Source organism: Paenibacillus sp. SEL3, from assembly GCF_054602585.1.
Map to the genome: position 1 here is coordinate 5,267,745 of NZ_CM137725.1, position 115,343 is coordinate 5,383,087.

Sequence of the window (115,343 nt, forward strand, 5' to 3'; positions counted from 1 at the left end):
ACATCTTTTGGCCGTATTTCTTTGCGGCCGGAAGGTGTTTTTTTGCATAACGAGGATATTTACTTTAGTGATACATTTTGTGTATTATAGATACAAAATGTATCATTTGAGGCTGTTATGGAGGGATACGATGCCCGAAGCTAAGGGGAAAATGGAAGATGACAAGCTGCAATTTGTAGATACGCTAAGGGCGCTGGCTATTATTGGAGTTTTACTTGTGCATGTCAGCCAGCATGTGGACGGATTAAACGGATGGTTGCAAAAAGGCTTGAGTATAGGAGCCAAAGGTGTCGCTTTATTTTATATGGCCAGCGCTTTTACGCTATTTTTGTCCTTAAGCAGACGTTCGGGTAACAAGAGTGAAAGAATTTCAGCTTACCTGATGCGTCGTTTTTTTCGGATTGCTCCTTTGTATTACGTGATGTTAGGAATCTATTTAGTTGTGAACGGGACAGGTCCACGATTTTGGCTTGGGGATCAGGCGGGAGTCACTGCCGCCAATATCGCAGCTCATGTCCTGTTTTTGAATGGTCTGAATCCGTACTGGATCAACAGCATTATCGGTGTGGAATGGTCCATTGCGGTGGAATGTATGTTTTATCTGTTTATCCCTCTATTATTTAAGCTGATCCGATCCGTCCGCCATGCGACGTGGTTTGTCGTGATGGCGCTTGTGGTAAGCTTGGGGCTAAATACGGTAAGTGTTCAATATCCATGGATTAGTGATCACTCTTTATGGGGGCACTATCTGTATTTATGGTTTCCGAATCAATTGCCTGTCTTTGGGCTAGGTATATTGTTGTTTTTCATTTGGAAAGACGAGCGGCATTGGAAAAGTATAGACCGAGTCAGTGGAGGTTTGCTGCTTGTTTCTGTGCTATTTTCATTTTTAGAAGGCATGACCGATGTTCTCATAGGTGTCGGGTTGCTGCTGGGAGCGTATGCTTTGTATCACTGGCAGCCGATATGGCTGCTTAATCGGGTATGGTCATGGATCGGCCGCCTTAGCTACAGCATGTATTTGACGCATATGCTGGCTCTGGGACTAATCGTACAGGTTAAAATACCTTTTGCTCCCCTAGTCAGCCTCATACTTATGTTTATCATGACGTTGCTAGTCACCATCGGACTATCTTGGTTTACCTACTCGTGGATTGAACAGCCCGGCATTCGTTGGGGGAAAAAGCTTATATCACGTATGAAGCCTGTGCGCAAGCAGGGAGATTCGGTCAAAGAAAGTGTTGCCTAAGCTACAACTTGAAGCAGCATCCGATAACATTTGGTTGAAGTGCTTGAATAAATCTATGAAATAATTGAAAAGACCTCTTGAAAAGTAGCTCCCAGCCCTTTATATTCGATGTACATCCAAGTTTTTGAATACACCGATGAGGTTTGTTGGAATTGTAAAGGAGATGCACGCATGCTTTTGAAGCCAATCGGCTTTTTGCTTTTCTCCACACTTGAGGGAGTCGCTGTTTTTGCGCTTATTTTGAGTATTTTTAAAGTTAAAATGACCCCTTATCTATGGCAGGCCATTTTTGTTAACCTGATTATGAATATGCAAAGTTATATGCTTCGAGAGGAGTTTTCCCTTTCGTATTTGGTGCCTGTCGTAAATATGCTGCTTTTTATTTTTTTACTCGCTACGGTCGTGAAGATTCCGATTGTGTGGTCCGGTATTATGACGGTTACAGGTTATTTTGCATATGCCGTTGTTCAGTCGGTATTCTTAAAAGTCATGTTCGGCAATCTTCCGGTTTCTGAGCTGCAGGATGGGTCCTTGAAGGGCTATCAGCTACAAGTGGTAAGCGCGGCAGTAGGACTGCTTATTTCATTGATGTTGTCTCGAAAAGGGATCGGCTTTTCCCCTAATTTCAAGAAGCTTAAGTTCAAAGAGGAATATGGCATTGTCATCACGCTGATTATCCTGTCTCTCATTTCAACTTCTATTGTGCTCTACTATAACGAGGTATGGTTAAGTATGATATTTTTTGCACTGGTTTCGGGATTTTTCATCTATTATGCAATCGGAAAGGAATACCGGGATGATTGAAGCGATGGCTTTCAAACTTGCTAACCAGATCAAACGTACTGTGCCTGATCATCCGGCCTCTGTCGCGGTACTTAAATACGCACTTGCTCTCATTCTGAATGCGTCCCTGATCATTGTGTTGACACTATTCGCCTCATTCTTCACGGGGCGTATGGTAGAGGCTGTTACGATTCTCGTCGCTTTCGCCCTACTGCGCCAAATGTCAGGAGGCATTCATTTGAAAACGGGCATGACATGTGTGTTGGTGACCTCAGCAGCTTTTACTTACATATCCTGCATTGCCTTAAATAGTTGGTGGACAAACCTGTTTACCGGAATAGCTCTCATTTTCGTTTTATGTTTTGCCCCGTCCAGAATTGAAAAGCAGTCGCGCATTCCAGTACGGTTTTATCCCCTCTTGCGGCTGTTATCCTCCTTGCTTGTATGTACTAATTTTGTAATCGGTTCCTCTGTAGTGGCTGTTGCTTTTTTGGTCCAAAGCCTAACATTGATCCGGGGAAGGAGGTGAGTGGAATGATGAGAAAAATGGTATATGGGTTAGCCACATCGTTGTCTATGTTTGCTACATTTGCTGTATCAGTGGCGAGTTACGTGTATGTTTATCAAGGGGATACACCCGAGGAACTACTGAAATAAACAAAATGCCGAAATAGAAAAATGATACATAGAGCTGCTCTTAAGCAGCTCCTTTTTATGCAAAAAAAATCAGGCGCTCCATTTAAAGAGCGCCCGAATGGGAGAGGAGAAACCGGACGAAGAGCTTATGGGGAAACGTAAGTCTTCTCCGCGGTTGTCTACGACATTGGTTGAATGCCGATATCCTAAGGATGCCCAGGGAATGGTTTTTTATACCTGCCTCATCCTAAGTTTTTCAAACGGCGGTGCATGTGGTACGATAGCGTCATAATCTATGGTTATGAACACATATAGAAAATAGGTGAGTTTCAGCGTGAGAGTGGTATCGGGTAGTGCCAAAGGAAGGCCGTTAAAGGCAGTTCCCGGCACAGGGACGCGGCCAACCACGGATAAGGTCAAGGAAGCGCTATTTAGCATGATAGGTCCTTATTTTGATGGGGGAGTCGCACTTGATCTGTTTGCTGGCAGTGGTGGCCTGGGTATAGAGGCGCTTAGCAGGGGGATGGACAAGGCTGTTTTTATTGATATGGAATCCAAAAGCATTGATGTCATTAAAGAAAATTTGCGAAAAACTGGATTGGAAGGACAGGCTGAAGTGTTCCGCAATGATGCCGGACGAGCGCTCAAGGCGCTGGCAAAACGTGGAGCTCTTTTTGATGCTGTTTTTCTGGATCCGCCCTATCGTCTCAAACACGGAGATGAATTGATGAGCCGTATGGTTGAATTGAACTTGCTTCGTTCAGATGCAATCATCGTGCTGGAGTATGAATCGGGACATGAATATCCGGAAAGCTTCGGGCCGTTCGAACAGGTTAGAAAAGCAGTCTATGGGGAAACGGCGTTATCCATTTATCATTTTGCAGCCGATGCTTTATCGGATGTCGAAGAACATACAGAAGCCGGAGTGGTCAAGTTCGGCATCATCGAATCAGACGGGGAGGACCATCATGATTGAGCACAAACCACGTATTGCCGTATATCCGGGAACCTTTGATCCTGTGACAATGGGGCACCAGGATATTATTCAAAGAGCAGCCAGACAGTTTGATCTATTGATTGTCGCGGTTCTTAACAATATTAGTAAAAATCCGCTGTTTTCACTTGAGGAACGAATGGAGCTGCTGCGAACGGTAACTCGCGATATACCGAACGTTGAAGTGGACAGCTTCCGTGATTTAACAGCTAATTATGTACGTCAAAAAGGGGCCCAAGTTATTGTCAGAGGAATCCGGTCGGTGACTGATTTCGAATATGAGCTGCAATTAGCCTCTACAAATCATAAGCTGAACCCGGATGCGGAAACGATCTTTATGATGACCAATCCGGCTTATTCCTATCTGAGTTCCAGTATGGTGAAGGAAATTGCGCATTTCGATGGCAAGGTTGTAGATCTGGTGGCACCGGAGGTGGAAGACGCGCTGCGTGCGAAGGTCAACGCAAATCGCGGCGGCTCCACCATGAAGTCATAAAGGAAAAGGCCACTAGGGTAACTATAATTGTACCCAGCAGCGCAATGGATAGTACGGTTAGTTGCCAGGGGTACATAGATGTTCCTTCTATTTGTGTTAGTAAGCTGCTGGCTCCCGCCATAACAGGATGCGTGGCGGATTCATTTACGCTTTCCGCAAAAGAAGACACAGAACTGCGACTGACGTAAGCGGGAGTTGTATTGCTGACGATGCGGTTAAGCGGGACCCATGTCGCCAAGGTAAGTCCAAAAGCAATGATCCCATGGAACACTCGTGACAAGGTGAAGGTGATACCCTTGTCGGAAGGTCTGGTGACGGCGGTAATTTGAAGCCAGCCGCATAGGCCGCCCCAGCCCAACACAGCGCTGATCAGGGCTGCTTGTGTACGGAGATCGTAGGGCAGACGGCTGATTTCATAGGAACCCAGATGGATTTCCATCCAAGCAGGCCATATGAAAGAAAGCGATCCTTGGCCTGTGTATATGGACAGCAGTCGAATCAGTACGGAAAAGAAAATAATAAATCCACCTGTCACCATCAGCGTCTGTACAGCATGGGATACGGTTTCGCCCAACAGTTTTCCGAAGCTGCGGCCGTCCCGTTCTCTGGCAGAACGGGTAGCTTCCCATGCGGATCGGATCAGGGAGGGAGAAGTACGGGAAACTGAGGTGCGCCGAAGGGCAGCTGGCGTTTCCCGTTTTTGCAATTCTTTGGACGATACAGGTAGTCTGGCGGTGATCCAGCCTGCCAGCAGCCCGGAAATCCAGTGAACGGCAAGTAACATCACGCCTACGGCAGCATTGTGCAGTAGCCCTGTCCCGATGACGAGCAGGATGGTAATCGGATTGCAGAAATGAGCGATGGCGGTTAGACGTCGAAGCTGAAGCGCGGTCATATCTTCCTGTTGTGACCATTGGCGTACTGCTTCCGCAGCAGCCGGGAATCCCGCGGTCAGGCCGAGGGCCAACACCCAGCCACTTCGTCCGGGTAGACGGAACCAGAATCGCATAAACGGCTCCAGCAGGACACCTAGTCCATGTACTAGACCAAAGGCGATGAGCATTTCGGACAGCATCAAAAAAGGTAGCATAGCTGGGAAAATAATACTCCACCATAGCTTAAGGCCTTGAGTAGAGGCTTGAAATACTTTTTCTGGTGAGGCGACAACAGCCAGTACAAGCAAAATGGCTCCGAGGCCAAGCAGTACGGTTGTCCAATAAGGAGCGGAATGGGCTTCCTTTTGCATCAAAAAATTCACCTCTCATAAATATGCTAAGGAGAGTCGGATGTTATCTCCAGCGTTTATTCACGTTCGTTGTCTTGGGATAGGTTGTTCGTATACGTTGTCGTAAACAATGTATGCTTTTTTGAAAGGCTTGAGAACAGGTGCACAGAGGCACTTGGATAAGATGGGAGAAGTTAGGCTGGAAGGGGGGAGAAGCAATGAAACGAATAAACCGGAAAAGAGCTTTTTTTACAACCGGTTATGTCTTAATGCTGGCTGCAATGGTCTATGTGCTGGTCTATATGCCAACCCCTTATCTGATCTACGGACCAGGTGGGGCAAATGAGATCAAACCGATGGTTAGAGTCCGGGAGGGTGACAGCATCGAACGGGGGGCCTTTATGATGACGACGGTATCGGCGCGTTATGCCAATGTTATCATGTTGGGTCTGTCCAAGTTGGACCGCAATTCGGAGATTCAGCGCAAAGAGGATCGTCTGCATGGAAGAAGTGAAGACGAATATGCGGCAGAACAGTTATGGTATATGGGGGATTCCCAATCTTCCGCGATGGAGGCTGCCTACACCCGTGCCCATGTCCCCTATCGCATTGTGCCGGATTACGTGTATGTATTTAAGGTCCCGGGATCGAGCAGCGTGTTTGACCCCGGGGATGAAATATTGGAGCTGAACGGCGTGAGGGTGACCGATAATCGTTCCATTCGGAAGGCTTTGGAGGACGAAAAACCGGGAATAATGGCTAAAGTGAAGCTAAAGCGCGATGGAAAGTTGCTGTCCGTGCAAGCTCCTTTAACGACCATTACGGACAGTGAGACGGGCAAGCAACGTTCCGGATTTGGCGTCAGTATTGCCACGGTACAGAAGGTAGAGCCGAAGGATGGACGTAAAACGATTCATTTTACATCTACGGATGTTGGCGGTCCTTCGGCAGGTTTGATGTTTACCATGGAAATCTATAACCAACTGACACCAGGTGATTTGAGTAAGGGATATCGTGTAGCCGGTACGGGTACCATTGATAAGGACGGTCAGGTTGGAGCGATTGGTGGTGCAAAGTATAAAATAGTTGCTGCTGACCGTCAGGGTGCGGATTTGTTTTTCGTCCCTGCGGATAATTATAAAGAGGCCAAGACCAAAGCTGAGCAAATTGGAACCCGGATGAAGCTTGTTCCGGTTCGCAAACTTGGCGATGCGCTGAATTATATGGAAAAGCTGCCCATCAAACCATAATAGGCGGTCGCAAGTAATCAGCATACATGTCGCGGATGGCGGGGCGTGGCATCCCGGCTGCATGTATGGCGGCTGCGGCGGTATCCCAGTCCAGATGAGGATGTGATCCGGCAGACAGCTTGACCCATACCGGAAGGGTGGCTGTCTGCTTCATACGTGCCAGCAGTTCGCGTCCAGCCCTGTTAAAGCCAAGCACGCGGATATAGCCCGGACCTTTCGCCAGCTCAGCCGGAGTCATATCGGATTTGGCATGATTTAGCAAAATATGTGCACACATCCGCTGGAGCTTCGTACGAGTATAGCGCCTTGTCTTGATCGCGGCGAGCAGGGCCTCCACAGAGGGCTGGGGCAGCGTGTAAAGCGATTGTCGCAGACGATGCTCCAGCCCTTCGGTGACCTCGTGCAGCTCCGCCAGCTGCTGCGAGCTACGTGTGATCAGGGCGTTCAGCAGCGGCTGGCTGAACGCTTCCCAATGCAGCGGAGCGCGTTCGGCTTGCCACTCGCGCCGCAAAATCCCCAGTGTCGCCGCAGGTATGTATGGCGACGCGGCCTCCGGCCCGCCGTCCAGCAGCAGACGGCGAATGGCCGTGGCACTGGCGATGACTCCGTCCGCAGGGGCCACGGCTTCATGGTAGCCCGATCCCGTGCGGGCTACCGTGAAGGGCTTGATTGTGCTGCCCAGCCGTTCCAGCGCAATCAAGTAATGCAGCCCCAACGTATTGTTGGGCTGCTGCATGAGGGCGGCGAGCGCAGCGCCGTCCGCTCCTTCGGCCGCGAGCGCGGCTACGGCTCCCGCGTAGGCAGCGGGATAGCTCGCGCCGCTACTCAGGCGCTGCGCGATGCCGGCCTTGAGCTCGGCCGGCTCTGCCGCCAGCACGCGGGCCAGCGCGCGCAGCGGGGCGATGTCTCCGCTCTCGCTGCCGAAGCAGAGCGCGTCTACGATGCCTGTCGCATGGAGCAGGGCGATTGCTCCGCGGGCAAACCATTCTGCAGGCTGGACGGCATAGGCCACAGGCAGCTCCAGAACGAGGTCCACACCCATGGCGAGTGCCATTTCGGTGCGGGACCATTTGTCTGTAATCGCGGGTTCACCTCGCTGAAGGAAAGGACCACTCATCACAGCCACTGTGCGCTGTGCACCAGTGATGCGAAGAGATTCCTCCCAGTGATGGACATGTCCGTTATGCAGGGGATTGTACTCTACAATCATACCGAGTGTTTTCAAGACCGTATGTCGGCTCCTTTCTTATGGTAGCTTATTGGATAACTATTTTGACAATAATGGTTAAGTACCCGTGAATGATTGTTTTCAGGGCAGCTATACTGATTTTTCATCATCGGCATGAACAAGACCATTGAGACCTGGACGAAAAAGCTTTATACTCGCATTATTGTACACGAAGAGTGGCGGGGGTACGAATACTCATCGGTACATGTTTAGCACAATGCATTTTTGCTTCTGCATAAAACTTGTCGAACCATTGGAAAACCGGTGGATTTGTGAGTGGTGTAAAGTGAAAGGTGTTGACAAACGACTCGATCAGTCGGTATAATAATTTTTGTTTGTTTGGAGTGATAGTGATGCAACTATTTTTTCGCAAAGTAGCAACAAGTGACGGTCCTTTTCCTATCCGTGAATCTCTTAATGTGAGTGAATTGGTGGATGATCGTGCTGATGTTACGGCCGTTTCCCCGCTGGAGACCGACTTGGTCGCCGTTAGTCTGGGTCAAGGCTTGATGAGCGTGGAAGGCACGTTGACCGCAGGTCTGGACATGCTCTGCTCACGCTGTTTAAGCCCGATGCACGAGGATTTAAAGATTGAATTCCGTGAACGGTTCAAGCAAACCTCTTCGAGTGTTGAAGAGGAGGATGAAGATGGCGATTTTATCGCAGTGACGGAGGACTCCTTCGACATTGCACCGTATTGTGAAGAACTGTTTGTACTGCATGTGCCGTTTGCGCCTTTGTGCAGTGAGGATTGTCAGGGAATCGCACCAAAGACCGGACAAAACTGGAGTATTGGCTCCGATGACAGTAGCGATGGCGATACGGAAAAGATTGATCCGCGTCTGGCAGGGCTTAAGGATTTTTTTAAATGAGAATTGAGTTCAATTCTGAAAAATCATCATCCGCTTGTGCCGGAAAGTTACAGAACCGATGCGTGGATGTTGCAGGCTTGATTCACCGGCTGTAAGATAATTGCTTCTGGCATTTTCTTCAGTCTTGAATGAGATAAGAAGTCATACCCGTTATGCGGGGTTGATCTGGTTAAGGAGGTGGGAATAATGGCAGTACCTCAACGGAGAACATCCAAAACTCGTCGCGACAAACGTCGTACTCACTTTAAACTGGCAGTACCAGGTATGGTGAAATGCTCCGAATGCGGCGAATTGAAACTTGCTCACCATGTGTGCAAAGTTTGCGGAACGTACAAAGCTAGAGAGATCATCTCTCAATAATGTCCGATAAGCGGATTCTTTGGAATCTTCGCAGAAAAAGTAGCGCTTCACTTCAGTGAGGCGCTACTTTTTTTGTCTGCATGCTTCCTTTTTACGTCAGCATGCTATATACTGTTTTAGTACCAGGTTCTAAGAAAGAAGGGCCGAAGGGGTTCCTTTATACATACAAGAAGACAAATCGGCTTGAAGTTTCGCCGTTAGAAAGTGAAGTAAAGTAACCCGAACTGTCGTCTGAACGATGGTTTATTGTAGGGAAAGGAGGCGTCACTGACATCGAACGTTTGCCGAAGAGACAGAGACAGCAGCGGCTGACTCAATTAATTGATGATAATCCATTCGTAACGGATCAGGAATTGACAAGACAGCTGAAGGTGAGTATTCAGACTATTCGGCTGGACCGGATGGAGCTGGGAATCCCGGAATTGCGGGAACGGCTAAAGCTGATGGCTGAGCGCTCCTACGACCAGGTTCGTTCCTTGCCTTTGCATGAAGTGATCGGGGATATCGTTGATCTGCAGTTGGATCGAAGCGGTATTTCGATTTTTGAGATTAAAGAGGAACATGTTTTTTCGCGTACTGGCATTGCGCGGGGGCATTATGTATTTGCTCAGGCCAATTCATTGGCCGTTGCTGTGATTAATGATGAGATAGCATTGACTGCATCAGCGGATATACGCTTTGTCCGCCCGGTTCATTTAGGTGAAAAGTGCATTGCCAAGGCATATGTACGTTCAAATCCAGAACAAAAAGGGAAGGCTAAAGTGGAAGTTTTCGCCTACGTAGGAGAAGAAATGGTGTTCCAAGGCAACTTTGTCATTTATCGCTCCACGGAGGAAGAGTATAGCGAAGGAGGAAGTCAGCATGCGGATCGCCATTGATGCCATGGGGGGAGATAATGCTCCTGAGGCGACAGTAGAGGGCGCGCTATCTGCGGCGGCGGAATGGAAGGATACGGACATTACGCTGGTTGGTGACCGGGAACGAATTGAATCGGTTCTGAACGGTAGAGCGTTGCCGACGAACCTCAGCATTCGCCATGCATCCGAAACGATAGATGCGCAGGACGAGCCTGTAAAGGCGGTGCGCCGCAAAAAGGATGCTTCAATGGTCGTAGCTGGTCGAATGGTCAGAGAAGGCGAAGCGGATGCCATGATATCTGCAGGTAATACAGGCGCGCTAATGACCACGGGGTTGCTGGTGGTTGGAAGAATGGAGGGCATTGAACGTCCGGCTCTCGCACCGATGATACCGACGATTGACGATCAGGGTATTCTGGCGCTTGACTTGGGAGCCAATATGGATGCCAAGCCTGAGCATCTTGCCCAGTATGCACTGATGGGGAGCTTGTATCGTCAGAAAGTTCACGGTGTGACTTCTCCAAGGGTGGGTCTGCTGAATGTGGGGACTGAAGCTGGGAAGGGCAATGAACTGACGAAGTTGGCATTTCCACTTATTGAGCAGTTACCTGTCCATTTTGTGGGTAATGTTGAATCGAGAGATGTGTTAACTGGGAATTGCGATGTACTGGTGTGTGATGGATTTGCTGGAAATATCATGCTAAAATCACTAGAGGGTACAGCGGGGGCCATATTTTCTCTCTTAAAAGAGCAATTCACCAAATCCTTGAAGACCAAGCTTGCGGCTGCCTTGATTATGCCTGAGCTCCGCAGTCTGAAAGGTAAATTGGATTATAAAGAGCATGGCGGGGCTCCTTTGCTGGGTTTGAGTGGACTCGTCCTGAAAAGTCACGGTTCGTCTGACGGCGTTGCCGTCAAAAATGCGGTAAGGCAGGCTCGTACGGCCTTGCAAAACCGGTTGGTGGAAAGTATATCCAAGGAAATCAGCAGGAAGTGAGTGACGATATGAATAAATTACGGCCGGTTGGTGTTATCGGAACAGGGAAATACGTACCTGAGAAAATTCTGACCAATAAAGATTTGGAAGCAATCGTAGAAACAAGTGATGAATGGATTGTCAGCCGTACAGGGATTCAGGAGCGCCATATTGCAGCTCCAGAGCAGGCTACATCTGATTTAGCTTATGAAGCAGCAATTAAGGCGTTGGAGTCCGCGGGTATGACGGCACAGGATCTGGATTTAATTATTGTAGCTACGGTTACACCGGATATGGCGTTTCCGTCAACTGCCTGCATTCTTCAGGACAAACTGGGAGCCAAAGGCGCAGCGGCTTTCGATTTGTCTGCGGCATGCTCGGGTTTTGTATACGGACTGGCTACGGCAACGAGCTTCATTAAGACAGGTATTTATAATAATGCGTTAATCATTGGGGCAGACTGTCTTTCTCGGATTACAGATTATACCGACCGCAATACCTGTGTCCTATTCGGAGATGGTGCAGGAGCTGTAGTGATTGGCGAAGTGCCTGAAGGCAGAGGATTCCAATCCTTTGATCTCGGGGCTGAAGGTGCAGGTGGAACCTTGCTTAAGCTGGAAGCTGGTGGCTCGCGTTTGCCTGCGAGTGCAGACACACTGGAGAATAAACAGCACTATATTTACATGAACGGACGCGAAGTGTTCAAGTTCGCGGTTCGTGTTATGGGAACGGCAACGGTTGATGTGTTGGAAAAAGCAGGGCTGTCCAAAGATGATATTGATCTGTTCGTTCCACATCAAGCCAATGTTCGCATCATCCAATCGGCGATGCAACGTCTGGATTTGCCAGAGGAAAAGGTAGTTGTTAATGTTCATAAATATGCGAATACATCCGCAGCATCAATCCCTCTCGCCCTAGTAGAAGCAGCTGAGGAAGGCCGCATGAAGGAAGGCGACCGTGTATTAATGGTGGGCTTTGGCGGTGGCTTGACCTGGGGAGCGTCGGTTCTTGTCTGGTAATAAGATGGGATTTTTGATATAATATTGAATTTGTGTAGTGTTTTACAGGACAAGCATTGGATATAGAGAGGTGCATACACGATGGGCAAAACGGCATTTATATTCCCCGGTCAGGGTTCACAAGCTGTAGGTATGGCTAAAGATGCTTATGAAGCAGTTCCAGCTGCAACAGAAGTATTTCGCCAAGCGGACGAACGGTTAGGGTTCGCACTAAGCACACTGGTTTTTGAAGGGCCAGACACAGCTTTGAAGCAAACATCCAATACGCAGCCTGCACTGTTAACGGCGAGCATTGCACTGTATGAAGCGTTCAAGGAAAAAATGGACATTCATCCCGATTATGTAGCTGGGCACAGTCTAGGAGAGTACAGCGCGCTAGTTGCTTCAGGTGTCCTTGCATTTGCGGATGCGGTTGAGACTGTTCGTGCACGTGGTCAGTTTATGGAACAGGCTATTCCTGATGGACAAGGCGGTATGGCTGCTGTGTTGGGAGCTGATCGTGAAGCATTGGCAGCATTGTGCCGTGATATTACGGAGTCTGGTCAACTGGTCGAACTAGCCAACATCAATTGTCCCGGACAGATTGTCGTATCTGGTACGAAGGAAGGCGTAGCTGCTGTCGCTGAACGTGTGAAGGAAGCAGGCGGCAAGCGTGCTATTACTCTGGAGGTTAGCGGTCCTTTCCACTCGTCATTGATGAAGGAAGCAGCGACCAAGCTCTCAGACAAGTTGGGGACTGTAACTTTCTCTGAAGCTCAGATTCCGGTGGTGGCCAATGTAACAGCTAAACCTGTACGTGAGGGGAATGAAATCCGCCAACTGTTGGTGGATCAGGTCTATTCTCCGGTACTGTGGGAAGACAGTGTAGCATGGCTACTGGAACAAGGTGTTGACACTTTTGTTGAGTTTGGACCGGGAAGTGTTTTGACTGGACTGGTTAAAAAAATCGACAAAACGGTTAAGCTGTATAATATAAGTAGCCTAGAGTCGATTGCTTCTGTAACGGAAGCCTTGGAGGCCCGTTAAAAGTATAATCATTGCCTTAACGGGTTATATACTTGCAAGGGAGGACTATGATGTCTAAGCCATTAAGTGGAAAAACGGCGCTCGTTACGGGAGCGTCGCGCGGAATTGGCCGTAGTATCGCGCTGGCGCTGGCTGATGCAGGCGCTAATGTGGCGGTAAACTATGCTGGCAGTGAAGCGGCTGCGACTGAGGTAGCTGAGCAGATTCGTGCCAAAGGTGTGGAGGCTATTACAGTTCAGGCTAATGTCGGTCGCGCTGACGAAGCAGATCAGTTGATCAAGGATGTGATTGGCGCTTGGGGCAAGATTGACATCCTGGTGAATAATGCCGGCATAACAAGAGATAATTTAATCATGCGCATGAAGGAAGAGGAATTCGATCAGGTGATCGAAACGAATCTGAAGGGTGTGTTTAATTGTCTTAAGGCGGCAACACGTCCAATGATGAAACAGCGTTCTGGCCGAATTATCAATATCTCCTCCGTGGTTGGTGTCCTTGGCAACGCAGGACAAGCCAACTACGTTGCTGCTAAAGCAGGGGTGATTGGTCTTACCAAATCCTCTGCTCGAGAGCTTGCATCGAGAGGTATTACAGTGAACTGTGTAGCTCCCGGATTCATCGATACTGAGATGACACAGGTACTGGCTGATGATTTGCGTGACAATATGCTTAGCGGTATTCCGCTGGCCCGTCTTGGACGGCCTGAGGAAATTGCTGACGTGGTGCTGTTCTTGGCCTCGGATGCTTCCTCATATATGACGGGCCAGACTTTGCATGTGGATGGCGGCATGTATATGTAGTAGCATGTTGCCAATCTGCATGCCCCGATGAAGAGTTGTCAAAGAAAACTCTCTTCTATGGCATTTTAATTGTAATTTTCGTATAATACCTAAGAGGAGGTGAGCCGGATGTCCGATGTATTGGAGCGCGTAAAACGCATTGTCGTTGACCGTTTGGGAGCCGACGAAGCCGAAGTTACACTTGAAGCATCTTTTAAAGATGATTTAGGCGCTGATTCTCTCGATGTAGTTGAATTGGTAATGGAATTGGAAGATGAGTTTGATATGGAAATCTCTGATGAAGATGCAGAGAAAATTACAACTGTAGGTGAAGTTGTGAAGTACATACAATCTCATACCTAATTCATGTCATCAAAAGTCCCGTTCTGTTACAGGCGGGACTTTCTCCTAATTATACAGATTGAACTAAAGGCGGAATTGCTGCGTGTTTTTGAGTTTGGTTCAGCTTAACTTAGTCAAAGGCTGAGAAGTATGCCGCATTACTAACTTTAGTTGATTCTATATTATTTTTACGCACAAAAGTGTGCGGTCTTAAAATACAATATGCAGTAGACATAGAGGTGATTATCTTTGAAACAACGTGTTGTCATAACAGGAATGGGTGTAATCACTTCGCTGGGACAGGATTTGAACACACTATGGGATAATCTGATGGCCGGAAAATCCGGCGTCAGTGAAATCGAAGCTTTCGATACAAGTGAGTACACTACGAAAATAGCCGCTTCCATTAAAGATTTTAATCCAGAGGATTATATTGAACGTAAGGATGCGCGTAAAATGGACCGCTTTGTGCAGTTTGCGGTTGCTGCTAGTAAATTGGCGCTTGAGGACAGCGGACTTGTAATCGGAGAAAATGCGGAAGCTGAGCGTGTTGGTGTATCTGTCGGTTCCGGTATTGGCGGATTGGGAACTTGGGAAGATCAGCACAACGCACTGATTGAAAAAGGACCTAAACGCGTAAGCCCTTTCTTCATCCCGATGATGATTGCTAATATGGGTTCCGGTCAAGTGTCGATTTCGCTCGGTGCTAAAGGCCCAAATACATCACCAGTTACGGCTTGTGCCACGGGCAGTCATGCTATTGGCGATTCCTTCCGCATGATTCAGCGCGGTGACGCAGACGCCATGATTTGCGGAGGAGCTGAGGCGACTATCCGTCCGATTGGTATGGCTGGATTTTGTTCCATGCGAGCGATGTCCACGCGTAACGACGAGCCTGAAAAGGCAAGCCGCCCTTTTGATACCGAAAGAGACGGGTTTGTTATGGGCGAAGGCTCTGGTGTTCTTATTCTGGAATCGTTGGATCATGCTTTGAAGCGTGGTGCGCGTATTTACGGTGAAGTGATTGGTTACGGTCTTTCTGGCGATGCTCATCATATGACGGAGCCTGATCCAGAGGGAGCGGCACGCTGCATTAGAATGGCGATCCGTGATGCCGGATTGAATCCTGAAGAGATTGATTATATCAATGCACATGGTACGTCTACGCCAGTCGGTGATAAATCCGAAACGGAAGCAGTTAAGAAAACGCTTGGAGATCATGCCTATAAGGTAGCGATCAGCTCAACTAAGTCGATGACAGGGCATTTATTGGGTGCAGCGGGCGGCGTTGAAGCCGTGATCTGTGGTCTCGCCCTTCAGCATCAGACGATTCCGCCAACGATTAATTTGGATAATCAAGACCCGGCATGCGATCTTGATTATGTACCTAATAAGCCGAGAAAAGCGGAACTGAATGTGGTTATGTCCAATTCCTTTGGTTTTGGCGGTCACAATGCTACGGTTATTCTAAAAAAATATGAAGCATAAGGGGTCAGTTCGTTGAGTGGAGACTTGAAGCAATTACAGCAGAAACTTCATATTCAATTCAACAATCGGCAGCTTCTGAAGCAGGCCTTTACGCACGCTTCCTACGTAAACGAACATCGGTTCAGTCAGCATGCAGACAATGAGCGTCTTGAATTTTTAGGTGACGCTGTTCTGGAATTGACGGTGTCCGAGCAATTGTACAATCAGTACCCTAACCGACCCGAAGGCGAACTCACCAAGCTGCGTGCAGCTATTGTCTGTGAGCCTTCTCTGGTGAAGTTTGCTGTCGGGCTTGAGTTCGGGCAATATGTGCTGCTTGGAAAAGGTGAAGAGTTGACAGGTGGACGTACTCGTCCGGCTCTGTTGGCTGATGTATTCGAAGCGTTCGTAGGTGCGCTTTATTTGGATCAGGGTCTGGAGGCCGTCCGTTCGTTTCTGGAACATTATATTTTTCCTCAAATTGTATTAAATGGTAAACTTCAGATGAGTGATTTCAAAACAGAGCTTCAGGAACTGACACAGCATCATAACATGGGGATGCTTGAATACAAGATTGTAGAGGAGCGCGGACCAGCCCATGAGCGCGAGTTTGTAGCCGAGGTATATATGGACAGCGAACGGCTAGGGGCAGGTACGGGGCGCTCCAAAAAAGAAGCAGAGCAGCAAGCGGCGGCAGTAGCTTTAAACCGTTTGAAGCTGGCAGAATCGTAATCGGTACCTGAGCAGCCCGGACGGGTTACGCAAGCAGGGGGCACAAAGTAAGAGCAAAGGGCAGTCCGCGGGGAGTCCCGGCCCGTAATGGCGAATGGACTGCGTTTTGCTCTTTTTTCGTGGCTTGCTGGTGTAATGTGAGTGTTGGTACTGTGCTTTAAACAAGCTAGTTTATGCTACAATAGGGAATAATTCATATCAATCAGGTAAACGGTGTTGTACAAGCATATTTGAAATGTTAGAGGTGAGATTGAGCATGTTTTTAAAGCGCATTGAGCTGGCGGGCTTCAAATCGTTTGCAGATAAAACGGAAATGGAATTTGTCCGCGGCATTACGGCAGTCGTCGGACCCAACGGAAGCGGAAAAAGTAATATTTCCGACGGGATTCGTTGGGTGCTGGGCGAACAGAGTGCCAAATCACTGCGTGGCGGCAAAATGGAGGACATTATTTTTGCAGGTAGTGATGCTCGTAAGGCTGTTAATTACGGTGAAGTATCGCTTACGTTGGATAATGAAGATCAGGCGTTGCCTCTGGATTTTGGTGAAGTTACGGTAACGCGACGTGTACATCGAAGTGGGGATAGTGAATATTTCATTAATCGGCAATCATGCAGACTCCGAGATATTACAGAGCTGTTTATGGATACAGGGATTGGTAAAGAAGCTTATTCCATTATTGGGCAGGGACGCATTGAAGAAATCCTAAGTACTCGATCTGAGGATCGTCGAGGTATTTTTGAGGAAGCCTCGGGTATCGTAAAATATAAATCCCGTAAAAAAGATGCGGTTCGCAAGCTGGATGAGACGGAGCAAAATTTGCTGCGTATTCACGATTTAGTTAGTGAACTGGAGGATCAGATTGGACCGCTTAAGGAGCAGTCAGAAAAGGCGATTCATTTTAAAGAGCTACGCGGTGAATTGAAATCAAAAGAAATCTCTATGTACGTCCATCAAATTGAACAAATTCATACTTCGTGGAGCGATGCGACTTCCAAATTAGCTTTGCTGCAGCAGGAGCAACTTCAGTTGTCTACGGTGGTCTCCCGCCATGATGCGATGCTGGAAAGCGACCGCAACGAATTACGCCAGCTGGAAGAGCAAGTAGAACAGTTGCAAAGGGATCTGCTGCAATACAGTGAAGCGACGGAGAAAAGTGAAGGCTACGGCGAATTGCTCAAAGAGCGCACACGCAATCTGGCGGCTAATCGGGAACAACTGATCTTATCACTTAGTACAAGCGAATCACGGCATTCCGAGCGCAAGAGTGAACTGGATCAGCTGAACGAAAAGCTGTCTGCACTGAATGTAGAGCTTGACGAGTTGCGTGCACGGCTGTCTGACGAAGAGGCCAAACTGATTGGAGTTACAGGCGGAATCAGCCAGGAGCAGGAAGAAAGCCTAAAGGGTGGTCTGCTGGAGCTGATGAATCAGATGGCGCAGGCGCGTAACGAAATCCGTTATACAGACCAACAGAAGGAAGCATTGGAACGGCGTGTGACTCGTGTAAGTGACGAATCCGGCAAATGGGAAGCCCAGAAAGTACAACTTGAACAGCGCAAAAAGGGATTGGAAGCTGCGGTTCAGAAGCTGGGGCAGGAAATCAGTAGTTTGCGTAGTGGCTATATTCAGGGAAGTGAAAAGTACCAGGCCCTGCAAAAACTTTTGGAAGAAAACCAGGGTACAGTTCGTAAATGGGAACAAAAACGTGAGGCTCAAATTTCACGGCGAGATACAATGAAGGAAATGCAGGATGACTTTGACGGCTTCATGCTTGGAGTTAAAGAGGTATTGAAGGCTGCACGAAAAGAAACCTTGCACGGTGTGCATGGAGCGGTAGCAGAGCTGATTCGGGTGCCTGAGCATTTAGAGCAGGCGATGGAAACCGCTTTGGGTGCTTCAGTTCAGCATATTGTGATGGAAAATGAATCCGTATCCAGACAGGCAATTAGTTTTCTAAAGCAACGTCAACTGGGCAGAGCGACATTTTTGCCTATGGATGTTATCCGCCCGCGTCAAATCGGCGCAGGAGAACGCCAAATTGCAGAAGGAGCCGAAGGCTTTGTCGGGATCGGTGCAGATCTTGTTCAGTATGATGATCGATATGCCGGAATTGTAGGCAGTCTTTTGGGGAATGTGGTCATTGCTCGTACGTTGGAAGACGCAAACCGTATTGCGGCTCGTTGCCAATATAGATACCGCGTTGTCACTTTGGAAGGCGATGTTGTCAATGCAGGGGGTTCCATGACTGGGGGAAGCCAGTTCAAGAAAAATGCTAATCTGCTTGGACGCAAACGTCAGTTGGATCAGTTGGATCAAGACATTGTAGATACGGAGCAGCAAATTGCAAGGTTGCGCCAGAGTGCAATAGATACCAAACGCCAGTTGGAGGAGACACAGACCCGTCTGGACGAGCTGCGTCAGGGCGGCGATGTGAAGCGCGGTGAAGAGCAACAGATGGCAATGGAACTTAAGCAACTGGAGCATGAACTTCGTCATGTTCTGGAGCAGGTCGCTGCGTCTGGTCAGGAGAAAAAGGGCTTTGATCAGGAAATCAAGGAGCTGGAAACTTCCCGGGAAGAAGCGTTGGTAAAGTTAGCTGCGCTGGAGGAAGAAGAAAAGAAAACGCATCAGGCCATTCACGCTGCTGAATTCGCCCGTAAAGCCAACGAATCTGCCAAAGAGCAGTTGCAGGGAGAGCTCACGAATCTCAAAGTAAGAGAAGGAAAGCTGGACCAGGAACGCTTTTCATTGGAAGAGCAGTTGCGCAGATTGCGTGGGGATTATGATACTCTTGGTAAGGATTCAAGACAAAACAAAACGTTGCTTGCTTCCATCGAAGCAGATTTGCTGACCAATGAGCAGGAGACCGTGAAACAGATTGAAAATCTCAATCAATACCGTTTGAAAAAGGAAGAAGCCGCACAGCAACTGGAATTCAAGCGGGCTGCACGCAGCAGCTTGTCCAAAAAGCTTGAAGTGGCTGAAAACGATACAAAAGAACAGCGAATTCAGCTCAAGTCAGTGGAGGAGTTGCTTCGTCAAACGGAAATTGGAGTAAATCGACTTGATGTGGAACTGGAAAACGTTCTGAAAAAATTAAGTGATGATTATGAACTCAGTTATGAGTTAGCCAAGCAGCGTTACCCTATACCGGAAGATATTGAAGGTACGCAGAGCGAGGTGGAAAGGCTCAAACGTGGTATTTCCGCGTTGGGTGAGGTGAACCTGGGCGCCATTGATGAATACCAGCGTGTGCATGAGCGTTATACGTTTCTTGATGAGCAAAAGTCTGATTTGGTGGAGGCCAAGACAACACTTTATCAGGTTATTCGTGAAATGGATGAAGAAATGTCCAAACGCTTTAAGACTACGTTCGATGCTATTCGGCGCGAATTTGGAACGGTATTCTCCAAGCTGTTCGGAGGCGGACGTGCTGATCTCGTGTTACTTGACCCTGAACGCTTATTGGAGACGGGAATTGACATCGTAGCTCAGCCACCGGGCAAAAAACTGCAAAACTTGCAGCTACTGTCGGGCGGTGAGCGTGCGTTAACAGCGATGGCGTTACTATTTGCCATTTTACACGTTAAACCTGTTCCATTCTGTGTACTCGATGAAGTAGAGGCTGCATTGGACGAAGCAAACGTGGTGCGTTTTGCCCAGTATTTACGAGAATTCTCGGAGCAGACACAGTTCATTGTAGTCACACACCGCAAGGGCACAATGGAAGAATCTGATGTGCTGTACGGGGTTACGATGGAGGAAGGCGGGGTTTCCAAACTCGTATCTGTCAAGCTGGACAACGATGAAGCTGAGATTGCCTGACATTAAACAACATACTTTCAGACCAACGGAGGGAATCCATGAGTTTCTTTAGGAAATTGAAGGAAAGCATTGCAAACAAAACTGAATCGGTCACCAAACAGTTCAAAGATGGATTGGAAAAAACACGTAAAGGTTTTGTTGAAAAAGTAACGGACTTGATGATTCGCCGTAAAAAGATTGATGAGGAATTTTATGAGGAACTGGAAGAAATTCTGATCGGAGCGGACGTAGGCGTCAACACGGTTATGAACCTCATTGAAGACCTGCGAGAAGAAGTGAAAAAGCGCAAAATTGAGGATGCATCCGAATTACAGCCTGTATTGTCGGAAAAGCTGTCCGAGTTGCTGCGGGGGAATGACAACAGTCAGCTCAAAATGAGTCCTGACGGAATTACAGTCATTCTATTCGTGGGAGTCAATGGCGTCGGCAAAACGACAACCATTGGCAAGTTAGCTCATCGTTTTAAACAAGAGGGAAAAAAAGTATTATTGGCTGCCGGAGATACGTTCCGGGCGGGTGCGATCGAACAGTTGGAGGTATGGGGCGAGCGGGCAGGTGTAGAGGTTATTAAGCAGCAATCCGGTTCCGATCCGGCTGCAGTTATGTTTGATGCCATACAGGCTGCCAAGCAGCGACAAGTGGATGTTTTGTTGTGTGATACCGCAGGACGTCTTCAGAATAAAAGCAATCTGATGGAGGAACTGAACAAAATTTTCCGTGTGATTCAACGCGAAATTCCAGATGCTCCTCATGAAGTGTTGTTGGTACTTGATGCGACGACTGGACAAAATGCACTTAACCAAGCCAAGCTGTTTGGTGAGAAAAGCGGTGTAACCGGGCTGGTACTAACGAAGTTGGATGGTACAGCGAAGGGCGGGATTGTTGTGGCCATCCGTCAGGAGCTGAATTTGCCTGTTAAGCTGGTGGGCTTAGGTGAAAAAGTGAATGATCTTCAACCGTTTGATTCCGAGCAATTCGTTCATGCGTTGTTCGCGGGGTTGATTCAGGAAGAGACGGTCGAAGCAACTGCTACAGGCGAGGAAGAACAGAACTGATACGTTTAAAGTGGGCTTTCATGCTACGTTTGGGATAACTAAGTAGCCATCCTGTTGCTGTTCAAGTTTGCCCAGATGTATAATGAAAGCAAGAGGTCTGTCGATGTCGTATATGTAATGTATCTTGTATGTAAAATATAAATCAGGAAGCCGGGTGAAAAACCGATGGCAAACACCTATACCTACTCCCGACGGGAAGAAGTAGCCAACGCCATTACACATGGAATTGGAGCCGTTTTAAGCGTGGCAGCGCTTGTGTTGCTTATTGTTTTTGCTAGCATGAAAGGAACCACTTGGCATGTCGTCAGTTTTACGATTTACGGGATTACGATGCTGTTGTTGTACACCAATTCAACGTTGCTTCATAGCCTGCGTGAAGGAAAAATGAAGGATTTGTTCGAAATATTCGATCATTCTTGCATTTACCTGTTTATTGCAGGTAGCTACACCCCGTTTATGCTCGTTGCACTGCGAGGTACTCTGGGATGGACACTGTTTGGAGTGATTTGGGGGATTGCACTGTTCGGTGTGTTGTTCAAGGCGTTCTTCACCAAGCGCTTCCTGTTTATGTCTACCGTGTTTTACATTGTGATGGGCTGGCTCATCACCATTGCCTGGAATCCTCTGGTTGCGACTGTTCCCGCCGGAGGGATGACGTTATTGTTCGTAGGTGGCCTTATGTATACGTTGGGCACGATTTTCTATGTGTGGCGGGCATTTCCATATCACCATGCGATCTGGCATCTGTTTGTTCTGGCAGGCAGCATACTTCATTTTCTGGCTGTTCTGCTGTATCTTACTCCAGTAAGGGTTTAAGTAACAATGGGTAAAAAGTCGATCCGTACTTCCGTTTAAGGACAGTGGATCGGCTTTTTTTTGTATGACAAGGGATAACGCTTGACATCTTCTTTTCTTTTAGGTATCATAAGGAACGTTGAAAAGAACTGTAAAGTGTTTTTCCTTGACGATGGAGGTATACAAGATGAGTCAGGAGAATCGGCTGGAAAAGACAAACCGGATTAACCGACTGTTTGACTTCTATGAACCTCTGCTTACAGAGAAGCAACAGATGTTTTTAAAATATTACTTCCATGATGATTTTTCTTTAGGGGAAATTGCATCGGAATTTCAAATTAGCCGTCAGGCAGTATATGAACATATTAAACGTGCTGAACAGGTATTGGAAATGTACGAGGAAAAGCTTGGTTTGCTAAGTAAGTATGAGCGCAGAATCCAAGATCTCGATGAATTAAATAAGACGTTGTATGAGGCATTCGGTAAAATCAGTGAGTCCGATGAAGGTACTCTGCAACATGTCCATCAAATTGTAAATCGCCTGCAGGAACTGTAGGACATATAGATTAAGAACAAACAACCCTGGTAGACAAGGAGGTGCGAAAGTATGGCATTTGAAGGATTATCGACTCGCTTGCAAAATGTATTCAGTAAACTGCGCGGTAAAGGAAAAGTGTCTGAGGATGATGTAGCTCAGGCGATGCGCGAAGTACGATTAGCTTTGCTTGAGGCGGACGTTAACTTCAAGGTTGTAAAGGACTTTATTGCCAAGGTAAAGGAGAAATCCGTTGGTAAGGAAGTGATGGACAGCTTTACGCCAGGCATGGTCATCATCGACATCGTGAACAAGGAACTGACCGAGTTGATGGGTGGCAGTCAGGCCAAGCTTGCCAAAGCAAACAAACCGCCTACGGTCATTATGATGGTGGGTCTCCAGGGCGCAGGTAAAACGACGACATCTGGTAAACTGGCGAAATTGCTGCAAAAGCAAAATCATCGCCCATTGCTTGTAGCTGGTGATATTTATAGACCAGCCGCGATCAAGCAGCTTCAGGTTCTTGGGGAGCAGATTAATACTCCTGTATTTACTCTGGGAGATCAGACAAGCCCAGTGGAAATCGCAAAACAGGGTTTGCAGCATGCTAAGGATAATGGAAATGACTACGTTATTATAGATACTGCCGGTCGTCTTCATGTTGATGAAGAGCTCATGGAAGAGTTGCGCCAGATTCATACCAACGTCAACCCGGATGAAGTTCTACTGGTTGTAGATAGCATGACGGGGCAGGACGCGGTTAACGTTGCGGAGCACTTTAATACTAGCCTAGAGTTAACGGGAGTTGTACTGACGAAGCTGGATGGCGACACTCGTGGTGGTGCAGCTTTATCGGTTAAAGCTGTAACGGGATGTCCGATCAAGTTTGCTACATTGGGTGAAAAGCTGGATGCGATGGAGCCGTTTCATCCTGAACGGATGGCTTCACGGATTTTAGGTATGGGTGACATGTTGTCCCTGATTGAAAAAGCGCAGTCCAATATCGACGCCGATAAGGCGAAGGAAATGGAACGGAAAATGCGTAATGCCGAGTTTACTTTCGAAGATTTTCTGGAGCAAATGGATCAAGTTAAGAAGCTTGGCCCAATCGACCAGATTCTTGATATGATTCCCGGTATGGGCAACATGAAGCAGATGAAAGATATCAAAGTGGATGACAAACAGATGGGCCGAATTGAGGCTATCGTTCATTCTATGACCACACAGGAGAAGCAAAACCCAGACATGATTAATCATAGCCGTCGCAAACGTATTTCTGTAGGCAGTGGAACATCACTGGCTGAGGTAAATCGTCTGATAAAGCAATTTGACGAAATGCGTCGCATGATGAAGCAGTTCTCAGATATGATGGGACCTAAGGGTGGCAAAAACAAGGCTATGAAGCAGTTGAAGAGTATGGGTAAAGGTATGAAGTTTCCTTTCCGCTAAGGCCAATAGGCCCTTGGAATTATGGATAACAATATACAGTCTACTTTTTGAAGGAGGTGAATTTTCGTGGCAGTTCGTATTCGTCTGAAACGTATGGGTGCACATAAAGCTCCTTTCTATCGCGTCGTGGTATCTGATTCTCGTTCCCCGCGTGACGGTCGTTTTATCGAAGAAATCGGTTACTACAACCCAATCACAGTACCAGCGGTTGTAAAAATTGATGAAGATAAAGCGCTGAAATGGTTGCAAGATGGTGCACAAGCATCCGACACAGTCCGTAACTTGCTTAGCAAAGCGGGCGTAATGAAAAAGTTTCATGAGTCTAAACTACAGAAATAAGGTGCTGATACGGAGGGTCAACCATGGAAGAATTAGTGATAATCATTGCTAAGGCTTTAGTCGATCATCCGGAAGATGTAACCGTGAAGACCTTGGAGAAAGATCGGCTTGTTGTATATGAGCTTAGTGTACATCCTGAGGATGTAGGCAAGATCATTGGTAAGCAGGGTCGTATCGCCAAGGCGCTTCGCACTGTGGTTGCATCAGCAGCCGTTAAGATGGATAAACGGGTTACCGTAGACATCATATCTTAAAGATATACGAAAGTGGGTTAGGATGTATGTCCTAACCCTTTTTCGTACATGATGAAGATGATATGGAGCGGGACCGATTACAAGCAGGAGGAACACGATGCAACAATTGTTTAATGTCGGAAAAATTGTGAACACCCATGGAATTCGTGGGGAGCTAAAAATATTAACGACGACAGATTTTCCAGAGGATCGCTTTGCAAAAGGCAGTGAGCTTTTGATTGTTCCGGCTGAAGGTAAAGCACCGATCCCCGTAACTGTTGAAACAGCGCGTTTTCAAAAAAATATGGTTGTCGCTAAATTTAAGGAATATCACAATATTAATGAAGTTGAAAAATATAAAGGTACATTGTTGAAGGTATCTGCTGAGCGGTTAGGCGAATTGGAAGAAAATGAATTCTATTTTCATGAAGTAGTCGGCATGGAAGTGGTGACCGAGGACGGAAATGAGCTCGGCGTGGTCAAGGAAATTTTGACTCCGGGAGCCAATGACGTATGGGTAGTCAAAATGCCTAAAGGCAAGGAACTGCTATTGCCGTATATAGAAGATGTTATTTTGGATGTAAACGTGCGTGAAAAACGGGTTACGGTACGGTTAATGGAAGGTCTGCTGTAATGCGGGTGGATGTGCTGACCCTGTTTCCAGAGATGTTTGATGGAGTGTTTAATGCAAGCATTCTGGGAAAAGCAAGGGATAAGGGAATTGTATCACTGCAAGCGGTTAATTTTCGTCAGTATGCTGGCAACAAACACGGACAAGTGGATGATACGCCCTATGGCGGTGGGGGCGGCATGGTTTTGAAGCCTGACCCTATTTTTGCTGCTGTGGAAGCGCTGTTGGATAAATCAGAGCAACCAACATTAGAGACTGCCGATGAAGTTAACCAACATGAAGGGGTAGAACGTAACACAGACATAAAATCTCCGCGTATTATTTTGATGTGTCCACAAGGCGAGACTTTTACGCAAAAGAAAGCGGAAGAGCTGGCCAAAGAGGACCATCTTATTTTTATATGTGGGCATTACGAGGGTTATGATGAGCGTATTCGAGAGCATTTGGTGACGGATGAGCTTTCTATCGGAGATTATGTACTGACTGGTGGTGAGCTTCCAGCCATGACCGTCATTGACAGTGTGACACGGTTGCTTCCAGGAGTTCTGGGGAACGAAACGAGTGCGGTAACGGACTCGTTTAGTACGGGGCTGCTGGAATACCCCCATTATACCCGGCCTGCGGAGTTTCGGGGCTGGAAAGTACCCGATGTACTCCTGTCAGGGCATCACGTCAATATTGATTCTTGGAGACGACAAGAGGCGTTACGTCGCACGATGGAACGCCGACCGGATCTATTGGAACAAGCTGAACTGACAGGCAAGGAGCGCGTGTGGATTGAGGAGCAACGCAAAGCTGACTTTTTGGAAGACAAGCATTAAAACGCTTTAAACATGAGTGGATTTGAAAGCAGGCAGTGACCTGTTCTATAATAAAGTCAATTAAATAATGTTTGGTCAAATCCCTTTTTGTTGTTGCAATGCGGTATCCTCCATGATACAATACATCTGTTGTGTGTAATACGGTGGTCCTCTGTGGATGATGAAGGAAACGGTTGTGTTTCCAGAAGAAGCATGAACACCTGTACGGAAGGAGGGAGTCATAGATGAATATCGTCCAAGCGATCACTGAAGAACAACTGCGTAAAGATTTGCCTAACTTTCGTCCTGGTGACACTTTGAAAGTGCACGTGAAAGTTATTGAGGGAACTCGTGAGCGTATCCAGTTGTTTGAAGGTGTTGTAATTAAACGCCGTGGTGGTGGAATCAGTGAGACTTTTACAGTTCGTAAAATTTCTTACGGTGTAGGTGTGGAAAGAACTTTCCCGCTTCATTCCCCGAAAATCGATAAAATCGACGTGGCTCGCCGTGGTAAAGTGCGTCGTGCGAAGCTTTATTATCTTCGTGAACTGCGCGGTAAAGCAGCGAGAATTAAAGAAATTCGTCGTTAATACAACGAATAACGAAAGGGGCTTGGTTACAAGCTCCTTTCGTTTTTTCTACGTACATAGGGAACTGTGGATTATTGACCGTAAAGAGAGGACAGTGAGCTATGGAGCAAGAAGTAGGACAAGGAGCTGTACAGCAGCCAACTGATCAGGATGGTACGCCCAAGCGTAAACCAAAAAATGAGATTTTTGAGTGGCTCAAGGCCATCATTATTGCGTTAGTGCTTGTCTTTTTAATCCGCTGGCTTCTCTTTAAGCCGTTTATTGTGGATGGCCCGTCGATGCAGCCTAACTTTCATACCGGAGAACGCGTCATTGTGAATGAGATTTTGTATGATTTCCGTGCCCCTAAACCAGGCGAAGTGATCGTGTTTCATGTGCCGGAGGAAGGAAGAGACTTTATCAAACGCGTCATTGCCGTTGAAGGAGATACGGTCAAGGTAGAAGGTGACACAATTACAGTAAATGGCAAGCCGATTCAGGAATCTTACCTGAAAGCTCCTTTGGAAGAAGCGCATCAAAATGGCGAGCTTTACAACAAGTTTACAAATTTTCCAAATGAGAAGTTTAAGGATGGAAAAGTTCCGGCTGGGCATATTTTTGTAATGGGAGATAACCGTTCCAATAGTACAGACAGTCGGATGATCGGATATATTGATTTGAAAGAAGTCGTGGGTCGGGCTGACGTTATTTTCTGGCCGGCGAAAGATATGCAGTGGATTAACCACTAGAATAACTAATAAGCAGCATAGCTGCCGTAATCCTAACTAAGAGCCTAAGGGTAAAAGTTGGAGTTACGCACAATGGGGTGATGACGGTGACGATTCAATGGTTTCCTGGTCACATGACCAGAGCGCGCCGCCAAATTGAAGCAAAATTAAAGCTGATTGATTTGGTTATTGAGCTGATTGATGCTCGATTGCCGCTCTCCAGCCGAAATCCAATGATTGATGATATTTTGCAAGGCAAGCCGCGAATGATTATATTGAATAAAGCAGATTTGGCGGACCCCGTAGTATCACAGCAATGGATTGCCTACTTTAAGGAGCAGGGGCATGTGGCCTTACCAGTAGATGCCACAACTGGAACGGGGCTAAAAGAAATCCCGATTCAGGCTAAGCTGTTGCTTAAGGAAAAGATAGATCGGCAGATTCGGAAGGGAATGAACCCGCGTCCTATGCGTGGGTTGATTGTTGGTATTCCGAATGTCGGTAAATCGACACTGATCAACCGAATGGCGGGACGTAATATTGCAGCTACGGGTGACCGTCCAGGGGTAACGAAGGCACAGCAGTGGATCAAGATCGGTGAAGTTGAATTGCTGGATACACCAGGTATTCTATGGCCTAAATTCGAGGATCAGAATGTAGGCTATCGTCTGGCTGTTACAGGTGCGATCAAGGAAGAAATTCTGAATGTCGAGGATATTGCTTTTTTTGCGACTAAATATTTGGTCCAGTACTATTGGGATGTAATGGCAGAGCGCTTTGAGCTCACCAAACGTCCTGAAGATACAGAAAATCCTGATGAAATTGTCAACGTCATGGAAGCGATCGGACGTAAACGCGGCTGTATTGTTAGCGGCGGACGTGTGGATCTTGAAAAGGCGTCAAAAATCATTTTGCGTGAGCTGCGTGCAGGGAAGCTGGGACGATTCAGTTTGGAAGCTCCTTACTGATTCTACGGGTACACCGATACAGAACATAGCACTTTGTGGCAAGGAAGAACCTTCCCCATCTCTCCGGAGAGGAGGAAGGTTTTTTTGGTATTTGAAGGCAGTTAGAAAAGGGTTTTGGACGATGAAGGTCTGTGGTAAGCTGAATTCAATCGCTAGAGCTACGGCATGAATGACGCGTTAAACTACATATAGATGGGCAGGTATTGAATATGGAAGATAAAGAGATTGTAGTGAAGGACATGCTACATTATGAAAAAAAATGCTGGGAGCAGTCTTGTGAGCGGATTGCAGGAATTGACGAGGTAGGTCGCGGATGTCTGTTTGGTGATGTTGTGGCCGCAGCAGTCATTTTACCAGTGGGTGAGTTACTGGAAGGTGTGGATGATTCCAAAAAATTGACGGATAAGAAGAGAGAAGCGTACTACGAGCTGATTATGGAGAAGGCCATTGCTGTAGGAGTTGGCTATGTAGATGCGCAGACGATTGATGATATCAATATTAAGCAAGCAGCTCGTTTGGCTATGAAGCAGGCTATTGAGGCTTTACATGTGTCTCCTGATTGTTTACTGGTGGATGCAGAAAAGGTAGATGTGCCTATTCCGCAGCTCTCTATTATTAAAGGAGATGCGAACAGTCAGTCTATTGCGGCGGCCTCTATCATCGCCAAGGTAACCCGTGATCGGCTGTGCAAAGGTGAATGGGATGCGAAGTATCCGGAATATGGGATCGGTATACATAAAGGTTACGCTACCAAGTTGCATAGGGAACAAATTTTGGCGCTAGGACCTACAAAGATGCATAGACGCAGCTTTCTGGGCAATCTGTTGACGGAGCAACCGACGCTGTTTGATCTGTGATTACTTATTATGAATCGGGACAATGCCGATATAAAGGATAACTAATACCATAAGCCCCTTTTGAGTAGGGGGAGAGTGAGAGGAGGGGCGATATGAACATCGGATCTGTATTCCGGGGATTACTTGGAGATGTGAAGGCGGGAGAGGCAAAAAAACTTGATATGCAACCAGGCCAGGTCGTAAGAGGAGTCGTATTAAAGGTGTCTGAGGACGGCGACGAGGCTGTATTGCAAATACAAGGTTCTCAGGTCAGGGCAAAGCTGGAGACCCCTCTTCAACCTGGGCAGACTACAACGTTTCAGGTTCAACCGGCTTCCCCCAGCGGAATGACGGTGCTTAAACCTTTGAACGATGTGGCCAATACACCACAGCAAACCGTAGCGCTGACAGATGTATTGGAATCGGTGGGACTGCCGGATACAGCTCAGAACAGGGAGCTTATACAGGCAATGCAAAAGAATGGTGTGCCGTTGACATCTGAAAATGCGGCTTCTTTGCGAGAAGCTATGGCGAAGCAAAGTGGCAATGTACAGTTGGGAACGTTTGTGCAGGCGGCGGCAGTTGCTTTTCAGCGGGGACTTCCATTGACGGCAGAAAGCATAAACGGATTGCGTCAAGCGATGTTTGGGCCTCCTTTAAATGATCTGTTATCTTCGCTGGAGCAAGAACTTGAAGCGGTGTTAAAGCAGCAAGGACAGGGAACGCCTACTGACCGTTCAGTAGGGGAAGCAGCCACAATAAAAAGCACTGACCGAACGTCAGTTAGTCCAACAGGCACTTCTTCTGTGGTGATTGCAGATGGACAGGAAGGCCAAGCTTTAACATTGTCCAAGGATGCTTCTGCCTCTGCTGCTACAAAACAGGCAGAAACAGGACAACAAGTCACAGGTGGCAAGGAATTGTTAAAAGGGACTCAGGCAGCCAATCTCGCTGCTACAGTAAGCGAAGCGAGTGTTTTGGCTACAGATTCGGATACTTCGGCGGGATCTACTGCATTTGCATCCAACGGGACTGCTTCAGAAGAACCGCAAGCAGTTAGCGGGCGAGGAGCGACAGTGGTATTGGATGCTGGTGCCAATGCGCCTGAATCGGGCGCTGCTGATGCATTAAACGGCTCCCGCGTCAAAGCGGAGCAACAACAGCAAGCTACTGCGGCAGGTACGCAGCTTAAGGATGCCGATGGTGCTCCAACTCCGGCCACGGCAGAGCCTACGGGGACGAAGTCTGCCTTAAACGCAGTCATGGCAGACCGTCTCTCCACACAGCAGGCTGGTGTCCCTGTGACGCAATCCACAGCAGACAACACTGCTGCACCAGAGGTGCCGCTCCAGCGGCTGCGCACGTTGCTGCAAGAGCTACGTGCGGCCGTGCCACCCGAACTGAGCACGGCTGCACCAGACCAGTCCACGGGAGAGGTAGCGCAGCCGGCGGCTGGCGCCTCGCGGACTGCGGATGCCGCTGCTTCACAGCCTGCGGCATCCAGCCCGCAGCTCACCCCCACGGAGGATCCGTGGGTGGGCCGCGTACTGAAGCTGCTCGGTGCAGAGCATGAGCAGCAAGTGCACCGCGCGACTACACAGGTCGCGCAAGGGGCGACGGCACGTATGGAGTCGCCAGAGGGAATGCCCCAGACACTGCCGGGATTAGCGGCTACGTCAGGCGACACAGTGTCAGCAGACGCAGCCACCGTAAAAGGTGCGCTGCTCCAGCTGATGAGCAGTGACGACCTGCCGCCCGCTTTGAAAGAGGCGGCTCAGCAGGTTGTACAGCACCTGACAGGTCAGCAGTTGCTGCTCAATACAGACCGAACGGCGCCTTTTGCACAAGTACACATGTTTATACCGTTCGTTGGACCGGACGGTCGTGAAACAGCTACGATCCAGATTCAGTCTCGCCGCGGCAAACGGGGAGAACTGGACGCCTCCAACTGTCGTCTTTGGTTTGATTTGGACATGAAGGGGCTTGGACCGACCCTGGTAGATGTCCAGGTTGTAGATCGGATTGTAAGTGTCAAGCTCCATAATGATCATGAATGGGCGACATCGTTGTTAACCAGTGGGCGTGAGTCCATTCACACAGCATTGGAGTCACTAGGATACCAACTTCTATCGCTTCGTACCGAGCCCATGCCTATAAGGACTGAACAGAACAGCCTCGTCTCTTCTGAAGTACAAAGCTATGTACCTCAGCCGTATAAAGGAGTCGATCTTAAAATATGAAAGAGCCGTTGGAGCCTCCTTCTCCTTCCATAAAGAAGGCGGTCGCCCTTAAATATACGCCTGGTGAGAGCGAAGCACCGATTGTCGTTGCCAAAGGGAGCGGCCGTATTGCGGATAGCATTTTAGAAAAAGCTAAAGAACATGGTGTTCCGGTACAGGAGGACGCTGCGCTGGTTGAAGTACTATCCAAACTTGATTTGGACGAACAAATCCCTGCTGAGCTCTATCAGTTGGTGGCAGAGGTGCTTACCTATATTTATCAAATGGATCGACTTGCATCAAGGGATGACTGGTGATGAGGAATGAGATGAAGGCTGGAGGCAAGGATCAACGGAAAGCCAAAGGAGCGATGGGCGAAGAGGCAGCGGCTTTGTTTTTAGAAAACTTGGGTTACCGTATCATAGAGCGTAATTGGCGATGCCGCAGTGGTGAAATAGATCTGATTGCCAAGCAGGAGCATACATTCGTGTTTATTGAGGTACGTAGTCGTAGTAGCTCCAAATATGGAACGCCAGCAGAATCAGTTACTGCGCGTAAAATAGCCCAAGTTCGCCAAACAGCTGCTGTATATTTGCATATGAATGGGATTGGAGATGCTCCAATCCGCTTTGACATGATTTCTGTACAATTAACTGACGAAAAGGCAGTTGTTACGGACCATTTAATAGATGCATTTTAAAAGAGTAAGAGCTTTTGCGAAGGTAACAGTGCGGGACTGAATTCAAATGTGCAGGTTGACAGGAAGGAAAGCTACAGGTATATTTTATTGAGAATAGTTATCATTTTCATCTTAAAATGAATATCGAGAAGTTGTACCTGTGAAGGAGGATTTACGTGACAAAGCATACCTTTAGTGAACATGTCATAGATATAATTCAGGAACGTCGAACGATTAAACGATTTAAATCCGACTCCATTCCGGTAGAAACGATCAAAGAACTGTTGGACGTCGCTGTGTGGGCTCCTAATCATAAAATGCGTGAGCCGTGGCGTTTTTTGTTGTTTGCTGGCGAAGGACGGAAAAAGCTTGCAAGAGCAATTGCAGCCGATATCGGTAAGGACAACAAGTTTGAGAGTGGAATTTTGCACAACCCGATTCAGCTTTTAGTGGTGATGGAAGAAGATCCGCGTCAAGCGGTTTGGGATGAGGATTTTGCAGCAGTCAGCGCGCTTGTTCAAAACTTTATGCTTGCTGCATGGAGCAAAGGGATCGGAACGTTTTGGGTGACAAAACCATTTCTGTATTCGCCTAAATTCCGTGTTTGCTTGGGAATTCAACCAGGTGAGAAGGTAATTGGAATGATATATGCAGGCTATCCTGATGTTATCCCGGAATCAAGACCACGTACTCCAGTAGCCGATAAGCTAACCTTAATTGACAAATAATCTGTCGTCAGATAAACTTAGTTGAGGATTTGAAATTAGTGTTGAGAGCTAATTTAGAACATTATATTTGCAATAAATGAAGATTTGGAAGCACCTTTTTTCATATAGGCAATGATTCCCGAGAGGGACATTTCAATATGAGGAGAGGTGCTTTTTTGATATGTATGGAAAATTACATGGAGCTTGTCTATATGGATAGATGGCGTTCTAACCGGACGGCCAAGCGACCAATCAAAATTGTACTGCCAGTGAACAAGTCATAATCCATTCCTATGACCATTACCCCAAGCAGAGCATATACCGTTGCGTGAGCAAGAAGCGCTGATCAGTAATAATGGAGGATTACAGCGATGTATTGGGTCAGCTACACGCCAAACGTGCGTTAGTTATCGCTGCAGCAGGAATGCATAATATTCTGCTGATCCATAAAAGCGTCAAATTTACGGTCAGCGGATCTTCTCTAATCGTGCAGCTCTCGGTAATTCTATTCGTTCTCACGGAGTTCCTTGATCTTCATTTGTAGCGTGGCAATCCGCTTGAGCAGCTCTCCGTCGTTTTTCGTTCGCTCACCTCAATCAAGTTTTAGACCATTGCCCTGACATAGCGGGGCTTTTTTTATTGCCTAGTGATAAAGATAGTCACTTTTTCCAATCCGTTTGTCTGTTTCGATTCTATAAAAACTAGCATATTCTATATTATCAAAAAAGAGGGGAAGTTGATTCGAATGGGAAAAATAAATTCTTCTAGAAAAATTCTGAAACCTACGCGTCGCCTAAGAACTAAAGCAGGTACCGCATTCATTTTTAGTCTCAACAATGTAGGTCCGAATTTGTTCCAAAGTCGCTTGAACCTGGCTGGGTTTGTTAATTCCTCAAGTAGGGTACTTGTCTCGATCACGGAAATTGGTATTTTTGGCGGTCAAGTTAAGCCGTTTCAAGGAGCTGCTACCATGACGATCCATAACGTCGTTCCGCATGACGACGGTATAGTAATTGTACGTGGGAATACTGGCTGGGGTAGTCCCCTCAATATACGACTTTCAGTCGTGGTTTTCTAATCGTTCAGACCTGCTGAACGCACTTCTCACGGGTGAAAACTGAAAACTCCCACCACTACGCGAAAATAAAATGTCGAATTCGGGCAGCGCACAGCAAAAAAAGTCCTGACATCTCAGGTTTTTTTTGTTCCTTCAATTTCTCATCAGACTTATCTATCGGCGATCCCAGTTATCCATGATGATTCATCCTTTAGTTAGGATAAAGAATATCAATAAAGAATGGAAAGCGCACTCCCGCTTACGACGGCAATAGGAAACGCTCGCCAAGCCTTCGGCTTCTCCTCTTCACGCCGACCTAAAGGGAGACGGCTTACTTGTCTTCTTTTTAGAGTTACATCATCGTGGAAAGTAAACTCGCCAATACATCGCTCCTGATAAATTTTAAATTGATAGTATTTATGAAATTATAAAAAAATCGCAAATGTGTTTAATAGAGCCTACAAGAAAAAAAGCGATCTCCCGCCGAAAGAAAAACCGCTTAGTATTGTCAACCCCTTGATATTACTTGGTTTTTCAATGCGTGACAATGTATCATAATATCCTTCTTATGGGACCGCCGGGTGCTGGAAAAAACGATGCTCTTCCGCAGGAGAGCCCTTGCAACCTTCTTCTCCTTCCATAAAAAAGGGGTCGCCCTTAAATATACGCCTGGTGAGAGCGAAGCGCCGATCGTCGTTGCCAAGGGGAGCGGCCGCATTGCGGATAGCATTTTAGAAAAAGCCAAAGAACATGGTGTTCCTGTTCAGGAGGATGCTGCGCTAGTTGAAGTGCTGTCCAAACTTGATTTGGGCGAGCCCCGGAATCAAGACCACGTACTCCAGCAGTCGATAAGCTAACCTTAATTGACAAATAATCTGTTGTTAGATAAGCTTAGTTGAGAATTTGAAATTAGGGTTGAGAGCTAAAATTAGAACATTATATTTGCAATAAATGAAAATTTGGAAGCACCTTTTTTCATATAGGCAATGATTCCCGAGAGGGACATTTCAATATGAGGAGAGGTGCTTTTTTGATATGTATGGAAAATTACATGGAGCTTGCCTATATGGGATAGATGGCGTTCTGATCGAAGTTGAGACTGATTTGTCCAATGGCTTGCCTCAGACCGCAATTATCGGATTGCCAGATTCAGCGATTCGAGAGGCAGTAGAGCGTGTGAGAGCAGCAATCAAAAACTGCGGTTTCAAATATCCGTCCCAGCGTGTCACGATTAACTTAGCTCCTGCAGATTTGCGTAAGGAAGGCTCATCTTTTGATCTTGCTATCGCTTTAGGCTTGCTGACAACCAGCGGACAGGTTGTTTTACCAGTAGGGGAACGAACGCTGTTTATTGGCGAGCTGGCACTGGATGGCAGCATTCGTCCTGTAAATGGGGTGTTGTCTATGGTTGATCTGGCCAAGCGAGAAGGATTCGATTCCGTGCTGCTTCCTCAAGAAAACGCAAGCGAGGCTCGTCTAATTGCGGATATACGTATTTACGCTATACGCCATCTGGTGGATCTTATCCCGGTTAATGAGCATGCACAAGGCACCCCGGACGGCCAAGTGACCAATCAAAATTGTACTGCCAGTAAACAAGTTATAATCCATTCCTATGACCATTTATCCCAAGCAGAGCATATAGCGTTGTGCGAGCAAGAGGAACTAGCCAGTAATATGGAGGATTACAGCGATGTGCTGGGTCAGCTACACGCCAAACGTGCGTTAGTTATTGCTGCAGCAGGAATGCATAATATTTTGCTTATGGGGCCGCCGGGTGCTGGAAAAACGATGCTCATCCGCAGATTGTCCTCTATCCTACCGCCTTTGACTGAAAAGGAGTCGCTAGAAGTGACCAAGGTATACAGCGCAGCAGGAAAATGGAAGGAGTCATCGCCCCATCTCATGCATGTTCGTCCCTTCCGTTCGCCTCATCATACGATCTCTGCTGCTGGATTGGTAGGCGGAGGAGGCATACCCAAACCAGGAGAAATCAGTCTTGCACACCGAGGGATTTTATTTCTGGATGAACTGCCTGAGTTTAGCCGTCATGTACTAGAAGTACTGCGGCAGCCTCTGGAAGACCACCATGTTACAATCAGTCGTTCACGTGCAGTGTTTAAGTATCCGGCGCATTTTTTACTTGCAGCTTCTTTGAATCCGTGTCACTGTGGCTTTTTCGGCAATAACACGGAACATCAGCGCTGTACCTGTTCACCTGCAGCAGTCGCTCGATACCGCTCACGTATTTCCGGTCCATTGCTGGATCGAATTGATCTTCAGCTTGAGGTATCACAACCGAAGGATTGGCGGGAGGAAAAAGAATCACTGTCGTCTGCTGATATGAGAAAGCAGGTGTTGGCTGCTCGAGCAATACAAATCCGCAGATACAGCAAGCTTCCTTTTTCATGGAATAGTGAGCTGTCCGGTCAGCTGCTGCGTAAATATGCGGTATTAGAACAAAATGCAGCGGAGTTGCTTGACCAGACGATGGATGCACTTGGTTTAAGCATGCGTGCGTATGATCGAATTCTCAAGCTGTCCCGCACCATTGCAGACTTACATGAGTCAGAGAAAATTACGACTTCACATGTGGCTGAAGCTATTCAATACCGCCAGATGGATAGAGCAAATTCCAATTTTCCCGAAATGTAAAAAGGCGATAAAATTAGCAGATACAGCACGATCATTTTTATGAAAAAGTTTTTCCAAAGGGTATGTATACGAGAGAAAACGGAAATAAGGACAAAAAAAGCTCCAGGCAAAAAGACCTGGAGAAGCAAAAAAGATTATGACAATAGTGATTATACTATGAGTATATCAATTTCGTATATGCGATTATGCATCATCTCCCATGTTACTTGATGGAAAAACAACAAGCCCCTCGACCAATACGGTTCAGGGGCTTGTTGTGAAATTCATTCTAACTCTATGTTACAAAACGTTCAGCTTCACTTCAATATTACCGCGGGTAGCGCGGGAGTATGGACATTGTTCATGTGCGCCTTCCACCAGTTTTACCGCAGTTTCATGATCAACGCCTTTGACCAGAACGTCGAGGTTTACTCCGATTCCGAAGCCGCCGTCTTCGACTTTGCCAAAATGGACCGTAGCTGTGACTTCGGTACCTTCATGCTTAACACGTTGCATGCGGGCAACCATATTTAAGGCACTATCAAAGCAAGCGGAATAGCCTGCTGCGAACAATTGCTCTGGATTCGTACCAGCACCGCCTGCGCCGCCCATTTCTTTTGGGGTATCAATATCTAAACGAATTTCAGGGGAAGAAGACTCGATATAACCGTTACGTCCACCAACCGCTTTTACTGTTGTTTCATACATTTTTTGTTGAATGGTCATCATAATCCAATCACTGCCTCTCGCTTAACTTATATTTTACACAATTTAATTTATCAAAATAATTATTGTTTGTAAAGTATTTTATGCAATTAGAATGTACTTTGCTATATAATGTGCTAAAATAATGACGAAAGTAGGTGACTAGACAGTATGGAAAATAACTTCAATGAACACGCAGCGTTGAAACTTGATAATCAGTTATGCTTTGCCATATATGCATGCTCCAGAGAGATTACGAAGCTATACCAGCCTTATCTGGAAAAGCTCGGTGTGACGTACTCACAATATTTGGTGTTAATCGTGCTCTGGGAGCGTGAAGAGTGTACAGTGAAGGAATTAGGTGAGGCACTATATTTGGACTCCGGCACACTAACTCCGCTATTGAAGAGATTGCAGAACGCCGGGCTGATCGATCGAAAGCGTTCCACTCAGGATGAGCGTAAGGTGCTGATTTCTTTGACGACAGAGGGAATCGCATTACGGGAAAAAGCTCTGTCTGTACCTGGATGCATCCAGGAAAAAACAAGTATGACCCATGATCAATTTGGGTCGCTTCTGCTCCAATTCAATGATCTGCTCGATCGTGTTCATCAAGCGAATGTACAAATCGAAAAATCATAAGGTATTTTCAGTTGCTCTGCGAATCTTACGGCATGAGTTAATCTCCACTGAAAGAAAAAATACCTAATCGTGCTTGAAGAAATAAAGTGCCTCTTAATGCGGATTAGTAATCCCATATTGTAGAGGTGCTTTTTTTGTGTGAATTTGTATTATATATAATATCCAGTAATATCCAAACATTCGATTTTGGGAATGATAATGATATCAAAATACTGTAATTCATAAGGTTAAATTATAAGGAAAGCGTTTTAAAAACATGTTACAATGATGTAGGTTTAGTATAGATTTCCTTGTGAACCGCCCTTGTTGCAGTCATGTTGATAGGAGGATTCCAGAATGAATATCCATGAATATCAGGGTAAAGAAGTATTGAAACAGTACGGAGTGGCTGTACCGAACGGTAAGGTTGCCTATACGGTGGAGGAAGCCGTTGCTGCGGCAGAATCGCTTGGGAGCGCTGTTACGGTGGTAAAAGCACAAATTCATGCTGGTGGACGCGGTAAAGCGGGTGGCGTGAAAGTTGCCAAAGGTTTGGATGAAGTGCGGACTTTTGCTGCTGAAATTTTGGGTAAGGTGCTGGTGACGCATCAGACCGGACCTGAAGGTAAAGAGGTCAAACGCCTTTTGGTTGAGGAAGGCTGCGATATTCGTAAAGAATATTACGTCGGTGTTGTCGTAGATCGTGCGACTGGACGTATTGTAATGATGGCCTCAGAAGAAGGCGGTACGGAAATCGAAGAGGTGGCTGCAGCCACTCCGGAGAAGATTTTTAAAGCGGTTGTTGATCCAGCGATTGGGCTTCAGGTGTATCAGGCTCGTAAGTTGGCGTATGACATTAATATTCCTAATGAACTGGTAAACAAAGCGGTCAAGTTTATGCTGGCGCTATACGAAGCTTTTGTGGACAAGGACTGTTCGATTGCAGAAATCAATCCCTTAGTCGTTACGGGTGATGGGAATGTACTGGCGTTGGATGCCAAACTGAATTTTGATTCTAATGCGTTGTTCCGTCACAAGGATATTTTGGAATTGCGTGATTTGGATGAAGAGGATGAGAAGGAAATTGAGGCATCTAAATACGATCTAAGCTATATTGCCCTGGACGGAAATATTGGCTGTATGGTCAATGGTGCGGGTTTGGCAATGGCAACCATGGATATTATCAAATATTACGGTGGCGATCCGGCCAACTTCTTGGACGTGGGGGGCGGTGCGACGACGGAAAAGGTAACCGAAGCGTTCAAAATCATTTTGTCCGATCCGAAGGTAAAAGGTATTTTCGTGAACATTTTCGGCGGAATTATGCAGTGTGACATCATTGCGAACGGCGTCGTGGAGGCTGCCAAACAGTTGGGGCTGACTCGTCCGCTTGTTGTCCGTCTTGAAGGGACGAATGTTGGGCTCGGTAAACAGATTTTAGCGGAATCCGGTTTGAATATCGTGGCAGCCGATTCTATGGCGGATGGCGCCCAAAAAATCGTCGAACTTGTTCAATAGCCTGTTTGCATTCCGATATGCCGAATAAACGATAGGGGATGTGAAGATCGTGAGTATTTTGGTCGATAAGCATACAAAGGTGATTACACAGGGGATTACGGGAAAAACGGCGTTGTTTCATGCCAAGGGTGCACTTGATTACGGTACACAAATGGTAGGTGGCACCTCTCCAGGTAAGGGGGGCACCGAGGTAGAAATTACACTGGAGAACGGACAACAGGTCAAATTGCCAGTGTTTAACACAGTGAGCGAAGCCAAGGAAGCTACTGGCGCAACAGCGAGCGTGATTTACGTGCCACCGGCTTTTGCAGCAGATTCCATTTTGGAGGCTGTAGATGCGGATTTAGATCTCGTGATTTGTATCACGGAGGGCATTCCGGTGCTTGATATGATTAGGGTCAAACGTTTTATGGAAGGTAAAAAGACCGTTCTGATTGGCCCTAACTGTCCAGGTGTTATTACACCAGGAGAATGTAAAATCGGTATTATGCCAGGTTACATTCATCTACCAGGTCATGTAGGCGTTGTGTCACGTAGTGGCACTTTGACCTATGAAGCAGTGCATCAGTTAACGACCCGGGGTATAGGACAATCTTCCGCTGTTGGTATTGGCGGTGACCCCGTTAAAGGTTCGGAATTCATTGATATTTTGCAACGTTTCAATGAGGACCCCAACACTCACGCTGTCATTATGATTGGAGAAATTGGGGGTACAGCCGAGGAAGAGGCTGCTGAGTGGATCAAGGACAATATGATGAAGCCGGTGGTTGGCTTTATCGGCGGTGTGACTGCGCCTCCGGGCAAACGGATGGGGCATGCTGGTGCCATTATTTCTGGCGGAAAAGGAACGGCTAAAGAGAAAATCGCCACGCTTGAAGCCTGCGGGATCCAGGTGGCACCGACTCCTTCCGAAATGGGCTCGACACTGGTAAGTGTGCTGGAAGCACGTGGTATTTTGAATTTGTGCACGACACATTAAATCGTGTTCCTTCATTAATATACAGGCCATAAAACGCATCGAAATTTGCCGCAGGCTAGTGTATAATGAAAGAAAGGTAAGCAACCTTTTTATCTTCTGAAACAGGGGATGAAAAGGTTGCTTTTTTTGCGTTAAGACAGGCTTATCGGGGAAACGCTTGCAAAATGACTCATTGTGCCACAAAATAAGGGAGGGTTCACTCTTCCGTGAATGGGGGAACCATAGTTTGGAAGAAAGATGGCTTTTGTTAGGCTTACATGAGTTAGAGGGAATCGGAAGAAAAACAATCCAGCGTATTTGGTCGAGTGACTATCAATTGCATGAGCTACTGCATTTTAGCGAACAAAAATGGATTGAGATAGGGTTAAGCCCTGCTCAGGCACGCATTGCGGCCCAGTGTTACGATGAAGAATGGGTGCATGAACGATATCAGCGAGTCCAATCCGGTGATATTGGAACGGTAACTTATGTGGACGAGGATTATCCCCTATTAATGAAGGAAACAGTTGATCCACCCTGGGTAATGTATACAATAGGGGATAAATCACTTTTGCATACATGTTCTGTAGCCATGGTAGGAACTCGCGTTCCCACCGCTTATGGACGTAGAGCAGCGGAGATACTAACAGAGGGATTATGTAATGCAGGGATTACAATAGTTAGCGGATTGGCGAGAGGCATTGACAGTATTTGTCACGAAACAGCCCTGCGCCGGGGAGGAAACACGATTGGTGTACTGGGAACAGCGATCGATCAAATTTATCCTCCCCAAAATGCGTCTTTATTTGCAGAGCTGGCTAGCAAAGGCTTGATCGTATCAGAGTATCCTCCAGGCACAAGGTCGCATCCGGGAATGTTTCCACAACGTAATCGGATTATAGCCGGCCTAACGAAGGGAACGCTTGTCGTCGAAGCAGATGCAAGAAGCGGTTCCTTGATTACAGCTGATGCTGCGCTAGAGGCAAATCGAGATGTGTTTGCTGTTCCCGGACCCATTACGTCACCGAAGAGTAGAGGCACGCTGAGCTTGATTAAGCAAGGAGCCAAAACAGTCACTGAAGCTTCGGATATTATTGAGGAGTATGAAGCGGATTTGCGTACAAGGGAGGTTTCTTCATACAATAGAGAGCAGAGTCCTAATCTGAAGGAGGTCTCCAAATTGCCAGAAAGTGAGACTTCTGAGGAAAACCGTGTCATACTGTTGCTCGAACAGGGAACCATGACTCTGGATGAACTGCTTGATGCTACGGCATGGGATTTTGGACTTTTACACGCAGTTCTGTTATCGTTAATCATAAAAAAAAGGATCGCCCAGCTAGCGGGCACAAAATACAAGCTTATTTAGTAGTTGTTTTTGCAAAGTCCTTAGTAAATGCACAAATTCAATTTTAAACATCAGGTGGAGGGCAGTATGGCATTTATCCGCGCTGCGGATTCCTACTCCTTCCCCACTTCCTGAAATGTGTTGAATTTATAGCTCGTACTAACGAACTATAGCTCACCACATTTCAGGAAGTCTATCATACTCATGTGTGTAATTGAGAGGAGGAAGAGCCTATGGCGGATTCACTCGTCATCGTGGAATCGCCTTCCAAGGCGAAGACGATCGGCAAATACTTAGGCAGCAAATATATCGTCAAGGCTTCCATGGGTCATATCAGGGATTTACCGAAGAGTCAGATCGGCGTAGAGGTCGAAAATGATTTTAATCCCAAATACATTACCATTCGAGGTAAAGGCTCAATTCTAAAAGAATTAAAGGATGCCCGAAAAAAAGTAAAAAAAGTATATCTGGCGGCTGACCCGGATCGCGAAGGTGAAGCTATTGCCTGGCATCTAGCGCATGCGCTGGAACTGGACGATACGGCAGATTGCCGTGTTGTATTTAATGAAATTACAAAGCAGGCTGTCAAAGATGCTTTTAAAACACCCCGTAAAATCAATATGGATTTGGTCAATGCTCAACAGGCACGACGGATACTGGATCGACTTGTAGGCTACAAAATCAGCCCGTTGCTCTGGAAAAAGGTGAAAAAGGGCCTATCCGCTGGGCGTGTGCAGTCGGTTGCGGTGAAAATTATCCTGGACCGGGAAAACGAGATCAGTGAGTTTGTACCGGAAGAGTACTGGACGATTACAGCTAAACTAGCTATTAAAGACAGCACCTTTGAAGCGAAATTTCATAAGCTGCGCGGTGAAAAGAAAGAACTCTCCAGCGAATCGGATGTACAAGAAGTGTTGGAAGCTATCGGAAAATCGTCTTACAAGGTGCGCGATGTGAAAGAGAAAGAGCGTTTACGCAATCCTTCTCCTCCATTCACAACAAGTTCCTTGCAGCAGGAGGCGGCTCGGAAGCTCAACTTCCGTGCTTCTAAAACGATGTCTGTAGCTCAGCAGCTATATGAGGGTGTGGATTTAGGTAAAGAAGGGACCGTGGGTCTAATTACGTATATGCGTACGGATTCCACACGGATCGCCGCTTCAGCTCAAGAGGAAGCGAAAGAATTAATTATTCAAAAATATGGCGAAGCTTTTGTACCTGAAACTCCTCGTCAATATTCAAAAAAAGCGGCCAACGCCCAAGATGCGCATGAAGCGATTCGCCCAACCTCTGCGTTACGCGAACCGGAAACAGTTAAACCGTTTATGAGTCGGGATCAGTTCCGTTTGTACAAATTGGTATGGGAACGTTTTATGGCCAGCCAGATGGCTTCTGCTATTATGGATACTTTGTCCGTAGATATTGAAGCGGGTGAGACGATATTCCGGGCAGCAGGTTCGAAGGTTCGTTTTCCAGGTTTCATGAAAGTGTATGTAGAGGGAAATGACGACGGTAAAACCGAAGAAGATAAACTGCTGCCACCACTTCAACCAGGCGATAAATTAAAAAAAGAAGCAGTTGAGCCGAAGCAGCATTTTACACAACCGCCTCCCCGTTATACGGAAGCGCGACTTGTTAAGACGCTGGAAGAACTGGGTATAGGACGTCCAAGTACGTATGCGCCGACGCTGGAAACCATTCAGAAACGTGGGTACGTTGCTATTGAAGAGAAGAAGTTTTTCCCTACAGAGCTGGGCGAATTGGTCATCGAACAGATGGAGGAGTTCTTTCCAGAGATTTTGAATGTGGAGTTTACAGCTCATATGGAAGGTGATCTTGACCATGTCGAAGAAGGCGAAGGTAATTGGGTCAAGGTGTTGAGTGACTTTTACGAGTCATTCGAGAAGCGACTTGAAGTGGCTGAAGAAGAAATGAAAGAAATTGAAATAAAAGATGAAGTATCCGATGTCATTTGTGATAAGTGTGGCAGCCAAATGGTCTATAAGCTTGGCCGATTTGGTAAATTCCTGGCCTGTTCTGCTTTTCCAGATTGCCGTAACACAAAGCCAATTGTTAAGGATATCGGGATTAATTGTCCTACATGCGGTGAGGGACATGTTGTCGAACGACGAAGTAAAAAGGGACGTATCTTTTACGGATGTGACCGCTACCCGGAATGTGATTTTGTATCCTGGGATAAACCGTCCATTAAGCCTTGCCCAAGTTGCAGTAGCCTAATGGTTGAAAAACGTACGAAACAAGGAACGAAGCTCAACTGTACTGTCTGCGATCACAGCGAAATGCTGGAAGAGAGCGATGAGAGTGTAGAGACTTCTTAAGAACAACATTAGCAGGGGGATTTAAACGTGAGTGAACTACAAAAGGTAACGGTCATCGGAGCAGGCTTGGCGGGCAGCGAAGCTGCCTGGCAAATTGCAAGCCGTGGAGTGCCAGTCAAGTTATATGAAATGAGGCCGGTTGTAAAAACACCAGCACATCATACAGATAAATTTGCCGAACTGGTATGCAGTAATTCCTTGAGGGCAAACGGCCTAACGAATGCAGTAGGCGTACTGAAGGAAGAGATGAGAATACTGAACTCCTTGATTCTGAGCGCAGCAGATCGTCATGCTGTTCCGGCTGGCGGTGCATTGGCAGTAGATCGTGACGGATTTTCCGGTCATATTACTGATACGCTTCATCAACATCCTTTGATCGAGGTTGTTAATGAAGAGCTTCAGGAAATCCCACAGGACGGTATTGTGGTTATTGCGACGGGGCCTTTAACTTCTCCAGCTTTGTCGGAACAGATTAAATCACTGATGGGAGAGGAGTATTTTTATTTTTACGATGCGGCGGCCCCGATTGTGGAAAAGGACTCTATCGACATGAGCAAGGTTTATCTGGCTTCCCGTTATGATAAGGGAGAAGCAGCGTACTTGAATTGTCCGATGAACGAAGCGGAATTTGATGCTTTTTATGAGGCTCTGATTACGGCTGAGGTAGCGCAAGTCAAGGAATTCGAAAAAGAAATTTATTTTGAAGGCTGTATGCCCATCGAAGTGATGATGCAACGTGGGAAACAAACGGCATTGTTCGGACCTATGAAACCTGTGGGTCTCGTAAATCCGCATACAGGTGAACTGCCTCACGCAGTTGTTCAGCTTCGGCAGGACAACGCTGCAGGAACGCTGTATAATCTGGTTGGTTTCCAGACTCACCTCAAATGGGGGGAGCAAAAGCGTGTATTTTCAATGATTCCGGGTCTTGAAGAGGCAGAGTTTGTACGTTATGGTGTGATGCATCGCAATACCTTTATTAATTCACCGCAGCAACTTCATCCAACCTATCAGTTCAAGGGAAGAAGTAATCTATTCTTCGCCGGACAAATGACCGGTGTAGAGGGATATGTGGAGTCGGCAGCTTCTGGTCTGCTGGCCGGGATGAATGCGGCACGAGCAGCACGTGGACAGGAAATGTTTGTATTTCCTGCAGAAACGACATTAGGCAGCATGGCGCGGTATATTACGACCGCTGATTTTAAACATTTTCAACCGATGAATGCAAACTTTGGTTTGCTTCCAAAGTTGGAAAAACGGATTCGTAACAAAAAGGAAAAGAATGAAGCTCTCGCTAGTCGCGCGTTGGAAAGTTTGCGCGGTTATATCAATGAAACGGGAGTTATATCAGCTGAAGTACAGGCATAGGGATGAAGGAAAAGGAGGAGCGCGTTATGGATATGTCCTTTCATGCTACCACCATCTGCGCTGTACGCCACAATGGCAAAGGAGCTATTGCGGGTGATGGACAGGTAACGTTCGGTAACAGTGTTGTAATGAAGCAGACGGCAAAAAAAGTACGCAGATTGTATCGTGGTCAGGTCGTTGCAGGATTTGCGGGTTCGGTGGCCGATGCTATCACGTTATTTGAAAAGTTTGAAAATAAGCTAGAGGAACACCACGGAAATCTTCAAAGAGCAGCCGTGGAACTGGCCAAGGACTGGCGTCAGGATCGTATCCTGCGTAAACTGGAAGCGCTTATGATTGTGATGGACTCTTCCGGGATGCTGCTCATTTCTGGAGGCGGCGAAATTATCGAGCCGGATGATGATGTGCTTGCCATTGGCTCAGGTGGCAATTTTGCATTGGCTGCTGCCCGCGCTTTCAAACGCCATGGCTCTGGCATGGAAGCAAAGGACATGGCACGGGAAGCGCTAGAGGTTGCTTCGGAAATATGTGTGTATACGAACAATCAGATTATCGTGGAAGAACTGTAAATCGGCTCTGAGTATTCAAGGGTGGAGGAGTGCAAAATGAATAATCAATCGTTGACGCCCAGACAAGTGGTATCCGAGCTGGATAAGTATATTGTCGGACAAAAGGAAGCAAAAAAATCTGTTGCTGTTGCCTTGCGCAACCGCTATCGGCGTAGCAAGCTGCCGGATGACATACGGGATGAAATTGTGCCTAAAAATATTTTGATGATCGGACCGACTGGTGTGGGTAAAACTGAAATTGCACGTAGACTTGCACGGCTCGTGGGGGCTCCTTTTGTCAAGGTAGAGGCGACCAAATTTACAGAAGTAGGTTACGTCGGTCGTGATGTGGAATCCATGGTGCGTGATCTGATGGAAACCTCCATTCGCATCGTCAAGTCGGAACGAACAGAGAATGTGAAGGACAAAGCGGAGGACATGGCAAATGAACGGATTGTCAGCATCCTTGTACCTGCAGAAAAGTCAAACAAATCGCAACGTAATCCCTTTGAAATGCTGTTTGGCAATAACACGGGAACTTCGGTAGAAGAAGAACCACCACAACAGGATGGATCTTTGGCAGAAAAGCGCCGTAAGGTTAAATTCGATCTGTTGTCCGGTAAGCTTGAGGATGATGTCATAGAGATTGATGTGGAGGATACAGCACCCAATATGCTCGATATGTTTGCTGGGCAAGGGAATGAACAAATGGGTATGAATATGCAGGAGATGTTCGGAAGTTTTCTGCCCAAGCGGACGAAGAAGCGCAAGCTGCCAGTCAAGGAAGCTCGCAAGGTGTTGATTCAAGATGAAGCCGCCAAATTGATCGATATGGACGATGTGATTCAGGAGTCTGTGAAGCGTGCTGAGCAATCGGGTATTATTTTTATCGATGAAATAGATAAGATTGCCAGCCAGGGTAAGGGGAGTGGCCCCGATGTGTCGAGAGAAGGCGTCCAGCGCGATATTTTACCTATTGTCGAGGGATCTACCATCATGACCAAATACGGTCCGGTAAGAACAGATTACATTCTATTTATTGCTGCAGGAGCTTTTCATGTTGCAAAACCATCTGACCTGATCCCTGAGCTTCAGGGCCGTTTTCCAATCCGTGTGGAATTAAGTAGCCTGACTTTGGATGAGTTTGTGTCGATACTGACGGAGCCTAAAAATGCGCTGACCAAGCAATACACTGATCTACTCCGTACCGAGGAGATTGAAGTCGAATTTTCTGCGGAAGCGATTCGTGAGATTGCCAGTATTGCTGAGTCTGTAAATCGCAACACCGAAAATATTGGCGCACGTCGTTTGCATACCATTCTAGAAAAGCTGCTGGAGGATCTGTCGTTTGAAGCACCAGAGCTTACATTGGATCGTATGATCATTACCCCGGAATATGTACGTGAGAAGCTGGGAGATATTGCCCAAAACAGGGACCTTAGTCAGTATATTTTATGAATAGGGTTTTCTAAAAATAGGGTGTGTGGTCCAGAATAACACTATCTTGCACCGTCATTTAGACCTAGATAATGGTCAAGTTGATGATTTTTCTGTCTATTCCAAAAGTAGGACGTATAATCTTTTACAGGTGTAAAGTGCTAAGAAAACATTCATTTTCTTGAAAAAAACCTGAAAAATTTAACAATTTATGCATCTAAAGCCCTCTTTTTTTAAAAAGATAGGGCTTTTTTCTTATTGTAATTAGGTCCCAACTCTACGAAACTTAGAATATATGACAGAAAGTTATTATTTTCTACTTAAGACCTAAAAGAAATGTATAATTATGAAATTTTATTGTCGAAAAAAAGTGAAAAATCTTGTTTTATTGAATCTTACTTTGGAGTAGACGCTGGGAGGGAGGAGCTAAATGAATCTGCTGGGTGATATGAGCTTTCAAAAGCTTCAGGCAGGTGTACAGGCGGCAAATACGAGACAACGTGTGATGGCTGACAATATTTCCAATGCGGATACCCCGTATTTTAAGCGTTCGGAGGTTTCATTTGAAGAACTGCTTCAGCAGCAAATGGACGGGGATGTCACACCACTACGTGGAAAAGTAACCAATTCAAGACATTTTCAAATAGGACCTGTGAACTCCATTCCAGATGCCACGGTCACCAAAGATGGGTACTCAGTCATGAATAACAATATGAACAACGTAGATATCGACAGAGAAATGAGTCTTATGGCTGAAAATCAACTAAGATATAATACCTACATCCAAGAAATTAATGAGCGCATCAAGATGATGAGAACAGCGGTAGAAGGGAGATAGGAATAGGTGAAGATTAACAACGGCTTTGATATTAGTGCGTCTGCTCTTACTGCCCAACGGTTGCGGATGGACGTTATATCTAGCAACATTGCCAACGCAGAGACAACTCGGGCGAAAGTAGAGAATGGACAAGCAGTTCCATATCGGAGAAAAACGGTTGTTTTGGAGCCGAACCAATCTGGCTTTGCCGATGTTTTGAAGGCTCAAATGGAAGGAAGTAGAACTAGCGCTGCTGGCGTTAAGGTTTCGCAAATTCAGGAAGATCAGTCACCTTTGAAGCCTGTGTACAATCCGGGTCACCCGGATGCTGATAAAGATGGCTATGTATATATGCCTAATGTAGACATTATGAAAGAAATGGTCGACATGATTTCCGCAACACGCTCATACGAAGCCAATGTAACAGCTCTGAATGCATCAAAGGCTATGGTTTCCAAAGCGCTTGAAATCGGTCGCTAAGCTCTAGGACTACTAATTACTTAATAGGGAGAGTAAAACATGATTCAGAACGCCATGTTTAATGTACAGACACCGGTAATACAGCAGATTCAATCGCCTAACAATGAGTTGGCGAAAGCGACGCCTTCCGAATCCTTGAAGGACTTTGGTTCCTTCCTAAAGGATGCTCTCAATGAAGTAGGGCAGCAGGAAGCCGCTACGCACCAGATGTCCGACCAATTCATGGCAGGCAAAGTTGATGTAGATCAGGTCATGATCACTTCCCAACAAGCGCTGCTTTCCCTGCAGCTTACTACACAGGTCCGAAACAAAGCGATCGAAGCCTATCAGGAGATCATGCGTACACAGATGTAAAGAGGGTTTAGCAAAGTTTCGGATGGGGTGACGGAGTGAACGAGAGAATCGCCCAATATCGGGATAAGATTTCCGGGTATTGGAATAATTTTAGCAAAAAACAGAAGATATTACTTGTTTCGACATTAGCATTCATCATTATCGCTGTTGTAGTGCTAACGATGCAGTTTACCAAAACCGAGTATGAAGTGGCTTTCCGAGATTTAAATGCTAACGATGCTGCCGGAGTCATTAAATATCTCGATTCTGCGGGTATACCGTATCAACTTAATGCTGGTGGGACACAAATCTCAGTCCCAACCGCTAATGCGGATAAGGCGAAGGTAGATGTTGGGTCTCAAGGCCTGATTCAGAAGGGTTCAATCGGCATGAGCGCTTTTGACCAGTCCTCCTCTGCCATTGGCATGACGGAGAACGAGTTCAATGTGAAGTACAATAATGCATTGAACGGCGAAATACAGCAACTGTTGGAACGGATGGATGGTGTCCAAAGCTCCAAAGCTGTCATTAATATGCCAAAGGAAAACATTTTTGCCGGACTTGAGGAAAAGGACAAAGCCTCCGCTTCGATTCAAATGGAATTCGAGCCTGGCTTTACTCCAAATCAGCAGGCGATCGATGGATACTTTAATCTGGTAAAAACGGCAGTACCGAATCTTCCAGTGGAAAACATTACGATCACTAATAAGGAATATGAGTTGATTCCAACGGCCAAGGGCGGCCAAGGTGGGCTCACTAGTGGTGTTCAAGAAAACATGGCTCTACAGAAGAAGTTTGAGAGCGATGTAAGGAATAATGTTCAACAATTTTTGTCGAAAATTGTTGGAGACGACAAGGTAAATGTACTTGTGATGTCCCAGCTAAATTTCGACAAAGTAACATCAAAGGAACAAATGGTCACACCTGTTGACCAAACGAAAATGAAGGGTATTGAAATTAGCGCCCAACAAATTCAGGAAAGCTATACAGGTAGTAGTGGACAAACCGGAGGAGTTGCAGGAACAGGAACACAGGATGTTCCGGGCTACCCCGGAGGAGCTAATTCCGGCAATACCAGCTCAGATAAGAGCTCAAGTACGATTAACTACGAAGTTAACCGAATTGCAAGGGATATTATCCAAAGTCCGTATACTGTAAAAGATTTAACCATTAATGTAGCAGTTGAACCACCAACAGGTCAGCAAACGTTGGATACTGCAACTCAGACAGCAATTCAAAATATTTTGGTTAATATCGTAAGAGCGTCGTTGGCGAATTCTGGTACTACAATTACAGACGCTGATTTGGCTAAGAAGGTTTCGGTGTTCTCACAAGCAGTTCCGGCGCCTGCGAGCACAAATACATTCTTCTCAGCTTCCAACCCTTGGCTATGGGGCATCGGAGCTGCTGTTCTGGCACTGCTGGCGGGTGTAATCTTCCTCATCGTACGCGGTCGTCGTAAGCAGGAAGAAGAGTTGGATGAAGAATTGCAACTTATGCCAACGCCGACGGAGTTCCCGTCTATTACCATGGAAAGTGTGACAAATGAAAGTCAAGTGCGTAAACAGCTTGAAAGTCTGGCGAAAAAGAAACCCGACGAATTCGTCAATCTGCTTCGTACATGGCTGGCTGACGAATAGAGGTGAGTTCATTGGCAAAGGCAAGCAGTCAAGGTTTAACGGGAAGACAGAAAGCAGCTATACTTCTGATCACAATGGGACCAGAGGTATCTGCTCAAATATTCAAGCATTTGCGTGATGAGGAGATCGAGCAACTTACATTGGAAATTGCCAATGTGCGGAAGGTCGATGCCATTGAGAAGGACTCCATCATGGCCGAGTTTCATCAAATTTGTTTGGCTCAGGAGTACATTTCCCAAGGCGGTATTAATTACGCTAAAGAAATATTGGAAAAAGCACTCGGATCGCAAAAAGCAGTTGAGGTCATTAACCGTCTAACAGCGACGTTACAGGTAAGACCCTTCGATTTTGCCCGCAAAGCTGATCCAAACCAGATATTGAATTTTATACAGAATGAGAATCCGCAAACGATTGCCCTCGTGCTTTCGTACTTGCAATTCGAGCAGGCGGCTGCAATTCTGTCGTCTCTGCCACAGGAAAAGCAGGCAGATGTGGCCCGGCGTGTCGCTGTCATGGACAGTACATCTCCGGAAGTTATTTCCCAGGTGGAACGAGTGTTGGAGCAAAAGCTGTCTGCAACCGCGACGCAGGATTATACGAATGCAGGTGGTATTGAGTCCATTGTTCAGATTTTGAATGGCGTAGACCGCGGAACCGAACGTACGATTCTCGACTCGCTTGAAATTCAAGATCCAGAACTGGCTGAGGAAATTAAGAAAAGAATGTTCGTGTTCGAGGATATCGTCAATGTGGACAACCGTTCCATTCAGCGCATTGTCCGCGATATCGACAATGCAGATTTGCAATTGGCGCTTAAAGTATCCAGTGAAGAAGTACGTGATGTGATTTTCCGAAATATGTCGAAACGTATGGCAGAAACCTTCAAAGAGGAAATGGAGTACATGGGACCGGTGCGGTTGCGTGATGTGGAAGAAGCACAGACACGTATCGTATCGACGATCCGCAGATTGGAAGAGGCCGGTGAGATTATAATCGCACGCGGCGGAGGAGATGACATCATTGTCTAACTTGATCAAATCTTTCCAATATATTCCTGTAGAGGCTTTGAAAACAATTGATGTGGCACATACGTATGCGCCAGAAACGACGGACGAAGAAATCACAACTGAATATACGGAGCCGGAGCCTCAGCGAGATCATGAGGCTGAACGGCTACGGGATGAAATGCTGAAAGATGCTAAGGATTTTGCCGAACGTCAGGTTCGCGAGGCAGCTGAAGAAGCGGAACGGATGCTTCAGGAGGCGCAGCAGCAGATTGAAGCCTGGTGGCAGGAGCGACGCGAGCATGACGATCAGCTGACTCAGTCGTTAAAGGCTGATGGGTTTCAGCAAGGATATGAAGAAGGTCAGAAGCTGGCTGAGGCCGAGCTTCAGACGAAATCAGAGCAGATGATGGAAGAAGCACAGGATATTCTACGTCAGGCCTATGAGATAAAGGAACAACTAATTCAGGAAGCTGAGCCTTTTCTGGTTGAACTGAGTAGTGCTATTGCTGAGAAGGTCATTGAGAAACAGCTTAGCCTTGAGCCGGACTACACAATTGAATTAATTCGTAAAAATTTGGCTCGTAAGCGGGAAAAAGGAACCATTACATTGTGTGTGTCGCCTCAGCATTTCGCATTTGTGCAAGGTGCACGAGAAGAATTGTCATTAACTGTCGATTCGCAGGCAGAACTGCAAATTATTCCTGATGGTACCGTGAAAGATCGCGGTTGTGTTATCCGTTCTTCTTTTGGGAGCGTGGATGCGCGGATTGATACGCAATTAGCTGAGATCAAAAAGGAACTACTGCGTCTGGCACATGAGAATGAGGAGCGAAGACATGAAGGGGCTTAATACGCAGCGCTACATGGATCATTTGCGCCAGCTGGACCCGGTTCGGGTAAATGGCAAGGTTACGCAGGTTATCGGCCTGATGGTTGAATCGGAAGGTCCAGATGCCAGTATCGGGGATGTTTGTTACATTTATCCGGGTAAAACGGCAAAGCCGTTGCAAGCGGAGGTTGTAGGCTTCAGGGACAATAAAGTGCTTCTAATGCCACTTGGAGAACTGCAATCCATTGGTCCCGGTTGTGATGTAGTAGGAACAGGGAAGCCGTTGAATGTGCAGGTCGGGTCGGAACTGTTAGGCAAGGTGCTGGACGGCTTGGGTCAGCCTCTGGATGGCTCATTGATTCCCTCGCGAATGGCGAGATATTCAACCTTCAATATTCCGTCCAATCCGCTGAATCGTCCGCGTGTGCAGGAACCAATCAGTATCGGGGTGCGCGCTATTGACGGGTTGCTTACTATCGGTAAAGGACAACGGGTTGGTATTTTTGCAGGTTCGGGTGTAGGTAAAAGTACCTTGATGGGAATGATTGCCCGTAATACGGAAGCTGATGTGAATGTAATCGCCTTGATCGGGGAACGTGGACGCGAGGTGCTGGACTTTATTGAACGGGATTTAGGTCCGGAGGGACTAGAACGTTCCGTGGTCATTGTGGCAACTTCCGACCAACCTGCGTTAATCCGTATTAAGGGTGCACTTATTGCAACGACGATCGCGGAATATTTTCGGGACCGCGGGTTGAATGTCATGCTGATGATGGATTCAGTTACCCGGTATGCGATGGCCCAACGTGAAGTCGGCCTAGCCGTAGGGGAGCCACCGGCAATGAGAGGGTACACACCTTCCGTGTTTGCTAGTCTACCTAAGCTTCTAGAACGTGCAGGGACAGGCCCTACTGGCTCCATAACCGCTTTCTATACGGTACTGGTCGATGGTGATGATATGAACGAGCCCATCGCGGATGCGGTGCGCGGGATTTTGGATGGACACATTGTCTTGAATCGTGGAATTGCGAACAAAGGACATTTTCCGGCAATCGATGTGTTAGCGAGTATTAGCCGGGTTATGAAGGATATCGCACCACGAGATCAGATAGACGCTGCCGAGAACATTAAGCGCTTGATGGCCATTTACAAAGATTCGGAGGACCTGATTAATATTGGGGCCTATCAGCAGGGTTCAAATGCAGAAATTGACGAATCCATGGAGCGTATACGGGATATATGGGATTTTACAAGACAAAGAACAGATGAAAAGGCTGAGCTGGACGAGGTAAGAGAGCGTTTGATTTCTGAATTTACGAGGAGATGAAGGTTGAACGATGAGATTTCAGTATTCCTTTCAGAAAGTTGTAGACTTGAAAACCAACGAAAAGTCACAGGCCGAATGGTTGCTTTCCAGTGCTGTTGGACAATTGCAGGCTGAGGAGCAGACATTAACACAGCTTGTAGGCGAAAGGAATCGAGTCATATCAGCCATCCAAAAGGCTGCTGAGGATTGCGCACCACTCTCTACCATTCAGGAATTACAGGCTTATGTTAATCATCTGGACCAATGTATTACACGCAAGCATAGGGATGTTCAATATGCGCAGCAAAATGTGCAAAGCAAACAAACCGTTTTGACCGATAAAATGCTGGATGAACAGGTTTGGCTGAAAGCGAGAGAGAAGGCCAACGTGAAATTCCAACAGGAAGTGCTCCTGCGCGAGCAGAACGAGCTGGATGAAATGGCTTCCGTGCGATTTGCCATGAAAGCCCGGTAAGCGGAAAGTCATAGGATACGCATATCAGCTGCCTGAGGAGGAAGACGATGGCACAGAAGTTAGCAGAAAATGAACTGGATATGGATTTAGGAAAAGAATCAGGCGGGGGATTTGAACGGTTTATGTTTTTCCTGATTCCGATTGTGTTCACAATCGTTCTGGTCGGGGTCCTGCTTACATTGTTCAATATGGACTTCAGAAGCGAAATGATTTCATTAGGGAACAAAATACCAGTTGTTAAAAATTGGGTACCTGAACCGAAAGATAAGGCTACACAGACGAAAGAGGCAGATCAAAAGGCTCAGTCCGAAAGTTCTGAAGCAACCATTCAGCAGTTAAAGGCAGATCTAGCCAAGCAGACGGAGGAGCTTAAAAAGGCTACCGCTGCTAAGACGACACAAGATAAAAAGGTTACTGAACTGCAGAATCAGGTCAATACGCTCCAAACGCAACAGGAACAGCAGCCACAGGCCAGTCAGCAGGGACAGGCTGGTACGCAAACTACAGGTGGAACAACAAATGAAGATCCTTATGTAAAACAGGCCAGAGATCTTGCTAGCATGTATGAAGGAATGACAGCTAGTAAAGCGGCACCGATTATGGAGAATCTGACTACGGAAGAGACTGTGCAGCTGTTAAGCTACATGGACCCTGCCAACAGTGCGAAGATTTTGCAAAAGATGGACGCTAAAAAAGCAGCCGATATTACTATGGCTCTGAAAAACGTAACGCCATCTACGGATTTGTCAGTTGCAGCGTTGCAGTCTCGTCTGAAAAAGGATCAAGGTACCACAGCTGGCACGACGAGTAAGAGTTTGCAAAGCACTCAAATCAGTAGCACATTTGCTTCCATGGACAAGAAGAGCGGTGCCGAACTTATTTTGCAAACTTACAAAATCAGTCCAGACAAGGCATTAAACATATTAAATACAGTAGATGATTCGACACGTGGTTCTTTACTACAAAATATGTCTGCCAAGGATGCGGCTCAGACCGCAAAAATTTTAAACAAATTGATGGGCAGTAAGTAATTTAAATGAAGGGAGGTGAAAAATAAATGACCCTTATTTCTCAAAGTGTATCGCTCGGCTCCAGTCAGACAGCTAGCAGTACAACGGCCTCAACAACGACTACAGCCACAGCTGCTGGAGCAACCACGGGTGCTTTTAATCAAACACTTACGCAAATGATGACAGGCGGGCAAACGGGCTCAGCAGGCACAGATGCGAACGGTTCTCCATTAGTTATGGTACTCCCGCTTATTGCGACTGGAGAATCCACGGAAGCTCCAACCGAGTCGCTGGTCGAAACACTGGCTCCTTTGCTGCAGAATCTCGAAAAGTTGGATGATCAAGTAGCTGCCGATCCTGCTCTGCTTGCAACTCTGCAAGCTTGGATTCAGCAAGTACAACAGTTTTTGCAAGGCGACGGAACAAATCAACAGTTAAACGGTGGAGAAACGACAGAGGCGACAGGCTTAACAGCCTTGGCAGCCAACCCGGCTACTCTTCGATTTGCATTGCAGGACGCTTTGTCACAACTTGCCAATGTAGCAGAGCAGGCTTCTGGAGACCAAAAGTCCCAGGTGACACAGTTGCTACAATCGCTCCAAAGCGCAACGGCAGGTACGGGAGCAATTTCCGATGAGCAGTGGAATGGTGTAATGAAAGCTGTGGAACTTGCTGATGGTGGGGATTCACAAGCAGTTCAGCCTTCTGCAAATCGAACAAATGGTACTCAGACCGTAGCTACAGCCACTACAGACAAACAGGTTGTTGCTTCTCAGCAGCAAGCTAGTCAAGGCGAAACTAATCAACAAGGTTCAGAAGGGCAACGTTCATCAACTAATATTCTCGTTCAGTCTGCAGTTAAGACGACTGCAACGGATGAAGCGAGTGCATTCGTAGATGCAACTGAGCAAGCGGATTCGACAGCAACTGACAATCAGACTCCAGTGATCACGACTGCGGGACAGCTTTCGGTACAAACGCAAGGAACAACGCCTTCGGCTCCGGCCCAACCAGTCGTACATGTGCGGCAATTTGCCAAGGAGATGACCGAATTTGTAGTGCAGAAACTTGACATTGTAAAACACACTGGCTTGACGGAAGCGACTATCATGCTTCGTCCAGATCATCTGGGCCAGCTGGAGGTTAAGCTGACAATGCAAAATGGTCATCTGGTTGCCCAGTTCATGACTGAGCATAGCGGAGCGAAGGATTTGCTGGAACAGCAAATGTCGCAGCTGCGTTCGAGTCTCCAGAGCCAAGGTATCCAGGTAGATAAGGTAGAAGTAACGCACAATGAGTCGCTTTCCTCCCATATGTATCAGGATGGACGCGGATCTGGAGCTAATCAGCAGCAGCAATCCAATCAACGTTCCAAAGCTCGAGGTAGAGAAGAGAGCGAGGATGCTTTGAAGGTAGCTGAAATGGCAGAAGAGCTTCGTAACTGGACAGCTGAACAACGCGCAGATGATATGAATCGGACAGGCTCCTTTACAGCACAAGCGTAATGATGGAGGTGAGAACACAATGACGACTACAGACAACAATGTATCCACCAGTAACGTCTGGCCGAATTACAATGTGAATAATGTCAAAACAGCAAGTGCCAAGGATACTAAAACGATGGGTAAAGATCAGTTTTTGAAAATTTTGATCACCCAGCTACAAAATCAGGATCCGATGCAGCCTTTGGAGGATAAAGAATTTATCGCTCAAATGGCCCAGTTTTCCTCGGTGGAACAACTGATGAACATTTCTACGCAGTTGAATGCATTGGGACAGTCTTTAGGTACAGCCTCCGGTTTGATAGGAAAAGAAGTCAGCTGGATTGAGGCAGGTAAAAAAGACTCCATTACAGGTGAAACAGGTGCGGGTACAGTGAAAAGTGGAATCGTGGATTCCATCGTTATTCGTGACGGTGTGCAGTATGCCAAAATGGGAGCGGCTGAGGTGGCATTAAAAGATGTAACATCAGTGAGCCAGGCTAACAAAACGACTCCCGCTACAGATACATCGGATACTTCATCTTCTTCCTCTACTGGAAGCGGTGAGAACTCATGAATGACAGAATAACGGTCGGACGCCTTTTTCCCGCCAATGTGCCCCCAGCAGCAATCTCACAAAACCGAGTAAATTCGGTATCGAAGAGTGCCAGACCGTTCGGTCAGGTGTTGCAGGATCAGGTGCTCAAGCTGAGCAACCATGCAGCCAAGCGTCTGGAGCAGCGGGGAATAGAGTTGAGAAGTGACCAAATGGCGAAAATCAACTCTGCTGTGGATAAAGCAGCTGCCAAAGGCGCCAAAGAATCACTGATCTTAATGCAGGATATGGCTTTGATTGTAAGTGTACCTAATCGAACAGTTGTTACCGCGATGGATAAGAAATCCATGGAGGATAACGTATTTACGCAGATAGATAGTGCTGTAATTATTTCATAAAAATGTATACGAAGTGGCTGGCCCGAATAGGAAAGCCATGAAAAAGCCGCGGATCGACTGATGCGGTCAACTAAGCAACCAATCAGAGGAGGATTTATACTCAATGTTGAGATCAATGTATTCAGGTGTATCGGGCATGAAGGGCTTTCAAACGAAGCTGGACGTTATCGGTAACAACATTGCAAACGTAAATACTACAGGCTTCAAGTCCAGCCGAGTGATGTTCAAGGATATCTTGAGCCAAACGAGTTCAGGTGCAAGTGCGTCTGGAGAAGAAACGGCAGGAAGTAACGCAAAGCAAATTGGATTGGGTTCGACTGTGGCTTCCATTGACACGCTTCATTTACCAGGAAGTGCCATGACGACGAATAATCCAACAGATTTACGCCTTAATGGTGATGGTTTCTTTTTGGTTAAAATGAATGCGGATCAAGAAGCTCCATACTTGACTAGAGCAGGAGATTTTCACATTGACGGAAATAGGCATTTGGTAACTTCGGACGGTTTTTTTGTTGCTGATTCAGGTGGTGGAGTTCCCATTACGTTAGCAGACGATGTTACTGCTTTCTCAATCTCTCAGGATGGAACCATTGTACAAACTTTGGCATCTGGTGGAACAGATAATGCTACCAAAATTGGAGTAACTAAAGTAATCAATCCAGAAGGATTAGAAAAAATCGGGGGTAGTCTGTATCGTGCTACAGTTAACTCTGGAAACGAGGGTGAAATCACTGCTATGGAAGCAAACAGCACTGATGATGGCACCGGTGCTATTATCTCAGGTCAGCTGGAAATGTCTAACGTTGATCTGACAGGCGAATTTACCGAAATGATCGTAGCTCAGCGCGGATTCCAAGCGAACTCGCGTATCATTACGACCTCGGATGAAGTGCTTCAGGAAGTTGTAAACTTGAAACGATAATCTTATTTAAACGCGGAGGAGTAGAGGCTCCTCCGCACCTATCAGGAGGTTGGTATTACGATGATCCCGTTAACGCGGCTGAACGGCTCGCCTATGTGGCTTAATGCGCTGCTCATTGAGACTGTGGAGGAAACACCGGATACATACGTCACTTTGGTGACGGGGAAACGGTTGATTGTATTGGAAAAAGCGGCAGATGTCGTCTCCTTGATCAAGGGTTACAGCCGTGAAATCGGCATGCATGCCGCCACGATAAAAGTGCAACAAATGGAGGAAGACGAATGAAGAAGATGCTGCCATGGCTCATTACAATTTTACTCGCGATTACTTTGATTGCAGGCGCGGCCTTTGTACTTATACCAGCGCTTAGCGGGAAGAAGTCGGAAGTCATACCGAATGCGCAAGCTGCTCAGGCAGAACAACTCCCAAGATTGTCAGCAGATGAATTGGTGGAAGTGAGTTCTGAAATTACCGGTATCAAAACAAATCTGGCAGACGCAGATTACATTGTTCAGATGAACCTATCTTTTCAATTGAACGATGCCAAAGCAAAAGAATCTTTTGAAAAAATCAAAGACATCAGTATTAAGCCCATCGTTATTCAATTACTTGCAGACACCAAACCTGATGAGCTCAGAACGGCTAAAGGCCGGGACCAGTTCAGTGACAAGCTGACGGATCTCATCAACAAGTCGCTCCCTGAAGGTCACCTGGGGAACGCCAAAATTACAGACTTTTTGCTGGCAGCCATTTGATTCCAGGTGAACTTGTCAGGAACACGTAAGGGGGTGAATAACATTGGTGGATGTACTGTCACAAGGGGAAATTGATGCCCTTTTAGCAGCTCTTTCGTCCGGTGAAATGGATGCGGAAGAACTTAAAAAGGAAGATACCCAAAAGAAAGTTCGCGCTTATGATTTCAAAAGAGCGCTTAGGTTTTCCAAGGATCATATACGGAGTCTGACGCGGATACACGAGAACTTTGCTCGGTATCTGACCACATATTTTTCAGCGCAGCTTCGTACTTTTGTCCAAATTAATGTCGTTCAGGTGGAGCAACTTCCTTATGATGAATTCATTCGCTCCATTCCGAAAATGACCATTCTAAACATTTTTGAAGCTGAACCGCTGGAAGGCCGTATGGTGCTTGAGGTTCACCCGAACGTTGCTTATGCCATGTTGGACAGGCTTCTCGGAGGAACAGGTTCGGCACCGTCAAAGGTTACTGCGTTGACCGAAATCGAGACGACGATTATGGAGCGAATTTTCAGTCGTACCTTTGATAGCCTGCAAGAGGCTTGGAAAACGGTACTGGACATTGAACCGCGTCTAGAGGCGATGGAAACAAATCCGCAGTTCATGCAGATTGTCTCGCCGAATGAAACGATTGCTCTGATTTCGCTTAGTACCAAAATTGGTGATACCACAGGGATGATTAACCTCTGTATCCCGCATGTGGTATTGGAACCCATTATGGCTAGACTGTCCACGCACCAGTGGTTTACATCCGAAAAGAAATCAAGGGCGCCCGAAGAGATTGACGCCTTGAGATTACGGGTCACCAAAGCAGAGCTCCCTATTATTGCGGAGTTGGGTGAATCCCGGATAAATGTAGCCGAGTTTCTGGGTCTTTCGGTCGGGGATGTCATTTCATTGAACAAACCTGTCAAAGAAGGACTATCCATCCGGGTAGGCGAGAAATTGAAGTTTATGGGAAGTCCCGGCATGGTAAGAGATCGTGTTGCCGTACAAATTGATGAAATTGTCAACGAAGGAGTTGAAGAAATTGACGAGTAAAGACTATTTGTCCCAGGAGGAAATCGATGCCTTGCTGAAACAGTCTGAAGCGGGGACGGATTCTACTCCCGCAGGCAAGACCGTTGACGATTTTCTGACTCCTCTGGAGCAGGATGCTCTCGGGGAAATCGGTAATATAACGTTCGGCAGCGCAGCTACGGCTCTTTCCACACTGCTCGGTCAAAAGGTGGATATTACGACACCTAAAGTTTCAATTATTACCCGTTCTGAATTTGAAACTGCATTTCCAAAGCCACACGTAGCTGTACATGTAAATTATGTCGATGGATTCGAGGGTATTAACTCACTCGTAATCAAAAAGCGTGATGCACAAGTGATAGCGGACTTAATGCTTGGTGGTGAAGGAAACCCAGCAGATGAAGAATTGAATGAAATCCACATTAGTGCTGTGCAGGAAGCGATGAACCAGATGATGGGATCGTCGGCGACCTCAATGTCTACTATGTTTAATCGTTTTGTTAATATCTCTCCACCGGGGATTGATATTTTGGATCCTATGCACGGTGATGGAGTATCCAGTCTGCCGGATGAAGAGACGCTCATCACAGTCTCCTTCCGGTTATTGATCGGGGATCTTATTGACTCTACGCTGATGCAACTGTTACCTGTTAATTTCGCCAAAAAAATGGTGAGCATCCTAATGAATGGCGGAGAGGATGAGGAACAACCGCAAGCGTCCGCACAGCAGGTAGCTGCAACAGCTGCTCCCGAAGCGCCGCAACAAGCTAGCGTTCCGCAGCAACCGCCTGCACCAGCCTATCAACAGCCACCTGCAGCCGCGCAGGCGCCGCAAGACGCAGGCTATGGTCAACAACCGCCAATGTATCCTCAAGACCCGGGATATGGGCAGCAGGGCGCTCCAGGCTATGGAACACCGGGTTATGGAATGCCAGCTGGTGTACCGCCGCAAGCTCCTTACGGAACGCCTCATCATTACGGCGCAGTACCGGGACGTAATGTAAATGTACAACCTGTACAATTTTCTAACTTGCAGTCCGGTGCATTTGCGCAAGTGGATGAAAACAATTTAAATTTATTGATGGACATTCCCCTTAGAGTCACCGTAGAATTAGGAAGGACCCAAAAGCAAATTAAAGATATTCTGGAGCTCTCACAAGGTTCAATTATTGAACTAGACAAGCTTGCTGGGGAGCCGGTGGACATTTTGGTTAACAACAAACTGATTGCCAAGGGCGAGGTTGTCGTAATCGACGAGAACTTTGGTGTGCGCGTAACAGATATTGTAAGTCAATGGGACCGTATTCAAAAATTACAATAAAAGCATAATTTAGGGAGGATTTATTTCAGATGGCAAACCGTATTTTGATCGTGGACGATGCTGCATTTATGAGAATGATGATTCGGGACATCCTGTCCAAAAATGGATTTGAGGTAGTAGGAGAGGCCCAAGATGGATCACAGGCCATTGAAAAATTCAAGGAGCTTCGTCCGGACCTGATTACGATGGATATCACGATGCCTGAAATGGACGGCATTGCCGCTCTGAAGGAAATCAAACAAATTGACGCGAATGCAAAGGTTATCATGTGTTCCGCGATGGGTCAGCAAGCAATGGTTATTGATGCCATTCAAGCTGGCGCAAAAGATTTTATCGTTAAGCCTTTCCAATCGGATCGGGTTATCGAAGCCATCAACAAAACACTGGGTGTGTAAGGCGCACCCAGTATGGATACACAACAGGGTGCCTCTGACGCATTGAGTACATCCAGCAATATAGGCAACATTGCCTGGGTCCTTTTCGTGCTAATCTTTATCATCGTACTGATCGTGTACTTGATACGGTTTTTGAGTAAAAGAAATCAGAGCTGGTTCAGCAACCGCTCCGTTCGCATACTGGGAGGCGTGGGACTGGGTCCCAATAAATCCCTTCAGCTTGTTGAAGTAGGTAGCAGTGTGTACCTCATTGGTGTGGGAGAAGATATCCAGCTTGTTGACAAAGTATCCGATCCTGAAGAAGTGGAGCAAATTTTGGCCGCACTGGAGCAGGAAGCTTCTCTGCAGCGCGGCCCGATTGCCCCGCTATTCGCTAAAATTGCGGATAAGCTTCGCCGGAACAACGCGGCACAGCAGCAGCCTGAAGAGGAGACATCTTTTCACGAGATGTTTGAATCCAAGCTTCGGCAAATGCCGAATCGCAAGGATAAACTTGAAAAGCTGCGCAATGAGGAGAATACTACAGATCGGTCGGGAGATTCATGAGAAAAAAGATTATACTTGCATGTTTGCTGCTTGTCTTGTTCAGCTTCATTTCGGTGACGGCGGCCTCTGCGGAACCGATTCCGAACATTGATATTCAAGTCGGCAATTCGGACAAAGGACAGCCCGGTGCCACCTCGCTGTCTATTATTTTACTTATTACTGTCATTAGTGTAGCGCCCGCGTTGCTTGTACTTATGACAAGTTTTACGCGAATTGTGATTGTGCTTGGCTTTGTGCGAACTTCGCTGGGAACCCAGCAGATGCCGCCTAATCAGGTGCTTGTTGGACTGGCTTTGTTTCTCACTTTATTCATTATGGCACCGACGTTCTCAGCTATGAATGAAACTGCGCTTCAGCCGTATCTCAAGGGGGATATAACACAGTCTCAGGCGCTGGACAAGGCATCGGTACCGATCAAGACCTTTATGTTCTCTCATACACGTGAGAAGGATCTACTGCTCTTTATGAAATACACCAAGATGGAAAAACCAAAGAATTATCAGGATATTCCACTAACGGTGATGGTTCCGGCTTATGCAATCAGTGAGTTGAAAACGGCCTTTCAGATGGGCTTTATGATTTTCATACCATTTTTAGTTATAGACATTGTAGTAGCGAGTACACTCATGGCTATGGGGATGATGATGCTACCACCGGTAATGATTTCACTTCCTTTTAAAATACTGCTATTTGTACTTGTAGATGGTTGGTATTTGGTAGTCAAATCATTGCTTCTGAGTTTTAACACATGAATATTTCATGCAGGGACAGCAATCAAGGAGGACGGCAATGACTTCGGAGTTTATTTTTTCCCTAGCTGGGCAAGCGGTGTATATTGTACTCAAGGTGAGCGCTCCGATGCTGATTTTGGGGCTAGTCGTGGGTTTGATTATCAGCATTTTTCAGGCGACAACCCAGATTCAGGAGCAGACACTGGCCTTTGTTCCGAAGATTGTTGCCGTATTGCTGGCATTGCTTTTGTTCGGGCCCTGGATATTGACCACATTAGTGGACTTTACGTATAACATTCTGGACAATTTGTACAAATATATAGGTTAGGCTGAATGTTATGAGCATATTGTTACAGAGTTTTCCTGTTTTTTTGCTGATTTTTTGTCGGATTACCTCATTTTTTGTAGTAGCACCTATTTTTTCAACCCGAGGGGTACCTAATATCTTTAAGGTTGGAATTTCAGGATTTCTAGCTTTGGTCGTGTATCTTACGTATGGTACGCATCAACAGGTACCGACTGATGTAGCGTATGTGCTGTTAGTGGGTCGTGAAGTGCTAATTGGGTTGTTATTGGGGTTTACTGCATATTTGTTCATGACTGCGATCCAAACCGCTGGTTCATTTATTGACCTACAGGTAGGCTTCGGAATGGCCAATGTGCTTGACCCTATGACAGGAGCTTCATCGCCTTTAACAGGAAATTTCAAGTTTGCTTTAGCTGTATTGCTCTTTTTGAGCATAAACGGGCATCACCATCTGCTAAATGCTATCTTATACAGCTATGATTGGGTACCGCTAACAAATGATTTTTTTGTAAAGCTGTATGGTGGCAGTGTAACTGAATTCCTGGTACGTTCTTTTGCGGAATCATTTATGCTGGCCTTTCAAATTGCTGCTCCCATTGTAGTGGCTACCTTTTTAACGGATGTGGGACTCGGATTTCTTGCTAAAACGGCTCCCCAGTTTAATATTTTTGTCATTGGTGTACCGCTCAAAATTTTTGTGGGACTGTTCATGTTACTACTTCTCATGCCAAGTTTTGCTTTTATATTCGAGAAATTGTTTTCTGTGATGTTCGAATCCATGCGCAATTTGTTGGATATTATGGGTAATCGTCCTTAATGTCTGGTCTGGAGGAACGTAGTTTGTCATTTAAATATGCTATGAACCTGCAGTTGTTCTCAGGGGAAAAAACGGAAAAAGCTACACCCAAAAAGAAACAGGATGCAAGACAAAAAGGGCAGGTTGCCAAAAGCATGGAATTGCCCGCCGCTGGTGTCCTGCTGGTTACTTTTTTTTGCCTCATGATTTTCGGCGGGTATTTTAAGGATCATGCGGTCCGCTTGTTTCGGGATATTTTTGTGAATCGGCTTTCTATGGAGGTAACGCCGAACACAACGCTGCTAATGATGGGTGAGTATGGCGTGCAAATCATGATTATGCTGGCACCTATTTTTATTGGGGCCATTGTCATCGGGATAGCAGCGAATTACATGCAGATCGGCTTTTTATTAGTTGGAGAGGGCATTACGCCCAAGTTTAGCAAGCTTGATCCGATTAAAGGATTCAAAAATATTTTTTCCATGAGGTCATTGGTTGAATTCCTGAAATCTGTTTTAAAGATGACCGTAATTGGTTATCTGGTGTACAGCGTACTCTGGAAAACAAAGGCTGACCTACCCAAACTGGCTGAAATGTCCGGCGATCAGATGTTGAGCTTTACAGCTTCATTAACGATGGAACTGGGGCTCAAAATTGGTGTGGTGCTGTTCGTTTTAGCGGTATTGGACTATATGTATCAACGTTATGAGCATGAGAAAAACCTGAAAATGTCCAAACAGGACATCAAGGATGAATACAAGAAAATGGAGGGTGACCCGCTGATCAAAGGGAAAATTCGCGAGCGTCAACGCCGTATGGCTATGCAGCGTATGATGCAGGAGGTTCCTAATGCAGATGTCATCATTACCAACCCTACGCACTTTGCTGTGGCTTTGAAATATGACGGTTCGGAGATGGAAGCGCCGCAGATTATTGCGAAAGGGCAAGATTACGTTGCGCTCCGAATTAAAGAAATTGCCAAGCAAAACGGCGTTATAACGATGGAAAACAAGCCGCTGGCGCGGGCGCTGTTTCAAAGAGCCGAAATCGGGGATGCGATACCAGCTGATCTGTTTCAGGCCGTTGCCGAAGTGCTGGCGTATGTATATAAATTAAAAGGTAAAGTGAAATAAAGGGATCGGAGGGCTAGAGACCCGTGAAAATAAAAGAAATAACTGTCCTTGCAGGCGTCATCGGTATCGTTCTTATGATGATTCTCCCGATCCCATCATGGCTGCTGGATATCCTACTCGTCATTAATATTTCTATTGCTTTAATGATTCTACTCGTTTCTATGAATACGAAGGAAGCTTTACAGTTCTCTATTTTCCCTTCATTGCTGCTCATTACAACGTTATTTCGTTTGGCACTTAATATCTCTACAACCAAACTTATTTTAGGTGAGGGCCATGCAGGGGAAGTAGTTGCTACGTTTGGTAGTTGGATTGCAGGAGGGCAAATTGCCGTCGGTTTTGTTGTCTTTCTCATTCTCGTGGTCGTACAGTTCATTGTTATCACCAAGGGATCTGAGCGGGTTGCTGAGGTAGGCGCACGGTTTACATTGGATGCAATGCCAGGTAAACAAATGAGTATTGATGCGGATCTGAATGCAGGTTTGATCAATGAGCAGCAAGCCCGTGAACGACGCAGTAAAATCGAACGGGAAGCGGATTTTTACGGAGCGATGGATGGTGCGAGTAAATTCGTTAAAGGTGATGCCATTGCTAGTATTATCATTTTGATCATTAACTTGGTCGGTGGCTTTATTATCGGTATGGCCGTTCAGGGAAAAGGATTTCAAGAGGCGCTGTCGACTTATTCTGTCCTGACCATCGGTGACGGACTGGTCAGTCAGATTCCCGCACTGCTCATATCCACGGCGTCAGGCTTGATTGTTACGCGGGCTACGTCAGATGGCAACTTGGCAGAGGATTTAACTGGACAACTCTTTTCTTATCCAAAACTGATCTACATTGTGGCTGCCACAATTGCATTATTAGGGCTTTTCACACCTATTCATATCATTACAACTCTTCCACTGGCGATTCTGCTGTTTTTTGCGGCTCGAAGAATGCAGGGCAATATGGAGCGCAAGCAAATAGCCGATGAACAGCTGGAAGAGGAGCAACAAATTGAAGAAGTCCGTAGTCCGGAAAGTGTCATTAATTTGCTTCAGGTAGATCCAATTGAATTTGAATTTGGATACGGGTTAATTCCGCTGGCGGATACACAGCAGGGCGGGGATTTATTAGATCGGATTATTATGATCCGTCGTCAATGTGCTTTGGAACTGGGTTTGGTTGTACCGGTCATTCGTATTCGAGACAACATTCAGCTCAAACCTAACGAGTATGTAATTAAAATTAAAGGTAATACCGTGGGCGGCGGAGAGCTTCTGTTAAATCATTACCTGGCTATGAGTCCAGGATACGACGATGATTCTATTACAGGAATCGAAACGACGGAACCAGCCTTCGGATTGCCTGCGCTCTGGATTGATGAGAACACCAAGGATGTTGCGGAATTATCTGGTTATACCGTAGTTGATCCACCTTCAGTTGTAGCTACTCATCTTACGGAGACGATCAAGAAACATGCTCATGAGTTGCTTGGTAGACAGGAGACACGTTCGCTGGTCGACAATCTCAAAGAGAATTATCCAGTGCTGGTGGACGACCTTATTCCTTCTGTGCTTGCGATTGGGGATGTACAAAAAGTGTTAGCCAAGCTGTTGAAAGAAAAAATCTCCATTCGCGATATGGTGACTATTTTCGAAACACTAGCTGACTACGGTACTTATACAAAAGATCCCGACGTGCTGACTGAATATGTCCGTCAGGCGTTGTCCCGCCAGATTACGCAGCAATTTGCCCAACAAGGGGAGACGTTACGCGTTATTACAGTGGGACCAGGATTGGAAAAGAAAATTGCTGAAAGCGTGCAACAGTCGGAGCAAGGTAGCTATTTGGCTCTTGACCCGGTGTCTACGCAAACGGTGTATCAAAGGATGATGGAGCAAATCAACCGCCTTATTCAATCTGGACAGCAGCCTATTGTATTAACGTCACCGACAATTCGTATGTATTTGCGGCAAGTGATGGAGCGGACGATGCAGGATGTCCCGGTGCTGTCGTACAGTGAGCTGGAGCCGAACGTTGAAATTCAAAGTGTCGGGGTGGTGAACTTATGAGAGTAAAACGATATGTAGTGGATACCATGCCAGAAGCCATGCTGCAAATCAGGGGTGACTTAGGAACAGACGCCGTCATTTTAAGTACAAAGGAAATGAAGGTCGGCGGTTTCATGGGAATGTTCAGTAAAAAGAAAATCGAAGTGGTTGCAGCGGTAGAGGAGAAGCAACCTCAAAAGCCACGACGGTTTGGACCATCTTCACAAGAGCTTGCCCGGGCGGCTTCACCTCAAATGAACGCTCCTGAACAGCCAGAAAAATCATTTATGCCTGTGGTTCCCAGACAAGCTGCTCCAGAAGCTTACCGGCGGGTAACGCAGATGACGGGTGGTTCCAAAGAAGAACAAGCTGAATTAATGATCGATGCAGAACAAGCAGCTTCAGCAACTGAGCATTTGTCATCTAGGTCTGCTAATAATCTGGAGACTACGTCTCAAGCACTTGATCATGAAGCATTACTTTCGAACATGAAATCATCCAGTGAACTGTTTAAACAGCCCATTGAAGCAAGCGTTTCAGACAAGAGCGGAGCGGAGGAAAATCAGGCTCTGCTTAATGAATTGCGGGAAATGAAAGCTATGATGACTCGGTTTTCCCGAAACTCTTCAATGGAAAGTACTTGGCCGGAGCCGCTGCAAGAGATTTGTGAGCGTGTGCTGGAACAGGAAGTGGAACGTGATTTACTGGAGTATTGGCTCGAACAGGTATATGTGCGTCGGAGCGAGCACCCTTTTGCGCCTGAAACTTTCGATTGGGAACAAGCCTTTCGTGAGGAAGTGGCCAGTTTTATTCAGACAAGACTGGACAAAGGGATCTCCAAAGATACCAAAATTGTGTATGTGGCAGGTCCTACCGGAGTAGGGAAAACAACAACCATTGCCAAGTTAGCAGCAGAACAGTTGTTTAAGCATCATCGCAAAGTTGGATTTATTACTTCTGACACGTACCGGATTTCTGCCGTCGAGCAACTGCGTACATATGCTACGATTTTGAATGTACCGCTTGAAGTTGTGCAATCTCCCGGTGACGTTCACAGAGCCATTCAACGTCTGGAACATTGTGACCTGATCCTCATGGATACGGCAGGACGAAATTATCGAAATGAATTACTTGTTTCGGAACTGCAAAGTCTGCTTTCGCCTATTAATGAAAGTGAGACGTATCTGGTACTCAGCCTAACATCCAAAAGCAAAGATATGCTCAATATAACTGGACATTTCAGCAAGTTTGGTCTCGGTAAGGTTGTGTTTACTAAGATGGACGAGACAGGTAGCTGCGGTGGAATGTTTAATCTTTTGCATCAATTTCCGATGCAGCTGGCCTATATTACCAATGGACAAAATGTTCCTGATGACCTGCTTCATCCCGATACAGAAATGGTGACAAGCATGCTGCTTGGACCCAAAACATCAACAGGAGTTAACGGAGATTCCATATGAGTGACCAAGCCCAATCACTTAGACAAATGGCTTCTTCCTTGGATAAATATCGATTGCCCCCACGTAATCGTCAAGCAAAAATTATAACGATCACCAGTGGTAAAGGCGGGGTGGGCAAATCCAATTTCACGCTGAACTTTGCTCTTGCTCTGCAATCCCTTGGTCGAAGGGTACTTGTGTTTGATGCTGATATAGGTATGGCCAATATTGATGTATTAATGGGAGCCAATTCACAATACAATCTTTTTCACCTGCTAAAACGTGAGAAATCAATTGATGAAATTATTCAAACGGGTGTAGGTGGTTTGCCTTATATTGCTGGAGGATCGGGTTTGAGCGAATTGTTTACGTTATCGGATGACGATCTGAATTATTTTGCCGAAGAAGTAGAGAAAATGGCGGCAGATATGGATTATATTCTATTTGATACAGGTGCTGGTTTATCCAAAGAAAACCTTAAATTCATCACTTCAGCTGACGAATGCCTGGTTGTAACTACACCGGAACCGACGTCCTTAACAGATGCGTATGCGCTAATTAAAGTCGTCAGCGGTTTGCAAAAGGATACGGTATTCAAAATTATAGTCAATCGTGCCGATAACGATAATGAGGCCCGTCAAGTTGCCGATAAGATCGCACTGGTTGCGAAACGCTTTTTGGAGATCGATATCCCGTTGCTTGGACATATCAGTGATGATACTCATGTCATGCAAGCAGTCAAAAGGCAAGTACCATTTATGGTTGCTTTTCCGGGATGTGCGGCTTCAAGAGATGTATTGAATCTGGCACACCGTTTTGCAGCAATGCCACAGATTCCGCAATCAGGTGCATTGAGTGGAATTAAAGGGTTTATGCAAAAATGGTTGCGGCGTTCTGTACATTGATTTTGATGAGAGGAAACAGAGGTGTTTAACATGTGTGCTTACCGGGTGCTGGTTGTAGATGATTCGGCCTTTATGCGCAAAATTATTACAGATTTAATTGTAAGAGATGAGTCGTTCAACATCGTAGGTACAGCCGCCAATGGCAAAGAGGCTGTAGAGAAAGTGAAGGAATTGCAGCCCGATTTGGTCACCATGGATGTCGAGATGCCTGAAATGAATGGTCTTGAAGCATTGCCATTGATTATGGCAGCGCATCCGCTACCTGTAATTATGCTGTCAGGCATTAATGAACAAGGCATGAAGGAGACCATCATGGCTCTGGAGGCAGGAGCTTTCGATTTTATAAGAAAGCCTTCCATCGCTCATGCGCAAGATATTGAGCAAGTGAGCAAGGCGCTGCTGGAACAGATGCACACTGCTATGCAAGCAGTGCGGAGTCGTCTGGAGCGCAAGGAAGCTAATGAGCGCAAAGCTGCATTGGAACAAGCGAAAAAAACGCCACAGCAAAAGCCTCCAGGACAGGCTGTGACTGAGAAGCGATCAGGCAGTCAAGCTTCGACAGACAAGTCTCCTGTTGTTCCGCTTGCTCCTTCACCTGCTGTATCAGCTCAGCCGAAGCGTGATGTTGGCAAGTCCGCCCCGGCAGTAGCCAAGCAGGAAACTAAACGACAACAGTCTGGAACATCTGTTACAGCGGGGCGCATAGAACAGCAGCCAGCTGCTCAGCCAAGCAATAAGTCAGTCCAAGCACCTACTGTTCAGAAGAAGGAAGATTTGTCCAAGGGGGTAGGACGAACACCAGGGCAACTAACCAGTACTACTACGGCCGCTGGCAAATCGCTGCATGGTAAGGATAAAGCAGGGCTGGTAAAACCGGAGCCCCGTAAGACGGTGATTTCATCAGCTACTCCTATTCCTGCGGCTGCTACGCCTCAAGTAACGGCACCTACAGTTCCTGCCGCACCTAAGGGATTGTCACTTAAAAAAGGTGTGCACACGTCCAACTTTCGCAAACTAGTGGCGGTGGGATGTTCTACGGGCGGTCCGCGGGCGCTTAAGACGCTGTTGGAACGCATTCCTGGTGATTTTCCTGCTCCAATCGTTATCGTTCAGCATATGCCGCCAAACTTCACTCGTTCGCTGGCACAACGCTTAAACACGTTAAGTCCACTCCGAGTTGTGGAGGCTGAGCAGGGAATGACGTTGGAGACTGGAACGGCCTACATTGCCCCAGGGGGATATCAACTAAGAATTGTACCAGGAGCTGGTGGTAAATACACTGTGTCACTGAAGACGGAGGAAGCTCGCAATGGTCACCGTCCTTCCGTAGATACGATGTTTGAATCGTTGCTCTCGTTAACCTCGTTGGAGCGGCATCTAGTATTGCTCACTGGAATGGGGAGCGACGGGGCCAAAATGATGAAGAAGCTTTATGATGCTGGGGTACAATCCACATTTGCTGAAAATGAGGAAACTTGTGTAGTGTACGGAATGCCCCGCTCAGCAGTAGAGTTAAAATGTGTGCGTCACCTTCTGCCAATGCAGGAGATCGCCCCCAAGCTTGTACAAGTTGTGAAATAATCGGAGTGTAACTCATGGAGGAGGTGTCTCACAATGGACATGAACCAATATTTAAACATGTTTATTGATGAGTCGAATGATCATCTGCAATCTCTTAACGAAAAAATGCTTCAACTGGAAAGCAATCCAACTGATCTAGGCATCGTTCAGGTGATTTTCCGTTCTGCCCATACCCTCAAGGGAATGGCTGCTACGATGGGGTTTGAAGACCTAGCATCGCTTACTCACCAAATGGAAAACGTTCTTGATCTTGTACGTAACAACAAGCTGGCGATGCATGAATTTATATTCGATACCTTATTTAAGGGATTGGATGCTCTGGAGTCCATGGTGCAGCACATTACAGAGGGAGGCGACGGAAAAGCGGATGTCTCCTCTATTGTATCTTCACTACAATCCATCGTGAGCGGGGATTTCCAAAAGACCGGCGCAAATGCCGCGACTGAGGAGTCTCCATCTAAAAAAGTGGGCAAAAACGATAGTGCTGGGCTTGTTTTGGATCAGTTCCAGTATTCTGTACTGGAGCAATCTATTTCTGAAGGACATCGTGTTCACTATATACAGGTAACAATCAGCTCAGAGAGCCAGTTAAAGGCGGCGCGTGCTTTTATGGTGTTTAATACACTGGAAAACTCTGGTGAAATCGTCAAGGCCTATCCGTCGGTACAGGATATTGAGCAGGAGAAATTCGAGCAAAGCTTCTCGTTATATTACATAACGCAGAAAGAAGTTAGGGAGCTGGAAAAGGAAATCGCGGGCATTTCTGAAATTGACACTGTCTCAGTGGTACAACTAGATCAGGAATCGCTTAAACAAATGAGCGAAGTTACTGCTGGACTGGCTGAGACTGCTGCGGTACAGGAAGCTCCTGTTGCCGTGCAATCACCTGCTCCATCCCAGCCGCAGTCTTCAGCTGCGGCCTCTGTGGCTAAGCCAGCTGCAGGTAAGACGCCAGCAGCTAAGGCAGCTGCCCCTACGCATAACCGTACGATTCGTGTAGATATTGAACGTCTGGATGTACTTATGAACTTATTTAGCGAGTTGCTCATTGACCGCGTGCGGTTAGAGCAGTTGGCAAGTGAAGCTTCCAATCCAGCACTGACAGAAACGGTAGAGCACATGAGTCGTGTGAGCAGCGATTTACAAAACGTCGTTCTTAAATTGCGGATGGTACCAGTAGACACTGTTTTCAATCGTTTTCCGCGTATGGTGCGCGATCTGGCCAAATCGCTGGATAAAAAACTTGATTTGGTTATTACTGGAGCAGAGACTGAAATGGACCGCACTGTTATCGACGAAATTGGCGATCCTCTGGTGCATTTGCTTCGTAACTCCGTGGATCATGGCATTGAGTCGGTAGCCGATCGGATTGCAGCTGGTAAACCTGAGACAGGAACGGTTAACTTGCGTGCTTTTCATAGCGGAAATAACGTATTCATCGAGATTGAAGATGACGGAAATGGTATTAATCGCGATAAGGTACTAAACAGTGCTATTTCTAAAGGGATTTTGACAGCAGAGCAAGCAGCGGTCATGACCGACGAGGAAGCTTATCAGGTATTGTTTGCTCCAGGCTTTAGCACAGCTGCAGTCATTTCAGACGTATCAGGACGCGGTGTCGGTTTGGACGTTGTTAAATCCAAAATCACTGCTTTGGGTGGCAATGTTACGGTTCACTCTACACTGGGCCAAGGCACTAATTTCTCTGTGCAATTGCCGCTCACCCTATCCATTATTGCAGCCATGATGATACAGATCGGTTCTGAAAAATATGCGATCCCATTGTCCTCCATTGTGGAGACTGCGATTGTCAAACGGACACAAATTCGTTCTGTACATGGCAATAAAATGATTGCTTTCCGCGATTCTCATATCCCGCTCATCTCCTTGAGTCAGCTGTTTGAGGTACCGGACTTCAATGAAGATGAAGAAGAAGAGACAGAGGTCGTGGTCATCCGCAAGGGAGACCGTTTGGCAGCTCTTTCTGTACAGGACTTTTTGGGACAAAGTGAAATTGTCCTTAAAAATCTGGGCAAATACCTTCCAAACATCCAAGGAATTTCAGGTGCCACGATTCTGGGTGACGGTCAGGTTGCGTTGATCATTGACCCGAATGTTTTCATTAAATAATGTCTTCATCAGAAATGAAAGAAATGTGAAGTTGCTGACATCAATAAGGAGGGTTTTTAGACATGGGAGAAGAAATTAAAGTTATCGTATTTAAGCTTGGTGAAGAGGAATACGGTGTTGAAGTAGAAAAAGTCCAATCTATTGAACGCATGGTGCCGATTACACGGGTTCCAAGAACTTACGATTTTGTAAAAGGCGTATTCAACATGAGAGGCGTAGTCATTCCGGTTATAGATCTTCGTGGCCGATTTGGATTGCCTGAAGCTGAATATACCGATCAAACCCGCATCATTATCGTGGCAGTGGGCGAAATGCAAGTCGGCTTTATCGTTGATTCAGCGAATGACGTTATTGACCTGAATACTGACAATATCGAGACACCACCGGAAGTGATTGGCGGAGTTAAGGCTAAATATCTTCGCGGAGTTGCTAAAATTGGTGAAGAGCGCTTGTTGATTATGCTGAACTTGTCCGAAGTCCTGAATCGTAGCGAAATGAACCAACTGGAAGGCTTAGAGGATTAATATATGGAGAATCTTGGGAATCTCGAAGACTTCAAGTTGGATGTGTTGAAAGAAGTCGGCAACATTGGCTCGGGGAACGCTGCTACAGCGCTCTCCCGGCTTCTCAATAAACCGGTCGACATGGGTGTGCCCAAAGTACAAATGCTGCCTTTTGAGGAAATTGCCGATAAAGTCGGTGGAAATGAGCAACTTGTTGTTGCAATATTTTTTAGGGTAGAAGGGGAAGCTCCCGGCAATCTATTCTTCATATTGCAGCCTCAGGCGGCAAAAGGCTTACTTTCCCGTTTGGCAAATATTCCTTCAGATGACGAGGACAGTTTTAACGAAATGGAGCACTCAGCCCTGTCGGAGATCGGAAACATTTTAGCGGGCTCTTACCTGTCTTCGCTGGCCGATTTCACACGTTTATCCATGTATCCAACAGTCCCTGCGCTGGCGTTGGACATGGCAGGAGCAATTCTTAGCTACGGACTGCTGCAGTTTGGGCAGATGGGAGATGCTGCATTATTGATTGACACATCGTTTCTGGAAGGGCAGAATCAGATAGAGGGTCAATTTTTCCTGATTCCTGATCCAGAATCGTTCGGGAAAATCTTTAGGTCGTTAGGAGTCCCGATGAACGATGATTGAGGATAAAAGCATCATTAAAGTCGGCATGGCAGATTTAAATGTTACCAGCAATCCGAACTCGATTCGTACGACAGGACTTGGCTCCTGCGTCGGATTGACCCTCTATGATCCTCATTTGAAACTGGCAGGCATGGCACATGTGATGCTACCGTCCTCAGATATTGCGCGTGAAGGGCAGCTGAATATAGCCAAATATGCGGATACGGCGCTGCCCGAGTTATTTGAGAGGATGCTGAAATTGGGTGCAGAACGACGCAGGCTGATTGCCAAAATGGCAGGGGGAGCGCAGATGTTCGCCTTTGCTGGTAGTGGAGACACCATGCGGATTGGTCCACGTAATGTAGAATCATGCAAGGAAATGCTCGTAGATCTCGGCATTCCTTTGATTGCGGAGGACACAGGCGGCAATTATGGACGAACGATTGAGTTGGACTCTGAAACTGGCGTTTTGAATATTCGAAGCGTACAAAAAGGTGTAAAGGAATTATAAACATGTTATTTGGCAGCTTACGCATTAATCTTTGGTCTGGAGTAGTCGGATTTATTCTGACTTTTGTGTTGTCCGTTGGCAGCAATCTGCTGACCACGAGCTTAATTCGTGGCTTGATCGCCTTCGTTTTTTGGTTCCTACTTGCATTTGTGCTGCGCTGGACACTAGGTGTTGTAGCGCGGCCAGATCTGGGGAATGCCCAAAGCCGGGCAAGCTCTCAGGTAGATGGCGTAGGGGGGAATCTGGACCTGACGACACCAGACGAAAATGAAGACCTGAATGAATTGCTGAAACCGAAACCAGAGCAGACGGACGAGGGGGATAATGGTTTTGCACCTTTAAACCCACCTAAGCTGGTTTCCAACAAGGACCCTGAAGAATTGGCCAAGGCCGTTCGTCACCTGACAGACAAATAAGGAGGGTGAAGCCGATGAACGAGCGTAAAGCCGCTCATTTGAACCATTCCGAACTATGGGAACAATGGAAAGAACACGGTGACAAGGAAGCAAAAAAACAGTTAATTGAAAAGTATCTCCATATTGTGGAATATGTGTCAGGCCGTCTTGCAGTAGGCTTGCCTAAAAATGTATCCAAGGATGATCTGGCGAGCAACGGCGTTATGGGTTTGATTGACGCTTTAGAGAAATTTGACTATGAGCGTGGCTTGCAGTTTGAGACCTATGCTTCTTGGCGTGTTCGTGGAGCGATTTTGGATGGTCTTCGTCAAGGGGATTGGGTTCCTCGTTCAGTTAGGGAAAAAGCGAAAAAAATCGAGGATGCCTACCAGCACTTGGAACAAAGATATCTACGCACGGTAAGCGACGAAGAGATGAGTCATTATTTGGACGTTTCTGAGAAAGAGTTTCAAAGCATGATCCAGGAGGTCGCCGTTATGTCGATTGTCTCCCTGGAGGACCCGATCCGCGAAGAGGAATCGGAAACACGGCTTTCCCTTTTGGTGGACGAGAAGGCGAAAAATCCGGATCATAAGGTCAATGAATTTACACTTCGTGATGCCCTTGCACAAGGCATTGATAAATTGACTGAAAAAGAACGTATCGTTGTTTCTTTATTGTATTACGAGGATTTGTCACTCAGCGAAATCGCTGAGGTCATGTCGCTATCTCCATCGCGAATTTCACAGTTGCACTCCAAAGCAATATTACGTCTGAGAGCGACATTGGACAAACAACGGGATTTGCTAATGCGTAAAGATTAACGTACGGGAGGTTACAGTAACAGTTAGACGGAAGGAGCACCCTTGTGGAGAAGCAATATGCTTTGGACCAGTTTTTAAAAGTGGTTGTCTCACCTGACAAACAAACCGCCTACTTGGAGTTTGCCAAACGTGAAGAAGGCTTTGCCTGTTCTGTGGAAGAATTAGAGCGTTTTCTAAGCAACCAAAAAATATCCTACGGTTTAATAACCGATGCAATTCGCGTATTTGCGGCAAGTCCAGAAGATCATTTCTTCGGAAAATTACTGATTGCTCAGGGAAAGCAGCCGATCCATGGCACAGACGGAAAAATCAATCTGGCTGATATTGTGACTGGCGAAGATGCACATAAGCCGCTTGAAACCGTGGATGGACGGGTGGATTATAAAGAACTAACTCGTTTAAGAAATGTAAAACGTGGTCAACTGATTGCCGAACGGGTTGATCCTCTGCCAGGTGTACCGGGGATTGCTGTAACCGGAGAGGAAATTCCTTTTCTTCCAGGTAAAGAGGCGCGTTTTAAAGTTGGAAAAAATGTAGTGATCCATCCAGAAGGTGTTGCGATGTATGCGGCTATTGACGGACTGGTAACTACGACTGAAAAGGGCAAACTTAATGTGTTCCCCGTATATGAAGTTAACGGGGACGTCGATTATAGTGTCGGCAACATTGATTTTGTTGGAACCGTCGTCATTCGTGGGAATGTTTTGACAGGTTTCCGGGTTCGGGCGGCTGGCGACATTCGTGTCATCGGTGGTGTGGAAGGGGCCGAAATTGTGGCGGAAGGTTCAGTGGAAATCACTGGCGGTATTATCGGATACCATAAGGGGTTCGTGAAAGCTGCACAAAATGTGAAATGCTCGTTTATACAAGATGGTAACGTGATTGCGGGAGGCGATGTACTTGTATCCCAGAGTATCATGCATTCCCAGATCAAAGCGAGTAATAATGTAATCTGCGAAGGGACAAAAGGGCTTATCGTAGGTGGCAGTGTACAAGCTGGTAAAAAGGTAGTGGCTCGTACCGTCGGTAATACGATGTCCACAGCTACCAATATCGAAGTGGGTGTACTTCCCGAACTGCGCGATGAACTGACAGAACTCCGCGCACGTTTGAAGCAGCAGACAGACAGCCAGGATAAAACGAATAAGGCTCTTACCATATTGGATCAGCTTGCCGCCGCCGGACAGCTTGCACCTGAAAGAATGGCTATGCGAATCAAGCTGACATCTACTAAAAAATCTAATGAACAGGAGCTTTTGGAAACCAAGTCCAGAATGCTTGAAATTGAACGAACATTAGAGGATACAAGCCGCGCACGGGTAGAAGTGAAAAATGTGATTTATGGTGGCTCTAAAATAGTTATCGGCAGATATACAAAATTTATTAAAGATTCAGTGGAAAGAATGGCGTTTTATTATCATGAGGGAGACATCAGCATGTCCTCCTACGTGTAATTCGGCACACTGATAAACAACATTTAACATTGTATTCCTTGGAAGAAAGATACGGATGCCCAATCGGAAAGGGTGTGGTCCAATGAGCTTGAAGGCTGTTGAATTGCAAATTGCCGTACCTCGCACCAGCGAAGCTGGAAAATACCAAAGTGAGTCCCAGCAGCGGCCGATGAATGATCAAGCATTGCTTGGACAAAAGGCCGCGCTGGAGACGGAGAACTTGCGTCAGCGAAGCAGTGCTGTAGATCAGTCTGCGGAAACATTCGTCGGTGAGCGGCAAACAGGGGGGCAGAGCAGAGATTCTTCCCAGCAGAGCCGCTCCCGGCCAGATGAGGCTGAACTGCCTAAGGAGCATCCGGCAGAGCATCCGTTCAAGGGACACCATATTGATTTTTCGCTCTGATCCGACAGGTGGAGAAGCGTTATTAAAGGAGACGATGGGCAGTGGATCAACCATGGATTTATATTGTTCTGCTGGGCGCCGCAGCTGTTGTCTACGCCTGGCTACAGCCTAAGCGTCAGCCAGGCCGGGGAACAGAAGAGGCCGTCGTCCAAAAGGTCGAGGCCACATTAGAGCAATATATGGCCGATATTGAAAACGATAATGACGAGTTGATTGAACTCGTTTCTGGTATGAAGCAGGAGCATACAGTGAAACAGGCGGCATTACAGGAGCAAGTAGCTGAGCTTCGGAGCCGTATCGTGGAGCTTGAGCGCCAGGCTATGTTTGCAACTGTGTCTATGCAAACCGAGCCTGTACCTAAGGAAATACAACATACAGCTGCTTCTCATCAGGCAGCGGTTGCATACGGTCAATTTCAAAGTCCGCAACCTGAGATGTCTGTGCAGGAAGGCTACTCTGGTTCAGAAGCTCCCCTCATAACTATGGAGGAACAGACGGCATTACAAGATCCTGAAACTGAGCAGGAAGCAGAGTCCATCCGTGATCGTTATCAAGAGTTGTTTGCGCTGCATGAGCAAGGTAAGTCGGTGGACTATATAGCTAAGCAATCAGGCATTCAACGGGGTGAAGTACAGCTTATTTTGCAACTCGCGGAGCGGGAGGATGTAACGTGATCAAAAACCGTTCATTTATGTTAGGCATGGGTACTGGTCTTATAACGGGGGCATTGCTATTGCAACTGGCATTGATCGGTCAGGGGCAATCGCAGCAAACTTCCACAGACCCGAAAAACATGACGCGAGAGCAATTAGAAAAGGCAGCAGCCGGATTAAATCTCCAGGTCAGTGACAGCTCTAACCCGAAAATGACAGAAGAGGAATGGCGTAATAAGGTGATCAAGGAAGGTAATAAAACTCCCGTTGCACCCCAAAAAGCTAAACCAGCTCAAACGCCAGCAACACCAAAGGCACCTGCAAACAGCATATCCTCGGCTGGTTCTAAACCTTCGACCAGCACATCGGTTCCACAAAGTCCGAATAAGCCGCAAACTCAAAGTTCTGGCACTACAGCGACTCCCAATATCCCCAAGCAGCCTGCCACCCCACAAGTGCAGTATAGCATTGCATCCGGAAGCAATTTGAGAAGTGTGGCATCAGGATTGCAACGGGCAGGGGTCGTATCGGATGCTAGTGCATTTGAGGCAGCAGCTAAGGCTAAAAAAATCAATACCAAAATTCGTACCGGTACCTATCAGTTTGCTAAAGGTGAGGATTTCAGTTCTATCATTACTAAAATTACGAAAAAGCCGTCCAACTGACCAGACTGGGAAGTGGACGGCTTTTATTCTTGCTGAAAAGTTCAATGAGAGGCGTAAAACGTCACATCTTGCGTTGTTCTAACTATTGTCGAAAAGTTGGTTGCAACGATGCAAGTGTTATGGTATATTAATTAACGGTGTTAAAAACGCACGTCGGTTAATTTTATAAAGGGTGCTTTCCAATGGAAAGTCTTTATGGAAAATGATGTCGGCGGAGGACACACAAAAAACCAAACTTAGGAGGTGCGTGAAGATGGCAGTAATCTCCATGAAACAGCTTTTGGAAGCTGGGGTTCACTTTGGTCACCAAACACGTCGCTGGAACCCGAAAATGGATCGTTATATCTTCACTGAAAGAAACGGTATTTACATCATTGACTTGCAAAAGACAGTGAAAAAGGTTGAGGAAGCTTACAACTTTGTAAAAAGCATTGCAGCTGAGAATGGTACAATTCTGTTCGTAGGCACGAAGAAACAAGCACAAGATTCCGTTAAAGAAGAAGCAGCACGCGCTGGTCAATTCTACATTAACCAACGTTGGTTGGGTGGTACGCTGACTAACTTCCAAACGATTCAAAAACGTATTGACCGTTTAAAACAACTGGAAGCTTGGGAAGAAGACGGTACATTCGCAGTTCTTCCTAAAAAAGAAGTTATCATTCTTCGCAAAGAAAAAGATCGTCTTGAAAAATTCTTGGGCGGTATCAAAAACATGAAGGGCCTTCCAAGTGCTCTGTTCATCATTGATCCACGCAAAGAACGTATCGCGGTTGCTGAAGCTCGCAAATTGGGTATCCCAATCGTAGGTATCGTTGATACAAACTGCGATCCAGACGAAATCGACTATGTTATCCCAGGTAATGACGACGCAATCCGCGCTGTTAAATTGCTGACAGGTAAAATGGCTGATGCAGTTATGGAAGCAAACCAAGGCGAAGAAACTACAGCATAACATTTCCATTAGGAAATAACTATATGAATTAAATGAAAAGGGTGGTTGGCAGGTGTATAACCTCTCACTACCCTTTTTTTAAGGAATAAGCACGGTATACCACTGAAAATCAAATTTGGAGGGAAATAATATGGCAGTTAATGCTAGCGCAGTAAAAGAGCTTCGTGAAAAAACAGGCGCAGGAATGCTGGATTGTAAAAAAGCGCTTGAAGAAGCAAACGGTGATTTGACAAAAGCGGTTGAAGTTCTGCGCGAAAAAGGACTTGCAGCTGCAGCCAACAAAGCAGGTCGTATTGCTACTGAAGGTGTTGTTGAATCCTACATTCATGCTGGCGGCCGTATCGGCGTACTGGTAGAAGTAAACTGCGAAACAGACTTCGTAGCTAAAACAGACCAGTTCAGAGATTTTGTACGCGACATTGCAATGCATATCGCTGCATCGAACCCTCGTTATGTTCGTCGTGAAGAAGTGCCACAGGAAGAGATCGAAAAAGAAAAAGAAATCCTGAAAGCACAAGCGCTGAACGAAGGTAAACCAGAAAAAATTGTTGAAAAAATGGTTGAAGGCCGTATTGGTAAGTTCTATGAAGAGTTCTGTTTGTTGGAGCAATCTTTCATCAAAGATCCAGACAAAACAATCTCCACGCTTATCAACGAAAAAATCAGTACGATTGGCGAAAACATCTCCCTGCGTCGCTTTGTTCGTTTTGAACTGGGTGAAGGTCTGGAGAAAAAAGAAGACAACTTCTACGAAGAAGTTATGTCTCAAGTGAAACAATAATTACCAACGAACGGTAATCGTATATGGAAAAATGGAAATGGGACACATCAGTGTTCCATTTCTTGCAACAGGACACCTATCCTGTTACATAAAGTATAAATGATATTGGAGGGTGATCATTTGGAAAAACCTGTGTTTAAGCGTGTTGTCCTGAAAGTTAGTGGTGAATCGCTGTCAGGTCCTAACGGTTACGGTATTGACGCGGATACGATTGCATCCATTGCCGAACAAGTCAAAGACGTAGTGGAACTGGGAGTAGAAGTTGCTATCGTGTGTGGTGGCGGTAACATCTGGCGCGGTATTGCTGGAAGTGCCAACGGAATTGACCGGGCCACGGCAGATTACATGGGTATGCTGGCAACGGTGATGAACTCACTGGCCTTACAGGATGCTTTGGAACAGATTGAGGTACCTACCCGTGTACAAACATCCATTGCGATGCAACAGATTGCAGAACCTTACATTCGTCGTAGAGCTATCCGTCATTTAGAAAAGGGTAGGGTTGTTATTTTTGCAGCAGGTACAGGTAATCCGTTCTTCTCGACTGATACTACAGCTGCACTGCGTGCCGCTGAGATCGAAGCGGAAGTGATTCTGATGGCTAAAAATAAAGTGGATGGCGTATATTCTGCTGATCCGTTTAAAGATAGCACAGCTGAGAAATATGAGCAGCTTACGTATTTGGATGTGCTCAACAAAAATCTCGGTGTCATGGATTCTACTGCTTCCTCGTTGTGCATGGATAACAATATTCCGTTGATTGTCTTTGCTATTACAGAGCAAGGTAACATTAAACGTGTCGTGCTGGGTGAGAAAATTGGTACGATCGTCAAAGGGAGTGTAAATTAATGCCACAATCTGTGAAAAAGAGTGCTGAGGAACGCATGCAAAAAGCAATCCAGGCATTGCAACGTGATCTTGCATCTTTGCGTGCAGGACGGGCGACACCAGCTTTACTGGACCGTGTACAGGTAGAGTATTATGGTGCAATGACTCCAGTCAACCAACTGGCGAATATCAATACACCTGACAGCCGGACCTTGATGATTCAGCCTTGGGACAAATCTTCCTTGGCCGATATCGAGCGCGCTATACAAAAATCCGATTTAGGTTTGACACCTTCGAATGACGGTAACACCATTCGTCTTAGCATTCCTGCTTTGACGGAGGAGCGCAGAACTGACTTGGTGAAGTTGACAAAGAAGAACGGTGAAGAAGCGAAGATCGCTATTCGTAACATTCGTCGTGATGCCAATGATGACATCAAAAAATTGGAGAAAAGTGATATTTCCGAGGACGAATCTCGTAAACATCAGGAAGATATCCAGAAAACAACTGATAAGTTTATCGCTGAAGTGGATAAAGTTTTAGCTGCAAAAGAAAAAGAAATTATGGAAGTCTAAAAGATTGGCAGCCCCTCCCTTACGGTGGGGTTTGTCTCTTTTCAAGCCTGAGGCACATTTTCAGAGAATGCTGGAGGAACTGGAATGATCAAACGGGTTCGGTCTTGGTGGAACGGGGAACAAAAACAGCAAATACCGGCCATTTCAAAAGACAATATTCCGCAGCATGTTGCTGTCATCATGGATGGGAACGGCAGATGGGCCAAACGGATTGGAATGCCGCGGATTGTAGGGCACCAAAATGGAATGAAGGCAGTGAAACGCACAGCAATTGCAGCGGATGAACTGGGTATTAAGTATTTGACTTTGTTTGCATTTTCAACTGAAAATTGGACGCGTCCAAAGGACGAAGTTGATTTTCTAATGCGCTTACCGCAGGAATTTCTGGCTATTGAGCTAGATGAGTTGATTGAAAAAAATGTGCAAGTACGTATGATGGGCAATAAAGAACATTTACCTTCCCATACCGTTGAAGCGCTGACTGAAGCGACTCGACGAACTGAAAATAATACCGGACTTGTTCTTAATTTTGCATTAAATTATGGAAGTCGGTTGGAAATCACCGAATGCATGCAAACATTGGGCCGTCAAATTGCGGATGGGAAGCTTAAATCGGAAGATATAACATCTGAGCTGATCGGTAGTACGTTGCTTTCTAGCGGTATGCCAGACCCTGATTTACTGATTCGAACAAGCGGTGAGCTTAGACTTAGTAATTTTATGCTCTGGCAGCTTGCCTACAGTGAGTTGTGGTTTACTGATATTTATTGGCCTGAGTTTAAGAAAGAACACTTATACGAAGCAGTGATCGAATATCAGCAAAGAACACGACGGTATGGCGGACTGAAGTAAATGGAGGATGAAAGCCGTTGAGACAGAGATTAATTACCGGTATTCTGGCAGGCATATTCTTTTTGGCGATGGTCCTGTGGGGCGGCTTGGCCTACCATTTGCTTATATTGGCGATGGCCCTAATCGGATTTTATGAGTTCGCACGAATGACGCAGGTATCTCCTTTTGGAGGTACAGCAATACTTGGATACGTAAGCATATTAGCTTTTGTATTCCCGTATGAACCTTTTGGCTTGCACTCACCCTTACCCTTTGCCAGTATGCTTTGGCTGGTAATGATAGCTTTTATGATCATCACGGTAGGAACAAAAAATAAAATCCCGATTCAAACGGTAGCTATATTATTTCTTGGTACCGTTTATATAGGGTTTGGATTTTCGTATATTGCGGAATCACGTCATATGGAACATGGACTGTTATGGACATTTTTATTATTGGCTTGTATTTGGGCAAGTGATGCAGGGGCATATTTTGTAGGCAAAATGGCAGGAAAGACGAAATTATGGCCTGCGATTAGTCCGAATAAAACGGTCGAAGGATCCATTGGCGGCATCGTTTTAGCGTTGGTTATAGCTCTTGTATTCGCTGGATTATCGGGTGGACTGCTGCCATGGGGCAAAGCCATCGGCATCGGTTTGTCATGTGCAGTTGTGGGACAACTGGGCGATTTGGTACAATCTGCATACAAACGAGTGTACGGCATTAAAGATTCCGGTAATCTGCTGCCAGGGCACGGTGGTATACTAGACCGTTGCGACAGCTGGATTGTCGTTTTTCCATTTGTACATATGCTGATGCTGCTTCCATGAGTCTATTGATTACAGTTTATGCTCAGGCTAATCTCTATGCTGCTCACTCTGCGCTACTAGAAGGTTGGAACCAGTAGCATAGCTGCCTGAATAATAATCAATGAGCTCCTGGATAAAAGTGATTTTCAGGATAGGAAGGTGCATCATGAAAAGAATTACGGTACTTGGTTCAACCGGTTCTATTGGAACTCAAACGCTGGATGTAGTGTCCATGCACCCGGATCAGTTTACTGTTGAGGCTTTAGCAGGTGGTTCTAATATAAAGTTACTTGCTGAGCAGGCGCATCTTTATAAACCCAAAAAAGTGTCTGTGGGTACTCGGCAGTTGGCGGATGAAATTCGTCCTTTACTGCCTTCTGGAATGGAACTGTATTGGGGAAATGAAGGACTCGTTGAGCTTGCTGCGAACACGGAGGCGGATATGGTTGTGACGGCTGTAATGGGCAGTGTCGGATTGCACTCCACGCTGGCCGCGATTGAGGCTGGAAAACAGATCGGTTTGGCCAATAAGGAGACACTGGTTACTGCTGGTCATCTGGTCACAGCGCGGGCTCGGGCGAAAGGAGTGCCGTTGCTGCCGATTGACAGTGAGCATTCAGCTATTTTCCAATGCTTGAATGGTGAGCGTATGAAAGATGTGGCACATATTACCCTCACAGCATCAGGGGGTTCTTTTCGAGATTTGACAAGAGAACAGTTGCGTGAAGTTACAGTGAAAGATGCACTCAAGCATCCCAATTGGTCAATGGGGGCCAAAATTACGATTGATTCAGCAACGATGGTAAACAAGGGGCTGGAAGTCATTGAGGCGCATTGGCTATTCGGACTTGATTATGAGCACATTCATGTGTTGCTTCATCCGGAAAGCATTATTCATTCCTATGTTGAGTTTCAGGATACAAGCATTGTTGCTCAACTTGGGAATCCGGACATGAGAGTACCCATTCAATATGCATTGACTTACCCTGAGCGTATGAAGTCCCCGGCGAAGCCGTTGTCACTAGCTGAAGTGGGTAAACTCCATTTTAAGGAAATGGATTATAATCGTTTTCCTTGTTTAAGGCTTGCCTTCGAATGTGGTAAAATGGGTGGTACAGCACCGACCGCATTTAATGCGGCTAATGAAATTGCAGTTGCCCGTTTCCTGCGTGGAGAAATTTCTTTTCTGCATATTGAAGCTATTATTGAACGTGTGCTGGAGCGGCATGTCAATGTGGCTAATCCTGATCTTTCTGCAATTGAAGCCTGTGACGAAGAGACTCGTAGCATATCTGCGGGGTTGTAGGCTAATGTTGGGTTAGAAACGAAATGTGATTCTCTTGTGCGGGATCGGAGAATAATGATAATCTAGGAAGACAAACTCGATCTCATTGAAAGGGGAACAGAAACGATTGGAAACGATTCAAATAGTGTTGATGACGGTGCTCATGTTTTTCGTCATAGTGACGGTGCATGAATGGGGGCATTATTATTTTGCCAAACGCGCCGGGATTCTGGTACGGGAGTTTGCGATCGGTTTCGGTCCGAAACTGTTTTCTTATAAAAGAAACGAGACGCGATTTACGTTGCGTTTGTTGCCGTTCGGTGGCTTTGCCCGCATGGCGGGAGAGGATCCGGAGGTCAATGAAATTGAGGCCGGACAAACGATTGCTGTACGCGTAACGGATGACGTCGTTAAAACCATCTATCTAGATCAACTGGATAATCGTAAAAATGTGGTGCGCGGCGAAGTGTTGGATATTGATCTGGAACAGTCATTAACTTTAAAATTGGATGTGGATGGCGAAGATCAGCAATACACTGTACATCCGCAAGCGATGATGGTAACCAAAGGTCAATCCATTCAGATTGCACCCAAGGATCGGCAGTACGGGAGTAAAACAGTAGGACAGCGTGCGATGGCTATTTTTGCTGGACCCCTGATGAATTTTATTCTTGCTTTTATTTTGTTTGGTCTGCATATTCAGATGGTCGGCATACAAGTGGACAACCCGACTTATGTCCAAATTAGTGAAATTACAGCAGGTATGCCTGCCGCTGAAGCTGATTTGCATAAGGGAGATATCATCGAATCGGTGAATGGAATAGCCATTGGTGCAAATGTTGAAAACATGATCAAACTGATTGCGGATTCTCAAGACAAGCCGATGAAGTGGACGGTTCGCCGTGATAGTAAGACCTTTGATCTTACGATTACACCTCGTGCTATGGAAGGACAAAAGGGTGGCAAGGTGGGTATTGTACCCGAACTTCCAAAACGCCAAGCAGGTGTGGGAGAAACGTTCAAATTTGCCGGCCAATCTATGGTCAGAACGACCGATATTATTTTCCAAGGATTTAGCCAGCTCATCCAACGTTTTTCTATCAATGACCTGGGAGGCCCGGTACGTACTTTTGAAGTGACAGGGCAAATTGCCAAGCAGGGGATTGAGCAGTTGACGTATTGGACTGCTATAATGAGTCTTTACTTGGGGATATTTAATTTATTGCCTATTCCGGCGCTGGATGGAAGCAGACTTGTTTTCCTTGGTGTGGAGGCGGTAAGAGGACGTCCCGTTGATCCGAGTAGGGAAGGTATGGTCCATTTCGTTGGTTTTGCTATGCTATTCCTGCTTATGATTGCGGTCACGTATAACGATATTTTACGCTTAATTAATGGTTAATTAGAGACGGACTTATATAAAAAACGGTCTGTATGGGAGGACATGCATTTCTATGTCGAACGATAAACAGTTTGTCGAGGAAATTACACCGCAGAGTGAAGATTTTTCCCGATGGTATATTGATGTTATTAAAAAAGCAGAACTGATGGATTATTCCCCTGTTCGCGGATGTATTGTATTCCGCCCCGATGGTTTTGAAATTTGGGAGCATATCAAGGAAGCCATGGATGTGCGCTTCAGAGAAACAGGTCACCGTAATGCCTATTTTCCAATGTTCATTCCAGAAAGCTTTTTTCAAAAGGAAAAAGAGCATGTTGAAGGGTTTAATCCTGAACTGCCTTGGGTAACCGAGGCTGGCGGGGAAAAGCTGGAAGAGCGTCTTGCAATTCGTCCGACTTCGGAAACCATGATTGGTCATATGTACTCCAAATGGATTCAGTCCTATCGTGATCTGCCTGTGCTTATTAACCAGTGGGCTAACGTAGTGCGTTGGGAAAAACGTACGCTACCTTTCTTGCGAACAAGTGAATTTTTGTGGCAAGAAGGTCACACGGCCCATGAAACAGAAGAAGAAGCACGTGAAGAAACGATGAAAATGCTGGAAGTATACCGTGAGGTTATTGAGGAAGTTCTGGCTATTCCGGTTATTACTGGACAGAAAACACCTTCTGAAAAGTTTGCAGGTGCGAAGGATACATTTTCACTGGAAGCGATGATGAAGGATGGACGGGCAGTACAAGCTGGAACTTCCCACTATATGGGAACTAATTTTGCAGTTGCATTTGATATCAAATATTTGAGTCGTGAAAACAACCTGGAATTCGCGCATACGACTTCATGGGGAACAAGTACACGTTTGATCGGCGCACTGATTATGGTCCATGGAGATGACCGTGGTTTGGCATTGCCTCCTAAAGTTGCGCCTACGCAGGTTATTATGGTTCCAATTGGGCCACCTAAGAAGCGTGATGCCGTTATCGCTCGTGCAGATGAACTATTCGCTCAGTTGAAACAAGCTGGAGTGCGTGTTAAAATGGACGACCGCAGCGATGTAAGCCCAGGCTGGAAATTTAATGAATATGAAATGCGCGGTGTGCCGGTTCGTCTGGAAATCGGGCCGCGTGATATGGAAAACGGTGTCTGTGTGCTCGTATCCCGTATCAGCGGTGAGAAAAAAATCGTGCAGCAGGATAATCTGGTTGAGGAAGTACACGCGATGCTCGCACAGGTACAGCAGGAGATGTTTGATCGTGCGAAAAATTTCATGGAAGAAAACTTCTATTCCGTTGATACGCTGGATGAAATGAAGACTCTCATGGAAGAAAAACGCGGCTTTACTTTGGCAGGCTGGTGCGGATCTGAAGAATGTGAAGATAAAGTTAAAGAAGTGACAGGTGCTACAAGCCGTAATATACCGTTTAAAACAAACGAGCAAAAGTCCACATGTTTGTGCTGTGGCAAACCTGCCAAGCATACAGTAGTGTTCGCACGGGCGTACTAATATAGAAGTAGGGCAATACCACTATACTCACTTCATTCTCTTCGCTGACATGGTAACTGTTACGGGACAATGTCCCGAAGGATCTATGTGTCGTTGTGAAGAGGATTGAAGAGGGCTACGAAAAGCTTTTGCGGTCGGAGATGTTTTTGACGCAGAAGCTTTTCATGTTTTCAGAATGGTAGATTTGAAATTGGGGGGAGAGCCATGGGCGGAGCTGAAGAAAAGAGAAAGCGGCTGGAACTGCTAATGAAGCAAGTTGGGATGCCGGCGGGAGTGGTTGAACCTTATTTTTTGGACGGTTGGATTGACCAAGTGGAGATTAGCCGAACCAATAAGGATTGGAACATCACCATTGCCAAGGAGACATTGGTCCCCGCTCAGGTGTATCGTACGTTCTGTATTCAAGTACAGGAAAAAATGAGTCACATCGCAAAAATTACGTTCCGTTTTCAGTACAGTGAGCAGATTCAGCCTGGTGATATCATCAGTGAATACTGGAAACTTTTTCTAGAGTGGGTACATCGTGAGATTCCATCGGTTAACGGTTGGATGAATCGGGCTGTGCATGAGTGGGACGACGGTCTATTATTGCTAACGATGAGCGACGGTATGTCGTTGGAACTGGCGCGTAAAAAGCAGATAGATCAAGCTATCATCAAATTTTACGATAAATATTTCGGGCTTTCTATGCGCATTAAAGTCCAGGTGGGTGAAAGTAACCAGGAGGCGTTACAGCAATTCCAAGAGAAAAAAATGCAGGAAGAACGCGAAGTCATTCAGCAGATGATGGAAAGTATGGAATCCGAAATGCCGCCTTTGGATGAAGAAGAAGGAGACGTACGGCTTCAATTCGGTTATGACATCAAAGAACCGGCTGTTTCGATGCAAGATATTCAGGACGAAGAGAAGAAAGTCACTTTACAAGGAACAATCTTCGGTTTGGATAGTAAAGAATTGCGCAATGGCAGTACGTTGTTTACGTATTATTTGACCGACTTTAGTGATTCCCTGCAAATGAAAATGTTTGCTAAAACTAAAGAAGATCTGAAGATCCTCAGCTTGTTGGCTAACGGGAAATGGGTCAAAGTACGGGGTCGAGTTGAATATGATCGTTTTATGCAAATTCCCGAGCTGGTTATGATTCCCTCTGATCTAGTTGAAGTACAGGCTCCACCCACACGTAAGGATAAAGCAGAGGAAAAACGAGTCGAGTTCCATCTCCATACAAAGATGAGCGCAATGGATGCTGTTGCCTCGATTGATCAATACGTTAAAACAGCCGCCAAATGGGGGCACAAGGCGATTGCAGTCACCGACCATGGCGGAGTGCAGTGCTACCCTGATGCTGCTAAGGCTGCAAAGAAAAACGGCATTAAAATGATCTACGGTGTTGAGGCCAATGTGGTTAATGATGCCGTTGAGGTTGTAATGCAGGCACAGCCATTAAATTTGAAAACAGCGACTTATGTCGTTTTTGATATTGAAACCACCGGTTTATCGGTTACACAGAATAAAATCATTGAGATTGCAGCTGTGAAAATGCATGATGGCAAAGAAATTGATCGTTATGCTACCTTTGTCAATCCGCATGAGCGCATTCCATATAATATACAGCAACTGACCAACATTAACGATGAAATGGTCAAGGACGCGCCGGATGTAGAACCTGTTATGAAGGAGTTTGTAGCTTTTGCTGGCGATGCTGTATTGGTTGCCCATAATGCGCGTTTTGATGTCGGTTTTATCCAGGCCACCCTTCGAAATATGGGTTTGCCTGAAATGACCAATCCGGTACTGGATACGCTCGAACTGGCTCGTTTACTGTTTCCAACAATGAAAAACCATCGTCTGAATACGCTGACGACCAAATATAAAGTGGCGCTCGAAAGCCATCACCGAGCCATTGACGATACAGTCGCACTGACTGAAGTGCTGAATGGCTTGCTGAATGATGCGGAACAAATTAAGGGTTTAAAAATGCTCGATCGTCTGAATGATTATGTGGGTAAGGACTTATCGACCGTTCGTCCATTTCACTGTTGTATTTATGCCCTCAATCCGATTGGTAAAAAAAATCTGTACAAGCTGGTTTCGATGTCTCATACCGAATATTTCAAGCGTGTGCCTTGCATTCCTAAATCAAAATTGTCAGAAATGAGAGACGGACTGCTTATTATTTCTGGCTGCGAAAAAGGAGAGTTCTTCGAGGCTGTGTTGAACAAGTCCGAGGAAGAAGCCGAGGAAATAGCACAGTTTTATGATGTGTTGGAGATTCAACCTTTGACGATGTATATGCATTTAGTAGAAAAACAACTGGTAAGCGGGCCTGATGCTCTGAAAACGGCAATACGCAAAGTATGCGAAATTGGGCGGCGACTTGATAAGCCCGTAATTGCCACAGGCAATGTTCACTATTTGGAAACGCGCGATAAGTTGTACCGTGATATTACGATACATGGCATTACGGGATTTAGTCCGCTAAAAGATATTCGTAAGCCTGATGCGCATTTACGCACCACAGACGAAATGCTGGCAGAATTCGAGTTTTTGGGCGAGGAGAAAGCCTATGAAGTCGTTGTGAAGAATACCAGTGAGTTGGCGGATCGATTTGAGGAGCTGGAGTTGTTCCCTGACAAGCTGTTTACACCTTTGCTGGATGGGGCGGACGAGGAAATCCGTAACACTTGCTATGAGACGGCTAAATCTATCTATGGTGAGGAATTGCCCGAGGTGGTTGTAGCTCGCCTTGAAAAAGAACTGGAGCCGATTATTAAATATGGTTTCTCTGCCAACTATCTTATTTCCGAGCGCTTGGTTAAAAAGTCTAATAAGGATGGATATCTGGTAGGTTCACGGGGGTCTGTTGGATCTTCTGTGGTCGCTACCTTCCTCGGTATTTCCGAGGTTAATCCACTGCCTGCACATTATATTTGCGGTAATCCTGAATGCAGACATAGCGAATGGATTTTGGACGGTAGTGTGCCGAGTGGATTTGATTTGCCGGACAAAAATTGTCCGAATTGCGGCGGCAAACTGAAGGGTGAGGGACAGGATATTCCGTTTGAAACGTTTCTTGGGTTTAAGGGAGATAAAGTTCCCGATATTGACTTGAACTTCTCTGGCGAATATCAGCCTGTCGCACATAACTATACGAAAGTACTGTTTGGTGAGAAAAGTGTATTCCGTGCTGGAACCATCGGTACCGTTGCCGAGAAGACAGCCTTTGGCTTTGCCAAGAAATATGAAGAGGCGCATCATAAAAAATGGCGTGGGGCTGAGCTGAATAGGCTGGCTTCGGGCTGTACAGGGGTCAAACGCAGTACCGGGCAACATCCAGGCGGAATTGTCGTTGTTCCCGATTATATTGAGGTCGAGGATATTACGCCGGTACAGTACCCTGCCGATGATACAAGCTCGGAATGGAAAACAACGCATTTTGATTATCACGCTTTTGATGCGAATTTACTCAAACTCGATATTCTGGGTCATGATGATCCGACCATGATGAGGATGCTTCAGGATTTGACTGGTGTCGATCCTACGACCATTCCAATGAATGATCCTAAGGTTATGAGCATGTTCAACTCCACGGAGGCGCTCGGTGTTACACCCCAGCAAATCCGCACGCCTGTAGCAACCTATGGTGTACCAGAGATGGGGACGAAGTTTGTGCGCCAAATGCTAGTAGAGTCGCAGCCAAGTTCTTTTGCCGATTTACTGCAAATATCCGGACTGTCTCACGGCACGGGCGTATGGCTAGGGAACGCACAGGAACTGATTAAGAATAATACTTGTAACATCAAGACTGTAATTGGTTGTCGTGATGACATCATGCTGTTTTTGATTTACAAGGCAGGCATGGACGCAGGTCTGGCCTTTAAAATTACGGAGAGCGTACGTAAAGGTAAGGGGCTTAGTGCTGAATGGATTGAGGAAATGAAAAAATGCAAGGTGCCACAGTGGTACATTGATTCTTGTCTGAAAATCCAGTACATGTTTCCGAAGGCGCATGCTGCAGCGTATGTTATTTCAGCAGTGCGCACAGCGTACTTTAAGCTGTATCATCCGATTGAATATTATGCGACTTACTTTTCAGTACGTGCAGCCGATTTTGATATTGAGCTGTGCTGTCAGGGATATGATGCAATCGCGCGGAAGATTGTCGAAATCGAGCAACTCGGTTTTCAGGCACCTCCCAAAGAAAAAGGGATGCTTCCGATCCTGGAAATGGCTCTGGAAATGACGGCTCGCGGGTTTAGTTTTAAATCCATTGATTTGTACCGCTCCGAAGCTACACGCTTCAAGGTGGATGGAGATTCACTCATTCCGCCATTCGGAGCTCTTCAGGGAATTGGAGACAACGCGGCACGTAACATCGCAGCCTCCCGTGAACATGGTGAATTTTTGTCTGTCGAGGATTTTCAACAAAAATCGAAGGCTAGTAAAACCATTGTCGAAATGCTGTCTCAGATGGGTTGCTTTCGAGGTCTTCCAGAGAGTAATCAGCTGTCTCTGTTTTAATCCGAACCACAGTAGTCAAGCTCTGGCACTTGTCACATAACTACGGTTATGTTATAATTTTTTTGGTAATCATGGAGATAAAACCGTTGCTAAAAGAGTGGGGAAACCCACTCTTTACTGTTTGATATACAGTTACAACGTGAAAAGGTTGTTTTTGGGCACGAAACCGGTACGCCGGTTTATTTGCAGTGAGCCCGAAATGAACATTACATCAAATGAAAATGAAAATGCCGGTGATGGAGAAGCATTGTCCATGCAATAGGGCATCTTTTTTTCAACACAGGAAAGTTCACTTTTGGAGGTTATAATCTTTGAGCACACCAAAGATCAAATCAGTAGTAGAAGAAATGGCCCAACCTTACCTCGAAGAGCATGGTTTTGAACTGGTCGATGTCGAGTATGTCAAAGAGGGCAGTAATTGGTTTCTTCGCGTTTTTGTAGACAAAGACGGAGGAATTGATCTGGACGACTGCAGTATGATCAGTGAATATTTGGGTCAAAAGTTGGATGAAAATGACCCTGTTTCTACAGCATATTTTCTGGAAGTGTCTTCACCAGGCGCCGAAAGACCGCTAAAAAAAGCGGAGGACGTTACTAAAGCGGTAGGCAAAAACGTATTCGTTACTACATACGAGCCGATCAACGGCCTGAAGGAATTTGAAGGTCGTTTGCTTTCTTTTGAAGATGGGGAACTCACCGTTCAAAGCGGACAAAAGAAGCATGCTATACCTTATGACAAGGTAGCTGGTGCAAGGCTCGCGATCATATTTTAATTCAGATTTGACTGTTGCTGTTTGACATGTACTACATGTTTTTTTGCCTCGTGTGCCGACCAGTACGCAGGTGCATCATTTGAAAGGGGGAGCAGTAATCCATGAGTATGGATTTTATTGAAGCAATGAACGAGTTGGAAAGAGAAAAGGGGATCAGCAAGGATGTGCTGTTTGAGGCCATTGAAGCAGCCTTGATTTCTAGTTACAAACGGAATTTCAACACCGCACAAAACGTGCGTGTTGATATGAACCGCAACTCGGGAGTCATTAAGGTATATGCCCGCAAGCTGATCGTTGAGGAGGTATTGGATCCTCGCACCGAGATTTCATTGCCTGCGGCTCGTGAGATTAACCCGCATTTTCAGTTGGAAGATATCGCTGAAATTGAAGTTACACCACGTGATTTTGGACGGATTGCTGCACAAACTGCGAAGCAGGTCGTGACCCAGCGTATCCGCGAAGCGGAACGGGGACTGATCTACAACAAGTTTGTGGACAAGGAAGAAGATATTGTAACAGGAACTGTACAGCGCCAAGACCCACGTAACATTTATATTGATCTTGGTAAGGTGGAAGCGGTTCTCCCGTTAGGCGAATTGATGCCTAATGAGAAATTTAGCCATCTGGATCGAATTAAGGCTTATATTACCAAAGTAGAAAACACAACCAAAGGACCGCAAATTATGCTGTCCCGATCACATCCGGGTCTGCTTAAGCGTTTGTTCGAACTCGAAGTGCCTGAAATTTTTGATGGTGTTGTAGAGATTCGTTCCGTAGCGCGTGAAGCAGGCTTCCGTTCTAAAATCGCGGTTCATTCCCGTAACGCCGAGGTGGATCCGGTCGGCTCTTGTGTGGGTCCTAGAGGAACACGTGTACAGACTATTGTGAACGAGCTGCGTGGCGAAAAAATCGACATTGTGCGTTATTCCGATAATGTTGATGAATACGTGGCTAATGCGCTGAGTCCATCCAAGGTGCTCGAAGTGCAGGTGTTTGAAGAAGAGAAAATGGCGCGTGTTATTGTGCCTGATTATCAGCTTTCTCTTGCTATTGGTATCAAAGGACAAAATGCTCGCCTTGCTGCTAAGCTTACGGGTTGGAAAATTGATATTAAGAGTGAAACACAGGCGGAGGAAGAACTCGGCAGACCGAGAACATCCACCGATGAAATGCATCAGGATTCCGTTTCTGTAGATTAAGCGGAGTGTAGGGGGGTTAATGCATGAAACAGAGAAAGATACCTTTGCGCAAATGTGTGGCCTGTCATGAAATGATGCCAAAGAAGCAGTTGATCCGTGTCGTCAAAACCCCTGAAGACGAAGTGTTGATTGACTTGACTGGCAAAAAGTCGGGACGCGGCGCTTACTTGTGCGGCAAAGCCGCCTGCTTCAAGCTGGCTCAAAAGAGCAAGGCACTGGATCGAGCATTGAAGCACTCGGTTCATCCTGATATTTATGAGCAGCTAAGTCGTGATTTTGCTGCCGTCGAGGAAGAATTCCTGGCGGCACAAGGCAGCGTGCAGGATGAATAAGGCGCTGTCTGGATTGGGTCTTGCCATGAGAGCTGGCAAGCTGCTAACAGGTGATGAGATCGTTTATAAAGCGATCAGGTCTTCAGAAGCCAAGCTGGTCATTCTTGCGAAAGATGCTTCAATGAATACTCAAAAGAAATTCCGCGACAAATGCGGGACGTACAAAATCCCCTTAATGATAGGATTTGACCGGGAAAGCTTGGGAAGCAGTATCGGCAAGCCTGAACGGGTTGTGCTGGCTGTGACGGATCAAGGATTCGCGAAATTGATCAAGAAACATACGGGGATAATGTCGGAGGTGGAGTATATTGAGTAAACAAGAAAACAAAGACAAAGTGCGGGTATACGAATACGCCAAATCGTTGAACATGAGCAGCAAAGAAATTATCACCATTCTTAAACGGCTGGATATTCCCGTGAACAACCATATGAGCGTCATGGAACATGATGCCGTAGGTAAAGTGGAAAGTTTTTTTAAGAATATTAAATCCAATGCTGCGGCCAAGCAAGGCGAAGCAGGTACGGTGCAAGTAAGCTCGAATCAGGCCGGTTCAAGCCAGAATAGTAATCATTCAACTGAGCAAACCAAAAATCAACAGGAAAAGCAGGTAAGTATGAATAGGACAAACAACAACCAAAACAGTAACCGAAGCAGCGCTCCAAAAGCGCAAAGCAGTCAGCAGGGCGGTCAAAACCGCAGTCAACAAAGTACTAGCAGACCCACTGGTCAGCAAAGTACACAAAACCGCAGTAATGGTCAACAACAGGGAGGACAACAGCGTCCCGGCGGTAACACAGGTTCGCGTCCTCAAGGTAGCCAAAGCACTAACTCACGCCCTCAGGGAAGTAGTCAGGGTGGTACGGCTGTAAGAACATCATCCTCCACAGGTAGCAACAATGCGAACCGTAGTGGTGGCAACCGTACAGGCAGTAACTCCAACAACGGTGGTAACCGTTCCGGTCAAGGACGTTTTGACGATAACCGTCAAGGCGGCGGACGCGGTGGTAACGGTGGTCGTGGAGGCAATAATCGCGGTGGTAGTAATCGTGGCGGGAAATTTAACAATCGTGGTAAAGGTCAACAACAGGAACGTCGCGAGAAAATCGACAACACGCCAAAGAAAATTATTGTGCGTGGTGAGATGACCGTAGGCGAAACAGCCAAGCTTCTTCACAAGGATGCGTCAGAAGTCATCAAAAAGCTGATTATGCTCGGAACGATGGCGACCATTAACCAGGAACTGGATATGGATACTATCCTCTTGCTTGCCGGAGACTTTGGTGTCGAGGTAGAAGTGAAAATTCCGGTCGAAGAAGATCGTTTTGAAACGGTGGAAGAAAATGATGATCCTGCGGATCTGAAAACACGTCCACCCGTTGTAACGATTATGGGTCACGTCGATCATGGTAAAACAACTTTGCTGGATGCCATTCGCTCGACTAATGTAACTGGTGGCGAAGCTGGCGGTATTACACAGCATATTGGTGCATACCAAGTTGAAATTAACAGCAAAAAAATCACTTTCCTGGATACACCGGGTCACGAAGCCTTTACTGCTATGCGTGCACGTGGTGCTCAAGTGACAGATATGACGATTATCGTGGTTGCAGCTGACGACGGTGTTATGCCTCAGACGGTCGAAGCTATTAACCATGCGAAGGCGGCAGGTCTGCCAATTATCGTAGCTGTGAACAAGATCGACAAACCAGATGCCAACCCGGATAAAGTGAAGCAAGAACTCACTGAATATGAATTGGTACCTGAAGAGTGGGGCGGCGATACGATTTTCGTCAACGTTTCCGCGAAACAAAGAATGGGTCTGGAAGACCTGCTCGAAATGATTCTGCTCGTAGCTGAAGTGAATGAGTACAAAGCGAATCCGAACAAACGGGCACGTGGTACCATCATCGAGGCAGAACTGGATAAAGGCCGCGGTTCTGTGGCTCGTATCCTCGTTCAGAATGGTACACTGAAAGTTGGCGATGCTTTCGTAGCGGGTAACTGCTTCGGACGTGTGCGTGCCATGGTCAACGATAAAGGTCGTCGTCTTAAGGAAGCAGGTCCTTCCACTCCAGTTGAAATTACTGGTTTGACAGAAGTTCCACTTGCTGGCGATCCATTCATGGTGTTTGAGGATGAGCGGAAAGCACGCGCTATTGCTGACAGACGTGCGATCACACAACGCCAATCTGATCTGGGCAGTAATACACGCGTAACACTGGATGACCTGTTCCAACACATCAAGGATGGCGAAATGAAGGATCTGAACGTCATTATTAAAGGTGACGTGCAAGGTTCCGTCGAAGCGTTGAAAGGTTCCTTGAACAAGATTGAAGTCGAAGGTGTGCGCGTTAAAATTCTTCACAGTGGTGCAGGAGCAATCACCGAATCCGATATTATTTTGGCAGCAGCTTCCAATGCTATTGTCATTGGTTTTAATGTTCGTCCGGATAACCAGGCGAAATCTACAGCGGAAGCTGAAAAAGTGGACATTCGTCTACACCGTGTCATTTACAATGTCATTGAAGAAATAGAGCAAGCCATGAAGGGCATGCTGGATCCTGAATATAAAGAAAATGTGATTGGGCATGCTGAAGTACGTAACGTGTTCAAAGTTACTAAAGTCGGTACGATCGCTGGTTGTATGGTGACATCCGGTAAAATTACCCGTTCAGCAGAAGCACGCCTGATTCGTGATGGCATCGTCATTTTTGAAGGTAAAATCGACTCACTGAAACGCTTTAAGGACGACGCAAAAGAAGTTGCCCAAGGTTACGAATGCGGTATTACCCTTGATGGCTATAATGATGTTAAGGAACTCGACATTATTGAAGCGTTCGTCATGGAAACAGTGGAGCGCTAACGGCAGAGAGGTGAGCATCCATGGCTAAAATACGTACAGGTCGGGTTGGCGAGCAGATCAAGAAGGAGCTAAGCCAACTCATCCAAACTGAATTAAAAGACCCCCGCATCGGTTTTATCACGGTAACGGGTGTCGATCTTACAAATGATTTGTCCCAAGCGAAAATATACTTGAGCGTGCTCGGGGATGAAGAACAAAAAAATTCTTCCCTGAAAGCATTGGACAAAGCGAACGGTTATCTTCGTTCTGAACTCGGCAAACGGATACGGCTGCGCCATATTCCTGAGTTGATTTTCAAAATTGACGAATCTATTGCTTACGGCAGTCGAATTGAAAAACTGCTGAGTGATATCGACAAGGATGAAAAATAAAACTTTTAGTTTGTCTGAAGGAACCATGAACTGAATGTAAAGGAGAAGGCAATGCATACCTATGAACAGGCGCTTCAACAAGCGAAGGAATTTATTCTGGAGCATGATGATTACCTGATCGTATCGCATGTACAGCCGGACGGAGACGCAGTCAGCTCCACCGTAACGGTGGGCTGGCTTCTCTCATGTCTGGGGAAGAAATTTACCATGCTGAATGAGGGACCTATTCCCAAGCGCATGGATTTTTTATGGCATGCCGATGAGATTATGGATATGAGCCAGCAACCGCCAGAACGGAAATACAATCGGATCATTTGTGTAGATTGTGCGGATTACCGTCGTGTTGGTTTGACAGAGCAGTTTTTTACGGAGGATGCCATTATTCTGAATATTGATCATCATCCAACAAATGATGCTTATGGTACAGTTAATGTGATTAAGTCGGATGCTGCGGCAACAGCGGAAATTCTTTTTGATCTACTGGAAGAGTTTGCAGTAACATGGGACGTCGAAGTAGCAACGGCTGTATATACAGGGTTACTGACGGATACAGGAGGTTTCCGCTACTCCAACACTTCACCGAAAGTGATGTCTACGGTGTCAAAGCTACTTGCTTACGGTGTAGATGGTCCATCTTTGTCCGAGAAATTGCTCGAAGAGATGACCTTTCCACAAATGAAGGTGCTGACAAAAGCATTGCAAACGCTCACGATGTCGGAGGATGGAAAAGTCGCTTGGGTCGTTGTATCACCTGACGATATGACAGAATGTGGCGCTGTTAATGAGGACTTGGAAGGCATCGTGAATTACCCAAGAAATATTCGTGGTGTTGAGGTAGGCATTTTCTTTAAGGTTATTAATGATCAAGCGGTCAAGGCCAGCTTGAGATCGGCAGGGAATGTAGATGTAGCTGCGCTGGCTCAATCATTTGGAGGCGGTGGACATGTGCGTGCGGCTGGCTGTCGGCTAGAGGGTAAACTGGAAGATATCATTAAGACAGTTGTAGGGCGGGTGAAGTCTGAGCTATGAACTCGATGAAGAAGGAACAGGCAACTTGGGAAGGCGTTCTACCTGTCTATAAACCTGCTGGATTTACCTCTCATGATGTGGTGGCCAAGGCTCGCCGTTTATTAGGTATGAAGCGAATCGGACACACTGGAACGCTTGATCCGCAAGTAACCGGTGTTTTGCCCTTGTGTCTGGGACGTGCCACCCGTGTAGTGGAATACATGCAAGAGCGGCCCAAGGAATATTGGGCTACACTGCGATTAGGCATTGCCACGGATACCGAGGACCTGACTGGGGAAATTACGGCAGAAAGTGAACGTCCAGTAGAGGTGACGGAAGTGGAAGTCAAAGCGGTTCTGAAGCATTTTGTTGGTACGATCTCCCAAGTGCCTCCAATGTACTCCGCGCTAAAAGTGGACGGCAAACGTCTATACGAGCTGGCTCGAGAAGGCAAAACTGTTGAGCGCCAAAGCCGTGAAGTAAGCATTTATGAGTTGGAGATGACGGGATTCGCGGAGACGGAGGCGTATGTGGATATTTCTTTTCGTGCCTTATGCTCCAAAGGTACTTATATCCGTACACTATGTGTTGATATTGGCCGTGAATTAGGATATCCTTCTACGATGGTCAAGCTGGAGCGAACCATGTCTGCGGGAATTCCTGCGGAACGTTGTCTGACTTTCGAAGAGATAGAGCGTTTCGTAGCGGATGGCAGTCTTGGAGAGCGACTTATTACAACGGATCAGGCGATTGACTATATGCCTGAACATTTTGTGGCTGAAGCCAAGGTAACTGCGGCTCTGCAAGGCCAACGCCTGTCGCTGAATATGATTTCACCACCTGTGACGGACAACCAGCCCTTCCGTTTGTATAAAGAGGATAAAACGTTTTTAGGCATATTTGGACGGGATGAATCAGACGCGATTGCTCCCATTAAAGTTTTTTTAAGATTATAGAATTTATAGATTTTCAGGGGAGCTGAACAATTCTATAATCGCAAGAAAAACTTCCGCTAGGCGTGGTCTGGCTTCCGTGAATTACGTCGATAGACGTTTTTCTTACCTTGAATTGTGCTATAATTTTGACGAAGTTAGTCAAATGATGTGAAATGCAGGTGAATTAATAATGGTTACCGTATCGTTATCTTATCCATTGAGTGATGAGCTTTTGCAGCAATGGGGACGTACACAGGTCACGGCGATCGGTCAGTTTGATGGTCTTCATCTTGGACACGCAAGCGTGATACGCGAGGCCGTTGCGCTGGCTCGTGAACAGCAAATGCCGGTATCTGTCATGACATTTCACCCTCATCCGAAGGAAGTCATGAAAAAAGGCGATTATGAAGGTTATTTAACACCGCTTGCGGACAAGCAGACTATTCTGGCTGATATGGGTGTGGATGTACTTTATATTTTGAGTTTTAACGAAGAATTTTCCAAGGTCAGCCCTGAGGCGTTTATGAGCGACGTGCTGCTTCCATTGCAAATTCGAACAGCGGTAGTAGGCTTTGATTTTCGGTTTGGCCACCGGGGAGCAGGGCATGAGAATACACTTCGGACGCTGGGGGGAAAGCTGATGTCTGTGCACACCGTACCACCGTTCGAACTGGATGGGGACAAGGTGAGCAGCTCTGGAATTCGCCGTGCTTTACAGACTGGGGATCTAGCGCATGTCTCTCGCTGGTTGGGACGTCCTTATCGTATCCAGGGTACTGTAATGGATGGGGAGAAGCGTGGACGTACGATCGGTTTTCCGACCGCTAATCTCAAACTGAATGATACTTACGTGATTCCGATCAAGGGTGTATACGCTGTACGAGCACTAGTAGGTGATCGTTGGATAAACGGTGTAATGAATGTAGGGGTTAAGCCTACTTTCCATGAAGGTGTGCTGAATCCGTCGTTTGAGGTACATCTATTTGATTTTAATCAGCAAATTTATGGAGAGTCTGTACTTGTGGAGCTTCACCACTACATCCGTCCTGAACGCAAATTCTCTTCGGTGGATGAGCTGATCGACCAAATTGGCAATGACGCACAAACGGCTAAAAAGCTGTTAGGCTAATTTATTTACATAAGACAGGCGCTGTGTTATACTGACTTATGTTGTGTAAACAACGATGAACCTTAGCTTGGTTGTCCGCTTTCACCGGCGGCTACGAGGCTAATGGCGATTATAATGAAGGAGGTGAACAGGATGGCATTGACTCAAGAGCGTAAACAGCAATTGATCGAGGAGTACAAAACTCATGAATCCGATACAGGATCACCAGAGGTACAAATCGCTATCCTTACTGAAAACATCGTCAACTTGCAAAGTCACTTTCGTTCGCACAAGAAAGACCATCACTCCCGCCGCGGGTTGTTGAAAATGGTCGGTCAGCGTCGTAAACTTTTGGCTTACCTGAAGAAGACTGATGTTAAACGTTACAGTGCGTTGATCGAGCGTCTCGGACTGCGTCGTTAATTTTCAGACATGTAATGAGAAAAGAAGCCTGGTTGTTCACCGCTTGTCCCTGCTAAGGCGACGGCGGACAGCAGCCGGGTTCTTTTTTGAAATGAGGAATCTTTTTTTGAATTACATATCCTGGTTTGCCTGCGAGCTTCTTATGAATAAGATCTGCGCAGGAAATACTGAATATGTATAGAACTTTTACAATGAAATGAAATGGAGGGATACCATGGAGCAACGCGTAGAAATGCAGCTCGGCGGAAGAAAGCTGGTGCTGGAAACAGGACGTCTTGCGAAACAAGCCAATGCGGCAGTTAAAGTGAGCTACGGAGAAACAGTTGTGCTTTGTACCGTGACCGCTTCCCGTGAGCCGAAAGATTTGGATTTTTTTCCCCTGACCGTAAACTATGAGGAAAGATTGTATGCTGTGGGGAAAATTCCTGGCGGATTTATTAAACGTGAAGGACGTCCGAGTCAAAAAGCGATTTTGTCCAGCCGTTTGACTGACCGTCCAATTCGCCCATTGTTCCCGGAAGGTTTCCGGAATGATGTACAGGTGTTGAACCTGGTTATGAGTGTCGATCAGGATTGCGAACCTGAAATTGCAGCAATGATCGGAACCTCGGCAGCACTTAGCATTTCGGATGTACCTTTTAATGGGCCAATCGGTGGAGTCGCTGTAGGACGTGTAGACGGACAATTTGTGATTAACCCGGATATTGCACAGCAGAATGCAAGCGACATGTACCTGGTTGTAGCCGGAACGAAAGATGCCATCATGATGGTAGAAGCCGAAGGCAATGAGATTCCAGAGGAAGTTATGCTGGAAGCCATTATGTTCGGTCATGATGAGATTAAGAACATTGTGGCAGTCATTGAACAATTGGTGCAAGTAGCAGGTAAAGAGAAAATGCAGGTTAAACTGCATGCTGTTGATGAAAAAGTGAACAGTGAAGTACGTGCTTATGCAGCTGAACGTTTAATGGAAGCTGTTAAAATTGCAGAAAAACATGCCCGTCAAGAGGCGATTGATGCAGTCAACGAAGAGACAGTTGCCCATTTTGAAGCACAATACATAGAGACACCAGAGCTTTTGAGCGACGTGAGCGAAGTTCTCTATGATATCGTCAAGGAAGAAGTACGTCGTCTGATCACGCATGATAAAGTGCGTCCTGATGGTCGTAAGCTTGACGAAATTCGTCCGATTGAAAGCGACACTAGCATCTTGCCGCGTACTCATGGTTCGGGCTTATTTACACGCGGTCAAACGCAAGCACTTAGCATTTGTACACTTGGTGCATTGGGTGATGTGCAAATTTTGGACGGTATTGATCTGGAAGAAACAAAACGCTTTATGCATCATTACAATTTCCCGCCATTCAGCGTAGGGGAGGCTCGTCCTTTGCGTGCGCCAGGTCGTCGTGAAATCGGACATGGTGCTCTTGGTGAACGTGCGCTTTCCAAAGTAATTCCTTCCGAAACTGAATTTCCATACACCATCCGTCTGGTTTCCGAGGTACTGGAATCGAATGGTTCGACTTCACAAGCTAGTATTTGTGCAAGTACACTGGCTATGATGGATGCAGGTGTACCAATTAAAGCTCCGGTTGCAGGTGTAGCGATGGGATTGATCAAGGATGGAGATCATGTCTCCGTATTGACTGATATCCAAGGTATGGAAGATCACCTGGGCGATATGGACTTTAAAGTTGCTGGTACTGCGGAAGGCGTAACTGCCATTCAAATGGATATTAAAATTAACGGTATTGACCGCCAGATTTTACAGGATGCGCTCAAGCAAGCTAAAGAAGGACGCTTGTTCATTCTTAGCAAAATGATGGAAGCGATCCAGAAGCCACGTGAGCAGTTGTCTCCGTATGCTCCAAAAATTATGACGATGCACATTAACCCGGACAAAATCCGTGATGTTATTGGAGCTGGTGGTAAAATCATCAACAAAATCATCGAAGAAACCGGCGTGAAAATCGATATTGAACAAGATGGTCGTGTGTTCATCGCTTCCACAAATCAAGAGATGAATGAAAAAGCACGTTCCATTATTGAGGGTATCGTAAAGGAAGTCGTGGTCGGTGAGATTTACATCGGTACAGTAAAACGGATTGAGAAATTCGGTGCATTTGTTGAAATTTTACCAGGTAAAGATGGTCTGGTTCATATTTCTCAACTGTCTACTGAGCGAGTAGCCAAAGTTGAAGATGTAATTGCTATTGGGGATACAATTACGGTGAAAGTAACCGAAATTGATCAACAAGGTCGTGTCAATCTGTCCCGTAAGGCTGTTCTGACAGCAGAAGCACCTGCAAAATCCTAGGACCTGCATGTTGCAGACTAGAAAGACAGGAGTCGCTTTTCGTATTAACAGTACAAGGGATTTGAATAGCATTGTTTAAGCTTTTGGAAAGAGGCAGAGCTACGTTTCTGGCTCTTTTTTCATACATATGCACAAGCTGCGCCAAAGTGGGCTTTTAGAGGCTACTGCGTCATAGTTCTTGTCCTCTCCGCATACAATGTGGACAAACGGGCGGGGGGATGAAGGAATTATGAGTAGGGCAAAACGAGCAGTGTGGGTGGTAGCCAGTTTAGCCATCACACTGGTAGTCGGACAGTTTAGCGGGGTTCGTGACTTCGCTGATCAATTAAGCAATGGAGACGTTACAGGAGTTGGGGAGCCTAAAGTTGAAACAACGATGGCGATGGCGGCTTTACCCGATAATGCGCTTATGCAGCGACTAAGAACAGAAGCAGCCCGTCAGCGGCGGGAGCCAGTTGATGCCAAGATCGACAGGGTATGGAAGGCTATTCCAGGCTATAACGGGCTGGAGGTGGATTTGGATGCTACCTATCGCAAAGCGATTGCATCTCCGGATCGACCCATTCAATATGTATATCGGCAATTGGCACCTAAAATACATTTAAATCAGCTTGGTAATGTTCCAATTTACAGGGGGAACCCCGAAAAGCCGATGGTATCCCTCATGATCAATGTAGCATGGGGGAATGAATTTATCCTGCCGATACTGAACACGCTGGATCAGGAAAAGGTCAAGGCTACATTTTTTCTTGATGGAAGTTGGTTGAAAAAAAATCCAGATCTCGCCAAGGAGATCCAAAAAAGAGGGCATGAGCTTTCAAATCATGCTTACTCTCATCCGAATATGAGCCGTCTGAGTCGGGCCAGAGCCACACAAGAAATTGAAAAGACTCAAGTACTTCTCCAAGAAACTTTGGGTATCAAAAATTACTGGTTTGCCCCTCCTTCGGGTGATTTTAATCAGCAAACGGTGGATATAGCAGCAGAAAGTGGGCTCAAAACAGTGTTGTGGACATTGGACACAGTAGATTGGAGACATCCGTCACCAGAATCGGTGATTAACAAAATCAGTAGTAAGGTAGAATCAGGCTCCCTGATATTAATGCACCCAACAGATTCCTCAGCGGCTGCTCTCAAAGGCATGATCCATACCATTCGTAGTAAGGGACTTATGCTCGGAACTGTCAGTCAGACGCTTTCCCCTGATCGGCAACTACCTGTTCCGGTTGAGTGAACGTCTTTTTTCTGTTAGGATTGAACATTATGGCTAAGTATGCAATTCAGTTTAGGAGGGCCAATCGTGGAAAGAATTCAACTCAAAAACGGCCTAAGAGTGGTCATTGAAAAAATTCCAACCGTGCGTTCAGTTTCTTTCGGCATCTGGGTTAAAACTGGCTCCCGGAATGAAACGCCGGACAATAGCGGTATCTCTCATTTTATCGAACACATGCTTTTCAAAGGAACAGAGCGTTTTAACGCTAAGGAAATCGCTGAGCAATTCGATGCCATCGGAGGAAATGTTAATGCTTTTACTTCGAAGGAATATACATGCTATTATGCCAAAGTGTTGGATGAGCATCTACCGATCGCAGTTGATGTGCTGTCTGATATGTTTTTTAATTCCAAACTAGATCAGGAAGAATTGGCAAAAGAGAAGAATGTGATTTTGGAGGAAATCTCCATGTATGAGGATACACCGGATGATATGGTGCATGATCTTGTATCTCGCGCCGCCTATGGTGAACATCCACTGGCTTATCCTATTCTCGGAACCGAAGATCACCTGCTTGCTATGGATAGCTCACATCTCAGCCATTACATGAGGGAACATTATACAATCGACAATACGGTTATCAGTGTGGCTGGTAATGTTGACGATCGCTTGGTAGAATTGTTGGAGCGACATTTTGGACATTTTGACAATCATGGAACTGTTTCGCCGCTGACAGTACCTGCGTTTAACGGTGAACTGTTGTATCATGAGAAAGCAACGGAGCAAAATCATATTTGTTTATCCCTACCTGGATTTGCAACGGGTGACGAACTCCAGTATGCTATGGTTTTGCTGAATAACGCGATCGGCGGCGGCATGAGTTCACGTTTGTTTCAAGAAATTCGGGAAAAGCGTGGGCTTGCTTATTCGGTCTATTCCTATCATAGCTCCCATGCGGACAGTGGCATGTTCACGATCTATGCAGGTACGGCTCCTAAACAAACAAAGGACGTGCTGGATTTGACGTTGGAGCTTTTACGAGATGTGGCTGTCAACGGTTTAGACGCTAATGAGCTTCGTAAAGGTAAAGAGCAATTAAAAGGAAGTTTGATTTTAAGCCTTGAAAGTACAGGTAGCCGGATGAATCGGCTTGGAAAAAATGAATTAATGCTTGGTCAGCATTATACGCTGGATCAAATGATCGAACATATCGAGCAAGTGACGGCGAATGATGTGAACAAAGTGCTGGATCGGATGTTCTCGGAGCCGTTTGCCCTGTCGATGGTGGGAGCGAGTGATTCAGCGGTAAAGGATATGAGGAGGGACTATTTTGTTAACTTACGTGGAAATTAACAGACTCGCGGGCAATGAAGATATTGAGCTGCCCCGCAAGATGTCAGAGCTTGCATCAGGGTTTGACTTGTATGCAGCAATACAGGAAAATCTGGTACTGGAACCCGGCAAACGTTGCCTCGTTCCAACCGGATTTGCAATAGCTATGCCGGCGGGATTGGAGGCACAGATCCGTCCGCGAAGTGGACTGGCTCTTAAGCATGGTATTACTTGTCTCAATACACCGGGAACAATTGATGCGGATTATCGTGGGGAGATTAAGGTACTTCTTATTAATTTGGGCGACGAATCATTCACGATTACGCGCAATGAGCGAATTGCACAAATGGTATTTCAAGTTGTACCTGAGGTAGAGCTGAAACAAGTAGACCAATTATCTGAAACAGTGCGTGGTGCTGGAGGCTTTGGTCATACAGGACGCTGAGGCAATGGTTGGTTTAAAATGACGAATATCTATTTTGTAAAAGCTTCGTATTTACTTGCTTAAGAGTATGTATGCATTTAAAGGTCGACTCATAAAGAGGCGGCTTTTTTTTGTGTTTTTTCACCCCTTTCCGGGCACTCGCATAGACTAAAAGCATATCGTGTCTCGGAAAGGAGTGATCCGGATGCTAACAGGAATACGCGTCGTTGTTTTGGGTGGCGATGCTAGGCAGCTTGAGGTAATCCGTAAATGTGTGGACATGGATGCTACCGTCAGTGTGGTCGGTTTTGACAAGCTTGAAGTACCACTCAAAGGAGTGACACTAGAACCACTGTCTGTCAAGCTGCTGGAATCGTCAGATGCATTGATTTTGCCGGTGGTGGGATGCGATGAGGAAGGCAACGTAAATGCACTTTTCGGAGCACAGAAGCTTCAGTTCCTGAATGAGCATGCTGCTGCTCTTCCACCTCATTGTATTGTATATACAGGAATGGCGCGGACGTACTTAAAAGAAATTTGTACCAGACATGAGTTAAAGCTGGTAGAGCTGCTGGAGAGAGATGATGTGGCCATATACAACTCTATACCTACGGCCGAAGGCGCACTGATGATGGCCATTCAGCATACTGATTTTACGATTCACGGTGCAGATTGTATGGTTCTAGGCATGGGACGGACTGGATTTACCATGGCAAGGGCACTACAGGGATTGGGAGCTAGAGTGAAGGTTGGAGTACGGCGGGCAGAGGATGCAGCGAGAGCCGTGGAAATGGGTTGGAAGCCTTTTATGACAAGGGATTTAGCGCATGAGACAAAGGGAGTTGACTTGATTTTTAATACGATACCCTCTATGATTATCACAGCGCAAATCCTGTCTAAATTGCCATTGAGCACCGTGATTATAGATCTTGCTTCCGCCCCGGGCGGATGTGATTTCCGTTATGCGGAAAAGCGTGGAATCAAGGCTATGCTTGCCCCTGGTCTTCCCGGTATTGTTGCTCCCAAAACTGCTGGTGCCATTATAGCGAATACGCTGGTGCAGTTGTTAATGGAAGATAATCCTGATCGGGGGGATGCACAATGAGTTGGCAAGGGAAAACAGTAGGTTATGCAATTACAGGCTCACATTGCACATTTGAAGAGGTAATGCCTGTTATACAGCGCTTTGTTGATGAGGGTGCAAAGGTCGTCCCTATTATATCCAATACAGTGCTAACAACGGATACTCGCTTTGGTACTTCGCAAAGTTGGCAAAAACAGTTGAAAGATATAACAGGGAATGATATCATTTCTACAATTGTGGAGGCTGAGCCACTGGGTCCCTCCCAAATACTCGATGTGCTGGTGATTGCACCTTTGACGGGGAATTCGATGAGTAAGTTAGCGAATGCGATGACAGACAGTCCGGTTTTGATGGCTGCCAAGGCGCAATTGCGCAACGGCCGTCCACTTCTTTTAGCCATATCTACTAATGATGGACTGGGCCTAAATGCTGCCAATATCGCCAAATTACTCGTAGCCAAAAATATCTTTTTTGTACCGTTCGGACAGGACAATCCAGTTAAAAAGCCGAACTCGCTTGTAGCTAACATGGAGTTGATTCCGGAGGCTGCTTATGAAGCATTGCAGGGCAAACAGCTTCAGCCGATGATTGTGGAACGCAAGACCCCATGAAGTATTATAGTTAACTGCTGAGCATCCCTCGCCTAGAAGATGATTCGATATTGTATCGGGTCTAATTTCTTGTTGGCGGTGGATGCTTTCAGAATAAAAAATGGTTTTTTAGTCGAGAAGGGGAGATATACCAGATGAGCAATAGAAAGTTTAATGTAGCTGTCGTTGGAGCGACAGGCGCTGTAGGAGAACAGATCGTAAATCTGCTGGAAAAACGGGATTTTCCTGTGGACAAAATCAAATTTCTTTCTTCGCCTCGTTCTGCCGGCACGTTAATTAGCTTTAAAGGTCAGCAAATTCCAGTAGAGATTGCTACCCCCGACAGCTTTGAGGGAATCGACATTGCTTTGTTTAGTGCAGGTGGAGACGTAAGTAAGGAATTGGCGCCGCATGCTGTTCGTCATGGGGCAGTTTGCATTGATAACACCAATGCATTCCGAATGGATCCGACAGCTCCTCTTGTAGTGCCTGAGGTGAACAGCGACAAAATTGCTGAGCATCAAGGCATTATTGCGAACCCGAACTGCTCCACCATTCAGATGGTAGCTGCTTTGAAACCATTATATGATCAGTATGGCATTTCTCGTATCATAGTATCCACATACCAGGCCGTTTCCGGGGCTGGAAGCCGAGCTATTGATGAATTGAATCGTCAAAGCGCAGCGATTCTTAACGGTGATGAAGTTCAGCCTGATCTGTTGCCAGTAGGCTCGTTGCCAGTAAAACATCAGATTGCTTTCAATGCTATTCCGCAAATTGATAAATTCCAGGACAATGGTTATACACTGGAAGAAATGAAAATGGTACGTGAAACGAAAAAAATACTGGGTGACGAATCTGTGGACGTAACAGCAACGTGTGTACGTATTCCTGTTGTATATGGTCACTCGGAATCTGTATATGTAGAACTTAAAAAAGATTATGATTTAGAAGAAATCCGTAATTTGCTGGCTTCAGCACCGGGAGTAACACTAGTGGACGATCCTGCTGCTCAGCTTTATCCACTGGCATCTGAAGCTGCAGGAAAACCTGACGTATTTGTGGGGCGTGTACGCCGTGATTTGGGCAATAGCCGTGGATTGAATTTGTGGGTCGTATCCGACAATCTACTCAAAGGAGCGGCATGGAACGCGGTGCAAATCGCGGAAATTATTGCTGCAAACGCGGAGTAACGTTCCAATATGGGGGAAAAATAATGGGTATTTTGGTGCAAAAATTTGGAGGAACCTCGCTTTCCACACCTGAAGCACGTAAACTTGTGTTGGCACATGTGAAGAGGGAGCTGGAACAAAATCTTCAATTGGTTGTTGTTGTGTCGGCCATGGGGAGAAAAGGAGAGCCTTATGCCACCGACACGCTGCTGGATTGGGCGGTGTCTAACGGCGATAGTCTGCCAAAGCGCGAACGGGATTTATTGCTGTGCTGTGGTGAAATTATTTCTGCTGCTACATTATGCAGCCTGATGGAGAAGGAAGGTATTCCTGCTACAGTGCTAACTGGGGCACAGGCGGGCTTTATTACGGATGATCAATACGGCAATGCTCGTATTTTGGATATAAAGCCAGACCGTGTTGTTGAAGAGTTGAACCAAGGCAGAGTTGTCATTGTGACAGGTTTTCAGGGACAAACAGCAGACGGTGATATGACTACCTTGGGTCGGGGAGGCAGCGATACGTCAGCTACTGCTCTAGGTGCTGCTCTACATGCGGATATGGTTGATATTTATACGGATGTGAATGGTATATTGACCGCCGATCCGCGCATTGTGGAAAACGCAAAGCCGCTTACACATGTTAGCTATACGGAGATTTGTAATATGGCTCATCAGGGAGCAAAGGTTATCCATCCTCGTGCTGTTGAAATCGCCATGCAGGCTAATATCCCGGTCCGTGTTCGCTCTACCTTCTCCGAAGGAGAAGGTACGTTAGTTACCCATCCGGAAGGCTTTAAAGACGTGCAGGCAGACATCGTAGACCGTTTCGTGACCGGTATTGCGTATGTTGGCAATGTCACTCAGATTAATGTTGAATTAAAGCCGGGTATGGAGCACTTGCAATTACAAGTGTTCAAATCTATGGCTGAACATGGAATCAGCGTTGATTTTATTAATGTAACGCCATCGGGGGCAGTTTATACTGTGTTCGATTATGATGGAAGCAAAGCGGTTGAAGTATTGAACGGGTTGGGTCTAGAACCTAAGATACTGGCCGGATGTGCTAAAGTTTCTGTCATAGGCGGTGGTATCAACGGGGTACCGGGCATTATGGCGACGATTGTGGAGGCATTGGCAGAATCAGACGTACAGATCCTTCAATCCGCAGATTCCAACACGACGATCTGGGTACTTGTTAAAAAAGAAGATATGGTGCAGGCTGTACGCGCATTGCATAATAAATTTGAACTCCATCAATAGGTGCATGGTCCGTGCTCGGATTTGCAAAAAGGAGGCAGCATGGTGAACTTCGGCAGATTGATTACCGCGATGGTGACACCTTTTGATCAGCAAGGAGAGATTGACTGGACTGCATTGTCCTCGTTGATTGATTATTTAATAGAAGAACAGCATTCAGAGTCACTTGTTGTATCTGGAACAACAGGAGAGTCTCCTACCCTGAGCGATGATGAGAAAATCAAGTTGTTTGCTTTTGTTGTAGAAAAAGCAGCTGGACGATGTAAAATTATTGCCGGGACTGGCAGCAACAATACGCGTCACTCCATTCATCTTACCCGTGCCGCGGAGCAGGCAGGAGCAGATGGTGTTCTACTGGTAGTGCCATATTATAATAAACCGAATCAGGAAGGGATGTATCAGCATTTCGAAAGTATTGCAAACTCCACATCCCTTCCAGCTATACTGTATAATGTTCCAAGCCGTACTGGAGCGAGTCTAACAGCTGAAACAACGCTGCGTCTTGCACAAATTCCAAATATTGTGGGAACCAAAGAATGTGCATCACTTGCGCAGGTTACACAGATTGCAGCGGCAGCGCCAGAGGGTTTTTTGGTTTATTCCGGGGATGATGCTTCTGGGTTGCCTGCTATGGCTGTAGGTGCTTATGGTATTATCAGCGTAGCGAGCCATGTGGTAGGTGCTGAAATGAAGCAGATGATCGATTCACTTGTAGGAGGACACTCGCAGGAGGCAGCAAAGTTGCATCAGCAGTTGTTCCCGATTTTCAAGGGTTTGTTTGGCTGTCCTCATCCTCTGCCTAATCCAGTGGCAGTAAAATATGCATTGGAATTACGAGGGATTAGGGTTGGTTCGGTTCGGTTGCCGCTCATTCCTCCAACTGAGGATGAGGCGGAATTTATTAAGAAATTATTTACCCGCTAAAGACAAATAGGAATGTAGGATATTAATTAATACTAAGGAGTAACCTTGTTAAGGGCAGTCGGTAGGTACAAAACCGATAGAGTTTATTGTCTGACAAGGTCCTCCAGCATGAAGGACGTTCTTATAGGACGTCCTTTTTGCTGTGCTTTTAACCATGCATATAGATAAAATGACAGATACTAATGGTTTGAGACGGCAATGGGAAACCTAGCGTAACGAACAGGATGACTTGTTTTTTCGTATTTTAATCATGTATAATGGGGTCAAGTGACTGGGTGCGGTATTTTTTTGAAAATTAAATAACAAATCAAGGTACGACGTCCAACTACCATAGGAGGTTTAGATTCATTTGTCTAAAAAAACAAACAACGATAAATTGATGATTTTCGCTTTGGGCGGCGTCGGTGAAATCGGGAAAAATATGTATGTCGTTCAATACGGCAATGACATTGTCGTGGTGGATTCCGGTCTGAAATTCCCGGAAGAGGACATGCTGGGCATTGATATCGTTATTCCTGATATTTCCTACCTTACAGAGAACCGCGACAAAGTAAGAGGCATTGTGCTGACTCATGGTCACGAGGACCATATCGGCGGTTTGCCTTACGTGTTGAAACATTTGAATGTACCAGTATATGGTACCAAATTGACGCTGGGATTGGTGGAAAACAAGCTGAAGGAAGCGAATCTGCTTGGTGAAACCAAACGTATTTTGATCAATGCTGATTCCGAAATCAAGCTGGGTTCCACACTAAAAGCAACCTTCTTCAGAACCAACCATAGTATTCCAGATTCTGTAGGTGTATGTATTGATACTCCTGAAGGCGCTGTTGTTCATACAGGTGACTTCAAATTTGACCATACTCCGGTGAACGGACAATATGCAGATTTGCAGCGTATGGCTGAAATTGGCACACGTGGCGTACTGGCTCTTTTGTCAGACAGTACGAATGCCGAGAAACCGGGCTTTACACCTTCGGAAAAGAGCGTTGGTATTGTGCTGGAAGACATTTTCCGCAAGTCGAGACAGCGTGTGGTCGTAGCCACTTTTGCTTCTAACGTACATCGTATTCAGCAGGTAATTAATGCTGCTGAAGCAACGGGACGTAAAGTAACAGTTATTGGTCGAAGCATGGTTAATGTCGTAGGCATTGCTTCGGACTTGGGCTATTTGGAAATTCCGGATGGAATGCTGATTGAGCCTGAAGAAGTTGGCAAAATGTCAGCGGACCGTGTAGTTATTCTCTGCACAGGCAGTCAGGGCGAACCGATGTCCGCTTTGACAAGAATGGCTCGTTCCACACATCGAAAGGTTGACATTCTTCCAGGGGATTCAGTCATCATTGCAGCTACTCCGGTACCGGGTAATGAAAAATACGTTGGACGCACAATTGATGAACTGTTCCGTCTGGGTGCCAATGTATATTACAGCGCAGCTAATCCAGGTATTCACGTTTCTGGACACGGAAGCCAGGAAGAACTTAAGCTGATGCTGAATCTGATGAAACCAAAGTTCTTCTTGCCAATTCATGGTGAGTTCAGAATGCAACGTCGTCACGCCCTTCTTGCTGAAGGCGTAGGTATTGAGCCTGAAAATATCTTCATCACGGATATCGGTGAAGTCATTGAAATTCAGAATGGCGGAGCACGCAGAGCTGGTAAAGTTACAGCAGGTAACGTACTGATCGATGGACTAGGCGTAGGGGATGTAGGAAATATCGTATTGCGCGACCGTAAATTGCTGTCACAGGACGGTATTTTGGTGGTGGTTGTCACGCTGAGCAAGCAAGACGGAACGATTAAATCGGGTCCAGATATCATTTCCCGCGGTTTCGTTTATGTCCGTGAATCGGAAGGTTTGCTTGATGAAGCGAATCGTATTGTCTCAAGTACACTGCATAAGCTCATGAGTGAAAATGTAAATGAATGGGCTTCCCTCAAGACAAATGTCAAGGATGCACTGGGTCGCTTCTTGTATGAGCAAACTCGTCGCAGACCGATGATCCTGCCAATTATAATGGAAGTGTGATTCAATTGAAATTTGTTCAAAAACCTGAATTAAAAACTTAAGTCACAGGCACACAGTCGCCTCTCTTCCCGCAGGAAATATTGGACGGTTTCCGCGGAAGGAGAGGCTTTTTTGATTTTTCGGGGTAAGGAAAAGCATGGGGGTAGGTATAAAATATTCCATTTACATCCCATACTATAGGGTGACTACGGGTCATATAGATGCGTAAAGCGAAAGGAAGATCACCCATATGGAACAATACAGCAATCTATCATCTGGCAACGAGGAAACGGAAACGCCAGATCAACCAGAAATTGGGCAAAGACCCGCGTTACCTGCTATGGAGGCTTTGCAGCAACTGGGTCAAACCTCCATGCCTGGAGGCGAGTCCAATATTTTTTGCATGACGATTATCGGTCAGATTGAAGGGCATCTCATTTTACCGCCTCAAAACAAAACGACAAAATATGAGCACATTATTCCCCAACTGGTAGCGGCAGAACAAAATCCTCGTATCGAAGGATTAATGATTTTGCTGAATACAGTTGGTGGTGATGTAGAGGCAGGACTGGCTATTGCTGAAATGATCGCATCGATGAGTAAACCAACGGTGACCATTGTGATAGGCGGGGGGCATAGCATCGGTGTGCCGATTGCTGTGTCTTCCACTTATTCCTACATTGCGGAGAGTGCGACGATGACCATTCATCCTATTCGTATGAGCGGCCTGGTCATTGGAGTCCCACAGACTTTTGAATATATGGAAAAAATGCAGGAACGTGTCGTACGCTTTGTCGTTTCTCATTCTCGTATTACAGAAGAGCAGTTTAAGGAATTGATGTTTAAAACCGGTGAGTTAAACCGCGATATTGGTACAGCGGTTGGGGGAGCCGATGCAGTGAAGTATGGATTGATGGACGCGGTTGGAGGGATCGGAGAGGCTTTAAAAC

The 115,343-nt window shown here is 46.2% G+C and carries 115 protein-coding genes and 1 pseudogene (1 of these 116 only partly in view); 113 read left to right on the forward strand and 3 right to left on the reverse strand.

All coding sequences use genetic code 11. The annotated features are described in order from the left end of the window. Nucleotides 1-130: 130 nt before the first annotated feature. The 6 genes from ACYCS5_RS24340 to coaD all read left to right on the forward strand — a co-directional run bounded on the left by ACYCS5_RS24340 (nt 131) and on the right by coaD (nt 4,158). Entirely contained in the window at nt 131-1,249 is a 1,119-nt protein-coding gene (locus ACYCS5_RS24340; RefSeq protein WP_459760243.1) for an acyltransferase family protein, read from the forward strand. 171 nt (nt 1,250-1,420) lie between these two features. Beyond that, on the forward strand, nt 1,421-2,053 hold the full coding sequence (locus tag ACYCS5_RS24345; RefSeq protein WP_459760244.1) for a hypothetical protein: 633 nt from the start codon (nt 1,421-1,423) through the stop codon (nt 2,051-2,053). Beyond that, nucleotides 2,046-2,561, forward strand: a complete 516-nt coding sequence (locus ACYCS5_RS24350) for an accessory gene regulator ArgB-like protein (protein WP_318626683.1) — start codon at nt 2,046-2,048, stop codon at nt 2,559-2,561. The genes ACYCS5_RS24345 and ACYCS5_RS24350 overlap by 8 nt, the downstream gene beginning before the upstream one ends. A gap of 5 nt (nt 2,562-2,566) precedes the next feature. Next, nucleotides 2,567-2,689, forward strand: coding sequence for a cyclic lactone autoinducer peptide (locus tag ACYCS5_RS24355; protein ID WP_023988155.1), 123 nt, complete (start codon nt 2,567-2,569; stop codon nt 2,687-2,689). Between the two features lie 313 nt (nt 2,690-3,002). After that, entirely contained in the window at nt 3,003-3,644 is a 642-nt protein-coding gene (gene rsmD / locus ACYCS5_RS24360) for a 16S rRNA (guanine(966)-N(2))-methyltransferase RsmD (protein WP_029514740.1), read from the forward strand. Continuing rightward, complete coding sequence (gene coaD / locus ACYCS5_RS24365) at nt 3,637-4,158, forward strand: pantetheine-phosphate adenylyltransferase (protein ID WP_013309846.1); 522 nt, start codon at nt 3,637-3,639, stop codon at nt 4,156-4,158. Before rsmD ends, coaD begins: the two co-directional genes overlap by 8 nt. On the opposite strand, the gene ACYCS5_RS24370 is transcribed toward coaD, so the two are convergent. Continuing rightward, a complete protein-coding gene (locus tag ACYCS5_RS24370; protein ID WP_459760245.1) occupies nt 4,121-5,404 on the reverse strand; it encodes a nucleoside recognition domain-containing protein in 1,284 nt (427 codons plus the stop codon). The two genes, coaD and ACYCS5_RS24370, sit on opposite strands and share 38 nt — an antisense overlap. Nucleotides 5,405-5,601: 197 nt before the next feature. Here ACYCS5_RS24370 and ACYCS5_RS24375 point away from each other — a divergent pair, with 197 nt between their 5' ends. Then, nucleotides 5,602-6,633, forward strand: a complete 1,032-nt coding sequence (locus ACYCS5_RS24375) for a YlbL family protein (RefSeq protein ID WP_459760246.1) — start codon at nt 5,602-5,604, stop codon at nt 6,631-6,633. On the opposite strand, the gene ACYCS5_RS24380 is transcribed toward ACYCS5_RS24375, so the two are convergent. Next, nucleotides 6,623-7,858 (reverse strand): nucleotidyltransferase, encoded by a 1,236-nt coding sequence (locus ACYCS5_RS24380; protein WP_459760247.1) that lies wholly within the window; start codon nt 7,856-7,858, stop codon nt 6,623-6,625. The genes ACYCS5_RS24375 and ACYCS5_RS24380 overlap by 11 nt on opposite strands. Nucleotides 7,859-8,214: 356 nt before the next feature. Here ACYCS5_RS24380 and ACYCS5_RS24385 point away from each other — a divergent pair, with 356 nt between their 5' ends. The 30 genes and pseudogenes from ACYCS5_RS24385 to ACYCS5_RS24530 all read left to right on the forward strand — a co-directional run bounded on the left by ACYCS5_RS24385 (nt 8,215) and on the right by ACYCS5_RS24530 (nt 36,372). After that, nucleotides 8,215-8,733 (forward strand): YceD family protein, encoded by a 519-nt coding sequence (locus tag ACYCS5_RS24385; RefSeq protein ID WP_029515015.1) that lies wholly within the window; start codon nt 8,215-8,217, stop codon nt 8,731-8,733. A 186-nt stretch (nt 8,734-8,919) separates the two neighbouring features. Beyond that, entirely contained in the window at nt 8,920-9,093 is a 174-nt protein-coding gene (gene rpmF / locus ACYCS5_RS24390) for a 50S ribosomal protein L32 (protein ID WP_007429979.1), read from the forward strand. Between the two features lie 281 nt (nt 9,094-9,374). Beyond that, nucleotides 9,375-9,971 (forward strand): transcription factor FapR, encoded by a 597-nt coding sequence (gene fapR / locus ACYCS5_RS24395; protein ID WP_039274761.1) that lies wholly within the window; start codon nt 9,375-9,377, stop codon nt 9,969-9,971. Next, on the forward strand, nt 9,955-10,947 hold the full coding sequence (gene plsX / locus ACYCS5_RS24400; RefSeq protein ID WP_039274759.1) for a phosphate acyltransferase PlsX: 993 nt from the start codon (nt 9,955-9,957) through the stop codon (nt 10,945-10,947). Before fapR ends, plsX begins: the two co-directional genes overlap by 17 nt. A gap of 8 nt (nt 10,948-10,955) precedes the next feature. Beyond that, the gene (locus ACYCS5_RS24405; RefSeq protein WP_029515009.1) at nt 10,956-11,945 is read left to right on the forward strand and encodes a beta-ketoacyl-ACP synthase III; all 990 of its coding nucleotides are present in this window, start codon (nt 10,956-10,958) and stop codon (nt 11,943-11,945) included. Nucleotides 11,946-12,026: 81 nt separating this feature from the next. Then, a complete protein-coding gene (gene fabD, locus ACYCS5_RS24410) occupies nt 12,027-12,971 on the forward strand; it encodes an ACP S-malonyltransferase (RefSeq protein ID WP_029515007.1) in 945 nt (314 codons plus the stop codon). 50 nt (nt 12,972-13,021) lie between these two features. Then, the gene (fabG, locus tag ACYCS5_RS24415) at nt 13,022-13,771 is read left to right on the forward strand and encodes a 3-oxoacyl-[acyl-carrier-protein] reductase (protein ID WP_039274753.1); all 750 of its coding nucleotides are present in this window, start codon (nt 13,022-13,024) and stop codon (nt 13,769-13,771) included. Nucleotides 13,772-13,879: 108 nt separating this feature from the next. Further along, complete coding sequence (locus ACYCS5_RS24420; RefSeq protein ID WP_007429985.1) at nt 13,880-14,113, forward strand: acyl carrier protein; 234 nt, start codon at nt 13,880-13,882, stop codon at nt 14,111-14,113. A 228-nt stretch (nt 14,114-14,341) separates the two neighbouring features. Beyond that, nucleotides 14,342-15,580, forward strand: coding sequence for a beta-ketoacyl-ACP synthase II (gene fabF / locus ACYCS5_RS24425; protein WP_029515005.1), 1,239 nt, complete (start codon nt 14,342-14,344; stop codon nt 15,578-15,580). A gap of 12 nt (nt 15,581-15,592) precedes the next feature. Further along, nucleotides 15,593-16,291 (forward strand): ribonuclease III, encoded by a 699-nt coding sequence (gene rnc, locus ACYCS5_RS24430; protein WP_029515003.1) that lies wholly within the window; start codon nt 15,593-15,595, stop codon nt 16,289-16,291. Between the two features lie 256 nt (nt 16,292-16,547). Further along, nucleotides 16,548-20,117: a chromosome segregation protein SMC gene (gene smc, locus ACYCS5_RS24435; protein ID WP_165147625.1), complete on the forward strand. Its 3,570-nt coding sequence runs from the start codon at nt 16,548-16,550 to the stop codon at nt 20,115-20,117. 38 nt (nt 20,118-20,155) lie between these two features. Continuing rightward, on the forward strand, nt 20,156-21,172 hold the full coding sequence (ftsY, locus tag ACYCS5_RS24440) for a signal recognition particle-docking protein FtsY (protein ID WP_430024015.1): 1,017 nt from the start codon (nt 20,156-20,158) through the stop codon (nt 21,170-21,172). Nucleotides 21,173-21,337: 165 nt separating this feature from the next. After that, nucleotides 21,338-21,988 carry a PAQR family membrane homeostasis protein TrhA gene (trhA, locus tag ACYCS5_RS24445; protein WP_025721713.1) on the forward strand — a complete coding sequence of 217 codons (651 nt, stop codon included), beginning with the start codon at nt 21,338-21,340 and terminating at the stop codon, nt 21,986-21,988. Between the two features lie 166 nt (nt 21,989-22,154). Then, a complete protein-coding gene (locus tag ACYCS5_RS24450) occupies nt 22,155-22,523 on the forward strand; it encodes a putative DNA-binding protein (protein WP_029514999.1) in 369 nt (122 codons plus the stop codon). 51 nt (nt 22,524-22,574) lie between these two features. Continuing rightward, complete coding sequence (ffh, locus tag ACYCS5_RS24455; protein WP_069011393.1) at nt 22,575-23,951, forward strand: signal recognition particle protein; 1,377 nt, start codon at nt 22,575-22,577, stop codon at nt 23,949-23,951. 66 nt (nt 23,952-24,017) lie between these two features. Further along, complete coding sequence (gene rpsP, locus ACYCS5_RS24460; RefSeq protein ID WP_013309862.1) at nt 24,018-24,290, forward strand: 30S ribosomal protein S16; 273 nt, start codon at nt 24,018-24,020, stop codon at nt 24,288-24,290. Between the two features lie 23 nt (nt 24,291-24,313). Then, entirely contained in the window at nt 24,314-24,544 is a 231-nt protein-coding gene (locus tag ACYCS5_RS24465; protein ID WP_013309863.1) for a KH domain-containing protein, read from the forward strand. A 97-nt stretch (nt 24,545-24,641) separates the two neighbouring features. After that, nucleotides 24,642-25,157 carry a ribosome maturation factor RimM gene (gene rimM, locus ACYCS5_RS24470; protein ID WP_013309864.1) on the forward strand — a complete coding sequence of 172 codons (516 nt, stop codon included), beginning with the start codon at nt 24,642-24,644 and terminating at the stop codon, nt 25,155-25,157. Then, nucleotides 25,157-25,975: a tRNA (guanosine(37)-N1)-methyltransferase TrmD gene (gene trmD / locus ACYCS5_RS24475; protein ID WP_459760248.1), complete on the forward strand. Its 819-nt coding sequence runs from the start codon at nt 25,157-25,159 to the stop codon at nt 25,973-25,975. The genes rimM and trmD overlap by 1 nt, the downstream gene beginning before the upstream one ends. 224 nt (nt 25,976-26,199) lie before the next feature. Further along, nucleotides 26,200-26,544 carry a 50S ribosomal protein L19 gene (rplS, locus tag ACYCS5_RS24480; protein ID WP_010346403.1) on the forward strand — a complete coding sequence of 115 codons (345 nt, stop codon included), beginning with the start codon at nt 26,200-26,202 and terminating at the stop codon, nt 26,542-26,544. Between the two features lie 101 nt (nt 26,545-26,645). Continuing rightward, a complete protein-coding gene (gene lepB / locus ACYCS5_RS24485; protein WP_025721709.1) occupies nt 26,646-27,272 on the forward strand; it encodes a signal peptidase I in 627 nt (208 codons plus the stop codon). An 86-nt stretch (nt 27,273-27,358) separates the two neighbouring features. Next, nucleotides 27,359-28,219, forward strand: coding sequence for a ribosome biogenesis GTPase YlqF (ylqF, locus tag ACYCS5_RS24490; RefSeq protein WP_459760249.1), 861 nt, complete (start codon nt 27,359-27,361; stop codon nt 28,217-28,219). Between the two features lie 209 nt (nt 28,220-28,428). Continuing rightward, entirely contained in the window at nt 28,429-29,076 is a 648-nt protein-coding gene (locus ACYCS5_RS24495) for a ribonuclease HII (RefSeq protein ID WP_459760250.1), read from the forward strand. Between the two features lie 92 nt (nt 29,077-29,168). Further along, entirely contained in the window at nt 29,169-31,295 is a 2,127-nt protein-coding gene (locus ACYCS5_RS24500; RefSeq protein ID WP_459760251.1) for a DNA ligase, read from the forward strand. Continuing rightward, nucleotides 31,292-31,591 (forward strand): EscU/YscU/HrcU family type III secretion system export apparatus switch protein, encoded by a 300-nt coding sequence (locus ACYCS5_RS24505; RefSeq protein ID WP_023988176.1) that lies wholly within the window; start codon nt 31,292-31,294, stop codon nt 31,589-31,591. Before ACYCS5_RS24500 ends, ACYCS5_RS24505 begins: the two co-directional genes overlap by 4 nt. Next, a complete protein-coding gene (locus ACYCS5_RS24510; RefSeq protein ID WP_459760252.1) occupies nt 31,591-31,974 on the forward strand; it encodes a YraN family protein in 384 nt (127 codons plus the stop codon). Before ACYCS5_RS24505 ends, ACYCS5_RS24510 begins: the two co-directional genes overlap by 1 nt. A 155-nt stretch (nt 31,975-32,129) precedes the next feature. Continuing rightward, nucleotides 32,130-32,681 carry a nitroreductase family protein gene (locus ACYCS5_RS24515; protein ID WP_459760253.1) on the forward strand — a complete coding sequence of 184 codons (552 nt, stop codon included), beginning with the start codon at nt 32,130-32,132 and terminating at the stop codon, nt 32,679-32,681. A gap of 211 nt (nt 32,682-32,892) precedes the next feature. Then, nucleotides 32,893-33,183, forward strand: a pseudogene (locus ACYCS5_RS24520) (ATP-binding protein); the annotation flags it as partial. A gap of 1,130 nt (nt 33,184-34,313) precedes the next feature. After that, complete coding sequence (locus tag ACYCS5_RS24525) at nt 34,314-34,574, forward strand: EscU/YscU/HrcU family type III secretion system export apparatus switch protein (protein ID WP_459761340.1); 261 nt, start codon at nt 34,314-34,316, stop codon at nt 34,572-34,574. Between the two features lie 178 nt (nt 34,575-34,752). After that, entirely contained in the window at nt 34,753-36,372 is a 1,620-nt protein-coding gene (locus tag ACYCS5_RS24530; protein WP_029516980.1) for a YifB family Mg chelatase-like AAA ATPase, read from the forward strand. A gap of 279 nt (nt 36,373-36,651) precedes the next feature. Here the strand turns inward: ACYCS5_RS24530 and ACYCS5_RS24535 are convergent, their stop codons facing one another. After that, the gene (locus ACYCS5_RS24535; protein WP_459760254.1) at nt 36,652-37,080 is read right to left on the reverse strand and encodes an organic hydroperoxide resistance protein; all 429 of its coding nucleotides are present in this window, start codon (nt 37,078-37,080) and stop codon (nt 36,652-36,654) included. Nucleotides 37,081-37,227: 147 nt separating this feature from the next. Here ACYCS5_RS24535 and ACYCS5_RS24540 point away from each other — a divergent pair, with 147 nt between their 5' ends. From ACYCS5_RS24540 to ACYCS5_RS24915, 76 genes are all read left to right on the forward strand, one after another. Then, on the forward strand, nt 37,228-37,698 hold the full coding sequence (locus ACYCS5_RS24540; protein ID WP_209948035.1) for a MarR family winged helix-turn-helix transcriptional regulator: 471 nt from the start codon (nt 37,228-37,230) through the stop codon (nt 37,696-37,698). 336 nt (nt 37,699-38,034) lie between these two features. Further along, complete coding sequence (sucC, locus tag ACYCS5_RS24545; RefSeq protein ID WP_307349804.1) at nt 38,035-39,195, forward strand: ADP-forming succinate--CoA ligase subunit beta; 1,161 nt, start codon at nt 38,035-38,037, stop codon at nt 39,193-39,195. Between the two features lie 49 nt (nt 39,196-39,244). Beyond that, on the forward strand, nt 39,245-40,174 hold the full coding sequence (sucD, locus tag ACYCS5_RS24550) for a succinate--CoA ligase subunit alpha (protein ID WP_459760255.1): 930 nt from the start codon (nt 39,245-39,247) through the stop codon (nt 40,172-40,174). A 226-nt stretch (nt 40,175-40,400) separates the two neighbouring features. Beyond that, nucleotides 40,401-41,519: a DNA-processing protein DprA gene (gene dprA, locus ACYCS5_RS24555; RefSeq protein ID WP_029516984.1), complete on the forward strand. Its 1,119-nt coding sequence runs from the start codon at nt 40,401-40,403 to the stop codon at nt 41,517-41,519. A gap of 212 nt (nt 41,520-41,731) precedes the next feature. Next, complete coding sequence (gene topA / locus ACYCS5_RS24560; RefSeq protein WP_459760256.1) at nt 41,732-43,834, forward strand: type I DNA topoisomerase; 2,103 nt, start codon at nt 41,732-41,734, stop codon at nt 43,832-43,834. A gap of 27 nt (nt 43,835-43,861) precedes the next feature. Beyond that, the gene (gene trmFO / locus ACYCS5_RS24565; protein ID WP_039274718.1) at nt 43,862-45,202 is read left to right on the forward strand and encodes an FADH(2)-oxidizing methylenetetrahydrofolate--tRNA-(uracil(54)-C(5))-methyltransferase TrmFO; all 1,341 of its coding nucleotides are present in this window, start codon (nt 43,862-43,864) and stop codon (nt 45,200-45,202) included. A 26-nt stretch (nt 45,203-45,228) separates the two neighbouring features. Then, nucleotides 45,229-45,771 carry an ATP-dependent protease subunit HslV gene (hslV, locus tag ACYCS5_RS24570; RefSeq protein ID WP_013309881.1) on the forward strand — a complete coding sequence of 181 codons (543 nt, stop codon included), beginning with the start codon at nt 45,229-45,231 and terminating at the stop codon, nt 45,769-45,771. A gap of 36 nt (nt 45,772-45,807) precedes the next feature. Then, complete coding sequence (gene hslU, locus ACYCS5_RS24575; RefSeq protein ID WP_029516987.1) at nt 45,808-47,208, forward strand: ATP-dependent protease ATPase subunit HslU; 1,401 nt, start codon at nt 45,808-45,810, stop codon at nt 47,206-47,208. A gap of 409 nt (nt 47,209-47,617) precedes the next feature. Beyond that, nucleotides 47,618-48,025, forward strand: coding sequence for a flagellar basal body rod protein FlgB (gene flgB / locus ACYCS5_RS24580; RefSeq protein WP_013309883.1), 408 nt, complete (start codon nt 47,618-47,620; stop codon nt 48,023-48,025). Between the two features lie 6 nt (nt 48,026-48,031). Further along, complete coding sequence (flgC, locus tag ACYCS5_RS24585; RefSeq protein ID WP_029516988.1) at nt 48,032-48,484, forward strand: flagellar basal body rod protein FlgC; 453 nt, start codon at nt 48,032-48,034, stop codon at nt 48,482-48,484. A 39-nt stretch (nt 48,485-48,523) separates the two neighbouring features. Next, complete coding sequence (gene fliE / locus ACYCS5_RS24590; RefSeq protein WP_029516989.1) at nt 48,524-48,838, forward strand: flagellar hook-basal body complex protein FliE; 315 nt, start codon at nt 48,524-48,526, stop codon at nt 48,836-48,838. 35 nt (nt 48,839-48,873) lie between these two features. Continuing rightward, nucleotides 48,874-50,457: a flagellar basal-body MS-ring/collar protein FliF gene (gene fliF / locus ACYCS5_RS24595; protein ID WP_013309886.1), complete on the forward strand. Its 1,584-nt coding sequence runs from the start codon at nt 48,874-48,876 to the stop codon at nt 50,455-50,457. A gap of 74 nt (nt 50,458-50,531) precedes the next feature. Beyond that, nucleotides 50,532-51,485 carry a flagellar motor switch protein FliG gene (fliG, locus tag ACYCS5_RS24600; RefSeq protein WP_419179377.1) on the forward strand — a complete coding sequence of 318 codons (954 nt, stop codon included), beginning with the start codon at nt 50,532-50,534 and terminating at the stop codon, nt 51,483-51,485. Then, on the forward strand, nt 51,478-52,314 hold the full coding sequence (locus ACYCS5_RS24605) for a FliH/SctL family protein (RefSeq protein WP_165147604.1): 837 nt from the start codon (nt 51,478-51,480) through the stop codon (nt 52,312-52,314). The genes fliG and ACYCS5_RS24605 overlap by 8 nt, the downstream gene beginning before the upstream one ends. Further along, nucleotides 52,301-53,620, forward strand: coding sequence for a flagellar protein export ATPase FliI (gene fliI, locus ACYCS5_RS24610; protein ID WP_029516991.1), 1,320 nt, complete (start codon nt 52,301-52,303; stop codon nt 53,618-53,620). The genes ACYCS5_RS24605 and fliI overlap by 14 nt, the downstream gene beginning before the upstream one ends. A 10-nt stretch (nt 53,621-53,630) precedes the next feature. Next, the gene (fliJ, locus tag ACYCS5_RS24615; RefSeq protein WP_029516992.1) at nt 53,631-54,074 is read left to right on the forward strand and encodes a flagellar export protein FliJ; all 444 of its coding nucleotides are present in this window, start codon (nt 53,631-53,633) and stop codon (nt 54,072-54,074) included. 47 nt (nt 54,075-54,121) lie between these two features. Beyond that, complete coding sequence (locus ACYCS5_RS24620; protein ID WP_023988189.1) at nt 54,122-55,105, forward strand: magnesium transporter MgtE N-terminal domain-containing protein; 984 nt, start codon at nt 54,122-54,124, stop codon at nt 55,103-55,105. 26 nt (nt 55,106-55,131) lie between these two features. After that, nucleotides 55,132-56,589 carry a flagellar hook-length control protein FliK gene (locus ACYCS5_RS24625; RefSeq protein ID WP_165147601.1) on the forward strand — a complete coding sequence of 486 codons (1,458 nt, stop codon included), beginning with the start codon at nt 55,132-55,134 and terminating at the stop codon, nt 56,587-56,589. 19 nt (nt 56,590-56,608) lie between these two features. Beyond that, nucleotides 56,609-57,142 (forward strand): flagellar hook capping FlgD N-terminal domain-containing protein, encoded by a 534-nt coding sequence (locus ACYCS5_RS24630; protein WP_165147598.1) that lies wholly within the window; start codon nt 56,609-56,611, stop codon nt 57,140-57,142. Beyond that, the gene (locus tag ACYCS5_RS24635; RefSeq protein WP_165147595.1) at nt 57,139-57,519 is read left to right on the forward strand and encodes a TIGR02530 family flagellar biosynthesis protein; all 381 of its coding nucleotides are present in this window, start codon (nt 57,139-57,141) and stop codon (nt 57,517-57,519) included. The genes ACYCS5_RS24630 and ACYCS5_RS24635 overlap by 4 nt, the downstream gene beginning before the upstream one ends. Nucleotides 57,520-57,622: 103 nt before the next feature. Continuing rightward, nucleotides 57,623-58,441 (forward strand): flagellar hook-basal body complex protein, encoded by an 819-nt coding sequence (locus ACYCS5_RS24640; RefSeq protein WP_029516997.1) that lies wholly within the window; start codon nt 57,623-57,625, stop codon nt 58,439-58,441. 60 nt (nt 58,442-58,501) lie between these two features. Next, nucleotides 58,502-58,726: a flagellar FlbD family protein gene (locus ACYCS5_RS24645; protein ID WP_013309896.1), complete on the forward strand. Its 225-nt coding sequence runs from the start codon at nt 58,502-58,504 to the stop codon at nt 58,724-58,726. Beyond that, nucleotides 58,723-59,196 (forward strand): flagellar basal body-associated FliL family protein, encoded by a 474-nt coding sequence (locus tag ACYCS5_RS24650; protein WP_023988194.1) that lies wholly within the window; start codon nt 58,723-58,725, stop codon nt 59,194-59,196. Before ACYCS5_RS24645 ends, ACYCS5_RS24650 begins: the two co-directional genes overlap by 4 nt. Before the next feature lie 43 nt (nt 59,197-59,239). Next, the gene (fliM, locus tag ACYCS5_RS24655; RefSeq protein ID WP_029516998.1) at nt 59,240-60,238 is read left to right on the forward strand and encodes a flagellar motor switch protein FliM; all 999 of its coding nucleotides are present in this window, start codon (nt 59,240-59,242) and stop codon (nt 60,236-60,238) included. Continuing rightward, nucleotides 60,228-61,538, forward strand: a complete 1,311-nt coding sequence (fliY, locus tag ACYCS5_RS24660; protein WP_165147592.1) for a flagellar motor switch phosphatase FliY — start codon at nt 60,228-60,230, stop codon at nt 61,536-61,538. The genes fliM and fliY overlap by 11 nt, the downstream gene beginning before the upstream one ends. Before the next feature lie 29 nt (nt 61,539-61,567). Continuing rightward, nucleotides 61,568-61,933: a response regulator gene (locus ACYCS5_RS24665; RefSeq protein ID WP_010346372.1), complete on the forward strand. Its 366-nt coding sequence runs from the start codon at nt 61,568-61,570 to the stop codon at nt 61,931-61,933. Between the two features lie 12 nt (nt 61,934-61,945). After that, the gene (locus ACYCS5_RS24670; RefSeq protein ID WP_029517000.1) at nt 61,946-62,479 is read left to right on the forward strand and encodes a flagellar biosynthetic protein FliO; all 534 of its coding nucleotides are present in this window, start codon (nt 61,946-61,948) and stop codon (nt 62,477-62,479) included. Beyond that, entirely contained in the window at nt 62,476-63,231 is a 756-nt protein-coding gene (fliP, locus tag ACYCS5_RS24675; protein WP_016820959.1) for a flagellar type III secretion system pore protein FliP, read from the forward strand. The genes ACYCS5_RS24670 and fliP overlap by 4 nt, the downstream gene beginning before the upstream one ends. Before the next feature lie 37 nt (nt 63,232-63,268). Then, entirely contained in the window at nt 63,269-63,538 is a 270-nt protein-coding gene (gene fliQ, locus ACYCS5_RS24680; RefSeq protein WP_165147589.1) for a flagellar biosynthesis protein FliQ, read from the forward strand. A 10-nt stretch (nt 63,539-63,548) separates the two neighbouring features. Continuing rightward, complete coding sequence (fliR, locus tag ACYCS5_RS24685; protein ID WP_165147586.1) at nt 63,549-64,334, forward strand: flagellar biosynthetic protein FliR; 786 nt, start codon at nt 63,549-63,551, stop codon at nt 64,332-64,334. Further along, the gene (gene flhB / locus ACYCS5_RS24690) at nt 64,334-65,446 is read left to right on the forward strand and encodes a flagellar biosynthesis protein FlhB (protein WP_165147583.1); all 1,113 of its coding nucleotides are present in this window, start codon (nt 64,334-64,336) and stop codon (nt 65,444-65,446) included. Before fliR ends, flhB begins: the two co-directional genes overlap by 1 nt. 23 nt (nt 65,447-65,469) lie before the next feature. Continuing rightward, nucleotides 65,470-67,503 (forward strand): flagellar biosynthesis protein FlhA, encoded by a 2,034-nt coding sequence (flhA, locus tag ACYCS5_RS24695; RefSeq protein ID WP_016820963.1) that lies wholly within the window; start codon nt 65,470-65,472, stop codon nt 67,501-67,503. Further along, nucleotides 67,500-68,942, forward strand: coding sequence for a flagellar biosynthesis protein FlhF (gene flhF / locus ACYCS5_RS24700; protein ID WP_340885086.1), 1,443 nt, complete (start codon nt 67,500-67,502; stop codon nt 68,940-68,942). The genes flhA and flhF overlap by 4 nt, the downstream gene beginning before the upstream one ends. Next, entirely contained in the window at nt 68,939-69,826 is an 888-nt protein-coding gene (locus ACYCS5_RS24705; protein WP_069011400.1) for a MinD/ParA family protein, read from the forward strand. Before flhF ends, ACYCS5_RS24705 begins: the two co-directional genes overlap by 4 nt. Before the next feature lie 30 nt (nt 69,827-69,856). Beyond that, the gene (locus ACYCS5_RS24710) at nt 69,857-71,407 is read left to right on the forward strand and encodes a chemotaxis protein CheB (protein ID WP_340887082.1); all 1,551 of its coding nucleotides are present in this window, start codon (nt 69,857-69,859) and stop codon (nt 71,405-71,407) included. Between the two features lie 33 nt (nt 71,408-71,440). Further along, nucleotides 71,441-73,537 carry a chemotaxis protein CheA gene (locus tag ACYCS5_RS24715; RefSeq protein WP_340885088.1) on the forward strand — a complete coding sequence of 699 codons (2,097 nt, stop codon included), beginning with the start codon at nt 71,441-71,443 and terminating at the stop codon, nt 73,535-73,537. 62 nt (nt 73,538-73,599) lie between these two features. Beyond that, the gene (locus ACYCS5_RS24720) at nt 73,600-74,061 is read left to right on the forward strand and encodes a chemotaxis protein CheW (RefSeq protein ID WP_007430046.1); all 462 of its coding nucleotides are present in this window, start codon (nt 73,600-73,602) and stop codon (nt 74,059-74,061) included. 3 nt (nt 74,062-74,064) lie between these two features. Then, on the forward strand, nt 74,065-74,691 hold the full coding sequence (locus tag ACYCS5_RS24725) for a chemotaxis protein CheC (RefSeq protein ID WP_029517007.1): 627 nt from the start codon (nt 74,065-74,067) through the stop codon (nt 74,689-74,691). Then, entirely contained in the window at nt 74,684-75,181 is a 498-nt protein-coding gene (locus tag ACYCS5_RS24730) for a chemotaxis protein CheD (RefSeq protein WP_010346358.1), read from the forward strand. The genes ACYCS5_RS24725 and ACYCS5_RS24730 overlap by 8 nt, the downstream gene beginning before the upstream one ends. A gap of 2 nt (nt 75,182-75,183) precedes the next feature. Next, on the forward strand, nt 75,184-75,597 hold the full coding sequence (locus tag ACYCS5_RS24735) for a hypothetical protein (protein ID WP_029517008.1): 414 nt from the start codon (nt 75,184-75,186) through the stop codon (nt 75,595-75,597). Nucleotides 75,598-75,611: 14 nt separating this feature from the next. Next, the gene (locus ACYCS5_RS24740) at nt 75,612-76,400 is read left to right on the forward strand and encodes a FliA/WhiG family RNA polymerase sigma factor (protein ID WP_016820968.1); all 789 of its coding nucleotides are present in this window, start codon (nt 75,612-75,614) and stop codon (nt 76,398-76,400) included. Between the two features lie 44 nt (nt 76,401-76,444). Beyond that, on the forward strand, nt 76,445-77,854 hold the full coding sequence (locus ACYCS5_RS24745) for a DUF342 domain-containing protein (protein WP_039274680.1): 1,410 nt from the start codon (nt 76,445-76,447) through the stop codon (nt 77,852-77,854). 82 nt (nt 77,855-77,936) lie between these two features. Continuing rightward, entirely contained in the window at nt 77,937-78,257 is a 321-nt protein-coding gene (locus ACYCS5_RS24750) for a hypothetical protein (protein ID WP_340885090.1), read from the forward strand. Between the two features lie 41 nt (nt 78,258-78,298). Further along, nucleotides 78,299-78,931, forward strand: a complete 633-nt coding sequence (locus ACYCS5_RS24755) for a hypothetical protein (protein ID WP_039274678.1) — start codon at nt 78,299-78,301, stop codon at nt 78,929-78,931. Continuing rightward, nucleotides 78,928-79,575, forward strand: coding sequence for an endolytic transglycosylase MltG (locus ACYCS5_RS24760; protein ID WP_340885093.1), 648 nt, complete (start codon nt 78,928-78,930; stop codon nt 79,573-79,575). Before ACYCS5_RS24755 ends, ACYCS5_RS24760 begins: the two co-directional genes overlap by 4 nt. A 253-nt stretch (nt 79,576-79,828) precedes the next feature. Continuing rightward, nucleotides 79,829-80,527: a 30S ribosomal protein S2 gene (gene rpsB / locus ACYCS5_RS24765; RefSeq protein WP_013309916.1), complete on the forward strand. Its 699-nt coding sequence runs from the start codon at nt 79,829-79,831 to the stop codon at nt 80,525-80,527. 130 nt (nt 80,528-80,657) lie between these two features. Next, a complete protein-coding gene (gene tsf, locus ACYCS5_RS24770) occupies nt 80,658-81,308 on the forward strand; it encodes a translation elongation factor Ts (protein WP_013309917.1) in 651 nt (216 codons plus the stop codon). A gap of 120 nt (nt 81,309-81,428) precedes the next feature. Continuing rightward, nucleotides 81,429-82,157, forward strand: a complete 729-nt coding sequence (gene pyrH, locus ACYCS5_RS24775; protein WP_013309918.1) for a UMP kinase — start codon at nt 81,429-81,431, stop codon at nt 82,155-82,157. Next, entirely contained in the window at nt 82,157-82,711 is a 555-nt protein-coding gene (gene frr, locus ACYCS5_RS24780; RefSeq protein WP_029517013.1) for a ribosome recycling factor, read from the forward strand. Before pyrH ends, frr begins: the two co-directional genes overlap by 1 nt. 84 nt (nt 82,712-82,795) lie before the next feature. Continuing rightward, nucleotides 82,796-83,563, forward strand: coding sequence for an isoprenyl transferase (locus tag ACYCS5_RS24785; protein WP_039274672.1), 768 nt, complete (start codon nt 82,796-82,798; stop codon nt 83,561-83,563). Nucleotides 83,564-83,580: 17 nt separating this feature from the next. Then, nucleotides 83,581-84,372, forward strand: a complete 792-nt coding sequence (locus ACYCS5_RS24790) for a phosphatidate cytidylyltransferase (RefSeq protein ID WP_029517015.1) — start codon at nt 83,581-83,583, stop codon at nt 84,370-84,372. A gap of 145 nt (nt 84,373-84,517) precedes the next feature. Next, nucleotides 84,518-85,657, forward strand: coding sequence for a 1-deoxy-D-xylulose-5-phosphate reductoisomerase (locus tag ACYCS5_RS24795; RefSeq protein WP_340885099.1), 1,140 nt, complete (start codon nt 84,518-84,520; stop codon nt 85,655-85,657). A gap of 106 nt (nt 85,658-85,763) precedes the next feature. Next, a complete protein-coding gene (gene rseP / locus ACYCS5_RS24800; protein ID WP_069011406.1) occupies nt 85,764-87,035 on the forward strand; it encodes an RIP metalloprotease RseP in 1,272 nt (423 codons plus the stop codon). A gap of 52 nt (nt 87,036-87,087) precedes the next feature. Further along, nucleotides 87,088-88,536 carry a proline--tRNA ligase gene (gene proS, locus ACYCS5_RS24805; RefSeq protein ID WP_039274666.1) on the forward strand — a complete coding sequence of 483 codons (1,449 nt, stop codon included), beginning with the start codon at nt 87,088-87,090 and terminating at the stop codon, nt 88,534-88,536. A gap of 204 nt (nt 88,537-88,740) precedes the next feature. Next, nucleotides 88,741-93,057, forward strand: coding sequence for a PolC-type DNA polymerase III (locus ACYCS5_RS24810; protein WP_459760257.1), 4,317 nt, complete (start codon nt 88,741-88,743; stop codon nt 93,055-93,057). Nucleotides 93,058-93,368: 311 nt separating this feature from the next. Further along, complete coding sequence (gene rimP / locus ACYCS5_RS24815) at nt 93,369-93,830, forward strand: ribosome maturation factor RimP (protein ID WP_029517020.1); 462 nt, start codon at nt 93,369-93,371, stop codon at nt 93,828-93,830. 101 nt (nt 93,831-93,931) lie between these two features. Continuing rightward, nucleotides 93,932-95,029 (forward strand): transcription termination factor NusA, encoded by a 1,098-nt coding sequence (nusA, locus tag ACYCS5_RS24820; RefSeq protein ID WP_013309927.1) that lies wholly within the window; start codon nt 93,932-93,934, stop codon nt 95,027-95,029. Between the two features lie 23 nt (nt 95,030-95,052). Next, the gene (rnpM, locus tag ACYCS5_RS24825; protein ID WP_007430067.1) at nt 95,053-95,361 is read left to right on the forward strand and encodes an RNase P modulator RnpM; all 309 of its coding nucleotides are present in this window, start codon (nt 95,053-95,055) and stop codon (nt 95,359-95,361) included. Continuing rightward, nucleotides 95,354-95,677 carry a L7Ae/L30e/S12e/Gadd45 family ribosomal protein gene (locus tag ACYCS5_RS24830; RefSeq protein WP_029517021.1) on the forward strand — a complete coding sequence of 108 codons (324 nt, stop codon included), beginning with the start codon at nt 95,354-95,356 and terminating at the stop codon, nt 95,675-95,677. Before rnpM ends, ACYCS5_RS24830 begins: the two co-directional genes overlap by 8 nt. Further along, entirely contained in the window at nt 95,670-98,225 is a 2,556-nt protein-coding gene (gene infB, locus ACYCS5_RS24835; RefSeq protein WP_029517022.1) for a translation initiation factor IF-2, read from the forward strand. The genes ACYCS5_RS24830 and infB overlap by 8 nt, the downstream gene beginning before the upstream one ends. 20 nt (nt 98,226-98,245) lie before the next feature. Next, complete coding sequence (rbfA, locus tag ACYCS5_RS24840) at nt 98,246-98,596, forward strand: 30S ribosome-binding factor RbfA (protein ID WP_010346342.1); 351 nt, start codon at nt 98,246-98,248, stop codon at nt 98,594-98,596. Between the two features lie 51 nt (nt 98,597-98,647). Next, complete coding sequence (locus ACYCS5_RS24845) at nt 98,648-99,625, forward strand: DHH family phosphoesterase (RefSeq protein WP_165147565.1); 978 nt, start codon at nt 98,648-98,650, stop codon at nt 99,623-99,625. After that, nucleotides 99,622-100,560: a tRNA pseudouridine(55) synthase TruB gene (gene truB / locus ACYCS5_RS24850; RefSeq protein WP_459760258.1), complete on the forward strand. Its 939-nt coding sequence runs from the start codon at nt 99,622-99,624 to the stop codon at nt 100,558-100,560. Before ACYCS5_RS24845 ends, truB begins: the two co-directional genes overlap by 4 nt. Nucleotides 100,561-100,729: 169 nt before the next feature. Then, nucleotides 100,730-101,668: a bifunctional riboflavin kinase/FAD synthetase gene (locus ACYCS5_RS24855; RefSeq protein ID WP_459760259.1), complete on the forward strand. Its 939-nt coding sequence runs from the start codon at nt 100,730-100,732 to the stop codon at nt 101,666-101,668. A gap of 132 nt (nt 101,669-101,800) precedes the next feature. Next, nucleotides 101,801-102,070, forward strand: coding sequence for a 30S ribosomal protein S15 (gene rpsO / locus ACYCS5_RS24860; RefSeq protein ID WP_007430074.1), 270 nt, complete (start codon nt 101,801-101,803; stop codon nt 102,068-102,070). Nucleotides 102,071-102,284: 214 nt separating this feature from the next. After that, nucleotides 102,285-104,387: a polyribonucleotide nucleotidyltransferase gene (pnp, locus tag ACYCS5_RS24865; protein WP_039274655.1), complete on the forward strand. Its 2,103-nt coding sequence runs from the start codon at nt 102,285-102,287 to the stop codon at nt 104,385-104,387. A 229-nt stretch (nt 104,388-104,616) separates the two neighbouring features. Continuing rightward, complete coding sequence (locus ACYCS5_RS24870) at nt 104,617-105,621, forward strand: polysaccharide deacetylase family protein (protein ID WP_459760260.1); 1,005 nt, start codon at nt 104,617-104,619, stop codon at nt 105,619-105,621. A gap of 66 nt (nt 105,622-105,687) precedes the next feature. Further along, nucleotides 105,688-106,953 (forward strand): M16 family metallopeptidase, encoded by a 1,266-nt coding sequence (locus ACYCS5_RS24875; RefSeq protein ID WP_023988223.1) that lies wholly within the window; start codon nt 105,688-105,690, stop codon nt 106,951-106,953. Further along, nucleotides 106,931-107,377 (forward strand): dUTP diphosphatase, encoded by a 447-nt coding sequence (dut, locus tag ACYCS5_RS24880; protein WP_459760261.1) that lies wholly within the window; start codon nt 106,931-106,933, stop codon nt 107,375-107,377. Before ACYCS5_RS24875 ends, dut begins: the two co-directional genes overlap by 23 nt. Before the next feature lie 184 nt (nt 107,378-107,561). Beyond that, on the forward strand, nt 107,562-108,461 hold the full coding sequence (gene dpsA, locus ACYCS5_RS24885) for a dipicolinate synthase subunit DpsA (RefSeq protein WP_029517030.1): 900 nt from the start codon (nt 107,562-107,564) through the stop codon (nt 108,459-108,461). Continuing rightward, nucleotides 108,458-109,051, forward strand: a complete 594-nt coding sequence (locus ACYCS5_RS24890; RefSeq protein WP_029517031.1) for a dipicolinate synthase subunit B — start codon at nt 108,458-108,460, stop codon at nt 109,049-109,051. The genes dpsA and ACYCS5_RS24890 overlap by 4 nt, the downstream gene beginning before the upstream one ends. A gap of 134 nt (nt 109,052-109,185) precedes the next feature. Further along, complete coding sequence (locus tag ACYCS5_RS24895) at nt 109,186-110,223, forward strand: aspartate-semialdehyde dehydrogenase (protein WP_013309939.1); 1,038 nt, start codon at nt 109,186-109,188, stop codon at nt 110,221-110,223. A 23-nt stretch (nt 110,224-110,246) separates the two neighbouring features. Continuing rightward, nucleotides 110,247-111,464 carry an aspartate kinase gene (gene dapG, locus ACYCS5_RS24900; RefSeq protein ID WP_069011410.1) on the forward strand — a complete coding sequence of 406 codons (1,218 nt, stop codon included), beginning with the start codon at nt 110,247-110,249 and terminating at the stop codon, nt 111,462-111,464. A 39-nt stretch (nt 111,465-111,503) separates the two neighbouring features. Then, nucleotides 111,504-112,385: a 4-hydroxy-tetrahydrodipicolinate synthase gene (gene dapA / locus ACYCS5_RS24905; RefSeq protein ID WP_029517033.1), complete on the forward strand. Its 882-nt coding sequence runs from the start codon at nt 111,504-111,506 to the stop codon at nt 112,383-112,385. Between the two features lie 349 nt (nt 112,386-112,734). After that, nucleotides 112,735-114,414: a ribonuclease J gene (locus tag ACYCS5_RS24910; protein WP_013309942.1), complete on the forward strand. Its 1,680-nt coding sequence runs from the start codon at nt 112,735-112,737 to the stop codon at nt 114,412-114,414. A 229-nt stretch (nt 114,415-114,643) separates the two neighbouring features. Next, nucleotides 114,644-115,343: the 5' portion of a ClpP family protease gene (locus tag ACYCS5_RS24915; protein ID WP_029517034.1), read on the forward strand. The gene runs 149 nt beyond the window's last position; only the first 700 of its 849 coding nucleotides appear in the window; it begins with the start codon at nt 114,644-114,646; its stop codon lies beyond the right edge, outside the window.

Coding starts and splice junctions, on each gene's coding strand:
- ACYCS5_RS24340 (WP_459760243.1), top strand. CDS start 131: ATGCCCGAAGCTAAGGGGAAAATGGAAGATGACAAGCTGCAATTTGTA.
- ACYCS5_RS24345 (WP_459760244.1), top strand. CDS start 1,421: ATGCTTTTGAAGCCAATCGGCTTTTTGCTTTTCTCCACACTTGAGGGA.
- ACYCS5_RS24350 (WP_318626683.1), top strand. CDS start 2,046: ATGATTGAAGCGATGGCTTTCAAACTTGCTAACCAGATCAAACGTACT.
- ACYCS5_RS24355 (WP_023988155.1), top strand. CDS start 2,567: ATGATGAGAAAAATGGTATATGGGTTAGCCACATCGTTGTCTATGTTT.
- coaD (WP_013309846.1), top strand. CDS start 3,637: ATGATTGAGCACAAACCACGTATTGCCGTATATCCGGGAACCTTTGAT.
- ACYCS5_RS24370 (WP_459760245.1), bottom strand. CDS start 5,404: ATGCAAAAGGAAGCCCATTCCGCTCCTTATTGGACAACCGTACTGCTT.
- ACYCS5_RS24375 (WP_459760246.1), top strand. CDS start 5,602: ATGAAACGAATAAACCGGAAAAGAGCTTTTTTTACAACCGGTTATGTC.
- ACYCS5_RS24385 (WP_029515015.1), top strand. CDS start 8,215: ATGCAACTATTTTTTCGCAAAGTAGCAACAAGTGACGGTCCTTTTCCT.
- rpmF (WP_007429979.1), top strand. CDS start 8,920: ATGGCAGTACCTCAACGGAGAACATCCAAAACTCGTCGCGACAAACGT.
- plsX (WP_039274759.1), top strand. CDS start 9,955: ATGCGGATCGCCATTGATGCCATGGGGGGAGATAATGCTCCTGAGGCG.
- ACYCS5_RS24405 (WP_029515009.1), top strand. CDS start 10,956: ATGAATAAATTACGGCCGGTTGGTGTTATCGGAACAGGGAAATACGTA.
- fabD (WP_029515007.1), top strand. CDS start 12,027: ATGGGCAAAACGGCATTTATATTCCCCGGTCAGGGTTCACAAGCTGTA.
- fabG (WP_039274753.1), top strand. CDS start 13,022: ATGTCTAAGCCATTAAGTGGAAAAACGGCGCTCGTTACGGGAGCGTCG.
- ACYCS5_RS24420 (WP_007429985.1), top strand. CDS start 13,880: ATGTCCGATGTATTGGAGCGCGTAAAACGCATTGTCGTTGACCGTTTG.
- smc (WP_165147625.1), top strand. CDS start 16,548: ATGTTTTTAAAGCGCATTGAGCTGGCGGGCTTCAAATCGTTTGCAGAT.
- ftsY (WP_430024015.1), top strand. CDS start 20,156: ATGAGTTTCTTTAGGAAATTGAAGGAAAGCATTGCAAACAAAACTGAA.
- trhA (WP_025721713.1), top strand. CDS start 21,338: ATGGCAAACACCTATACCTACTCCCGACGGGAAGAAGTAGCCAACGCC.
- ACYCS5_RS24450 (WP_029514999.1), top strand. CDS start 22,155: ATGAGTCAGGAGAATCGGCTGGAAAAGACAAACCGGATTAACCGACTG.
- ffh (WP_069011393.1), top strand. CDS start 22,575: ATGGCATTTGAAGGATTATCGACTCGCTTGCAAAATGTATTCAGTAAA.
- ACYCS5_RS24465 (WP_013309863.1), top strand. CDS start 24,314: ATGGAAGAATTAGTGATAATCATTGCTAAGGCTTTAGTCGATCATCCG.
- rimM (WP_013309864.1), top strand. CDS start 24,642: ATGCAACAATTGTTTAATGTCGGAAAAATTGTGAACACCCATGGAATT.
- trmD (WP_459760248.1), top strand. CDS start 25,157: ATGCGGGTGGATGTGCTGACCCTGTTTCCAGAGATGTTTGATGGAGTG.
- rplS (WP_010346403.1), top strand. CDS start 26,200: ATGAATATCGTCCAAGCGATCACTGAAGAACAACTGCGTAAAGATTTG.
- lepB (WP_025721709.1), top strand. CDS start 26,646: ATGGAGCAAGAAGTAGGACAAGGAGCTGTACAGCAGCCAACTGATCAG.
- ACYCS5_RS24495 (WP_459760250.1), top strand. CDS start 28,429: ATGGAAGATAAAGAGATTGTAGTGAAGGACATGCTACATTATGAAAAA.
- ACYCS5_RS24500 (WP_459760251.1), top strand. CDS start 29,169: ATGAACATCGGATCTGTATTCCGGGGATTACTTGGAGATGTGAAGGCG.
- ACYCS5_RS24505 (WP_023988176.1), top strand. CDS start 31,292: ATGAAAGAGCCGTTGGAGCCTCCTTCTCCTTCCATAAAGAAGGCGGTC.
- ACYCS5_RS24510 (WP_459760252.1), top strand. CDS start 31,591: ATGAGGAATGAGATGAAGGCTGGAGGCAAGGATCAACGGAAAGCCAAA.
- ACYCS5_RS24525 (WP_459761340.1), top strand. CDS start 34,314: ATGCTCTTCCGCAGGAGAGCCCTTGCAACCTTCTTCTCCTTCCATAAA.
- ACYCS5_RS24530 (WP_029516980.1), top strand. CDS start 34,753: ATGTATGGAAAATTACATGGAGCTTGCCTATATGGGATAGATGGCGTT.
- ACYCS5_RS24535 (WP_459760254.1), bottom strand. CDS start 37,080: ATGATGACCATTCAACAAAAAATGTATGAAACAACAGTAAAAGCGGTT.
- ACYCS5_RS24540 (WP_209948035.1), top strand. CDS start 37,228: ATGGAAAATAACTTCAATGAACACGCAGCGTTGAAACTTGATAATCAG.
- sucC (WP_307349804.1), top strand. CDS start 38,035: ATGAATATCCATGAATATCAGGGTAAAGAAGTATTGAAACAGTACGGA.
- topA (WP_459760256.1), top strand. CDS start 41,732: ATGGCGGATTCACTCGTCATCGTGGAATCGCCTTCCAAGGCGAAGACG.
- hslV (WP_013309881.1), top strand. CDS start 45,229: ATGGATATGTCCTTTCATGCTACCACCATCTGCGCTGTACGCCACAAT.
- hslU (WP_029516987.1), top strand. CDS start 45,808: ATGAATAATCAATCGTTGACGCCCAGACAAGTGGTATCCGAGCTGGAT.
- flgB (WP_013309883.1), top strand. CDS start 47,618: ATGAATCTGCTGGGTGATATGAGCTTTCAAAAGCTTCAGGCAGGTGTA.
- fliE (WP_029516989.1), top strand. CDS start 48,524: ATGATTCAGAACGCCATGTTTAATGTACAGACACCGGTAATACAGCAG.
- fliG (WP_419179377.1), top strand. CDS start 50,532: ATGGGACCAGAGGTATCTGCTCAAATATTCAAGCATTTGCGTGATGAG.
- fliI (WP_029516991.1), top strand. CDS start 52,301: ATGAAGGGGCTTAATACGCAGCGCTACATGGATCATTTGCGCCAGCTG.
- fliJ (WP_029516992.1), top strand. CDS start 53,631: ATGAGATTTCAGTATTCCTTTCAGAAAGTTGTAGACTTGAAAACCAAC.
- ACYCS5_RS24620 (WP_023988189.1), top strand. CDS start 54,122: ATGGCACAGAAGTTAGCAGAAAATGAACTGGATATGGATTTAGGAAAA.
- ACYCS5_RS24625 (WP_165147601.1), top strand. CDS start 55,132: ATGACCCTTATTTCTCAAAGTGTATCGCTCGGCTCCAGTCAGACAGCT.
- ACYCS5_RS24630 (WP_165147598.1), top strand. CDS start 56,609: ATGACGACTACAGACAACAATGTATCCACCAGTAACGTCTGGCCGAAT.
- ACYCS5_RS24635 (WP_165147595.1), top strand. CDS start 57,139: ATGAATGACAGAATAACGGTCGGACGCCTTTTTCCCGCCAATGTGCCC.
- ACYCS5_RS24640 (WP_029516997.1), top strand. CDS start 57,623: ATGTTGAGATCAATGTATTCAGGTGTATCGGGCATGAAGGGCTTTCAA.
- ACYCS5_RS24645 (WP_013309896.1), top strand. CDS start 58,502: ATGATCCCGTTAACGCGGCTGAACGGCTCGCCTATGTGGCTTAATGCG.
- ACYCS5_RS24650 (WP_023988194.1), top strand. CDS start 58,723: ATGAAGAAGATGCTGCCATGGCTCATTACAATTTTACTCGCGATTACT.
- ACYCS5_RS24665 (WP_010346372.1), top strand. CDS start 61,568: ATGGCAAACCGTATTTTGATCGTGGACGATGCTGCATTTATGAGAATG.
- ACYCS5_RS24670 (WP_029517000.1), top strand. CDS start 61,946: ATGGATACACAACAGGGTGCCTCTGACGCATTGAGTACATCCAGCAAT.
- fliP (WP_016820959.1), top strand. CDS start 62,476: ATGAGAAAAAAGATTATACTTGCATGTTTGCTGCTTGTCTTGTTCAGC.
- fliQ (WP_165147589.1), top strand. CDS start 63,269: ATGACTTCGGAGTTTATTTTTTCCCTAGCTGGGCAAGCGGTGTATATT.
- fliR (WP_165147586.1), top strand. CDS start 63,549: ATGAGCATATTGTTACAGAGTTTTCCTGTTTTTTTGCTGATTTTTTGT.
- flhB (WP_165147583.1), top strand. CDS start 64,334: ATGTCTGGTCTGGAGGAACGTAGTTTGTCATTTAAATATGCTATGAAC.
- flhF (WP_340885086.1), top strand. CDS start 67,500: ATGAGAGTAAAACGATATGTAGTGGATACCATGCCAGAAGCCATGCTG.
- ACYCS5_RS24705 (WP_069011400.1), top strand. CDS start 68,939: ATGAGTGACCAAGCCCAATCACTTAGACAAATGGCTTCTTCCTTGGAT.
- ACYCS5_RS24710 (WP_340887082.1), top strand. CDS start 69,857: ATGTGTGCTTACCGGGTGCTGGTTGTAGATGATTCGGCCTTTATGCGC.
- ACYCS5_RS24715 (WP_340885088.1), top strand. CDS start 71,441: ATGGACATGAACCAATATTTAAACATGTTTATTGATGAGTCGAATGAT.
- ACYCS5_RS24720 (WP_007430046.1), top strand. CDS start 73,600: ATGGGAGAAGAAATTAAAGTTATCGTATTTAAGCTTGGTGAAGAGGAA.
- ACYCS5_RS24725 (WP_029517007.1), top strand. CDS start 74,065: ATGGAGAATCTTGGGAATCTCGAAGACTTCAAGTTGGATGTGTTGAAA.
- ACYCS5_RS24730 (WP_010346358.1), top strand. CDS start 74,684: ATGATTGAGGATAAAAGCATCATTAAAGTCGGCATGGCAGATTTAAAT.
- ACYCS5_RS24735 (WP_029517008.1), top strand. CDS start 75,184: ATGTTATTTGGCAGCTTACGCATTAATCTTTGGTCTGGAGTAGTCGGA.
- ACYCS5_RS24740 (WP_016820968.1), top strand. CDS start 75,612: ATGAACGAGCGTAAAGCCGCTCATTTGAACCATTCCGAACTATGGGAA.
- ACYCS5_RS24750 (WP_340885090.1), top strand. CDS start 77,937: ATGAGCTTGAAGGCTGTTGAATTGCAAATTGCCGTACCTCGCACCAGC.
- rpsB (WP_013309916.1), top strand. CDS start 79,829: ATGGCAGTAATCTCCATGAAACAGCTTTTGGAAGCTGGGGTTCACTTT.
- tsf (WP_013309917.1), top strand. CDS start 80,658: ATGGCAGTTAATGCTAGCGCAGTAAAAGAGCTTCGTGAAAAAACAGGC.
- frr (WP_029517013.1), top strand. CDS start 82,157: ATGCCACAATCTGTGAAAAAGAGTGCTGAGGAACGCATGCAAAAAGCA.
- ACYCS5_RS24785 (WP_039274672.1), top strand. CDS start 82,796: ATGATCAAACGGGTTCGGTCTTGGTGGAACGGGGAACAAAAACAGCAA.
- ACYCS5_RS24795 (WP_340885099.1), top strand. CDS start 84,518: ATGAAAAGAATTACGGTACTTGGTTCAACCGGTTCTATTGGAACTCAA.
- proS (WP_039274666.1), top strand. CDS start 87,088: ATGTCGAACGATAAACAGTTTGTCGAGGAAATTACACCGCAGAGTGAA.
- ACYCS5_RS24810 (WP_459760257.1), top strand. CDS start 88,741: ATGGGCGGAGCTGAAGAAAAGAGAAAGCGGCTGGAACTGCTAATGAAG.
- nusA (WP_013309927.1), top strand. CDS start 93,932: ATGAGTATGGATTTTATTGAAGCAATGAACGAGTTGGAAAGAGAAAAG.
- rnpM (WP_007430067.1), top strand. CDS start 95,053: ATGAAACAGAGAAAGATACCTTTGCGCAAATGTGTGGCCTGTCATGAA.
- ACYCS5_RS24830 (WP_029517021.1), top strand. CDS start 95,354: ATGAATAAGGCGCTGTCTGGATTGGGTCTTGCCATGAGAGCTGGCAAG.
- rbfA (WP_010346342.1), top strand. CDS start 98,246: ATGGCTAAAATACGTACAGGTCGGGTTGGCGAGCAGATCAAGAAGGAG.
- ACYCS5_RS24845 (WP_165147565.1), top strand. CDS start 98,648: ATGCATACCTATGAACAGGCGCTTCAACAAGCGAAGGAATTTATTCTG.
- truB (WP_459760258.1), top strand. CDS start 99,622: ATGAACTCGATGAAGAAGGAACAGGCAACTTGGGAAGGCGTTCTACCT.
- ACYCS5_RS24855 (WP_459760259.1), top strand. CDS start 100,730: ATGGTTACCGTATCGTTATCTTATCCATTGAGTGATGAGCTTTTGCAG.
- rpsO (WP_007430074.1), top strand. CDS start 101,801: ATGGCATTGACTCAAGAGCGTAAACAGCAATTGATCGAGGAGTACAAA.
- pnp (WP_039274655.1), top strand. CDS start 102,285: ATGGAGCAACGCGTAGAAATGCAGCTCGGCGGAAGAAAGCTGGTGCTG.
- ACYCS5_RS24870 (WP_459760260.1), top strand. CDS start 104,617: ATGAGTAGGGCAAAACGAGCAGTGTGGGTGGTAGCCAGTTTAGCCATC.
- dpsA (WP_029517030.1), top strand. CDS start 107,562: ATGCTAACAGGAATACGCGTCGTTGTTTTGGGTGGCGATGCTAGGCAG.
- ACYCS5_RS24890 (WP_029517031.1), top strand. CDS start 108,458: ATGAGTTGGCAAGGGAAAACAGTAGGTTATGCAATTACAGGCTCACAT.
- ACYCS5_RS24895 (WP_013309939.1), top strand. CDS start 109,186: ATGAGCAATAGAAAGTTTAATGTAGCTGTCGTTGGAGCGACAGGCGCT.
- dapG (WP_069011410.1), top strand. CDS start 110,247: ATGGGTATTTTGGTGCAAAAATTTGGAGGAACCTCGCTTTCCACACCT.
- dapA (WP_029517033.1), top strand. CDS start 111,504: ATGGTGAACTTCGGCAGATTGATTACCGCGATGGTGACACCTTTTGAT.